The 115071-nt window shown below is 70.7% G+C and carries 101 protein-coding genes, 2 tRNA genes, 1 other RNA gene and 1 pseudogene (2 of these 105 only partly in view); 44 read left to right on the top strand and 61 right to left on the bottom strand.

Annotated features, from left to right (window positions below; all coding sequences use genetic code 11):
• From recR to ffs, 8 genes are all read right to left on the bottom strand, one after another.
• Positions 1-45 carry the beginning of a recombination mediator RecR gene (gene recR, locus F6J84_RS03715; RefSeq protein ID WP_150894673.1) on the bottom strand. The gene continues 549 nt to the left of window position 1, outside the view, so the window shows 45 of its 594 coding nt (coding positions 1-45); its start codon is at positions 43-45; its stop codon lies beyond the left edge, outside the window.
• A complete protein-coding gene (locus tag F6J84_RS03710; protein ID WP_150971488.1) occupies positions 45-2180 on the bottom strand; it encodes a DNA polymerase III subunit gamma and tau in 2136 nt (711 codons plus the stop codon). The genes recR and F6J84_RS03710 overlap by 1 nt, the downstream gene beginning before the upstream one ends.
• A 56-nt stretch (positions 2181-2236) precedes the next feature.
• Positions 2237-4762 carry a glycoside hydrolase family 65 protein gene (locus F6J84_RS03705; RefSeq protein WP_150971486.1) on the bottom strand — a complete coding sequence of 842 codons (2526 nt, stop codon included), beginning with the start codon at positions 4760-4762 and terminating at the stop codon, positions 2237-2239.
• A gap of 64 nt (positions 4763-4826) precedes the next feature.
• Positions 4827-5552 carry an HAD family hydrolase gene (locus tag F6J84_RS03700; RefSeq protein ID WP_150971484.1) on the bottom strand — a complete coding sequence of 242 codons (726 nt, stop codon included), beginning with the start codon at positions 5550-5552 and terminating at the stop codon, positions 4827-4829.
• An 88-nt stretch (positions 5553-5640) separates the two neighbouring features.
• A complete protein-coding gene (locus F6J84_RS03695) occupies positions 5641-6861 on the bottom strand; it encodes an acetate/propionate family kinase (RefSeq protein WP_150971482.1) in 1221 nt (406 codons plus the stop codon).
• Positions 6858-8987 (bottom strand): phosphate acetyltransferase, encoded by a 2130-nt coding sequence (gene pta / locus F6J84_RS03690; RefSeq protein WP_150971480.1) that lies wholly within the window; start codon positions 8985-8987, stop codon positions 6858-6860. The genes F6J84_RS03695 and pta overlap by 4 nt, the downstream gene beginning before the upstream one ends.
• Before the next feature lie 47 nt (positions 8988-9034).
• On the bottom strand, positions 9035-9193 hold the full coding sequence (locus F6J84_RS15425) for a hypothetical protein (protein WP_191621877.1): 159 nt from the start codon (positions 9191-9193) through the stop codon (positions 9035-9037).
• Between the two features lie 112 nt (positions 9194-9305).
• An RNA gene (ffs, locus tag F6J84_RS03685) (signal recognition particle sRNA small type) lies at positions 9306-9402 on the bottom strand.
• Positions 9403-9512: 110 nt separating this feature from the next.
• Between ffs and F6J84_RS03680 the strand changes: the two genes are divergently transcribed.
• The 7 genes from F6J84_RS03680 (at position 9513) to F6J84_RS03655 (ending at position 17597) form a co-directional block, all read left to right on the top strand.
• Entirely contained in the window at positions 9513-10517 is a 1005-nt protein-coding gene (locus F6J84_RS03680; protein ID WP_150971478.1) for an AAA family ATPase, read from the top strand.
• Between the two features lie 4 nt (positions 10518-10521).
• Positions 10522-11757, top strand: a complete 1236-nt coding sequence (locus F6J84_RS03675; protein ID WP_150971476.1) for a DUF58 domain-containing protein — start codon at positions 10522-10524, stop codon at positions 11755-11757.
• Positions 11744-14005, top strand: a complete 2262-nt coding sequence (locus F6J84_RS03670) for a transglutaminase TgpA family protein (RefSeq protein ID WP_150971474.1) — start codon at positions 11744-11746, stop codon at positions 14003-14005. The genes F6J84_RS03675 and F6J84_RS03670 overlap by 14 nt, the downstream gene beginning before the upstream one ends.
• A 26-nt stretch (positions 14006-14031) precedes the next feature.
• Positions 14032-14116: transfer RNA gene (locus F6J84_RS03665), tRNA-Ser, on the top strand.
• Positions 14117-14439: 323 nt separating this feature from the next.
• Positions 14440-14646 (top strand): hypothetical protein, encoded by a 207-nt coding sequence (locus tag F6J84_RS03660; protein ID WP_150971473.1) that lies wholly within the window; start codon positions 14440-14442, stop codon positions 14644-14646.
• Between the two features lie 87 nt (positions 14647-14733).
• Positions 14734-14859: a hypothetical protein gene (locus F6J84_RS15745; protein WP_275094021.1), complete on the top strand. Its 126-nt coding sequence runs from the start codon at positions 14734-14736 to the stop codon at positions 14857-14859.
• Between the two features lie 137 nt (positions 14860-14996).
• Entirely contained in the window at positions 14997-17597 is a 2601-nt protein-coding gene (locus tag F6J84_RS03655) for a winged helix-turn-helix domain-containing protein (RefSeq protein WP_150971471.1), read from the top strand.
• Between the two features lie 22 nt (positions 17598-17619).
• Here F6J84_RS03655 and F6J84_RS03650 read toward each other — a convergent pair whose 3' ends face one another.
• From F6J84_RS03650 to F6J84_RS03640, 3 genes are all read right to left on the bottom strand, one after another.
• A complete protein-coding gene (locus F6J84_RS03650; RefSeq protein ID WP_150971469.1) occupies positions 17620-18708 on the bottom strand; it encodes a hypothetical protein in 1089 nt (362 codons plus the stop codon).
• A 16-nt stretch (positions 18709-18724) separates the two neighbouring features.
• Positions 18725-20101 (bottom strand): hypothetical protein, encoded by a 1377-nt coding sequence (locus F6J84_RS03645; RefSeq protein ID WP_150971467.1) that lies wholly within the window; start codon positions 20099-20101, stop codon positions 18725-18727.
• A 98-nt stretch (positions 20102-20199) separates the two neighbouring features.
• The gene (locus F6J84_RS03640) at positions 20200-21627 is read right to left on the bottom strand and encodes a DUF2252 domain-containing protein (RefSeq protein WP_150971465.1); all 1428 of its coding nucleotides are present in this window, start codon (positions 21625-21627) and stop codon (positions 20200-20202) included.
• 119 nt (positions 21628-21746) lie between these two features.
• On the opposite strand from F6J84_RS03640, the gene F6J84_RS03635 reads away from it, so the two are divergent.
• The 3 genes from F6J84_RS03635 to F6J84_RS03625 are packed head-to-tail and all read left to right on the top strand — an operon-like array spanning position 21747 to position 24794.
• Complete coding sequence (locus tag F6J84_RS03635; protein ID WP_191905740.1) at positions 21747-22478, top strand: AI-2E family transporter; 732 nt, start codon at positions 21747-21749, stop codon at positions 22476-22478.
• Complete coding sequence (locus F6J84_RS03630) at positions 22471-23151, top strand: ion channel (protein ID WP_238702650.1); 681 nt, start codon at positions 22471-22473, stop codon at positions 23149-23151. Before F6J84_RS03635 ends, F6J84_RS03630 begins: the two co-directional genes overlap by 8 nt.
• Positions 23148-24794, top strand: coding sequence for an MFS transporter (locus tag F6J84_RS03625; RefSeq protein WP_150971459.1), 1647 nt, complete (start codon positions 23148-23150; stop codon positions 24792-24794). Before F6J84_RS03630 ends, F6J84_RS03625 begins: the two co-directional genes overlap by 4 nt.
• Before the next feature lie 21 nt (positions 24795-24815).
• Here the strand turns inward: F6J84_RS03625 and hutI are convergent, their stop codons facing one another.
• From hutI to hutH, 5 genes are read right to left on the bottom strand one after another with little or no spacing between them, the layout of a single operon-like run.
• Entirely contained in the window at positions 24816-25994 is a 1179-nt protein-coding gene (gene hutI / locus F6J84_RS03620) for an imidazolonepropionase (RefSeq protein ID WP_150971457.1), read from the bottom strand.
• 1 nt (position 25995) lies between these two features.
• A complete protein-coding gene (locus F6J84_RS03615; RefSeq protein ID WP_150971455.1) occupies positions 25996-27324 on the bottom strand; it encodes a formimidoylglutamate deiminase in 1329 nt (442 codons plus the stop codon).
• The gene (locus F6J84_RS03610; RefSeq protein WP_202980472.1) at positions 27321-28538 is read right to left on the bottom strand and encodes an allantoate amidohydrolase; all 1218 of its coding nucleotides are present in this window, start codon (positions 28536-28538) and stop codon (positions 27321-27323) included. The genes F6J84_RS03615 and F6J84_RS03610 overlap by 4 nt, the downstream gene beginning before the upstream one ends.
• A complete protein-coding gene (hutU, locus tag F6J84_RS03605; protein WP_238702584.1) occupies positions 28535-30199 on the bottom strand; it encodes a urocanate hydratase in 1665 nt (554 codons plus the stop codon). The genes F6J84_RS03610 and hutU overlap by 4 nt, the downstream gene beginning before the upstream one ends.
• A 15-nt stretch (positions 30200-30214) precedes the next feature.
• Positions 30215-31768, bottom strand: a complete 1554-nt coding sequence (gene hutH / locus F6J84_RS03600; RefSeq protein WP_150971453.1) for a histidine ammonia-lyase — start codon at positions 31766-31768, stop codon at positions 30215-30217.
• Positions 31769-31853: 85 nt separating this feature from the next.
• On the opposite strand from hutH, the gene F6J84_RS03595 reads away from it, so the two are divergent.
• Positions 31854-32666 (top strand): IclR family transcriptional regulator, encoded by an 813-nt coding sequence (locus tag F6J84_RS03595; RefSeq protein WP_191905788.1) that lies wholly within the window; start codon positions 31854-31856, stop codon positions 32664-32666.
• 14 nt (positions 32667-32680) lie between these two features.
• Here F6J84_RS03595 and F6J84_RS03590 read toward each other — a convergent pair whose 3' ends face one another.
• Complete coding sequence (locus F6J84_RS03590) at positions 32681-32896, bottom strand: hypothetical protein (RefSeq protein WP_150971449.1); 216 nt, start codon at positions 32894-32896, stop codon at positions 32681-32683.
• A gap of 203 nt (positions 32897-33099) precedes the next feature.
• Here F6J84_RS03590 and F6J84_RS03585 point away from each other — a divergent pair, with 203 nt between their 5' ends.
• Positions 33100-34125 carry a zinc-dependent alcohol dehydrogenase family protein gene (locus tag F6J84_RS03585; RefSeq protein WP_150971447.1) on the top strand — a complete coding sequence of 342 codons (1026 nt, stop codon included), beginning with the start codon at positions 33100-33102 and terminating at the stop codon, positions 34123-34125.
• A 9-nt stretch (positions 34126-34134) separates the two neighbouring features.
• On the opposite strand, the gene F6J84_RS03580 is transcribed toward F6J84_RS03585, so the two are convergent.
• Positions 34135-34512, bottom strand: a complete 378-nt coding sequence (locus tag F6J84_RS03580; protein ID WP_150971445.1) for a PPOX class F420-dependent oxidoreductase — start codon at positions 34510-34512, stop codon at positions 34135-34137.
• Between the two features lie 165 nt (positions 34513-34677).
• Here F6J84_RS03580 and F6J84_RS03575 point away from each other — a divergent pair, with 165 nt between their 5' ends.
• The 3 genes from F6J84_RS03575 to F6J84_RS03565 all read left to right on the top strand — a co-directional run bounded on the left by F6J84_RS03575 (position 34678) and on the right by F6J84_RS03565 (position 37181).
• Complete coding sequence (locus F6J84_RS03575; RefSeq protein ID WP_150971443.1) at positions 34678-35082, top strand: glucose-6-phosphate dehydrogenase; 405 nt, start codon at positions 34678-34680, stop codon at positions 35080-35082.
• Between the two features lie 607 nt (positions 35083-35689).
• Complete coding sequence (locus F6J84_RS03570) at positions 35690-35893, top strand: cold-shock protein (RefSeq protein ID WP_150894709.1); 204 nt, start codon at positions 35690-35692, stop codon at positions 35891-35893.
• A gap of 175 nt (positions 35894-36068) precedes the next feature.
• Entirely contained in the window at positions 36069-37181 is a 1113-nt protein-coding gene (locus F6J84_RS03565; RefSeq protein WP_150974663.1) for a fatty acid desaturase family protein, read from the top strand.
• Positions 37182-37250: 69 nt separating this feature from the next.
• Here the strand turns inward: F6J84_RS03565 and F6J84_RS03560 are convergent, their stop codons facing one another.
• Positions 37251-38171 carry a diacylglycerol/lipid kinase family protein gene (locus F6J84_RS03560; protein WP_150971441.1) on the bottom strand — a complete coding sequence of 307 codons (921 nt, stop codon included), beginning with the start codon at positions 38169-38171 and terminating at the stop codon, positions 37251-37253.
• Positions 38172-38249: 78 nt separating this feature from the next.
• Between F6J84_RS03560 and F6J84_RS03555 the strand changes: the two genes are divergently transcribed.
• The gene (locus F6J84_RS03555) at positions 38250-38870 is read left to right on the top strand and encodes a helix-turn-helix transcriptional regulator (protein WP_150971439.1); all 621 of its coding nucleotides are present in this window, start codon (positions 38250-38252) and stop codon (positions 38868-38870) included.
• On the opposite strand, the gene fdhD is transcribed toward F6J84_RS03555, so the two are convergent.
• Positions 38842-39726: a formate dehydrogenase accessory sulfurtransferase FdhD gene (gene fdhD / locus F6J84_RS03550; RefSeq protein WP_150971437.1), complete on the bottom strand. Its 885-nt coding sequence runs from the start codon at positions 39724-39726 to the stop codon at positions 38842-38844. The two genes, F6J84_RS03555 and fdhD, sit on opposite strands and share 29 nt — an antisense overlap.
• A gap of 2 nt (positions 39727-39728) precedes the next feature.
• A complete protein-coding gene (gene moaA, locus F6J84_RS03545) occupies positions 39729-40793 on the bottom strand; it encodes a GTP 3',8-cyclase MoaA (RefSeq protein ID WP_150971435.1) in 1065 nt (354 codons plus the stop codon).
• Positions 40794-40987: 194 nt separating this feature from the next.
• Here moaA and F6J84_RS03540 point away from each other — a divergent pair, with 194 nt between their 5' ends.
• Genes F6J84_RS03540 through cydC form a run of 4 tightly spaced genes read left to right on the top strand, consistent with a single transcriptional unit; the run spans position 40988 to position 46928 of the window.
• Entirely contained in the window at positions 40988-42433 is a 1446-nt protein-coding gene (locus F6J84_RS03540) for a cytochrome ubiquinol oxidase subunit I (RefSeq protein ID WP_150971433.1), read from the top strand.
• Between the two features lie 9 nt (positions 42434-42442).
• Complete coding sequence (gene cydB, locus F6J84_RS03535; RefSeq protein WP_150971431.1) at positions 42443-43474, top strand: cytochrome d ubiquinol oxidase subunit II; 1032 nt, start codon at positions 42443-42445, stop codon at positions 43472-43474.
• Positions 43475-43527: 53 nt separating this feature from the next.
• Positions 43528-45240, top strand: a complete 1713-nt coding sequence (gene cydD / locus F6J84_RS03530) for a thiol reductant ABC exporter subunit CydD (RefSeq protein ID WP_238702582.1) — start codon at positions 43528-43530, stop codon at positions 45238-45240.
• A complete protein-coding gene (gene cydC, locus F6J84_RS03525) occupies positions 45237-46928 on the top strand; it encodes a thiol reductant ABC exporter subunit CydC (RefSeq protein WP_150971426.1) in 1692 nt (563 codons plus the stop codon). The genes cydD and cydC overlap by 4 nt, the downstream gene beginning before the upstream one ends.
• On the opposite strand, the gene F6J84_RS03520 is transcribed toward cydC, so the two are convergent.
• The 5 genes from F6J84_RS03520 to F6J84_RS03500 are packed head-to-tail and all read right to left on the bottom strand — an operon-like array spanning position 46925 to position 50626.
• Entirely contained in the window at positions 46925-47515 is a 591-nt protein-coding gene (locus F6J84_RS03520; protein ID WP_150971424.1) for a GNAT family N-acetyltransferase, read from the bottom strand. The genes cydC and F6J84_RS03520 overlap by 4 nt on opposite strands.
• Positions 47516-47566: 51 nt before the next feature.
• Positions 47567-48637 carry an ABC transporter ATP-binding protein gene (locus F6J84_RS03515; protein ID WP_191905739.1) on the bottom strand — a complete coding sequence of 357 codons (1071 nt, stop codon included), beginning with the start codon at positions 48635-48637 and terminating at the stop codon, positions 47567-47569.
• Positions 48634-49443 carry an ABC transporter permease gene (locus F6J84_RS03510; RefSeq protein ID WP_150971422.1) on the bottom strand — a complete coding sequence of 270 codons (810 nt, stop codon included), beginning with the start codon at positions 49441-49443 and terminating at the stop codon, positions 48634-48636. Before F6J84_RS03510 ends, F6J84_RS03515 begins: the two co-directional genes overlap by 4 nt.
• Entirely contained in the window at positions 49440-50231 is a 792-nt protein-coding gene (gene modA / locus F6J84_RS03505; RefSeq protein WP_238702581.1) for a molybdate ABC transporter substrate-binding protein, read from the bottom strand. Before modA ends, F6J84_RS03510 begins: the two co-directional genes overlap by 4 nt.
• Before the next feature lie 2 nt (positions 50232-50233).
• Positions 50234-50626 (bottom strand): TOBE domain-containing protein, encoded by a 393-nt coding sequence (locus F6J84_RS03500; RefSeq protein ID WP_150971419.1) that lies wholly within the window; start codon positions 50624-50626, stop codon positions 50234-50236.
• Between the two features lie 171 nt (positions 50627-50797).
• Here F6J84_RS03500 and F6J84_RS03495 point away from each other — a divergent pair, with 171 nt between their 5' ends.
• The 6 genes from F6J84_RS03495 to F6J84_RS03470 are packed head-to-tail and all read left to right on the top strand — an operon-like array spanning position 50798 to position 54746.
• Positions 50798-51910 carry a ThiF family adenylyltransferase gene (locus F6J84_RS03495; RefSeq protein WP_150971416.1) on the top strand — a complete coding sequence of 371 codons (1113 nt, stop codon included), beginning with the start codon at positions 50798-50800 and terminating at the stop codon, positions 51908-51910.
• A 2-nt stretch (positions 51911-51912) separates the two neighbouring features.
• The gene (locus F6J84_RS03490) at positions 51913-53151 is read left to right on the top strand and encodes a molybdopterin molybdotransferase MoeA (RefSeq protein ID WP_150971414.1); all 1239 of its coding nucleotides are present in this window, start codon (positions 51913-51915) and stop codon (positions 53149-53151) included.
• Positions 53148-53624 carry a cyclic pyranopterin monophosphate synthase MoaC gene (moaC, locus tag F6J84_RS03485; protein WP_150971412.1) on the top strand — a complete coding sequence of 159 codons (477 nt, stop codon included), beginning with the start codon at positions 53148-53150 and terminating at the stop codon, positions 53622-53624. The genes F6J84_RS03490 and moaC overlap by 4 nt, the downstream gene beginning before the upstream one ends.
• The gene (gene mobA, locus F6J84_RS03480) at positions 53621-54256 is read left to right on the top strand and encodes a molybdenum cofactor guanylyltransferase (RefSeq protein WP_150971410.1); all 636 of its coding nucleotides are present in this window, start codon (positions 53621-53623) and stop codon (positions 54254-54256) included. Before moaC ends, mobA begins: the two co-directional genes overlap by 4 nt.
• A complete protein-coding gene (locus F6J84_RS03475) occupies positions 54253-54513 on the top strand; it encodes a DUF6457 domain-containing protein (RefSeq protein WP_150971408.1) in 261 nt (86 codons plus the stop codon). The genes mobA and F6J84_RS03475 overlap by 4 nt, the downstream gene beginning before the upstream one ends.
• Positions 54513-54746: a MoaD/ThiS family protein gene (locus F6J84_RS03470; protein WP_150971406.1), complete on the top strand. Its 234-nt coding sequence runs from the start codon at positions 54513-54515 to the stop codon at positions 54744-54746. The genes F6J84_RS03475 and F6J84_RS03470 overlap by 1 nt, the downstream gene beginning before the upstream one ends.
• Positions 54747-54787: 41 nt before the next feature.
• On the opposite strand, the gene F6J84_RS03465 is transcribed toward F6J84_RS03470, so the two are convergent.
• From F6J84_RS03465 to F6J84_RS03440, 6 genes are all read right to left on the bottom strand, one after another.
• Positions 54788-55216 carry a molybdenum cofactor biosynthesis protein MoaE gene (locus F6J84_RS03465; protein ID WP_150974660.1) on the bottom strand — a complete coding sequence of 143 codons (429 nt, stop codon included), beginning with the start codon at positions 55214-55216 and terminating at the stop codon, positions 54788-54790.
• Positions 55213-55686: a MogA/MoaB family molybdenum cofactor biosynthesis protein gene (locus tag F6J84_RS03460; protein ID WP_150971405.1), complete on the bottom strand. Its 474-nt coding sequence runs from the start codon at positions 55684-55686 to the stop codon at positions 55213-55215. The genes F6J84_RS03465 and F6J84_RS03460 overlap by 4 nt, the downstream gene beginning before the upstream one ends.
• A 9-nt stretch (positions 55687-55695) precedes the next feature.
• Positions 55696-57237 carry an SDR family oxidoreductase gene (locus tag F6J84_RS03455; RefSeq protein ID WP_150971403.1) on the bottom strand — a complete coding sequence of 514 codons (1542 nt, stop codon included), beginning with the start codon at positions 57235-57237 and terminating at the stop codon, positions 55696-55698.
• Positions 57238-57326: 89 nt separating this feature from the next.
• Positions 57327-59759, bottom strand: a complete 2433-nt coding sequence (locus F6J84_RS03450; RefSeq protein WP_150971401.1) for an FdhF/YdeP family oxidoreductase — start codon at positions 59757-59759, stop codon at positions 57327-57329.
• A gap of 127 nt (positions 59760-59886) precedes the next feature.
• Complete coding sequence (locus F6J84_RS03445; protein ID WP_150971399.1) at positions 59887-60564, bottom strand: phosphatase PAP2 family protein; 678 nt, start codon at positions 60562-60564, stop codon at positions 59887-59889.
• Positions 60565-60619: 55 nt separating this feature from the next.
• Positions 60620-62002 carry a multidrug effflux MFS transporter gene (locus F6J84_RS03440; RefSeq protein WP_238702580.1) on the bottom strand — a complete coding sequence of 461 codons (1383 nt, stop codon included), beginning with the start codon at positions 62000-62002 and terminating at the stop codon, positions 60620-60622.
• Positions 62003-62262: 260 nt separating this feature from the next.
• Here F6J84_RS03440 and F6J84_RS03435 point away from each other — a divergent pair, with 260 nt between their 5' ends.
• From F6J84_RS03435 to F6J84_RS03425, 3 genes are read left to right on the top strand one after another with little or no spacing between them, the layout of a single operon-like run.
• The gene (locus tag F6J84_RS03435; RefSeq protein ID WP_150971395.1) at positions 62263-62967 is read left to right on the top strand and encodes a DUF3105 domain-containing protein; all 705 of its coding nucleotides are present in this window, start codon (positions 62263-62265) and stop codon (positions 62965-62967) included.
• 4 nt (positions 62968-62971) lie between these two features.
• The gene (locus F6J84_RS03430) at positions 62972-63610 is read left to right on the top strand and encodes a DUF305 domain-containing protein (protein WP_238702579.1); all 639 of its coding nucleotides are present in this window, start codon (positions 62972-62974) and stop codon (positions 63608-63610) included.
• Between the two features lie 28 nt (positions 63611-63638).
• A complete protein-coding gene (locus F6J84_RS03425; protein ID WP_238702578.1) occupies positions 63639-64061 on the top strand; it encodes a hypothetical protein in 423 nt (140 codons plus the stop codon).
• Here F6J84_RS03425 and F6J84_RS03420 read toward each other — a convergent pair.
• The 4 genes from F6J84_RS03420 to F6J84_RS03405 form a co-directional block, all read right to left on the bottom strand.
• A complete protein-coding gene (locus F6J84_RS03420) occupies positions 64049-66499 on the bottom strand; it encodes an HAD-IC family P-type ATPase (protein WP_150971393.1) in 2451 nt (816 codons plus the stop codon). The two genes, F6J84_RS03425 and F6J84_RS03420, sit on opposite strands and share 13 nt — an antisense overlap.
• A gap of 107 nt (positions 66500-66606) precedes the next feature.
• On the bottom strand, positions 66607-67581 hold the full coding sequence (locus F6J84_RS03415; protein WP_150971391.1) for a carbohydrate ABC transporter permease: 975 nt from the start codon (positions 67579-67581) through the stop codon (positions 66607-66609).
• On the bottom strand, positions 67578-68912 hold the full coding sequence (locus F6J84_RS03410; protein ID WP_150971389.1) for a carbohydrate ABC transporter permease: 1335 nt from the start codon (positions 68910-68912) through the stop codon (positions 67578-67580). The genes F6J84_RS03415 and F6J84_RS03410 overlap by 4 nt, the downstream gene beginning before the upstream one ends.
• A gap of 96 nt (positions 68913-69008) precedes the next feature.
• Positions 69009-70337 (bottom strand): ABC transporter substrate-binding protein, encoded by a 1329-nt coding sequence (locus F6J84_RS03405; protein ID WP_150971387.1) that lies wholly within the window; start codon positions 70335-70337, stop codon positions 69009-69011.
• 280 nt (positions 70338-70617) lie between these two features.
• Here F6J84_RS03405 and F6J84_RS03400 point away from each other — a divergent pair, with 280 nt between their 5' ends.
• A complete protein-coding gene (locus F6J84_RS03400) occupies positions 70618-71667 on the top strand; it encodes a LacI family DNA-binding transcriptional regulator (RefSeq protein ID WP_150894769.1) in 1050 nt (349 codons plus the stop codon).
• A gap of 48 nt (positions 71668-71715) precedes the next feature.
• Here the strand turns inward: F6J84_RS03400 and F6J84_RS03395 are convergent, their stop codons facing one another.
• The 3 genes from F6J84_RS03395 to rplJ all read right to left on the bottom strand — a co-directional run bounded on the left by F6J84_RS03395 (position 71716) and on the right by rplJ (position 77699).
• Positions 71716-76599 carry an ExeM/NucH family extracellular endonuclease gene (locus F6J84_RS03395; RefSeq protein WP_150971385.1) on the bottom strand — a complete coding sequence of 1628 codons (4884 nt, stop codon included), beginning with the start codon at positions 76597-76599 and terminating at the stop codon, positions 71716-71718.
• Positions 76600-76779: 180 nt separating this feature from the next.
• Positions 76780-77160: a 50S ribosomal protein L7/L12 gene (gene rplL, locus F6J84_RS03390; RefSeq protein ID WP_150894773.1), complete on the bottom strand. Its 381-nt coding sequence runs from the start codon at positions 77158-77160 to the stop codon at positions 76780-76782.
• A gap of 50 nt (positions 77161-77210) precedes the next feature.
• Positions 77211-77699: a 50S ribosomal protein L10 gene (gene rplJ, locus F6J84_RS03385; RefSeq protein WP_150971383.1), complete on the bottom strand. Its 489-nt coding sequence runs from the start codon at positions 77697-77699 to the stop codon at positions 77211-77213.
• 437 nt (positions 77700-78136) lie between these two features.
• On the opposite strand from rplJ, the gene F6J84_RS03380 reads away from it, so the two are divergent.
• The 4 genes from F6J84_RS03380 (at position 78137) to F6J84_RS03360 (ending at position 82559) form a co-directional block, all read left to right on the top strand.
• The gene (locus F6J84_RS03380; protein WP_150971380.1) at positions 78137-79117 is read left to right on the top strand and encodes a hypothetical protein; all 981 of its coding nucleotides are present in this window, start codon (positions 78137-78139) and stop codon (positions 79115-79117) included.
• Between the two features lie 203 nt (positions 79118-79320).
• On the top strand, positions 79321-79998 hold the full coding sequence (locus tag F6J84_RS03370) for a YqaJ viral recombinase family protein (RefSeq protein ID WP_150971378.1): 678 nt from the start codon (positions 79321-79323) through the stop codon (positions 79996-79998).
• A gap of 322 nt (positions 79999-80320) precedes the next feature.
• On the top strand, positions 80321-82036 hold the full coding sequence (locus F6J84_RS03365; protein ID WP_150971376.1) for an MDR family MFS transporter: 1716 nt from the start codon (positions 80321-80323) through the stop codon (positions 82034-82036).
• Positions 82037-82046: 10 nt separating this feature from the next.
• Positions 82047-82559 (top strand): MarR family winged helix-turn-helix transcriptional regulator, encoded by a 513-nt coding sequence (locus F6J84_RS03360; RefSeq protein ID WP_150971374.1) that lies wholly within the window; start codon positions 82047-82049, stop codon positions 82557-82559.
• Between the two features lie 24 nt (positions 82560-82583).
• Here F6J84_RS03360 and F6J84_RS03355 read toward each other — a convergent pair whose 3' ends face one another.
• Complete coding sequence (locus F6J84_RS03355) at positions 82584-83504, bottom strand: LysR family transcriptional regulator ArgP (RefSeq protein ID WP_150971372.1); 921 nt, start codon at positions 83502-83504, stop codon at positions 82584-82586.
• A 69-nt stretch (positions 83505-83573) separates the two neighbouring features.
• Here F6J84_RS03355 and F6J84_RS03350 point away from each other — a divergent pair, with 69 nt between their 5' ends.
• Together F6J84_RS03350 and F6J84_RS03345 are read left to right on the top strand one after the other, a co-directional pair.
• Positions 83574-84230, top strand: coding sequence for a LysE/ArgO family amino acid transporter (locus F6J84_RS03350; RefSeq protein WP_150971370.1), 657 nt, complete (start codon positions 83574-83576; stop codon positions 84228-84230).
• A 44-nt stretch (positions 84231-84274) separates the two neighbouring features.
• Positions 84275-84553 (top strand): acylphosphatase, encoded by a 279-nt coding sequence (locus F6J84_RS03345; RefSeq protein ID WP_150971368.1) that lies wholly within the window; start codon positions 84275-84277, stop codon positions 84551-84553.
• Between the two features lie 75 nt (positions 84554-84628).
• On the opposite strand, the gene rplA is transcribed toward F6J84_RS03345, so the two are convergent.
• From rplA to gabT, 12 genes are all read right to left on the bottom strand, one after another.
• On the bottom strand, positions 84629-85315 hold the full coding sequence (rplA, locus tag F6J84_RS03340; protein WP_150891889.1) for a 50S ribosomal protein L1: 687 nt from the start codon (positions 85313-85315) through the stop codon (positions 84629-84631).
• 13 nt (positions 85316-85328) lie between these two features.
• Positions 85329-85760, bottom strand: coding sequence for a 50S ribosomal protein L11 (rplK, locus tag F6J84_RS03335; RefSeq protein ID WP_150891890.1), 432 nt, complete (start codon positions 85758-85760; stop codon positions 85329-85331).
• 241 nt (positions 85761-86001) lie between these two features.
• Positions 86002-87093: a transcription termination/antitermination protein NusG gene (gene nusG, locus F6J84_RS03330; protein WP_150971366.1), complete on the bottom strand. Its 1092-nt coding sequence runs from the start codon at positions 87091-87093 to the stop codon at positions 86002-86004.
• Positions 87094-87143: 50 nt separating this feature from the next.
• Entirely contained in the window at positions 87144-87410 is a 267-nt protein-coding gene (gene secE, locus F6J84_RS03325; protein ID WP_150891892.1) for a preprotein translocase subunit SecE, read from the bottom strand.
• A gap of 45 nt (positions 87411-87455) precedes the next feature.
• Positions 87456-87528: transfer RNA gene (locus F6J84_RS03320), tRNA-Trp, on the bottom strand.
• Positions 87529-87626: 98 nt separating this feature from the next.
• A complete protein-coding gene (locus tag F6J84_RS03315; protein ID WP_150971364.1) occupies positions 87627-88127 on the bottom strand; it encodes a hypothetical protein in 501 nt (166 codons plus the stop codon).
• Positions 88124-89086, bottom strand: a complete 963-nt coding sequence (locus F6J84_RS03310) for a hypothetical protein (RefSeq protein WP_150971362.1) — start codon at positions 89084-89086, stop codon at positions 88124-88126. Before F6J84_RS03310 ends, F6J84_RS03315 begins: the two co-directional genes overlap by 4 nt.
• Positions 89087-89180: 94 nt before the next feature.
• Positions 89181-90545, bottom strand: a complete 1365-nt coding sequence (locus F6J84_RS03305; RefSeq protein ID WP_150891895.1) for an NAD-dependent succinate-semialdehyde dehydrogenase — start codon at positions 90543-90545, stop codon at positions 89181-89183.
• 33 nt (positions 90546-90578) lie between these two features.
• Complete coding sequence (locus tag F6J84_RS03300) at positions 90579-92126, bottom strand: APC family permease (RefSeq protein ID WP_150971360.1); 1548 nt, start codon at positions 92124-92126, stop codon at positions 90579-90581.
• Entirely contained in the window at positions 92123-93010 is an 888-nt protein-coding gene (locus tag F6J84_RS03295) for a universal stress protein (protein ID WP_150971358.1), read from the bottom strand. The genes F6J84_RS03300 and F6J84_RS03295 overlap by 4 nt, the downstream gene beginning before the upstream one ends.
• Positions 93007-94365: a flavin monoamine oxidase family protein gene (locus F6J84_RS03290; protein WP_150971356.1), complete on the bottom strand. Its 1359-nt coding sequence runs from the start codon at positions 94363-94365 to the stop codon at positions 93007-93009. The genes F6J84_RS03295 and F6J84_RS03290 overlap by 4 nt, the downstream gene beginning before the upstream one ends.
• A 54-nt stretch (positions 94366-94419) precedes the next feature.
• Positions 94420-95778 carry a 4-aminobutyrate--2-oxoglutarate transaminase gene (gabT, locus tag F6J84_RS03285; RefSeq protein ID WP_150971354.1) on the bottom strand — a complete coding sequence of 453 codons (1359 nt, stop codon included), beginning with the start codon at positions 95776-95778 and terminating at the stop codon, positions 94420-94422.
• Between the two features lie 155 nt (positions 95779-95933).
• On the opposite strand from gabT, the gene F6J84_RS03280 reads away from it, so the two are divergent.
• The 3 genes from F6J84_RS03280 (at position 95934) to F6J84_RS03270 (ending at position 99591) form a co-directional block, all read left to right on the top strand.
• On the top strand, positions 95934-97460 hold the full coding sequence (locus tag F6J84_RS03280; RefSeq protein ID WP_150971352.1) for a PucR family transcriptional regulator: 1527 nt from the start codon (positions 95934-95936) through the stop codon (positions 97458-97460).
• 45 nt (positions 97461-97505) lie between these two features.
• Positions 97506-98897: an NAD(P)/FAD-dependent oxidoreductase gene (locus F6J84_RS03275; RefSeq protein ID WP_150971350.1), complete on the top strand. Its 1392-nt coding sequence runs from the start codon at positions 97506-97508 to the stop codon at positions 98895-98897.
• Positions 98898-99036: 139 nt separating this feature from the next.
• A complete protein-coding gene (locus F6J84_RS03270) occupies positions 99037-99591 on the top strand; it encodes an OsmC family protein (RefSeq protein ID WP_150891902.1) in 555 nt (184 codons plus the stop codon).
• A 53-nt stretch (positions 99592-99644) separates the two neighbouring features.
• Here F6J84_RS03270 and F6J84_RS03265 read toward each other — a convergent pair whose 3' ends face one another.
• Both F6J84_RS03265 and F6J84_RS03260 read right to left on the bottom strand, forming a co-directional pair.
• Entirely contained in the window at positions 99645-100931 is a 1287-nt protein-coding gene (locus F6J84_RS03265) for a M18 family aminopeptidase (protein ID WP_150971348.1), read from the bottom strand.
• 188 nt (positions 100932-101119) lie between these two features.
• Positions 101120-102583, bottom strand: a complete 1464-nt coding sequence (locus F6J84_RS03260) for a helix-turn-helix transcriptional regulator (RefSeq protein ID WP_150971346.1) — start codon at positions 102581-102583, stop codon at positions 101120-101122.
• 167 nt (positions 102584-102750) lie between these two features.
• Here F6J84_RS03260 and aceB point away from each other — a divergent pair, with 167 nt between their 5' ends.
• Positions 102751-104427: a malate synthase A gene (gene aceB / locus F6J84_RS03255; RefSeq protein ID WP_150971344.1), complete on the top strand. Its 1677-nt coding sequence runs from the start codon at positions 102751-102753 to the stop codon at positions 104425-104427.
• A gap of 58 nt (positions 104428-104485) precedes the next feature.
• Entirely contained in the window at positions 104486-106081 is a 1596-nt protein-coding gene (locus F6J84_RS03250; RefSeq protein ID WP_150971342.1) for an isocitrate lyase, read from the top strand.
• Positions 106082-106321: 240 nt separating this feature from the next.
• Here F6J84_RS03250 and F6J84_RS03245 read toward each other — a convergent pair whose 3' ends face one another.
• Positions 106322-107188, bottom strand: a complete 867-nt coding sequence (locus tag F6J84_RS03245; protein WP_150971340.1) for a coenzyme F420-0:L-glutamate ligase — start codon at positions 107186-107188, stop codon at positions 106322-106324.
• 104 nt (positions 107189-107292) lie between these two features.
• Here F6J84_RS03245 and F6J84_RS03240 point away from each other — a divergent pair, with 104 nt between their 5' ends.
• Both F6J84_RS03240 and F6J84_RS15795 read left to right on the top strand, forming a co-directional pair.
• On the top strand, positions 107293-108492 hold the full coding sequence (locus tag F6J84_RS03240) for a pyridoxal phosphate-dependent aminotransferase (protein ID WP_150971338.1): 1200 nt from the start codon (positions 107293-107295) through the stop codon (positions 108490-108492).
• Between the two features lie 192 nt (positions 108493-108684).
• Positions 108685-109446, top strand: a pseudogene (locus F6J84_RS15795) (hypothetical protein); the annotation flags it as partial.
• 287 nt (positions 109447-109733) lie between these two features.
• Here F6J84_RS15795 and F6J84_RS03230 read toward each other — a convergent pair.
• The 5 genes from F6J84_RS03230 to F6J84_RS03210 all read right to left on the bottom strand — a co-directional run bounded on the left by F6J84_RS03230 (position 109734) and on the right by F6J84_RS03210 (position 113766).
• Positions 109734-110870, bottom strand: coding sequence for a UDP-N-acetylmuramate dehydrogenase (locus tag F6J84_RS03230; RefSeq protein ID WP_150971334.1), 1137 nt, complete (start codon positions 110868-110870; stop codon positions 109734-109736).
• A gap of 6 nt (positions 110871-110876) precedes the next feature.
• Positions 110877-111284: a MaoC/PaaZ C-terminal domain-containing protein gene (locus F6J84_RS03225; RefSeq protein ID WP_150892968.1), complete on the bottom strand. Its 408-nt coding sequence runs from the start codon at positions 111282-111284 to the stop codon at positions 110877-110879.
• On the bottom strand, positions 111281-111727 hold the full coding sequence (locus F6J84_RS03220) for an FAS1-like dehydratase domain-containing protein (RefSeq protein WP_150892969.1): 447 nt from the start codon (positions 111725-111727) through the stop codon (positions 111281-111283). Before F6J84_RS03220 ends, F6J84_RS03225 begins: the two co-directional genes overlap by 4 nt.
• Before the next feature lie 69 nt (positions 111728-111796).
• Positions 111797-112600 carry a sulfite exporter TauE/SafE family protein gene (locus F6J84_RS03215; protein ID WP_238702577.1) on the bottom strand — a complete coding sequence of 268 codons (804 nt, stop codon included), beginning with the start codon at positions 112598-112600 and terminating at the stop codon, positions 111797-111799.
• A gap of 152 nt (positions 112601-112752) precedes the next feature.
• Entirely contained in the window at positions 112753-113766 is a 1014-nt protein-coding gene (locus tag F6J84_RS03210; protein WP_150971332.1) for an SDR family NAD(P)-dependent oxidoreductase, read from the bottom strand.
• Positions 113767-113856: 90 nt separating this feature from the next.
• Between F6J84_RS03210 and F6J84_RS03205 the strand changes: the two genes are divergently transcribed.
• Entirely contained in the window at positions 113857-114528 is a 672-nt protein-coding gene (locus tag F6J84_RS03205; protein WP_150971330.1) for a TetR/AcrR family transcriptional regulator, read from the top strand.
• Positions 114529-114558: 30 nt separating this feature from the next.
• Here F6J84_RS03205 and F6J84_RS03200 read toward each other — a convergent pair whose 3' ends face one another.
• Positions 114559-115071 carry the 3' portion of a CoA-binding protein gene (locus F6J84_RS03200; RefSeq protein WP_150971328.1) on the bottom strand. Its footprint extends 60 nt past the window's final position, so the window shows 513 of its 573 coding nt (coding positions 61-573); its start codon lies off the right edge, out of view; it ends in the stop codon at positions 114559-114561.

Genomic DNA, 115071 nt, shown 5'->3' with positions numbered 1-115071 from the left:
GCGGCCGAACTCGTCGATCAGGTCCTGGACGATACCGTCGTACATCAGGCGAACCTCGTGGGTCGTTCGAAGGGCTCTTCACGCACGAAGCGCGCGCCGAGCACCTGCCGGATGACCGCCTCGCCGTACCGCTGGATGCCGGCGGGCGCGCTCAGCCGCACGGGCGGCACGGTCACCGCGGGCGCGGGCAGGTCGACCGGGTAGGTCTCCTCGTCAGCGGGGTCATCGGGCTCGGGCTCGAACGAGGGGGCGACCTCGGCGGACGGCAGCACCGCGCCCTCGCGAGCGGGTTCGAGGGTGAGCGTCCGCTGCGGGACGGCCGCGGCGGCGTCCTCGGGCTCGTCGTCCACCGGGAACTGCCCGGCGACCGGCGCCGTGATCCCCGGGCCCGAGGCGACCTCCGCGGGCGCATCGCTCGGGATGGTCGCGACCGCCCAGTCGGTGACCGGCGCGGATGACGAGGGCCGCTCCGGCTGTGCGGTGGCCGCGGGGGGCGTCGCTCGCGGCGCCGGAGGGGTCTCGCCGGATCCTCCGGAACCGCCCGCACCGCCGGGACCGCCGGGTTCGTCGTTGTCGTGACGTGCGATGTACTTCACGCGGATGCCGAGGACGCCCTGGATCGCCTGGCGCAGATCCTCACTGGGCCCGGCGCCCGCCGTGCGCTTCTTGAACGCCGCGACGTCGCCCTGGCTCTGGAACGACAGGGTCAGGATGTCGCCGTCGAGACCGGCGACCCGCGCAACGGTGGCGATCAACCACGACGAGCGGCTGATCGTCTCCAGTCGCGCCAGCACCTCCGGCCACGCGTCGCGCATGCGCTGCAGCGTCACGGGTCCCGCCGGCACCGCGGGTCCAGCCTCGGGCGCGGCCGGCTCCTGCGCGACCGCGGCGGGCGCGGGGGCGGGCGGGACGGGTGCAGGCACGGGGGCGGGCGCGGGCGCGGGGGCGGCGGGCTCCCGCACGGCCGCCGGCGCGGCGGGCTCCCGTACCTGCGCGGGTGCCGCCGGGGGAAGGGCGACCGCCGGCGCGGCCACGACGAGCGGCTCCGCCGGAGCCGCCGGAGCCGCCGGAGCCGCCGGCGCACCCTGCGCGAGGACGCGGGCGACCATCAGCTCGAGCTGAAGCCGGGGCGAGGTCGCGCCGGTCATCTCGTCCAGCGCGGCGATGACGGTGTCCGCGATGCGGGAGAGCCGCGCGGTGCCGATGGCGCCGGCCTGACGCGACATCCGCTCCAGGTCGTCCGCCGGGATGCCGCGCAGCACGGAACCGGCTCCCTGACCGGTCGCGGCGATGACGATGAGGTCACGGAGGCGCTCCAGCAGGTCCTCGATGAACCGGCGCGGGTCCTGTCCGGTCTGCACGACGCGATCGACCGCGGCGAACGCGGCGGCGGCGTCGTTCGCACCGAACGCCTCGACGACCTCGTCGAGCAGGGCGGCGTGGGTGTAGCCGAGCAGGGCCACGGCTCGTTCGTACCCCACGGCGGAGTCCTCGGATCCGGCGATCATCTGGTCGAGCAGCGACAGCGTGTCGCGCGGGGACCCGCCGCCGGCGCGCACGACGAGCGGCAGCACCCCCGGCTCGACCGAGACGCCCTCGGTCTCGCACAGCGTCTGGACGTACTCGAGCATCGCGGCGGGCGGAACCAGCCGGAAGGGATAGTGGTGGGTACGGGATCGGATCGTGCCGATCACCTTCTCCGGCTCGGTCGTCGCGAAGATGAACTTCACGTGCGCCGGGGGCTCCTCGACGAGTTTCAGCAGGGCGTTGAACCCCTGCGGGGTCACCATGTGCGCCTCGTCGAGGATGAAGATCTTGAACCGGTCCCGAGCCGGGGCGAAGATCGCCCGTTCGCGCAGATCGCGCGCGTCGTCGACGCCGTTGTGGCTCGCGGCGTCGATCTCGACGACATCGAGCGAACCGCCGCCGCCGCGTCCGAGCTCGACACAGCTGTCACAGGTACCGCACGGCGTGTCCGTGGGTCCCTGGGCGCAGTTCAGGCAGCGGGCGAGGATGCGTGCCGAGGTCGTCTTCCCGCAGCCGCGCGGACCGGAGAAGAGGTAGGCGTGTCCGATGCGGTCGCCGCGCAGGGCGGTCATGAGCGGATCGGTGACCTGCGACTGGCCGATCATCTCGCCGAACGATTCGGGTCGGTATCGGCGGTACAGGGCTGTTGTCACCCACCCAGCCTATGCGGTGCCCGCGACATCCGGTCAGCGGGCACCGCAGGGAGGGGTCAGGCGTCGACCGGCGCCTCCGGATCGTCCTCCGCTGCGCCGCCCGCGACCACCGGGATGGCCGAGGTGAGGGTGGGCACGGACACGGACAGGAGCGTGCCGTCCTCGCGCCGGGCGTCGGCGAACATGCGCAGCGACGGGCGGCCGGGGCGCACCGGCCCCTGCGAGGCGAGCGGCACGACGATCTCGTCGCCGGGAGCCACGGTGTACGAGACGCCGCGCACCGAGAACGACACGGGGCTGCCGTCCTCGTTCGCGGTCACGATCATCTCGGTGGCGCGCAGGCGGATCCGCAGGCGCGTGTCGTGCCAGGTGATCGGGTACGACAGTTCCGGCCAGTCCGCCGGCAGGCGCGGGTCGAAGGTCAGCGCCCCGTAGTGGTCGCGCATGCCTCCGAAGCCGCTGACCAGGGAGGTCCAGACGCCTCCCGCGGAGGCGACGTGGACGCCGTCCGCGGCGTTCTGGTGGAGGTCCGCGAGGTCGACGAACAGCGAATCGAGGAAGTAGTGGAGCGCGAGCTCCTGGTAGCCCACCTCGGCCGCGAGGATCGACTGCACGACGCCCGACAGGGTCGAGTCGCCCGTCGTCAGCGGATCGTAGTACTCGAAGTCGGCGAGCTTCTCCTCGTCCGTGAAGTGGTTGCCCTGCAGGAACAGTGCGAGCACGACATCCGCCTGCTTCAGCACCTGGTAGCGGTAGATCACCAGCGGGTGGAAGTGCAGGAGCAGCGGCCGCTGCTCATCGGGCGTGTTCTCCAGGTCCCACACCTCACGGTCGAGGAACACCTCGTCCTGCGGGTGGATGCCGAGCGAGGGGCTGTACGGGATGTGCATGGCCTCGGCGGCCTTCTCCCAGGCATCCGCCTCCTCCGGGTCGAACCCGAGGCGGTCGGACATGAGGCGGTACTCCTCCGGCGCCTCGAACTCCATCTCGCGCACCGTGCGGGCGGCGAAGCGCAGGTTGAAACGCGCCATCACGTTCGTGAACAGGTTGTCGTTGACCACGGTGGTGTACTCGTCCGGCCCGGTGACGCCGTGGATGTGGAACGAGTCCTCGCCGTCCTTCTCATCGCGCCAGAACCCGAGCGTCGTCCACAGCCGCGCCGTCTCCACGGCGATGTCGACGGCCTCGCGGTAGAGGAAGTCGACGTCCCCGGTGGCACGCACGTACTTCGCGAGCGCGAAGCTGACGTCGGCATTGATGTGGTACTGCGCCGTACCTGCCGCGTAGTAGGCCGAGGCCTCCTCGCCGTTGATGGTGCGCCACGGGAACAGCGCGCCGACCTCATTGAGCTGGAACGCCCGCCGGCGCGCGGCGGGAAGCATGTGCACCCGCATCCGCAGCGCGTTGCGGGCCCACTGCGGGGTCGTGTACGCGAGGAACGGGAGCACGTAGATCTCGGTGTCCCAGAAGTAGTGCCCGCTGTAGCCGGAACCCGAGACGCCCTTGGCCGGCACGCCCAGGCCGTCGGCACGAGCTGCGGCCTGCGCCAGCTGGAACAGGCACCAGCGGGTGGCCTGCTGGATGTCGTCGTGCCCGGCGATGCGCACGTCCGAGCGCTCCCAGAAGCCGTCGAGCCAGCGACGCTGCTTCTCGAACTGCACCGAGACGCCCTCGCTGCGGGCACGGTCGAGGGTGCGGCGGCAGCGGTCGATGAGCTCGGCCGTCGGCACGCCGCGGGACGAGTGGTAGCTGACGAGCTTGGTGAGGCGGATGGGCACGCCCGCCTCCGCCTGCACGCGGTACATGTTCTTCGCGATGTCCGGCTGGATGAGCGAGCGCATCGTGAACTCGTTGTCGGTGACGATGAGGTGGTCCGCGGCGACGGCCATCGTCATGCCGGACTCGGTCGCCTGATAGCTGAGGGCGGAGCGCTCACCCTCCTGCCAGTGCTCCCGGGGCTGCAGCACGCGCTCGCGCAGCTTCTCGATCTTGCGCGGGTCGAAACCGGCCTTCGCCTTGTGGGAGGGACGCCCGCCGTAGACGTCCTCGCCGTCCTGGCGGTTGATGATCTGGCAGCTGATCGCGACCGGGGCGTCGGCGTTGAGGACGGTCACCTCGAGGTTCATCACCGCGAGATGCTTCTCCTCGAACGACACCATGCGCTCGTAGGCGATGCGCACCTGCTTGCCGGACGGAGTCCGCCACAGCAGGTCGCGGCGGAGGACGCCGTCGCGCATGTCGAGGGTGCGCTCGTACTCGAGCAGGTCCGCGACGTCGAACGAGAGCGGCTCGTCGTCGACGTACACCCGCATGACCTGCGCGTCGGGCGCGTTGATGATCGTCTGACCGACCTCGGCGAACCCGTACGCCTGCTCGGCGTGCCGGATGGGGAACGTCTCGTGGAAGCCGTTGATGAAGGTGCCGTGCTCGTGCGCGAAGCGTCCCTCGGGCTGGTTGCCGCGAAGCCCCAGATACCCGTTGCCGACGGTGAACAACGTCTCGCTGACACCGGTCGTGTCGATGTCGAACCAGCGTTCGGTGAGACGCCAGGGGTCGACGGGGAACCGGTCTCGATCCATCATGGAGAACTGCCTTCCGCAGGGGATGTCAGGCGGGGTGTCGCGGTGGAGGGTGCGGGCGCGACGATCAGTCTACGAACGCGGCGAGGTCGTCGACGACCACATCGGCGCCGGCATCGACCAGAGCCGCCTCGCCGACTCCCCGGTCGACGCCGACGACGAGGGCGAACCCGCCGGCGGAGGCGGAGCGAACGCCGCTCAGGGCGTCCTCCACGGCGGCGCTGCGGGCGGGCTCCACCCCCAGCATCCGGGCCGCCTCGAGGAACACGTCGGGTGCGGGTTTCGAGGCCAGTCCGTCCCGTTCCGCGATGACCCCGTCCATGACGACGTCGAACCTGTCCCGGATGCCGGCGGCCGCCAGCACCTCCTCGGCGTTCTTCGAGCTGGAGACGACGGCGATGGGCACGCCCGCCGCCCGCAGCCGATCGACGAGGGCGAGGGATCCCGGGTAGGGGGCGATCCCCTCGGCGCGCAGCACGCGCGCGAACACCTCGTTCTTGCGGTTCCCGATGCCGCACACGGTGTCCGCCGTCGGCGGGTCGGCCGGCTCACCCCAGGGCACCTCCACGTCGCGGGAACGCAGCAGGCTGGCGACCCCGTCGTAGCGCTTCTTACCGTCGAGGTACTCGAAGTAGTCGGACTCCGTGTAGGGCGGGGTGATGCGCCATGCGCGGAAGAGATCCTCGAACATCGTCTGCCACGCGTGCATGTGCACTTCGGCGGTCGGGGTCAGGACCCCGTCGAGGTCGAAGAGGACCGCGTCGAAGCGTGCAAGGTCGGGCAGATCGGTCATGTGACCTCCAGTGGGAGCGGGTTCGGCCAGCGTACTGGCCGTGAGGGAAGCCGGCAGGAGCGTCCGGCGGGATCATCGGGCCGTGCCGTCACAGCGCGTCCACGACCTCCATGGTCTGTCGCGCGATCTCGAGCTCCTCGTTCGTGGGCACCACGAGCACCACGACCCGGGAGGCGTCGGTCGAGATCACCCGGATTCCCCGGGCGCGTGCCCGGTTCCGCTCGGGATCGATCTCGACGCCGGCGAACCCCAGGGTCTCCAGGGCACCGGCACGCACGCGGGGGGAGTTCTCGCCCACTCCGGCGGTGAAGGAGATCACGTCCACCCCGCCCAGCTGCGCCAGGTAGGCACCGGCGTAGGCGCGCAGCCGGTGCAGGTACACCTCCATGGCGAGGGTCGCATCGGGATCGCCGTCGTCGACACGCTGCACGATGTCGCGCATGTCGGACACTCCGGCGAGTCCCCGCAGGCCGCTGCGCTTGTTGAGCATGTCGTCGAGATCGTCTATCGACAGATGCGCGCGCCGGGCGAGCTGGATGAGGACGGCGGGATCGATGTCCCCCGATCGCGTCCCCATCACGAGTCCCTCCAGCGGAGTCAGTCCCATCGACGTCTCCACCGAGCGTCCGCCGTCGATGGCGGTGACCGAGGCGCCGTTGCCGAGATGGAAGACGATCTGGGTGAGGTCCTGGAGGGGGCGGTCAAGGTAGCGCGCCGCGGCCTCGCTGACGAACTTGTGCGAGGTGCCGTGGAAGCCGTACCGGCGGATGCGGTGGGCTTCGGCCAGGCGCCGGTCGATGGCGTACGTGTAGGCGGCCGGCGGCAGCGTCTGGTGGAAGGCCGTGTCGAACACCGCGACGTGCGCGAGGTCGGGGAAGGCTGCCTCGGCCGCCCGGATGCCCTGCAGCGCGCCCGGATTGTGCAGCGGCGCCAGCGCCGACAGCTCGTCGATGTTGATCTCCACGAGCGGCGTGATGAGGGTCGGTTCGAAGAACCGTGCGCCACCGTGCACGACGCGGTGGCCGACCGCGACGGGTGGAACCTCGCTCAACGAGGGGCCGTACGTGCGGAATGCGTCCAGCATCTGGCGGAAGCCCTCGGTGTGGTCCGGGATGGCGACGTCCCGCGAGTACTCCGCATCCGTCGCGGCGGGTCCCACCCCGCTGAAGGTGACGGTGTGCCTGATCCGCCCGGACTCCTCGCCGATACGCTCCACGAGCCCGGAGGCGAGCACGCGCTCGTCCTCCGTCTCCAGTAGCTGGTACTTGAACGACGATGAACCGCTGTTGACGACGAGTACGACGCTCATGCGGAGGCCTCTTCCTGCGCCTGGATCGCGGTGATCGCGATCGTGTTCACGATGTCGTCGACCAGTGCGCCGCGGGAGAGGTCGTTGATCGGCTTGTTGAGTCCCTGCAGCACCGGGCCGATCGCGATGGCGCCGGCCGAGCGCTGCACGGCCTTGTAGGTGTTGTTCCCGGTGTTCAGATCGGGGAACACGAACACCGTCGCCCGCCCGGCGACGGCCGAGTCCGGCATCTTCTGGGATGCCACCGCCGCGTCGGCCGCCGCGTCGTACTGGATCGGGCCCTCCACCGGCAGCCGGGGGGCGCGTTCCCGCACGAGCGCGGTCGCCTCCCGGACCTTCTCGACCCCGGCCCCGGAACCGGATTCGCCGGTCGAATAAGACAGCATCGCCACGCGCGGTTCGATTCCGAAGGCGGCCGCGGTGGCCGCGGACGAGATGGCGATGTCGGCCAGCTGGGGCGCCGTGGGATCCGGGATGACGGCGCAGTCGCCGTAGACCAGCACCCGATCGGCGAGCGCCATCAGGAAGACGCTCGAGACGACGGACACCCCGGGCCGGGTCTTGATGATCTCGAAGGCCGGCCGGATGGTGTGGGCCGTGGTGTGCGCCGCCCCGGAGACCATCCCGTCGGCGAGCCCCAGGTGCACCATCATCGTCCCGAAGTAGGACGGGTCCGTGACCGTGTCGGCGGCGCGGTCGAGCGTCATCCCCTTGTGCGCCCGCAGCCGCGTGTACTCCTCGGCGAAGCGGGCGACGAGTTCCGGCTCGAAGGGACTGACGATCTGCGTGCCGGCGATGTCGATGCCGAGTTCCCGTGCCCGGCCGCGCACGGCCTCCTCGTCACCGAGGATGACCACGTCGGCGATGCCGAGGGTCAGCACCGTCGCCGCGGCGCGCAGCACGCGGTCGTCCTCACCCTCCGGCAGCACGATCCTGCGACGGTCCCCGCGGGCCCGCTCCATGAGCCGGTAGGCGAACATGATCGGGGTGATGACCGTCGGCTGGGCAAGCCCCAGCAGCCGGGTGAGCTCGTCCGCGTCGACGTGCATCTCGAACAGCGCCCTGGCCGTGTCGTACCGGCGCTGCGAATCCGCGGCGAGACGTCCGCGCGTGCTCATGATGCGCACGGCGGTGTCGTACGTGCCGCGGTCCGTGGCGACGATCGGCAGCGTCGAGCCGAGTCCGTCGATGAGACGGTCGATGTCCTCCGGGAGCGGGAACGGACCGTTCAGGACGATGCCCGCGAGCGAGGGGAAGGTGCCGGACGAGTGCGCGAGGAGCGTCGCCAGGAGCACCTCGGTGCGGTCGGCCGGGATCACCACGACCGAGCTCTCGGTGAGGCGCGGGAGCACGTTCACCATCGACATGCCGGCGACGACGACCCCGTAGACCTCGCGGGTGAGCAGTTCCGGGTCGCCCTTGACGAGCACCCCGTCCACCGAACGCAGGACGCCCCGCATCGAGGGGGCCACGAGGAGGCGGTCCTCGGGAAGGGCCCACACCGGCGCGTCCCGGGCGGGCGTGTGCTCCAGCGAGACCCGGATCTCCGAGATCGTGGCCTCCAGTGCGTCCGCATCGACGCGGTTCGCCACGATCCCCAGCAGTTCCGCACGCGCGGTGCGCAGTTCGAGCAGCGCGAGGGTCGCGATCTGACCCATCTCCTCGGGCGTGCGCGGGTCGCTCATCCCGAGCTGCTCACTCCGCGTGTGCTGCGACCTCCCGCCCAGCACGAGCAGCACCGGCACGCCGAGGTTCGCGGCGATGCGGGCGTTGTATCCGAGCTCGGCCGGGCTGCCCACATCCGTGTAGTCGCTGCCGATGATGACCACCGCGTCGCAGCGCGCCTCGACGGCTTTGAATCGCTCGACGATCCGCGCGAGCGCCGCTTCCGGGTCGGCGTGGACGTCGTCGTAGGTGACGCCGATGCAGTCCTCGTAGGACAGATCCACGCCGTCGTGCTCCAGGAGCATCTCCAGCACGTAGTCGCGCTCCACGGTGGAGCGCGCGATCGGCCGGAACACCCCGACCCGCGCCGCGGCATGGCTGAGGGCCTCGAGCACCCCCAGGGCGACCGTGGACTTACCCGAATTGCCTTCGGCGGACGTGATCATGATGCTGTGCGCCACCGGAACAGCCTAAGTCGCGGCGGCGCGCCCGGCCAGGCGTGCGCGTGTCACGTCTGGCGCCGGATGAACCGCATGAGCCAGGCGATCACCGCGAGCACCAGGATCACGATGCCCACCCAGACGAGGAACTTCACCGCCTGCACGAACACCCCGAGCAGGATCAGCACGATTCCGACGATGATGAGGATGACTGCGAGTCCGACCATGCGCTCATGCTGGCCGACGCGGGAGGCGGGCCGCCACGGGTTGACACCGGCGCGGCCGATCCGCCAGGGAGGGTTCCGCTCGGACCGGGGAAAATGCGGTGCCACCGGGGAAAAGAAAGACTCTCCGCGAACCCGGCAGAGCCCGGTTACCCTTGCTACGTTTCCGTCCTGGGGGAATTGGCCTGGATGCCGCCTCGCGGAGAGCTGTACCGAGTCTAAACCCCCGCGGCGTCCACGGCGAATCCCCGGCCCCGACGCGTGTTTCCGAGGATACGATCGAAGAGGTTCGCCGTACCGCCGCCGACACGGAAGGCCAGGCATGACCGACACCCGACCGGATGCCGCGCTGCGCACCGATGCGCAGATGAACGCGGAGTCCTTCGCCGAGCTGACCGGCGCCGTCGCCGATGCCGTCTCGACGGTCATCGACGGGAAGCCCGCGGCCGTCCGCGCGGCGCTCGTCGCCCTGCTGGCCGAGGGCCACCTGCTCATCGAGGACGTCCCGGGCGTCGGCAAGACCATGCTCGCGCGTGCCCTCGCCGCCTCGATCCACGGCACCGTCCGCCGCATCCAGTTCACCCCCGACCTACTCCCGGGAGACGTCACCGGCGTGTCGGTGTTCGACCCGGTCGCCCGCGAGTTCGAGTTCAAACCGGGCGCGGTGTTCGCGCACGTGGTCATCGCCGACGAGATCAACCGCTCCTCGCCCAAGACGCAGTCCGCCCTGCTCGAGGCGATGGAGGAGCGCCAGGTCACCGTCGACGGTCACTCGCACCCGCTGCCGGCGCCGTTCCTCGTCGTGGCCACGCAGAACCCGCTGGACATGGAGGGCACGTACGCGCTGCCCGAGGCGCAGCGCGATCGTTTCATGATGCGCATCTCGATGGGGTATCCGGATGCGGCCGCCGAGACCCTGATGCTGCGTCAGCGGGAGACGGAGAACCCGCTCCAGAAGATCCGCCCGGTCCTGACCGCCCAGCGCGTGCTCGACCTCATCGCCTGGGCCCGCCGCATCCACGTCTCGCCCGCCGTCGAGGAGTACGCGGTGGGGCTCGCCCACGCGACCCGCGTGCACGCCGACCTGCGCCTCGGCGCGAGTCCCCGGGCCACGCTGCAACTGGTGCGCGCCGCGAAGGTGTGGGCGGCGCTCGACGGACGTTCCTTCGTGATCCCCGACGACATCGCCTCCCTCGTCGTCCCGGTGTTCGCCCATCGCCTCATCCCCAACCGCGTCAGCGGAGCCCGCGCGGACGCGCACAGCGTCCCGGCGATCCTGGAGCGGATCGTCGGGTCCGTGCGCGTGCCCCTGGCTGCGCGCCCCTGAGCCCATGCGCCGGGTACGACTGCTCACCAATCGGGGCACCGGCGCGCTCGTGCTGGCCCTCGGCTGCTTCGCCGTGGCCAATCAGCTGGGGCTCGTGGAACTGATCTGGTTCGGGCTGCTCATGCTCGCCCTCGTGATCGGATCGGTGCTGGCGGTCGTGGCCGGCCGGGGTCGCGCCGACGTCACCCGCACGGTGTCCCCCAGCGTGCCCGAGGCCGGCACCGACCTCTCCGTCTCGGTGCACGTCGTCATGCGCAGCACCCTCCCGGCGATGGGCGGACGCTGGCACGACGACCTCCCGCGCGCCGTCACAGGCACGGCGTACGGAACGTTCCCCGCCGTCGCCTCCGGCTTCAGCCGGGCGGACCGGACCGCGGAACTGACCTACCGTGCCGTCCCGCGACAGCGCGGGGTGCACTGGCTGGGCCCACTGGAGGTCACCAGCACCGACCCGTTCGGCATCGCCCGACGCACGGTCTCCCTCGGGGAACTCACGCGTCTCGTGGTCACCCCTGCCACGGTCGAGCTGCCGACGCTCTCCGGGATGTCCGGAAGGTCGGGGGGGACCGTTCCCTCCCCCGCCAATCGTCTCGGCCAGGGCACCGACGACATCGTCGCCCGGCCGTGGGCCCCGGGCGACTCGATGCGCCGCATCCACTGGCGCGCCTCCGCCCACCGCGACGAACTGATGGTCCGGCAGGAGGAGCAGGAGACCGCCCCGGAGGCCGTGATCGTGCTCGATCGCGGCGCGATGCGCTGGAGCCCCGGTGCGCTGGAACGGACCGGGGCCGATGCCGCCTTCGAGACCGCGGTGACCCTGTGCGCCTCGGCCGTCGTCCGTCTCGTGCAGGACGGCTACGCCGTGGAGGTCATCGACGCCGACGGGACGCCCCTGTGCGCGCGGATCGACGCGACCGACGCCGGCGCCCTCGAGGACGCCATGTTCGCCCTCGCCACGGTCACCGCCCGGCCCGACGACCGGCTCCTCGCCCTCATCGACGTCTTCTCGGGGACGACGACGGGCCCGCTCGTGGTCGTCACCGGCCACCTCGGGCGGCGGGATGCGGAGGCGCTCGCGGTCGTCGCGCACCACAGCTCCTTCCCGATGCTCCTGTCGGCCTCCCCCGAACCGGACGCCCTCGAGGCGGCGGGCGGCTGGGCGACCGCGCGCCTGCGCGATGATGCGGCGGGAGCCTGGCGAGCGGCGGGCGCCTGGAGGTCCGGCGATGCCGCGGCCTGAGCGGTTGCGCCGGCGCGGCGCGGCGGCGCTGGCGGCGGGGATCCTGCTCTCCCTGACGGCGGCGATGATGCCGGTGACGCGCGTCATCGAACCCGGCGGCTGGGTGCCCGGAGCCCTGACCCTCGCGACGGTGATGCTGGCCACGGGCGCGCTGCTGCGCCGGGCGCGGGTCCCGGCGGTGGGGGTCTCGCTGGTCGAGTCCGCGCTGTTCGTGCTCGTGATCACCGTCGCGTTCTTCCGCGACACCGCCTGGTTCGGCGTCATCCCGACACCGGGCACCCTCCGGGCGGTCCCGGTCCTCCTCACGGATGCCGTCCAGCAGATGGCCACGGGCGCCGCGCCCCTGCCTGCATCCGACGCGCTGTCGTTCTTCGTGGTGGCGAGCGTCGGAGTGCTCACCCTCGTGCTGGATCATGTCGTGGTCACGACCCGGCTGCCGTTGCTGGGCGCCGTCGCCCTCGTCGCGGTCGCCCTCGTCCCCACCATCGCGGTTCCGGCACCCATGGACGTCGGCGCGTTCGTCGTGCTCGGGATCGGCATCCTCTTCCTGCTCCGCACCGATACCCGCGCGCGGCACGCCGGGTCGTCGCGGCGACCCTCGACCGCCTCCGCCACGGGGGTGGCGATCGGTGCGGTGGCGGTGATCGTGGCGGTGGTGCTCACGCCGCTCCTCCCGGCCCCGGAGAGCCGGGCGGACCCGATCGCCGCGGGCAGTTCCGGGATCAACCCCACGCTGCGCCTGGGCGACGATCTGCGGCGCCCGAACCCGGTCGAGGTGCTGCGCGTGCGCACGACCGCGTCCACCGCACCGTACCTGCGCGCGGTGACGCTGTCCGCCTTCGCCGGCGAGGTATGGCGGCCGGACGAGCAGCGTCCGGAGCCGGTCGGCAGCGGAGAGGGATTCGGGCCCGTGCCCGCGGGGGCGGATGTGGCGCGCGCGGAGCAGGTCACCCGCATCGACATCGAGCGGCTCTCCAGCACCTACCTGCCCCTCCCCTATCCCGCGACGGACATCGGCGGGCTCCGCGGCGACTGGGGGCTGATCGCCGAGAACCGGACGGTCGTGGCGCTGCAGGCGAACACCTCGGGTCAGGGCTACGAGGTGCTCACGGAGGAGCCCCGTCCGACCCTGGAGCAGATCCGCGGCGCCCGGGCGCGCGGCGCGGCGGTCGCTCCCGATTACGTGCAGCTGCCGGTCGTGACGCCCGACCTCATCGGGCAGCTCGCCCGCGAGGTCACCGCCGACGCGCGGACCGACTACGACGCGGTGACGGCACTGCAGCGCTGGTTCCGCTCTTCGGCGTTCTCCTACTCGCTCGATGCGCCCGTCGAGGAGGGCTTCGACGGGGCGGGGGTCGACGCGGTGGAGCGGTTCCTCGTCGAACGCACCGGGTACTGCGTGCACTTCGCCTCGGCCTTCGCCGTCATGGCGCGCTCCCTCGACATCCCCACCCGGGTGGTGATCGGCTACCTGCCCGGCGCGGACACGCCCGAGCTCGTGGACGATCAGGTGGTCTATTCGGTGACGAGCGATCTGCTCCACGCGTGGCCGGAGGTGTACTTCGAGGGCATCGGCTGGGTGGGGTTCGAGCCGACGAACAGCCTGGGGTCACCGCCGACGTTCTCGAGCGGGGCCACCACGCCCGGCAGCGCCGCCGACCAGGAGCTCGGGCTGACGCCCGAGCAGAGCGCAGCCCCCTCCGCCGGACCGTCCGAGCGACCGGATCTGCCGGGTGCGACCGAGTCCGGCGCGGCGCAGGACGATCAGGCGTCCCCCACCGCGGTACCGGGCCTGGTCGGCCTGGCCATCGTCGCGCTGCTGGGCGCCCCCGGGGTGGTTCGCGCGGCGTGGCGGCGACGGCAGCTGACGGCGGCGGGCGGCGGCGATGAGCGGGCCGCATGGCGGGTCGTGCAGGACACCGCTATCGACCTCGGCATCCCGGTCCCCGCGAGCGAGTCACCGCGGTCGTTCGGCGCGCGGCTCGTCGCGGCGCACGGCGCCCCGCCGGGTGCGGTGGACGCCCTCGTCACCGCCGTCGAGCACGCCAGCTACGCGCCGGCCGGGTCGGCACGGAGCGGGGCGGCGCGGGACGGTACGCTCGCTTCCGCAGTGGATGCCGTCCGGGGCGCGCTCCGCGCCGGAACGCCCCTCGGCCGCCGCCTCCTGGCTGTGCTCGTACCCCGTTCGCTGGTCGTCCGGCCCGGCAGCGCGACCGCCGGTGCAAGGGAGCCCTCCGGAGCAAGGTAGGATGGTCCGCGGCCCTCCGGGGCCGAGGAGGATTCGCCTAGTGGCCTATGGCGCACGCTTGGAAAGCGTGTTGAGTGAAAGCTCTCAGGGGTTCGAATCCCCTATCCTCCGCAGAAGAGTTTGAGGCCGCGCCCGAAGGGTGCGGCCTCAAACTCTTTATCGGGCACAGCGATGAGAACCCTTGGGTGGGCCCACGCCGCCGAGGCTCCGCGCGGCGCGCAGCGGCGGGTGGAGAAGCGGTGGGGGCGAATCCCCTATCCTCATTTCTTCCCGCGAGACTGCATAGCAACCACGAGACTGCGCGTGGTTACGTCCGTCTCGTAGTTGGCGTGCAGTCTCGCGGGAGAAAACACGGCCCGAAGGGGATCATCATCCTCACCGGCCGATGCCAACTCGGCCGCCCGTGCGGATGATGGGATCGACGGGAGGTCAGCGTGAGCGCGCAGATGATCGAGATCGTCGTCCAGGGCACGCTCGGCGAAGCCCTCGGCACGGCCATCGGTAACTTCCGCGTCGCCCGGGTCGAGAACGGCCGCACCCACCTCATCGGCCCCGTCCCGGACCAGGCGCGACTGCAGGGCATCCTCACACAGCTGAGCAGCCTCAACATCCCGCTGATCTCGGTGAATCCGCTCAACTGATCGCGACGCACTGCCTTCGATGGCGGACCGGCAGTACACCGCCGCGCGCAGAGCGCCCGACACGACACCGAGGCCTACAACAGATCCGTGGTGGGCACCGCGCGGACCTCGCCCAGCGACGAGATCGCCCGGGCCAAGGCACTCCTCGATGCGGGTGCCATCACCGCAACGGACTACGAGTCGTTGAAGGTACGCGCCCTGTCGACCGCGTGACGAGTGTCCGGGCGTGGTGGGGACGGCGCCACCCCGTCCCGTCTGGCGGCCGGCACCGAAGAGGAGGATCATGACCGTCACATCGCGCTCACGTCACCGAGAAACCGACCACGGACGAGGGGAGGCGGCGCGTCGAGATGACCAGTCGCACAGCGTCCGCCCGCGCCGCTCGCGTCGACCGTCCCGCACTGCGGGAACGCCTCGACGAGGCGTTGTCCGTTCGCCTGACGACGGTGATCGCCCCCGCAGGCTCCGGCAAGACGACGCTGCTCGCGCAATGGGTGGCATCCCACCCCGAGACACCGTGCGCCCGACTCGACGCGGATGACGCGGACAACGACCCGGTCCGGTTCGCGACCCGGATGCTGGACACCCTGTCCGTCGTCGAACCGATCTCGGACGGGACCCGCACCCTCATCCGCTTGCACGCCAACGGGCTCGGCACGGCACTCATCGACGCACTCGGTGACGAACTCCGCCGTTTCCCGGAGTGCGTGTTCATCATCGACGATCTGCACCGCATCACCAGTCGTGTTCTGCTGACGGACCTCGCCCGAGTGCTGAGGATCCTGCCGGCCCACGTCCATGTCATCCTCTCCAGCCGGGTGGACCCGCCGTTGCCGCGGGGACGCTCCCGCGCCGACGACGCGCTCCTCGAGTTCCGGCAGGCGGATCTCGCGCTCACTGTCGCAGAGGCCACCCAGCTGCTCAGCGGGATCACGGGCGTGGCGTTCTCCTCCGGTCAGATCGGCGCCCTGGTGAAACGCACGGAGGGCTGGGCGGCAGGGCTGCAGCTCGCCGCCGTGACGCTCCGGCATCGCGACGATCCGGATGAGTTCATCGCGCAGTTCAACGGCACCGACCGGCTGATCGTCGACTACCTGACCGAGGAGACCCTGCAGATCCAGACCCCGCGCCGCCGGCGAGCGCTGCTGCGGATGTCGATACTCGACCGTATGAGTGCGGGGCTGGTGAACGTCGTGATCGGCCGGGACGACGCGCAGCTTCTCCTGGAGGAGCTGGAACGCGAGTCCATGTTTCTCGTCCCGCTCGACACGACGCGGAGCGAGTATCGATTCCACCCGCTCTTCCAGGACATGCTCCGGTACCGGTTGCGTGCCGCGGATCCCGCCCTCGAGGTCGAGCTCCTGCACCGAGCCGCGACATGGCATCTGGACCGCGACGAGGTGCACGCGGCCGTCGAGTACCTGCTGCGCGCGAAGGACTGGGCGCAGGTCATCGATGTGGTCACGACGAGGATGACGGAGGTCTACGAACGCGGCGAGATGCTCACCGTCATCAACTGGATCGAGAGCATTCCGGAGGCGGTCCGCGCGGACCGTCTGGATGCCTGGCTGCTGCTCGGGATGTTGTGGGGGATGGCGGGTCAGACCGCGAAGTCCGAGGACATCCTCGGTCGGCTGCTGTCGGAACCGCGATCGACTGCGGGGCAACGCAAGATCGCCACGACTTACCTCAGCGCGAAGGTGTACTTCGCGGGGCACCCCGAAGTCTCCGTCGTCGCGGCGGAGCGGGCCATCGGGCTTCTCGCAGAGGACGACGGTTCGCCGGTCCCGAACCTGCTGAACGTGACCGATCCGCGGCTTCTGGAGACGCTCACGCTGCTGTCCGGTGCGCGCGCCCACTTCCTGGCCGGGAACCGTGACGAGTCCGCGCGCTGGGCGGCCCGTACGCTGTCCTCGCGCGGGAGCTCCTACCCGCTCTACCGGGTGGGCGCGCTCGGCACCCGCGCATTGATAGACGCCTGGGCGGGGCGGATGCGGGACGCCCGGTTATCCGCCCACGAGGCGCTCACCCTCGCCCGGGAGGTCGGTCGCCCGTTCCATCCGGTCGTCGCCGACGCGTATCTCGCCCTGGCGCAGATCGCGCTGGAACAGGCTCAGCCGCGGCACGCGGCGCTTCCCCTCCGCGAGGCGATCGTCCGGTCCGCGTCGAACAGGCGGGATCAACTGATGTGGATCACGCGCCTGCAGTCCGCCGAGTTGAGCCTCGGACACCCGTTCGAGGAGGATCCCGCCCCCGCCGAGGGCTTCGCGGAAGAGGCAGCGACCTGTCCGCCGCCGATCGTCGCGCGGCGGCTGGGCGCCCTGCGCGCACGTCGCCTACGGCTCCGTGCCGCGCCGGACGCCGCCGCACGCGAACTGTCGCGGGACTGCCTGCTCGATCCGGCCGTCTTCTTCGAGGCGGTGGCGGCGGCCCTCGCAGCGGGGCACCGTGCCCGCGCCCGGGCGCTGCTCGCCGATGCTCTCCCTCCCTCCGCCGCCGCACCCCTGGAGGGTGTGCAGCGCCGGATCCTCGCCGCGTGGCTCGCCGCAGCGGACGGGGACACCGCCGCCTGCCACCACCGGCTCGCGGAGGCCTTCGACCTCGCCGAACCGGAGGGACTGGTGGATGTGTTCATCCGCGCAGGAGGCACTGTCCTGGCTCTGGTCGCGGGGCACACCCGCAGTCACGATGGCCTCCGGCGCAGCATTCTGGATCGGGCCCGCGACGCACATATGCCCCTGCCAGCGACCGATCTACTCGCCCCGCTCACCGACCGCGAGCTGCAGATCCTCACCTACCTGCCCAGCCGGTACAAGAACTCGGAGCTCGCCGACCTGTGCTTCGTGTCTCTCAGCACGATCAAGACACACCTGGCCAACATCTATCGGAAGCTGGACGCGACGACCCGGGATGCGGCGATCGCCCGCGCGCACGAAGTCGGACTGCTCTGACCCGCCACCCGCGGCGGTGCGGTTACAGCGCGTCCGTGCGCGGGCTCGATGCGGCAGCGCCCGTGACCCGCAGGAACACGATCAGCCAGGCGAACACCAGGAGGAAAGCGACGAGCTCCACCGCGGTGAGCGTGTAGTACCCAGTGAGGAAGCACCCGGCGAGCACGACGATCACCGCGGCGAAGACGTAGCCCAGCAGCGCGAACGGGTGCGAGATCCCGGGGATGAGTCGTCGGATGCCGAGCACCAGCGCGAGGAAGACGATCACCGTTCCCGTCGCGGACAGGTTGTGCAGGGCGAGGAACTCGTCCACTGGGAAGATCCCGACGCAGGCGAGAAGTACTCCGATGAGCGTGAGGCCCACGAGCAGGAATCGTCGGTGACGCGCCTCACGAACCGCACCCGCGGGGCGGTGCGCAGTGCCGACGTGCGCGATCGTGGTGACGATCACGCCGGCCACGACGAGCGTGAGGTTGAATGCCCTCGCCGAGATGTCGTCAGAGATGCCGAGGGCGCTGAGGTTCTGCTGCCACCACAGTGGATCGGATGCGGTGAGCATGCTCGCGAACACGCCGCACACGAGGAACACGACGAGGACCAGCGAGAGTTGCACCGGCGCGAGCGCGACCGCCGAGAGGAAGACGGCGTAGGAGGTGACGGCGAGGCCGGCCGCCGAGACAACCGCCGCGGCGAACGGATAGAGGGATGCTCCGATGAAACTCCGCTCGAAGAGGCTCGCGAGACTGAGCCAGGCCAGCAGCGCGATGATGCCGTGCGCGAACGCGAGCGCCGCGACGTCGAACCATCGGGGCTGCGCGTCGTACCCGCCTGGCCGAGCACGTACGACACCGGACGCCGCCGACCTCCGGCGAACGAGCACCCGGGCCGACACGTAGCCGGCAGCCGAGACCACGAACGACGACAGCGCAACGAACTGGCCGGCCGACCCGGGACCGGCGATCGCCACTTCACCCCCGCGGAATAGCAGGATGGCGATGATCCAGGCGATGACGAACACCGGTGCCGAGACGAGCAGCGCCGACGATTCGACCGCGCCCGCTGTCGAGATCGGCTGGCGCACCAGCTGCCGGAACGAGACCGCGGAAGCCATCGGAATCCCCCTTCGCTCATCCCCGGATCGGAACGTCCGCGTCTTCGGGTACGAGCACGATCGGACGTTGCACGACTTCCAGGACGGCGAGCGCGATCGCGGCGATCACGAGCGACCAGATCGTCAGTGCGGGAGTCAGCGGACGGACGAACAGCACCACCGCCGCGAACACCACCGCGATCGCGACGCGCACGGCGGAGCGCTGCGCGTAGAGCCACTCGCCGACACGTCCGGTCGACAAGCCGCGTTCCTCGGCAGCACCTCGGATGCGTGCCGCTCCGGCACTGAAGAGTCCGCGGAGTCGGCGCGGCACGTCGAACGGGCCGGCGAGCCATCCCACCAGAGCCACGACGACCGCGAGTACCAGCACCGCAACGGCCGTCGCGCGGATCCCCGTCGCCACGGCTTCGTAGAGCCGCCCCGCCACGTCCGCGGGCAGCATGGCGGGGTCCATCGCGTCGGCGAAGAGGATCCGGCCGACGGCCAGTGCGGCGATCGTCACGGCCATCGACAGCGCCAGCGCGACCGCCGCACAGATCAGGGCCGTCGCGCGCCGTCGCGCGACCAGCACACCGGCGGTGAGCATGGCGATCACGATCCACGGCAACCAGTCGCCGGCCCACACCGTGAGGCCGTAAGCCATCTGCACGTTGGGCAGCGCCTCCGATCGAGCTACGACGATCGTGCGATCCACGGTCGGGATCCCGGCGGCGATGTCGATGCCCTGGGCGATGAGCGCCTCCTTGACGGCGACCACGATCGGTCCCAGCTGGATGCCCACCGTGCCGTCGCCGCCCAATCGGACGGCGGATCCAGGATCGTTCTGCAGCGCGGCCAGGAGCTGGGTGTGGCTGACCCGCAGAGCCGAGGCCCAGACATCCGCGAATGAATCGGAGGTCACGAAGTTCGACACTCCGGATTCGACGAGCGACAGCAGCCCGGATGCGGCGGGGCCCTTCAGCAGGTTGAGCGCCTCGCTGGCGCGTGGACCGGTGCCGAGGTCGGTGATGCCGTCGATCACGTCCGAGGTGATCTGGCGGATGTCCAGCTGCTGGGTGATGACCAGCATCGTCTGGTCGGTGACGAAGCGCTGGACGGCGGGGTCCTGCGCGAGTGGCGCATAACTCGACACGAAGCCCTCGGTGTCGGTGAGTACCGCTTTCGCCCACGCGGACACTGCCGCGACGGGCGCGAGGATCGCGCCCACCACGATCAGAACGGTGGCCAGCAGCGTCCAGGCCCACCACCGCGCCCGGCGCCTCGCGGCCGGGTGAGCAGCACCGTCGGGACCGGTGACCCCCGGCGCGTCGTTCACCTGCGCCCGAAGGGCCGTGTTCTCGGCTTCCAGCATCTCGATACGTCGCAACAGCGCCGCGTCTCCCTGCTCAGCCATCGGGCCCTCGATCATTCGCCCCGGGCGGACCTCACCCAGTCCGCGTTTCTGGAACATAGCGTCGCTCCACATCCGCGCACTCGTCCTCCGCGGCTGATTTATGTGGCCGCGGCGATGAGACGCCCCGACGCGACGGCCTCACCGAAGGCGGCGTGATCGAGCGCGTTCCGATCCGCGTACGACACCGCGAAGCGCCCCAGCGCACGGTCGAACACCTCTCCGGCCCCGAGATAGCCGGCGATCGCGACCCGGTCTCCCCCGCGGGCATGTGCCCGGGCGAGGGTTTCACCGCACACCCGCGCGTACAGCATCATGCCGGCGAAAGGCATCCGCTCGACCTCGGCAGAACCTTTGCCGTCCTGCAACTGCCGGAAGTAGAAGTCGCGATCGACACCGTCGATTCCCTTCACGCTCCGCCAGCCGAGGAACATGTCGCTCGCCGCCTGCATCAGCTGCTGACCGCGCACGACTCGCTCGCCCTGGTTCGCGTACGCGCTCGCTTCGAGGAAGGGTTCGAGCACGGAGGTCTGGGCCTCTTTGGCCTGCAGGATCAGCGGGTCGGTGTCGTCTCTGCCGCGGAGCAGGACCACCCAGGCCCGGGTACCCACGCTTCCGACGCCGACCACCTTGCGGGCCATGTCGACGTACTCGTACTCGCTCACCGGATGCGACCGGCTCGGCAGGGTCTTGCGGTACTCGCCCAGCAGCTTCCGCATGCGCGCCTCTGTCTGCTCCCGGCCCTCCCCCGCCGGCAGCAGGTCGGACAACGGGACGACGAGCGGCGGCGCTGCCTTGATACGCAGCCGGCCATCGACCACCTCTGCGAGCTTGCTCAGGGCATTCAGGTGCCCCCGCGATCGCGCCTTCGCCAGCGCCTGCTCGGTTCGTCCCACCTGTTGCTTCGCCACCCGTTCAGCGTGTCGCTCGCGACGCACCAGGGCCTGAACCTGCTCGGAATCCAGCCGATCGTGCCAGGAGTACAGCACCGGGGATCCCGCGGCGGTCCGCATCCGTTCCCGATACCCGCGCGCTGCGGCCCGGATGACGGCCGTGCGCTCGTTCCTCGAGAAGCCCCGGCCGCGCGCGGCGACCTCGAAGCTCGCGACGAGTCGTTTGAGGTCCCATTCCCAGGGTCCTGGCAATGTCTCGTCGAAGTCGTTGATATCGAAGATCAGGTTGCGCTCCGGTGTCGCGAATATCCCGAAGTTCGACAGGTGGGCGTCGCCGCACAGCTGCACAGTGATCCCGGACGTGGGAGTGTCCGCCAGGTCCGCGGCCATGATGGCGGCGGCACCCCGGAAGAAAGCGAACGGGGACGCGAGCATCCGCGCGTACCGGATGGGCAGGAGTTCCGGCAATCGTGACTCCCCCTGGCGCTCGAGCATCGCAACCGGATCCTCCCTCGCGGAGCCCGCGGCCCAGGTGCCGTGCGACGAGCGCGGAACGCGCGCGCGTGCCGCCCGGCCGGCCTCGGACCGCTGTCGGAACTCGGCGCGCGCGGTCGGAACCGAATTCTTCTTACTCATGTTCGTCGCACCCGCTCACTCGCTGACCGGATCCTCGCGCCCGCCGCCGTCCCGCACATCGTCCTTCGGGGATGAGGTGCGCGGGGGGGGCGCGTCCGTACCATGCGGACAGTCGGCGCATGGCTGCGTCCGAGGAGGCCACGATGAGGGGAGCAGGAGTACCCCGCGGCGCCCTCGTTCTCGTCAGCCTTGCCGCGCTGACGGTCACGGCGCGCGGTATCAGCGCCATGCTGCCGGACTACACGGCGCAGTTCGACCGGATCGGTGCCGGCATCGCCGCGTGGCTCGGATCGATCGGCATCGGTGCCGCCCAGATCGAGTCTGTGGCCGGGATCGACCCTCGGAACGTGCTCTCCGCCGTCTCCGATGCGCTCGGTGGTGTGTTCCCCCTCTCGGTCGCCCTGATCATCGTGCTCACGATGATGATCCTGATGTCGGCGGATGCCGCGTATGTCCCCACGATCATGCGCCCGCTGAACCCGCGGCAGCCCGATCTGGCCGAAGCCCTCGGTCGCTACGCGGGGAACGTGCGGCGCTACCTGGTGGCCACGACCGTCCTCGGGGTCGCACAGGGGACGCTCAACGCCCTCGTGCTGTGGGTGCGGGGAGTTCCGGCGGCGTTGCTGCGGGAGCTGCTCGCGTTCCTCGCGGTCCCCGCGACCCTGCTCGGCAAGGCTGTGCTCGTCCATGCCGACGAGCAGGCGCGGGCGTGGGCGACCGCGTTCGGGCCGGATGCGGTCACCCGCCGGATGAGGCGGTCCGCGGACCGGCAGCGGATGCTCCCACCCCGCTCGGCTCCGACCGAACATCACTCCCCGCCGGAGGAGGGCGACTGTGTCGACGATGCGTGAGGAGTCGTCGGCCTGGCGTTCTCCGTACTGGGTCGTGCTGGGTCTCGTCGTCGTCTCGTACGGCGCCTGCGCGGCGCAGCTGACACCGGATCCCGGATCTATCGCGCTTCTCGTGCAGCTGCTGACGATCGCGGTCGCCTTCCGGGCCGCCCGGATGCCGCCGAGGATCCAGCACGTCACCTGGATGGTCACCGGGTTCGCCGGGTTGGTCGTCATCGCGGGGGCGCTGCTCGGGCTCCGGGGCGCGGGGCTCGACCTCGCCCTCTCCGCGGCATCGATGGTCGCGTACGTATCCGCGCCGGTCGCCATCCTCCTGGATCAGGTCCGTCGACCGCTGTCGAACGCATCCGCGCTGCTCGCCGTCGTCTCCGCCTACCTGATGGTGGGTATGGTGTTCACCTTCGCGTACAACCTGTTCGCGCTCGTGTCCCCCGTGCCGACCTTCGGTGAGGACCACGTCGATTCACTGTCGAACCAGCTGTTCTTCTCGTTCACCACACTCACCACCACGGGCTTCGGCAACCTCGTCCCGGTCTCGCCTGCCGTGCAGAGCGTCGCCATCTTGGAGGCGATCACCGGCCAGCTCTTCCTGCTGATCGGCGTCGCGCGCATCCTCAACCTCCACCTCACCCGGACCGTGGAGCCGGTCCCCCGCGAAGGGCGGAACCGATGAAGAAGTGGTCGGTCGTGATCATCCTGGGCTCGGCCCAGTTCGTGATGGTGCTCGATGGCACCGTGATGAACGTGTCGATTTCCACCGTCGTCGAGGACCTCGATACGAGCGTCGCCGCCATGCAGGGCGCCATCACCTTCTACACGCTCACGATGGCGGCGGCCATGCTGCTCGGCGCGAAGCTCGGCGACATCTGGGGGCGGCGGCGCGCATTCGTCATCGGGTCCTGTGTGTACGCGGTCGGCTCACTGGTGACCGCGTACAGCCCGAACATCCAGTTCCTGTTCCTGGGGTGGTCGCTGATCGAGGGCGTCGGCGCCGTCCTCGTGATCCCCGCCATCGCTGCCCTCGTCGCGGACAACTACACCGGCAGCGCGCGCATCACGGCGTACGCGATCATCGGCGCCGTCTCGGGCGCGGCGGTCGCCGCCGGCCCCCTGATCGGTGGATTCGTGACGACCTACTTCAGCTGGCGGTACGTCTTCGTCGCCGAGGTGGTCATCATGGCGGTGGTCGTGCTGTTCTCCCGACGTCTGACGGATGCGACCCCCCGTCAGCACGTGCGCATCGATCTCCTGAGCGTCGCGCTGTCCGCGGTCGGGCTGGTGTTCGTCGTCTTCGGAATGCTGCAGAGCAAGACCTGGGGATGGGTGATCCCCCTGCTCTCCCCCACGATCGGCGAGGTGGAGATCGCACCGCTCGGCATCTCACTCACGGCGTGGCTGGTGGTCGCGGGAGGGGTGCTGATCGTGGCGTTCGTCCGGCGACAGATGTTCCTCGCACGAGAGCGCCGCTCGCCTCTCGTGCACGTGGAGATGTTCAGCATCCGGCAGCTGCGCAGCGGGCTATCCGTCCTCGGTGCGCAGTACGCCATCACCGCGGGCCTGTTCTTCGCCCTCCCGGTGTACCTGCAGATGACACTCGGGATGGATGCGCTCGAGACCGGCGTGCGGATCTTCCCCCTCTCGACATCGCTCATCCTGTTCTCGGTGGTGGGCACGCGGCTATCCACGCTATGGTCTCCGCGCCGCATCGTGCGGGCCGGGCAGTTGCTCCTCGTGTTCAGTTCGGTGCTGCTGCTCGGCGCCGCCACGGCGGATCTGCGCGGTGCCCTGTTCGCGGTCGGGATGTTCTCGGCCGGGGCTGCACTCGGACTTCTCGCCTCGCAGCTCGGCAACGTCAACATGTCGAGCGTCACCGAGAAGGAGACGAGCGAAGTGGGCGGGCTTCAGGGCGTGTTCCAGAACCTCGGATCGTCGCTCGGCACCGCGCTCATCGGGTCGATCCTGATCGGGGCGCTCGCCACGTCGTTCGCGGGCGGTGTGGCGGCGAGTGAGCTTCCCGCTCCCGCTCGGTCGCTCATCGGCGAGGCGACCCAACAGGGCGTGGCGATCGTCCCCGCGGCGGATGTCGACGAGTTGGCTCGCGCCGGAGGTCTGACCGACGCGGAAGCGGAGTCGCTCGCTTCGATCTACCTCGATTCCCAGCTGTCCTCCCTGCGCGTGGCATTGTTCGGACTGATCGTGATCTCACTGGTGGCGCTGCTCTTCTCCCGCGGCATCCCCTCGAAGAAGCCGTACCGGGTGCGCACCCCCGAGGCGGAACACCCGCCCGCGCCCGGGGCGACGCGGCGGTCTCGCTGACCCCCGCCACGCACGGACCCGTCATCCGCGTGGCGGCGCGGTGACCAGTTCTCCCGCACGCCAGACCGCGGCCGTCAGCGGCACGCCGGGGCGGTAGGCGAGGTGGGAGGCCGCGGGCGCCGCGAGCACCTGCAGGTCGGCGCGCCCGCCGACCGCGATCATCCCCACCGCATCCGGGCTGTCGGACAGACCGAGCGCGAGGGCGCCGCCACGCGTCGCCGACCAGACGGCCTCCTCGACCGTCATCCCCATCTGCAGCACGGCCGTGGCGACGCAGAACGGGAGGGAGGTCGTGTAGGAGCTGCCCGGGTTGCAGTTGCTCGCGATCGCGACCGTCGCGCCGGCATCGATCAGCGCCCGCGCCGGTGCGAACGGTTGCCGGGTGGATACGTCGCAGGCGGGCAGCACGGTGGCCACGGTCCCGGATGCGGCGAGCGCGTCGATGTCGCGGGAGGTGAGCGCGTTGCAGTGATCGACGCTCGCGGCGCCGAGCTCCACGGCGAGCGCGACCCCGCCACCGTGGCCGAGCTGGTTCCCGTGCACCCGGAGCCCGAGCCCGGCACGCCTGCCCGCCTCCAGCACCTCCCGCGACTGCTCGACGTCGAAGGCCCCGTGTTCGCAGAAGACGTCGATGAACCGGACCCAGGGCAGCACCGCCTGGAGCATCGGCCCGGTCACGAGATCCAGGTACGCGCGGGGATCCATGCCGTCCGGCACGACGTGGGCGCCGAGGAACGTGACGACGTCCGCCGACTCCGCGGCGAGCCGGGCGGCCTGTGCCTCCGCGTCGACATCGAGACCGTACCCGGTCTTCGTCTCGAGGAAGGTGGTGCCCTGCCGCAGCGCTTCCCCGCGCAGCCGCCGGAGATTCGCCCTGAGCTCCGCCTCGCTCGCACCGCGCGTGGCGCGCACCGTGGCCGCGATGCCGCTCGCGGCGTAGGGATGCCCGGCCATGCGGGCCTCGAACTCAGCGGAGCGGTCCCCGGCGAACACGAGGTGGGTGTGCGCGTCGACCCACCCGGGCAGCACCGCCGCACCACCGACCGAGATCGCGGTGTCCGCGGCGGGCGCGTCCGCAGCGGATCCGATCCAGGCGATCCTGGCGCCCTCGATCACGAGCGCCGCATCCGTCGCGCGCGGTGCGCCGGGGAGGTTCGTCGTCAGCTCGCCGATGTCGGTGATCAGGGTGGTCGCGGTCATGTCACCGGTCTCCTCTCCCTGTCCCGAGCACGGCGGTCAGCAGTTCCTCCGCGCTCTCGCCCGCGACGCCGGCCGGGGTGCGCAGACGCCCGCCCTCCGCCCGCACCGTCCCGCCCACGATCACGCGTCGGATGTCCGCCGAGGTGGCTACCAGCGCGAGCTGCTCCGGGTCGGCGCCCGCGGTCCGCACGGATGCGTCGTCGATCTCCACGAGGTCGCAGGCGGCACCCTCCCGGATGCCGCCGGTCTCCCCGAGCGCCGCGTACCCTGCGGTCGACAGTGCCGCCGCCAGCTCGCGCGGGGTGAACCTGCCCCGGCGCCCGGACGACAGCCGCTCGCCCGCTTCGAGCCCTCGTGCTTCGAGGAACGGATCCACCACGGCGTTCTGGTCGGACCCCAGTGCGATGCGCGCCCCCGCGTCGGCGAGGCGACGCGCAGGCCCGATCCCGTCACCGAGATCCGCTTCCGTCGTCGGGCACATCACGACAGTGACAGCGGCGTCTCCCAGCATCCGGATATCCTCGTCGGTCAGATGGGTCGCGTGCACCGCACTCAGCCGGGGGGAGAGGGCGCCTGCGCGCGCCAGCAGCGCCGTGGGCGTCACCCCGTACTCCGCGAGGCATTCCTCGTTCTCCCGCGGTTGCTCGGACAGGTGGACGTGCAGCGGTACGTCCTCGGGCAGCTCCCGCACGATCTGGGCGATCGCGTCCGGCGGCACGGCCCGGACGGAATGGATGGCGGCGCCGAGGCGCGTGTGCGACCCGAGCTCCGCGCGCAGATCCGACCAGCGGTCCAGCCACTGCCGTGCCGAGCCGTCGCCGAAGCGCAGCGCGGTACCGGAGAGGGCCGCCCCGGGGCCGGCGCTGAGGTAGCAGGTGTCCAGCAGCGTCAGACGGATGCCGACATCCTGCGCCGCATCGGCGAGCGCCCGCTCCATGGCGTGCGCGGGCCGGTAGGGCGTCCCGCCCGGACGGTGATGGAGGTAGTGGAACTCCCCCACTGCCGTCCATCCGCCCACCAGCATCTCGGCGAAGACCGCCCGTGCCAGCCGGTGGTGGGTGTCCGGATCCAGCCGGTCGGCGAGCGCGTACATCCTGTCGCGCCAGCCCCAGAAATCCCCGCCGTCCCCGTGCGTGCGACCGCGCAGCGCGCGGTGGAAGGCGTGCGAGTGCGCGTTGCCCGAGCCGGGCGCGACGACGCCGAGGCGCAGGTCGCCGTCGGCGGCCTCGACTCCCCGTTCGACGCGGACGATCCGACCGCCCTGCGCGTGGATGCGCACCGAGGGCGCTGCGACCCCGTCGATGAGCGCCGTCGCGCAGTGGAGGATCACAGCAGCTCCCGGAGGATCCGCTCCACCGCGACGACCCCGGCGATGCAGTCGTCGAGCTCGGCGTACTCCTCGGGCGCGTGCGAGACACCGCTCGGGTTCCGCACGAACACCATGGCGGTCGGCACGTGGGCCGACAGCACCCCCGCGTCGTGGCCCGCCCCGGTCCCGAGTTCCGGGATCCCGCCGAGAGCGGCCGAGACCCGCTCGCGGAGATCGGCGGGGAAGGTCACCGCGCTGCTCCAGGACTCCTCCGCGATCACGAGCTCGCACCCCTCCGCGGCCGCGACGTCCCGCATCCGCTCCTCGATCTCGGCGACGAGGGCGCGGGTCTCCTCATCGTCGCCGCTGCGCGCGTCGAGCCACGTCGTCACCGCGGACGGGATGACGTTCGTGCCCCCGGGGACGACCCCGATGCGCCCGACGGTCGCGCGCGCCCCGGGGCTTGCCGCGGCCGCATCGCGTGCGGCGACCACGCCCCGGGCGGCGGCCACCATCGGATCCCTCCGGTCCGCCATGCGCGTGGCGCCCGCGTGGTTCCCCTCGCCCCGGAACCCGATACGCCACCGACCGTGCGCGAGGATGCCCGACGCGACCGCGAGCGGACCGTCCACGTCGACGAGCCCGCGCCCCTGCTCGACGTGCAGTTCGAGGAAGATCCCGATCCGGCCCAGAGCGCGCTCGTCGGCGCCGAGGTGCCGCGCAGGCACCCCGTGGGCGTCCGCGGCCTCGGCGAGCGTCACCCCGTCCGCGTCGACGAGACGACGGGCCCGGGCGGCGTCCAGCGCTCCGGTGAGCAGGCGCGACCCGAGACAGGCGACGCCGAAGCGCGATCCCTCCTCTTCGGCGAAGACGACGACCGCGCACGGACGCGACGGCACGAAACCGGACGATCGCAGGAGCGCGACGGCGTCCAGCGCGCTGACGACCCCGAGGGGCCCGTCGTACTCCCCGCCGCCGGGGACCGAGTCGAGGTGACTGCCGACGACGACCGCATCCGGGCCGGGGGCGCCCCACCATGCCCACAGGTTGCCGTTGCGATCCCGTTCCACGTCGAGACCGGTGGACTCCGCACGCGCGACGAACCAGTCCCGCAGCTCCAGGTCCGCCGCATCCCACAGATGCCGGGAGTAGCCGCCGCGGCGGGGATCCCGCCCGATGTCCGCGATCTCGTCGAGCCCGCTCAGCCGGCCCCGGGTGACGGCCGGGGTGTTCACGTCGACTCCGCCATGGGCACGCGCAGCCCCCGCTCGCGCGCGACCTCCCTGGCTCGTTCGTAGCCCGCATCCACGTGCCGCATGACCCCGGAGCCCGGGTCGTTCACCAGCACCCGTGCGATCTTCTCGGCCGCGAGCGGGGTGCCGTCCGCCACGACGACCTGCCCCGCGTGGATGGATCGACCGATCCCGACCCCGCCGCCGTGGTGGATCGACACCCAGGTCGCCCCGGATGCGGTGTTCAGCAGGGCGTTCAGCAGGGGCCAGTCCGCGATCGCATCCGATCCGTCCGCCATGCCCTCGGTCTCCCGATAGGGGGAGGCCACGGACCCGGAGTCGAGATGGTCGCGTCCGATCACGATCGGTGCGCGCAGTTCCCCCGACGCCACCATCTCGTTGAACCGGAGTCCGGCGAGATGCCGTTCCTGATAGCCCAGCCAGCAGATCCGCGCGGGGAGCCCCTCGAACCTCACCTTCTCTGCCGCGCCGGTGATCCAGCGGCGCAGCCGCTCGTCGGCCGGGAAGAGTTCGAGGATGGCGCGGTCCGTCGCCGCGATGTCCGCCGGGTCTCCGGACAGGGCGACCCAGCGGAAGGGACCCTTGCCCTCCGCGAAGAGCGGGCGGATGTACGCCGGGACGAACCCGGGGAAGGCGAACGCGTCCTCGCAGCCGCCCAGGCGCGCCTCCGCCCGGAGGGAGTTGCCGTAGTCGAACACCTCCGCCCCGGCATCCTGGAAACCGATCATCGCGCGCACCTGTGCGGCCATCGAGGCCCGGGCGGCGGCGGTGAATCCCTCCGGGTCGGCCTCCGCCCGCGGACCCCAGTCCGCCAGCGCCACACCCTCGGGCAGATAGCTGAGGGGGTCGTGCGCGGAGGTCTGGTCGGTCACGATGTCCACCGCCACGCCGCGTGCCAGCAGCTCCGCGAAGACCGTGGCGGCGTTGCCGACCAGACCGACCGACAGGGCCTGGCGCGCCTCCTTCGCGGACTGGACCCGGGCCAGGGCCTCGTCCAGCTCGTGCGTCATCTCGTCGAGGTATCCGTGCGCGACCCGGCGCTCCAGGCGTGCCGGGTCGACGTCGACGATGAGGACCGCCCCGCCGTTCATCGTGACCGCCAGCGGCTGCGCCCCGCCCATCCCGCCGGCGCCCCCGGTGAGGGTCAGGGTCCCGGCGAGCGAACCGCCGAACCGTTTCTCGGCGACCGCGGCGAAGCACTCGTAGGTGCCCTGCAGGATCCCCTGGGTGCCGATGTAGATCCAGGAACCGGCCGTCATCTGCCCGTACATCGTCAGCCCGGCCTGCTCGAGGCGCCGGAACTCCGGCCACGTCGCCCAGTCCCCGACGAGGTTCGAGTTGGCGATCAGCACCCGGGGCGCCCACTCGTGCGTGCGGAAGACACCCACCGGCTTCCCCGACTGCACCAGCAGCGTCTCGTCCGCCTCCAAGGACTCCAGGGTCCTGACGATGGCGTCGAACGCGGCCCAGTTGCGGGCCGCCCGCCCGGTCCCGCCGTACACCACGAGGTCGTCCGGCCGCTCGGCGACCTCGGGATCGAGATTGTTCATGAGCATCCGCAGCGGCGCCTCGGTCGCCCATGACTTGGCGGTGAGGGCGGTGCCGCGCGCGGCTCGCACGGGACGGGGCAGGTGGTCGGTCACGGTGTTCCCTTTCGGTCAGGCGAGTTCCACGACGGCCGCGGCAGCGCCGCGCAGCGCACCGCTGCGCACGGCACCGACGACGCGCTCGATCTCCGGGGCCAGGTGGCGGTCCGGGCCGGGGCCGGCCACGTCCTCGCGGATGCGCGAGCGGACCGCCCCCGTGGCGGATGCGGGGAGCAGCGGCGCCCGGAGGTCGAGCGCACGGGCCGCGGTCATCGCCTCGATCGCCAGCACACGGCTCACACCGTCCAGGGCGGTGCGGAGCTTGCGGGCCGCCGCCCATCCCATGGAGACGTGGTCCTCCTGCATCGCCGACGAGGGGATCGAGTCCACGGATGCGGGGACCGCGAGCCGCTTCAGCTCGGAGACGATGCCCGCCGCGGTGTACTGGGCGATCATCAGCCCCGAATCCACGCCGGCGTCGTGGGCGAGGAACGCGGGCAGCCCCTGATTGCGTGCCGGATCCAGCATCCGGTCGGTGCGGCGTTCGGACATGCTCGCCACGTCCGCGACCACGATGGCGAGGAAATCGAGCACGTAGCCGAGGGGGGCGCCGTGGAAGTTCCCGTTGGACTCGACCCTGCCGTCCGGTGTGACGACGGGGTTGTCGACGGCCGCCGCGAGCTCCCGCTCGGCCACGAGCGCGGCGTGCGCGAGCGTGTCCCTGGCCGCGCCGTGCACCTGGGGAGCGCACCGCAGCGAGTACGCGTCCTGCACCCGCGTGCACTCCGGACCGCGATGGCTCGCGACGATGGGGGATCCCGCCAGCATCCGGCGCATGTTGCCCGCGGAGTCCCGCTGGCCGTGCTGGGGGCGGAGCGCGGCGAGGTCGTCCGCGAACGCCGCATCCGTGCCCAGCAGCGCCTCGACGCTCATCGCGGCGGTGACATCCGCGGTCGTCAGCAGCATCCGCAGATCGGCGATCGCGAGTGCGAGCATCCCGAGCATCCCGTCGGTGCCGTTGATGAGGGCGAGCCCCTCCTTCTCGGCGAGCAGCACCGGGCGGATGCCGGCCGCGGCGAGCGCGTCGGCCGCCGGCGCGAGGAGCCCGTCGGCTCCCCGGACCTCGCCCTCCCCCATCACCGCGAGCGCGCAGTGCGCGAGCGGGGCGAGGTCCCCGGAGCAGCCCAGGGATCCGTATTCCCGGACGACGGGCGTGACACCGGCGTTCAGGATCGCGGCGTACGTCTCCGCCGTCTGGACCCGCACACCGGTCCGGCCGGTCAGGAGGGTCGACAGCCGGAGCAGCATCAGGGCCCGCACGGTCTCGCGCTCGATCTCCGCCCCCGATCCGGCCGCGTGCGAGCGCACGAGGCTCTGCTGGAGCCGGGCCCGCCGGTCGGCGGGGATGTAGGTGGTCGCCAGGGCGCCGAACCCGGTCGAGATGCCGTAGTGGGGTGCCGGATCCGCGGCGAGCGCCTCGATCACACTCCGGCCGGCGGCGACCGCGGCGCGCGCATCGTCCGTGATGATGACGCGCGCGTCATGCCGGGCGACGGCCACGACCTCGTCGAGGGAGACGGGGCCGACGCCGACCACGACGCCGGTGTCCGAGGAGGAACGATCCATGGTCACATCCCACGGCATCGCCCCGGCGCGGTCACGACGCGCGACGGCTTTCCTGTCCCACCTGTGAGACAGTGACGGCAGCGACATCGAGGAGGATGCCATCGCCGCCCCGTCCGAGACCGCTCCGGCGGCCCGCCACACGCTCGCGATCCTGCAGTACCTGGCCGCGCAGCGCGGCCCGGTGTCGGCCGCCGCCGTCGCCGCCGCTCTCACCCTGCCCCGGTCCACGGTCTACCGTCTGCTCGGCGTGCTCGAGGAGACCGGATTCGCCCTGCACTTCCCCGAGGAGCGCCGCTACGGGATCGGACTGGCCGCGTTCGAGTTGAGCTCCGGGTTCTCCCGCCAGCAACCGCTCACCCGCCTGGGCGGGCCCCTCCTCGCACAGCTCGTCGACCGGCTCGGTGAGAGCGCGCACCTGGCGGTCCTGCACGGACGCGACGTCATCTACCTGATCGAGGAGCGCGCACCGCGGCGCCCCTCCCTCGTGACGGATGTCGGCGTGCGCCTGCCCAGTCATCTCACCGCGAGCGGCCGGGCGCTGCTGGCGACGCTCCCGCCGCCGCAGTTGCGGGCGCTCTACCCCGATCGGAGCGCGTTCGTGCGTCGCACGGACCGATCGGTCGACACGTACGGCGCCCTCGCGCGTCTGCTCGTCGACGTGCGCCGGGACGGGTTCGCCACGGAGGACGGCGAGGTGACGCCGGGACTCGCGTCCATCGCATTCGCGGTCCGCGACCACGCCGGGTGGCCGGCCGCGAGCATCGCGGTGACGTTCGACTCCGGAGTGCCGGCGGCGCGGGCGGCGGAGATCGCCCAGCACATCGGTGCCAGTGCCGCGGAGCTCTCCCGACGCATCCACGGTCGCCCCCTCACCCCGGCGGCTCCCCCTCGCGGCTGACGGCGTCTCCGCGCTCAGTCGGCGTCGGCGGCCCCCGCGTCCGGATCCGTGAGCGGAGCGTCGATCACGCCGATGCCGACGGCCTCGTGGCTGGCCTCCGCCTCGGCCTCCTGGTCCGTCCCGCCCTTGGGCTCCTCCCCCGGTTCCTGCTCGGTGCTGGGCTGCTCGAGGTCGCTGTCCGCCAGCGTGTCCTCCCGCTCTTCGGCCTGGTCGCCGGTCGTGTCGCTCATGACGCCGCTCCTTCCCTTCGGGTGTCGGTGCCCGTTCCGGCAGGCTCTCATCGCCCCGGGCACGGGCCAAGCCCTTGACGCGGACGGGGCTTCTGCCTCACCGCGCGCCCTTGCACAAGTGCTCGCCCGAACCGGGGTTCGACGGTTAGGTGGAGACGCTCCGGAGCAGCGCCTGGCCGGGGCCCGACCGGAAGGAGCACGCCATGCGTGCAGTCATGATGTACGGCCCCGGCGACGTCCGGGTCGAGGAGCGCGAGCGGCCCCGGATCCTCGAGGCCACGGATGCGGTCATCCGCGTCACCGCCACCTGCATCTGCGGATCCGATCTCTGGCCGTACCGGGGCCTCGAACCGCTCGCCGACACGCCCCAGCAGATGGGACACGAGTACATCGGCATCGTCGAGGAGGTCGGCGACGACGTCCGCGGCGTGAAGCCCGGCGACTACGTGGTCGGCTCCTTCGTGGCCTCCGACAACACCTGCGAGATCTGCCGCGCGGGCTACCAGTCGCGGTGCGTGCACGCGGTCATGATGGGCTCGATCGGAACCCAGGCCGAGTACGCCCGCATCCCGCTCGCCGACGGCACCCTCGTGATCGTCCCGGGTGAGCCGACGGCGGCGCTCGTGCCGTCGTTGCTGGCCGCCTCGGACGTGCTCGGCACCGGATGGTACGCCGCCGTCGCCGCCGACGCCGGCCCCGGGAAGACCGTCGCCGTGGTCGGCGACGGGGCGGTCGGGCTGCTCGGCATCCTCGCCGCCAAGCAACTCGGCGCGGAGCGGATCATCGCGATGTCACGCCACGCCGACCGGCAGGCGCTGGCACGGAGGTTCGGCGCGACCGACATCGTGGCGGAGCGGGGCGTTCCGGGCGTCGCCCGGATCAAGGAGATGACCGACGGACTGGGCGCGCACAGCGTGATCGAGGCGGTGGGCACCCAGGAGTCCATGCAGCAGGCGATCCGGTCCTGCCGGCCGGGCGGTCACGTCGGGTACGTGGGCGTCTCGCACGACGTGAACCTCAACGGGACGGCGCTGTTCTTCGCGAGCGTGCATCTGCTGGGCGGTCCCGCGCCGGTCCGGCGGTTCCTTCCGGAGCTGATCGCCCTCATCCAGGAGGGCGCGATCACGCCGGGAGACGTGTTCGATCTGACCCTGCCGCTCGAGGAGGCGGCGGAGGGGTACCGGGCCATGGACGAGCGTCGCGCGACCAAGGTCCTGCTGACCCTCTGATCCCCCGCCTCAGCGGGTGATCACCAGCGCCACGGAATCCGCGCCGCGGCGCTGCGTCATCCGGATCATCCGGTACTTCATCCCGTACTTGGCGCGCAGCGCCGCGTCGAGTCGCTCGCGGGTGACCGCCGAATCGTCGATGACGGCGGTGGCCTCCACCGGGACCGCGTCGGCCTTCACCCGACCGCGCATGTCGCAGGGGGTGAGGGTGACGCGCGGCGTGTGCCGCAGGCGCTTGACCTTGCCGGACTCGGCGCCGGTGGTGACGATCAGCCGCTCGCCGTCCCGCACGATCCACACCGGGGTCCCCACCGGCTCACCGGTGCGACGGAAGGTGGTGAGCAGAACGTACTCGTGCTCTGCGAGGGTGGCGACGTCGGTATCCATGTCCCCAGCATCGCAGTGCTCGGGCCACCGGGTCGCACGATGGTCACCGAAGGTACCGCGCGTCGCTTACCGTGGAAGGTACGGAGCGTGCAGTGTGCGCCCGCTCCGGTCGAGTTTCACCCCGCTTCCGGCGGGCCTCGGCTCGATTCCGAGGGAAGGACCCCCATGAAGATCGTCGCCTCTGCCGACTGGCGCGAAGCGCTCCCGTTCGAAACCCCCGTCTCCGCCGCCGAGGTCGCCCCCGGCGAACCCACCCGGTGCGCCACGTGCGGCACCGACGCGCCGGCTCTGCCGCGCGAGGAACTCTGGGCGGTGAAGCACCAGCATCCCAACAACCACGCCGGATTCGTGCGCTTCTACTGCGCCGAGCACAAGCCCGAGGTCGTCGCCCCGGCACCCGCCGCGGCAGCCCCCGCCAAGAAGAAGGCGGCGGCTCCCCGCGAGCGCCGCGCGCCTGCGGCCCCGAAGCCGACGCCGGGTCACGAGCGTCCGCGCGCCGTCTGCCCGACGTGCTACATGGAGGTCTCCGCGAAGGGCCTGTGCGGCACCTGCGGCAACACCATCTCCTGACAGACACCCGCGGCGGAAGCCGCGCCCGTGCGGGGGGATCCAGCTCGACAGCGGCACCGCGACGAGACGGATTTCCCCCGCGCGCTGGTTCATTTCGGATTCGCGTGATACGTTTAGAGCGTTCCTGATCTTTGGGACAGGCTGCTTCAGAGTTTGATTGCTCGCTGTGGAGTCTTCAAACCGAATAACGTGTCGCCACTCCAGCTGGTAGACGCCCCATATACATATCGCGTTCTGTGCGCGTCTGCCGACGTCAGCGTGACGTCTTCTTCTCGAAAGCTAGTTCTTGCCCTTCAGTACCATCCTCCCTTCGGCTCTCCCGCTCGATTGGCGCCAGGCTGACGATGATGTCTTCGTCGCCATGGCCCACGGTGAGTACGCCGGCTTCGTCAGCATGACCGTCCGCGGCCACGCCGCCCACGGTCCCCGCGGAGAGTTCCTCGGCGAGTACCTCTCCTCCGACGAGGCACGCGTCGCCGTCGACGCCCACCACGATCTTGCAGTGCCGGTCTCCTCGGCCGCACCGCACCTCGCACGTCCGTTCCGCATTCGTCGGAGCGGCACCACCGGTCGCACTCGCGGCCCGAAAAGTAGAAGGAAAGACACGATGGCCACTGGCACCGTGAAATGGTTCAACTCCGAAAAGGGCTATGGCTTCATTGCCCCCGACGACGGTTCCGCTGACCTGTTCGCGCACTACAGCGCGATCACCGGCAACGGTTTCAAGGAGCTCCGCGAGGAGCAGAAGGTCGAATACGACGCCGAGCGCGGCCCCAAGGGCATGCAGGCAGCGAACATTCGCCCGCTCTGATCTCACAGATCTGATTTTTCCTCAGCCGGGGTGGACATCGTCCACCCCGGCTGACGACTGTCTGGGAGTAGCGACGTATTCCCCACGGCGAATGCGGGCGGCCGTACGCTGAAGACAGCGATGGGCACACCCGCCCCTGGCTTCACGGCCAGACCGGCCGACGATCGAAAAGGTGATGCTTATCTCTTCCACCGCACTCGAGCCGCGGCTCGGCCCCGTCCGCCAGACTTATGCCGGCACCAAAGACTTCCCCCCGATCACCCGCGCGTACACCGACGTCGCGCAGGTCGTTCGCGAAAGCGGCCTCTTGAACCGCGCACGGCTGTTCTACGGCCTCGTCGCCGCAGCCCTGGCCCTCGCCTTCGGCGGCGCCATCACGGGCTTCCTCCTGCTGGGCGACAGCTGGTTCCAGCTGCTCATCGCCGCAGCCCTCGGCATCCTCTTCACCCAGGTCGCGTTCCTCGCCCATGAGGCCGCGCACCGGCAGATCCTCGAGTCCGGCCCGGCGAACGACCGCCTGGCCCGCATCCTCGCCAACGGCGTCGTCGGCATGAGCTACTCGTGGTGGTCCTCCAAGCACACCCGCCACCACGGCAACCCGAACCGCGTCGGCAAGGACCCGGACATCGAGATCGACACGATCTCGTTCCTGGACGAGGACGCGGCGAAGGCCCGCGGCATCCAGCGGTTCATCACGCAGCGTCAGGGCTGGTTCTTCTTCCCCCTGCTCACGCTGGAAGGCCTGAACCTGCACTTCATCAGCCTCCGTCACCTCTTCGGCAAGGAGCCGGTCAAGGGCCGCGCCTTCGAACTGACCCTCATCGCGGTCCGTTTCGCGCTGTACCTCACCCCGATCTTCCTGCTTCTCCCGGTCGGCATGGCGTTCGCGTTCGTCGGCGTGCAGCTCGCCGTCTTCGGCGTCTACATGGGCGCGTCGTTCGCGCCGAACCACAAGGGCATGCCGGTCATCGCGAAGGACGCCAAGCTGGACTTCTTCAGCAAGCAGGTGCGCACCTCCCGCAACATCGGCGGCGGATGGTGGGCGACCTGGCTCATGGGCGGCCTGAACTACCAGATCGAGCACCACCTCTTCCCGAACATGCCCCGCCCGCACCTCGCCCGTGCGCGCGAGATCGTCATGGAGCACTGCCGCACGCTGGGCGTCCCGTACACCGAGACGACGCTGCTGCGCTCCTACGCGATCGTCATCGACTACCTCAACCGGGTGGGCCTCGCCGCGCGCGACCCGTTCGACTGCCCGATGGCGGCCACCTACCGCCGGGTCTGACCCGCATCCTCCGTAGGACAGACGCCCACCACCGTGATCCACGGCGGTGGGCGTCTGTCCTTCGGGCGATCAGTAGACGCGGAGCGCCCCGGGATCGACCCGGGCGGTGAAGGTCGTGACGTCGCCGACCTCTTCGCCGTCGATCTCGAAGGCACGCGGTTCGGGCAGCTCGACCCGGATGCGTTCCACCTGGCCGTGCCGGGCCGCCTCGACGCTCGTCGCGGTCTTCTCCCGGTCGAACAGACGCATGATCCCGTTGTCCCAGACGGCGGCACGGAGGGTCTCCATCCACTGCACCGGACCCTCGGCGCTGACGACGAGGACATCGAGCGATCCGTCGTCCAGCTCGGCATCCGGGAACAGCGTGACGCCGCCCTGCAGCGTGCCGCAGTTGCCGACCAGCAGGGTGTGCGCCTGCACGTCCTTCGGCTCGCGGTCGTCGACGGTGACGGTCGCACTCACGAGCTCGGACGCCGACAGCGCCTGCCCCATGGCGGCGACGTAGGCCAGCCACCCGGCCTTGGTCTTCAGATCGTCATCCGTCGCGGCGAGCATCTCCGCGTCGAGGCCGAAGCCCACCATCACGACGAACGCCTTCGGGTCACCGCCGTCCAGCTCCACCCAGCCGATGTCGATCGCGCGGGCGGTCCCTTCGGCGATCTTCCGCAGCGCCGTCTTCGGGTTGCCCAGCGGCACGTCCAGATTGCGCGCGAGGAGGTTCCCCGTCCCCTGCGGCACGATGCCGAGTGCTGCCCCGGTGCCGGCGATCGTCTCCGCGACCGCGCGCACGGTGCCGTCGCCGCCGGCGGCCACGACGACCTCGCACCCCGCCTCGAGCGCCGCGCGGGCAGGCCCCTGTCCCGGATCCTCCGGCGTGGTCTCGAACCACTCCGCGGAAGCGCCGCCGGACGCGGAGTCCCACGCGTCGGCCAGCTCCTCACGGGCGATCTTGCTCGGGTTGTATACGATGCCGGTACGGGGAAGCGTCATGCGCTCACTCTCTCACTCCGGTCCGCGCGACAGGCCCGCGATTGGGTACTTTCCTGCACCCAAGCCATAATGAGAGGTATGACCACTGGTTCGTACAGTGCGTTGTCCAGCTACTCTCGCGTGCAGATCCTGCACACCCTGCAGAAGCGTGGCCGCCGCACCATAGCCGACCTGCGGGACGCCACCGGTTTGCACGCCAACACGGTGCGCGAGCACCTGCAGCGGCTCATCGACGACGGTTACATCATCGTCGAGACTGAGCAGCGGACGACCAGAGGACGCCCCCGCGCCCTCTACAGTGCCGCCTCGGGTGCTGCCACCCCGAGCCCCATCGCCCAGCGCAAGGCCCGAGAGGCGGCCGAGCGGGGCGATCTGATGCGCCGGATCATGCCGGAGACCGGCACCAACGCACTGCCCACGGAGGCGGTGCACCAGATCGACGCCCTCGTCGAAGACCTCGCGAGCGCGGGATTCGACCCCGCCCTCGACGAGAACGCCCTGAGCGTCGACATCAGCCCGTGTCCGCACACCGACGTCGACGCGGCGCAGCGGGAGACGCTGTGCGCCGTGCACCTCACCCTCATGGATGGGGTGCTCAGTCATGCCGGCGGCCCACTCGAGGTGACCGGCATGGCCCCCTCCTGCAACCCCTCCGACTGCGTCGTGCAGCTCAGGTTCGGTCGGCCCGGATCCCGCTGAGAACGTCCTCGTGGACCGGCGCGGGTACGCGGATGCGGTCCGCCCGCGCGTACACGTTCATGGACGGCGGGCGCAGGAACCCCACCAGGGTGAGGCCGGACGCCGCCGCCAGTTCGGCAGCCAGCGAGGACGGCGCGGAGACGGCGGCGAGGATCGGGATCCCCGCCATCACGGCCTTCTGCACGAGCTCGAAGCTCGCCCGGCCGGACACCTGCAGCACCGTCCCGGTCAGCGGCAGCCGGTCGTTGAGCACGGCCCAACCGATGACCTTGTCGACCGCGTTGTGCCGGCCGACGTCCTCGCGCAGCACCAGCAGTTCCCCGGTGCGGGCGTCGAAGAGCGCCGCGGCGTGCAGGCCTCCCGTCTTGGCGAAGACGGCCTGCTGCGCACGCAGTGCGTCCGGGAATGTCGCGAGCATCTCCGCGTCCAGGACCACCTCGTCGGCCGCCACGTCGTAGCGCGAGACCGTCTCGACCGCGTCGATCGACGCCTTGCCGCACAGACCGCACGAACTCGTCGTGAAGAAGTTCCGCGCGACCTCGGGGGCGGGAGGCGCGACGCCCGGGGCGAGGGTGACGTCGAGCACGTTGTAGGTGTTCTCCACGCCTCCGGTCCCCGGTCCGCCGCAATGGATGGCGCCCAGGAACTCGTCGCCGCGTCCGATGACCGCCTCGGACACGAGGAAGCCGGCGGCCAGTTCCACGTCGTTGCCGGGTGTGCGCATCGTGACCGCGAGAGAACGGCCGCCCACACGGATCTCCAGCGGCTCCTCCGCCGCGAGCGAGTCCGCACGCGTGGTGGGGGTCTGCCCGAGTGATATCCGCACGACGGGCCGCCGCACCGTGATCCTGCCCATGCTCAGCCTCCGATCGCGTTCATGCCGCGCGCGGGCTGCAGGAACGAGGGGTCGTCGATCGCGTGCCCGGCGAGCTTGCCGTGCACGCAGGAACGCAGCATCCGGTCGACATCCTGGTCCGTTCCCCCGCCGCGCAGGATCGGCACCAGATCGTACTCGGTCGTGGAGAACAAGCAGTTGCGCAGCTGCCCGTCCGCGGTGAGCCGCAACCGGTCGCAGTCCCCGCAGAACGGCGCGGTCACCGAGGCGATGACCCCGACCGAATGCGGTCCGCCATCCAGCAGCCAGCGCTCCGCCGGAGCGCCGCCGCGGCCGGGCACGGGCGTGAGGTCCCACCGCGCGGACAGGGAACGCAGGATCTCCTCGCGCGTCACCATCTGTGCACGGTCCCAGGTGTGCCCGGCATCAAGCGGCATCTGCTCGATGAAGCGCATCTGCGCACCGTGCTCGGTGGCGAAGGCCACGAGGTCCACGAGCTCGTCGTCGTTCACGCCGCGCATCGCCACCGCATTGAGCTTGAGCGGACGAAGGCCGGATGCGGCGGCCGCCGCGATCCCCTCGAGCACGTCGGCGAGTCGATCGCGACGGGTGAGCGCGGCGAAGCGCTCCGAAATCAGGGTGTCGATGGAGATGTTGAGCCGCCCGAGTCCGGCGGCCACGAGGTCGGGCAGCACCTCGCCCAGACGGATCCCGTTGGTGGTCATCGCGATCTCCACCGGTCCGCTCGCGGACGGCACCGCGGCGAGGCGCCGCACCACGTCGACGATGTCACGCCGCAGCAGCGGCTCACCGCCGGTCAGCCGGAAGGTCGTGATCCCGGCCCGGGCCGCCACGTGCGCCACGCGCTCGATCTCGTCGAGGCTCAGGATGCTCTCGCGGGCGAGCCATTCGTTCCCCTGCTCCGGCATGCAGTAGGTGCAGCGCAGCGAGCACCGGTCGGTCAGCGAGATGCGCAGGTCGCGGTGCACCCGGGAGAAAGTGTCCACCAGCGCGCCGCCTCCGCCGACCGCCGGAACAGCGGCCGGCGGGGACGGCCGCCGACGGATCGCCACGGGGACGGCGGTCATCGCCGCATCCGTTCCGGCGCCTGTGTCGTCATGCTTCGAGGGTACGCGGACAGCGGTGGGGTCCGGGCCGATTATTCACGGCTCGGAAGGGGTGCCGTTTCCAGCGAATGTTGGCACACTGTGGGAGAACCGTGCCGATCCTTCGGCGCTGGTCTGGACGACGTCGTCGGCGCGGTCTAGAAGGGGACGTCCCGATGGAATTCCTGGACCCGCTCGCGCTCGCCCGTTGGCAGTTCGGTCTCACCACGCTCTACCACTACCTGTTCGTCCCCCTCACTCTGGGGATGGGCCTCGTGGTCGCGATCTTCCAGAGCGCCTGGGTGCGCACGGCCAATGTGAAGTGGCTGCAACTGACCCGGCTGTTCGGGAAGATCTTCCTCATCAACTTCGCCATGGGGGTCGTCACCGGGATCGTGCAGGAGTTCCAGTTCGGCATGAACTGGTCCGCCTACTCGCGTTTCGTCGGCGATGTCTTCGGCGCCCCGCTCGCCTTCGAGGGCCTGCTCGCCTTCTTCTTCGAAGCCACGTTCATCGGGCTGTGGATCTTCGGCTGGGACCGGCTGAAGCCGAAGCTGCACCTGGCGACGATCTGGATGGCGTGGATCGGCGCCGTGATGTCGGCGTACTTCATCCTGGCCGCCAACTCCTTCATGCAGAACCCGGTCGGGTACCGGATGGCGGAGGACGGCGGTCGCGCCGAGCTCACCGACATCGTGGCGGTGCTGACCAACCCGGTCGTTCTGGCCACCTTCCCGCACACCCTCTTCTCCGCGTTCATGTTCGCCGCCGCCGTCGTGATCGCGATCGCGGCCTGGCACCTCGCCCGGGCCCGCAACCAGGAGACGATGCGTCCCGCCCTGCGATTCGGGATGTGGATGATGCTCGCCTCCTTCGCCGGGGTGGCGCTCTCCGGCGACCAGCTGGGCCTGCAGATGGTCGCGACGCAGCCGATGAAGATGGCCGCTGCGGAAGCGCTCTACACCTCCGCGTGCGGCGCGGACGCCTCCTTCTCGCTCTTCTCCATCGGCACACCCGACGGCACGAGCGAGATCTGGTCGCTGCGGGTGCCCTATCTCCTGGCCTTCCTGTCCACGCACACCCTGGACGGCTGCGTCGAGGGGATCACGAACCTCAACGCCGAGTACACCCAGAACTGGCCGCTGTTCGCCGATCAGCTCGGCGGCGAACTCCCCTTCGCACCGGTCATCTGGGTCACGTACTGGTCCTTCCGATGGATGATGGGCTTCGGCGCCGTCGCCGCCCTCATCTCCCTCGTGGGCCTCTGGATCACCCGCAAGAAGGCGACCCGTGCGGTCCCGCAGTGGGCCTGGCGCGTCGCGATCTGGTCCGCGCCGCTCCCCCTGCTGGGCAGCCTCGTCGGCTGGGTGTTCACCGAGATGGGACGTCAGCCCTGGATCGTGTTCGGACTGATGCTCACCGAGGACGGCGTCTCGCCGAGCGTCCCCGGATGGAACGTGCTGATCTCCCTCGTCGCCTTCACGTTGATCTATGCCGTGCTCGCCGTCGTCGAGTTCGGCCTCATCCTGAAGACCGCCAAGAAGGGACCCGAACCGATCCCGGAGCCCGGCGACGGGGACGGCTCGTCCTCCTCGGCCCATACCCAGACGACGGTCTACTAGGAGAGCGCCATGGATCTCGCATACATCTGGTTCTTCATCGTCGGCATCCTGTTCGTCGGGTACTTCGTGCTCGACGGGTTCGACTTCGGCGTCGGCATGTCCCTGCCGTTCCTCGGCAAGGACGACATCGGCCGGCGACAGATCATCAACACGATCGGTCCGGTCTGGGACCTCAACGAGACGTGGGTGATCGTCGCGGGCGCCTGCCTGTTCGCCGCCTTCCCGGAGTGGTACGCCACACTCTTCAGCGGCTTCTACCTGGCGCTCCTGCTGATCCTGCTCGCGCTCATCGTCCGCGGCGTCTCCTTCGAGTACCGCCACCAGCGGGACAGCCTGCGCTGGAAGAAGGGCTTCGACACACTCATCGTGGTCGGCTCCGCCGTGCCGGCCTTCCTGTGGGGCGTGGCGGTGGCCAACATCGTCCAGGGCGTCCCGCTGGACGTGGATCACGAGTTCACCGGTTCCCTGCTCACCCTGCTCAACCCCTACGGGCTGCTCGGCGGGCTCACGACGCTCTTGCTGTTCTTCACGCACGGCGTGTTCTTCGTGGCGCTGAAGACCGACGGCCAGGTGCGCCGGGATGCCCGTGCCCTCGCCGCGAAGTCGGGCATCGTGACGGTCCTGGTGGCGGCGGTCTTCCTCGCGTGGACCGTGCAGAACGCGGTGGCGGCGAGCGCGCCCGCCGTGGCGCTGGTGATGGCCTGCGCGGGGGCTGCGGCCGTCCTGCTGATCGCGTCGCTCGTGGCCAACCGCATCGACCGCGAGGGCTGGGCCTTCGGGTTCGGTGCCGCCACGGTCGCGTTCGCGGTGCTCACCCTCTGGCTCGCCCTGTTCCCGAACGTGATGCCCTCCTCGACCGATCCGGCGGGCACCCTCACGATCGAGAACGCCTCGAGCACCGATTACACGCTCACGATCATGACCTGGGCGGCGGTCATCTTCCTGCCCCTGGTCCTGCTCTACCAGGGATGGACCTACTGGGTCTTCCGCAAGCGCGTCACGCGGTCCCGGATCGAGCAGGCCGCCGCCGTGGTGCACTGATGCCCGCACCGGCCCCGGGGTCGCTCCCCGCCTCGGTGAGGCAGGATCGTCGAGTGACCCCGGATGCCGCCGGCGTGCCCCCGCGCGCCTCCCTTCGACCCCTCGACCCCCGGCTGCTGCGCTACAGCACCGCATCGCGCGGCTTCCTGCTCGTGACCGCCGCGATCGTGCTGGCGCAGACGGGGGTGATCGTCGGCTTCGCCTGGTTCCTCTCGCGGGCGCTGGTCGGGGTCATCCAGGGCGAGGCGATCGAGAGCCTTCTCCCGTTCATGGCCGCGGCCGCGGCGCTGGCGCTGCTGCGGGGCGTCCTGCTGTTCGCGTCCGATCGCACCTCGGCGTCCGGGGCCGCCCGCGCATCGTTGCAGCTGCGTGAGCGCCTCGTGCAGGCGGTCGAGGGCCTGGGCCCCGGATGGCTCGCCCGGCGCAACACCTCCGCCCTCGCGGTGACCGCCGGTCACGGGCTCGAGGCGCTGGACGCGTATTTCGGCAGGTATCTGCCGCAACTGGTCGCCACGGCCATCACGATGCCCATCGTCATCCTCGCGATGCTGCTCGCCGATCCCCTCTCGGGCATCACGGTGATCGTCACGGTCCCCCTCATCCCGATCTTCATGGTGCTCATCGGGCTGGCGACCAGCGCCGTGCAGAACCGTCAGTACGCGACCCTGCACCGCCTCGCCGCACGCTTCAGCGACACGGTCGCGGGGCTCGGCACCCTCAAAGTCTTCGGCCGCGCGCACCGCGCCGCAGACAGCATCGAGACGGTGACCCGCGACTACAAGCGCGAGACCCTCGCGGTGCTGCGGATCTCCTTCCTCTCCGGCTTCGCCCTGGAGTTCCTCGCCTCCATCTCGGTCGCGATCATCGCCGTGACGATCGGTTTCCGGCTTCTCGGCGGCGAGATGCCGCTGCTGGTGGGGCTGTTCGTCCTGCTGCTCGCGCCGGAGGCGTACCTTCCCCTCCGACAGGTCGGGGTGCAGTTCCATGCCGCCGCGGAAGGCGTCGCGGCGACCGATGACATCTTCGGCGTCCTCGACGAGGCGCGGGCCCTACCCGTCCCGTCCGCCACCCCGGCCCCGGTCGGCGTGGGCGATGGGAGCGGCCCGCTGCTGGAGATGCGCGGACTCACGGTACGCCGCGGCGACCGGGTGATCGGCCCCGTCGACCTCCGGCTCGACGCCGGCGAAGTGGTCCTGCTCGAGGGACCCAGCGGCTCGGGGAAGTCGAGTGTCCTCGCCGCGCTCCTCGGCTTCGCTCCGTTCGAGGGCACGCTGCGGGTGGCCGGGCGACCCGCCCGCGAGACCGCCGCCCGAGGAATCCTGTCGTGGTGCGGGCAGCAGCCGGGGCTCATGTCCGGCCCGGTCGCCGAGAACGTGGCACTGGGCGACGCGGAGCCCGACCCCGCGCTCGTCGCCCGCTGCCTGGCGGACGCGGGCGCCGACGTGGCGACCACGCTCGTGCTCGGGCAGTCCGGCTCGGGCCTCTCCGGTGGTCAGGCGCAGCGTGTCGCCATCGCCCGAGCCCTGTACCGCTTCCGCAGCGGCCGCGCCCGCGTGCTGGCCCTCGACGAACCCTCCAGCGCCCTCGACTCCGAGACCGAGGCGCGGCTGTGGCGGACCCTCCGCCGACTCGCCGACGCCGACGGCGCGGGGATCCTCCTCGTCTCCCACCGGCCCTCCGCCCGCGGCATCGCCGACCGGGTGGTCCGCCTGCCACTGACCCCGTCGGGCTCCCCCGTGCAGACACCCGAAGGGCGAGTCGCATGAGAACCGCCGATGTCCTCCGCTCCGCCCAGCCACCGCTCCGGCGGTTCTGGTGGCCGCTGCTCGCCGGGCTCGGCACGGCGGTCAGCGCGATCGCCCTCCTGGCCGCCAGTGCCTGGTTGATCACCCGCTCCGCCGAGCAGCCCGCCGTCATGTACATCACGGCGGTCGTCGTCGCGGTGCGCGCCTTCGCGCTCGGCCGGGGCGTCTTCCGGTACCTGGAGCGACTGAGCGGGCATGACGCCGCGCTCGGCCAGCTCGCCGGGGTGCGTGCGGCGCTGGTGCGGCGGATCGTGCCGCTGGCTCCGGACGGCCTCGGCGGCGCTCGGCGCGGTGCTCTGCTCTCCCGGCTCGTCGACGACGTCGATGAACTGCAGAACCTTCCGCTGCGCGTCGTGATGCCGCTCGCCGTGGCGGGGCTCGCCTCGGTGGCCAGCGTCGTGTTCACGGCGTTCCTCTCCCCCGTCGCGGCACTCGCGCTCGCCGCGTGCCTGATCGTCGCCTTCGCGCTCGCCGTCTGGATCGGCGGCTGGGCGGGAGCGAGAGCGGAACGGTCGATCGCTCCGCTGCGTTCCCGGCTGACCGACGCCCTGGTCGACGAGTTCACCGGACTCGATGTCCTGACGGCATTCGATGCGACGGATGCCGCACACGCGCGGGTGCGCTCGGCGGATGCGGCGCTCCGGCGGGCGACCGTGCGCCGGGCGGGTGCGCAGGGTCTCACGTCGGGAGCCGTCTCCCTGCTCGCCGGCGTCGCGTCCCTCGCCACACTGCTGGTGGCGGCGCCGCTGCTCGGGCAGGGCGGGTTCACCGGCCCGGCCCTGGCCGTCGTGGTCCTGCTGCCCATGGCGGTGTTCGAGGTCTTCGGTCCGGTGCCGCTCGCGCTGGCGTCCTGGCGCCAGGTGCGCACGGCTGCCGAGCGCATCGCCGAGACCGTCCCGGACGGGATCCCCGCCGGGCTCCCGCGCGACGAGCCGGTCGCCACCGGTCACGCGCCCGCCCTCGGATCCGGTCTGCACCTGCGCGGGGTCGGCGCCCGGTGGCCCGCGCGCCCCGGCTCCCCCTCCGCCGAGGAGACGGGCCGGCTGGTCGACATCGATCTGGATGTCGCCCCGGGCGAACGGGTGCTGGTGACCGGACCGAGCGGAGCGGGGAAGACCACGCTCGCGCACGTCCTGGTCCGCTTCCTCGATCACACGGGTTCGTACCGGATCGGTGACACGGAGGTCCGGGAGCTGAACGGCGACGACCTGCGCCGCACGATCGGACTGTGCGAACAGTCGCCCTACCTGTTCGACGAGTCGCTCCGGCAGAACCTGATCTTCGCGCGCGACACCGCCACGGACGACGAGCTGTGGGCGGTGCTGCAGCGGGTGGGACTGGCGAAGTGGGCGCGGGAACGGGGCGGGCTGGACGCCGATCTCGGCGAGCGCGGAGCGCTCGTGTCGGGTGGGCAGGCGCAGCGGATCGCCCTCGCCCGAGCGGTGCTCGCGGAATTCCCGGTCCTCGTGCTCGACGAGCCGACCGCAGGGGTGGACCCGGCCGCATCCGATGCGCTGCTCCTCGACCTGCTCGGCGCCATCGACGGCCGGCGGGCGGTCGTCCTCATCTCGCACGTCGAGGTCCCGGCGGGACTCGTGGACCGGGAAGTGCGGATGGAGGCGGGGCGGCTCACGCAGCCGAACCGCTAGAGGGTCAGTCCGAACGCCTGCACGCCCTCCGGCGAAGGGAGCCGGGAGAATCCCAGCCGGTCGTAGAAGGGCAGAGCGCCCAGATTGTCCGACGCTGCGACGAGGTGCAGTCCGGAGACGTCCCGCTCCCGCAGCTCGTCCACGATGGTCTGGATGAGCCGACGGCCCCACCCCTGACCCTGGAGCTCCGGCAGGAGATCGATGTGCAGGTGCGCCGGGTAGGTCCGGCCGTACGGCTCCCGCCCGCTCCGCCGACCGTCCGCGTAGGCGAGGATCTCGATCTCCCGGGGATTGCCGCCCGGACGAGGGAAGCGTGCACCGTGCACCGGCCACCACTCGTCGCGGAACCAGTCCTCGAACGCCTCGGTGTCCGAGGTCGCCACGGCGTAACCGAGCACGCGGCCGGACATCTCGACCGCGAACGCGAGTCGCGGTTCGCGGGCGACGTACGGGAGCACGAAGACCTCCGCCCAGATGCGGTCGTCGGTGAGCACGCCGGTCGCATCCGCGCCCGCATCCGCCGTGCGCAGGCACACATCGGCGAGTGCCCCTTCGTCACCGGGGTGGAACGCGCGGATGCGGGTCATGAGCAGAGCATAGGACCGCTCCCCGCCCGGCGCATGCCCTTCTCGGATGCCTCACGCCGGGAGGAGTCGCACCCGACCCGCCGGGATATGGAGGCGGATCGACTCCTGTGGCCGCAGGTCCGCCTCGGTGAGCGCGTCGGTGGCGAGGTCCACCGCCACGCCAGGAGCCTCGGTGTGCACCCGGACGCCGGCCACGGTCTGCTCCAGGCGCGTGATCCGCGCCGTCCACGACGTGCCGCCCGGTGCGGGACCCGGCTCCGCCAGCCGCACATCGGCGGGGCGGAACACCGCCGCGACGGCCTGCCCGTCGGGGACGTGGGCTCCGCTGTCCCCGGCGAACCGCACGCCGTCGACCACGCAGTCGCCGGACCGCGACATCCCGACCACGCGATTGAGCCCGGCCAGCGATGCCACGAAGCCGGTCGCGGGTGAGCGGAGCACTTCTCGAACCGGACCGGTCTGGACGACCCGCCCGCCCTCCACGACGATCAGGCGGTCGGCGAGGGCGACCGCGTCCACCGCGTCGTGGGTGACCACGACGCATGTGCGTCCGACCAGATGCTCACGCAGCACGGTACGTATCCCGTCCGCGGTGACCGGGTCGAGCGAGGTCAGCGGCTCGTCCAGCATGACCAGGCGGGGGGATGCCGCGAGCGCTCGCGCGATCGCCACCCGCTGCTGCTGCCCGCCGGACAGATCCGCAGGACGTTGCTCCCCGGCGCCGGCGAGCCCCACCCGGTCCAGCCAGTCGTCCGCGATGCGCCGCGCCGCCGCCGCCGGCGTCCCGGCGGCCCGCGGACCGAAGGCCACGTTCTCCCGAGCGGTGAGATGCGGGAAGAGCCGGGGGTCCTGTCCGAGCAGCACCGTGCCGCGTCGGGATGCCGGGACCGGCTTACCGCCTCCGGAGAGGTCGCGCCCGTCCAGGCGTACCCGTCCGCCGTCCAGTTCGACCAGACCGGCGATCGCCCCGAGGAGGGTCGACTTCCCCGCGCCGCTCGGCCCCATGACCGCCACGGTCTGCCCCGTGGCAGCGGTGATCCGCGCCTGCAGCCGGAATCCCCCGCCGCGGGACACGGTCACGTCCGCCTCCAGCGCCGCCCCGGCGCCTTCGTCGCGGCTCATCGCACGGCCTCCGGTCGCCAGGCCCGGACGAGGAAGAGCACGAGCACCGCCGTCACCAGCAGGAGCAGAGCCATGGCGACCGCGCTGGACTGCGAGACGCCGGCTCCGTTGAAGGCCGTGTAGATCGCCAGCGGCATGGTCTGAGTCGTCCCCGGAGCGTTCCCGGCGAACAGTGCGGTCGCCCCGAACTCGCCGATCGCGCGGGCGAAGCAGAGCACCGTCCCGGCGACGAGTCCGGGTGCCGCGAGCGGGATCGTGACGCGCCGGAGGATCGTCCACCGGCCGGCACCGAGGGTCGCGGCGGCCTGTTCGTATCCGGTACCCGTCGCGCGCAGGGACCCCTCCAGCGCGAGGACCAGGAACGGCAGGGCGACGAAGGCCTGTGCGAGCACGACGGCCGATGTGGAGAAGGGCACGCGCAGGCCCATCTCGGCGAGCGGCTCCCCCAGCCACCCGTTCCGGCCGAACAGGAACAGCAGCGCGACACCGCCGACCATGGGCGGCAGCACCAGCGGGATCGTGACCAGAGCGCGCAGGAACGCCGCCGGGCGAGCGGGGACCCGGGCGATCGTGAGGGCCAGCGGCACGCCCGCCAGGAGGCAGAGGACGGTCGCGGTGAATCCGGTGCCGAGCGACAGGCCGAGCGCCGACAGCGCGGTCGGCGACGTGATGTCGGCCCAGAACGTCGACCACCGCACCCGCGCGACGAGCGCCACGAGCGGGAGCACGAGGAAGGCCACCGCGATCACGGCCGGGACGGCCAGCGAGCGCGGCATCAGCCCCGGGACACGGCCTGCCGCGCTCATGCGGGACCGAACCCCGCGCCGGCGAGGAGGCGCCGGGCTGCGTCGCTCTGCGTGAACCGCACGAACGCCGCCGCGACCTCCGGATCCGGCGCGTCCGTCAGGGCCACGATCGGATAGCGGTTGACGACATCCGACGCCCCTTCCGGGATGATCGTCTCGACGTCCGAACGCCCGAGCGCATCGGTCGCGTAGACGAGGCCCGCATCCGCCTCGCCGGCGGCCACCTTGGTGAGCACGGCCGTGACGTTCTGCTCCGCGCTCGCCGGGACGAGCGAGACGCCGGCCGCGGCCAGGAGGGTGTGGGACGCCGTGCCGCAGGGGACGCGCGGCGCGCAGAGCACGACTGTCGCGTCGTCCGCGGCGAGGTCCGCGAGCCGACGGATACCGGCCGGGTTGCCGGCGGGGACGACGATGACGAGCGTGTTGGACGCGAACACCTGCGGATCGCGCGCCAGCCCCGCCGCCACCACGTCGGCCATCGACGTCTCGTCGGCGGAGGCGAACACGTCGGCGGACGCCCCTGCGACGAGCTGGGTCACCAGGGTCGTCGACCCGTCGTAGGAGATCGGCCGGACCTCGACACCGGGGTTCTCCGCCTCGAACGCCTCGGCGATCTCGTCGAGAACCACGGCGAGCGACGCCGCCGCGTAGACCGTGAGCGATCCGGAGAGCCCGGATGGCGCGGCCTGTCCCTCGGTACCCGGAGATGCCGCCGTCCCCTCCGCGCAACCGGAGACGGCGAGCACGGCCAGCATCAGGAGCGCGGCCAAGCGACGAGGGCGGGCCACGCTCAGTCCTTCGGCGTCTCGACGATGACGGTGGTGGCCTTGACGACGGCCACGGCGAGGGAGCCCGGTTCGAGTCCGAGCTCACGGGCGGATTCGGCGGACATCAGCGAGACGACGCGATGCGGTCCTGCCTGGATGTCCACCTGGGCCATCACGCCGTCCAGTTGCACGCGCGTGACCAGGCCGACGAAGCGGTTGCGAGCGCTGGAGAGGACGTCGGTGGGATCCGCCGCCGCTGCGGCGAGCGCGACGGCGCGCTCCGCGAGCGCCGCTCCGGGGATCTCCGCGGGGCTTGCGTCGGTGACCGGCAGCACGCCCTGATCGATCCAGCGGCGCACGGTGTCGTCGCTGACGCCCAGGAGGCGGGCGGCGTGGGACACCTTGTAGTCACGCATGATGCCCACCATATCGCCGTATCCGCGGGGATTCCGGACCGATTCCTCCGCGGATGCCGATTTCGGCGTCATCCGCGACGCGCCCACGGCCGCCGCCCGCACCTTCCCGCCGGGCTCCGCGCAGCGGGAAGGGACAGCCCGGGCGCGACGTACGCGCTCTACGCTGAGATCATGCCCATCCCGCCGTTGGTCGAGCCCGTCGCCGCGCTCAGCCCCGCCGAGCGCGTCCGCACCGCACGGCACGCCGCCCTCGCCGGCTTCGGCGAGCTCGCGCAGCGCCGACTCGCCGCATCCCGCGTCGCCGTCGTCGGCGCGGGCGGACTCGGCTCCCCCGTCGTCCTCGCCCTCGCGGCCGCCGGGGTCGGCGAACTCGTGGTCATCGACGACGACGAGGTGGAGCAGTCGAACCTCCACCGGCAGGTGATGCACCGGCACTCCGACCTCGGCGCGGCCAAGGTCGACAGCGCCGTGCGGGTCGCCGCCGACCTCGCACCGGAGACGGTCGTGCGCACGGTCCGGGAGCGCCTGACCCCGGCCAACGCCCAGGAGCTGCTGCGGGGTGCGGACGTCGTGGTGGACGGCACGGACACGTTCGAGACGCGCGGTGCCGTGGCCGCAGCCACCGAGTCCCTCGGCGTCCCGCTGGTGTGGGGCACGCTGCAGGAGTTCGACGCACAGGTCACGGTGTTCTGGTCGGCACCGCCCGTCGGCGACCCGATCGTGCTCTCCGATCTGTACCCGCCGGACAGCGTCGGCGCGGTGCCCACCTGCGCCCAGGTCGGCGTGCTCGGGGCCCTCTGCCTCCAGGTGGGCGGGGTCCTCGCGATAGAGACGATCAAGCTCCTCACCGGAGTGGGCGAGCCGTTGCTCGGGCGCGTCCTGCTGATCGACAGTCTGCACGCCCGCCAGCACGAGATCCCACTGCACCCCGCGCACACCGTGGGCCGCGCCGCGGGAACGTCTCCGGCCGCCGTCGACGCGGACGCGCCCGCACCACCGCAGGTGACCCCGGATGAGCTGCCCGCACGGGTCGCAGCGGGAGCGGTGCTGCTCGATGTCCGGGAACCCGCGGAGACCTCCCTCGGCGTGATCCCCGGTTCCGTCCTCCGGCCACTGGGCGAGGTGCTGGCCGACCCCGCCGCCGCGGGTCCCGGACCCTTCGTCGTCGTCTGCCAGGCCGGGATCCGCGCCCAGCGCGCCGCCGCGGCCCTGCGGCGCACCGGCGCGTCCGCCGCGGTGCTGACCGGCGGCATCGAGGCGTGGACGCGCCGGAGCGGCGAGTGAACATGCCGCTCCGATCGGTCGAGGAGCACCTCGCACACGTCCTGACGCAGGTGACCCCCTGCACCCCGGAGGACCTCCCGTTGCCCGCGGCCCACGGACGCACGACCGCGGAGCCGGTGCGCGCCGCCGTCGACATCCCCGTGTTCGACAACTCGGCCATGGACGGGTTCGCGGTGCGGTTCGCCGACGTGGCGGCGGCGACCCCGGACCGCCCGGTCACGCTCCGGGTCGTGGCGGATCTCCCGGCCGGCACGGACCTCGACCCGGGGCTGTCCCGGGGCGAGGCGGCCCGCATCATGACCGGTTCCCCCGTGCCCACCGCCGCCGACGCCGTCGTCCCCTTCGAGGACACCGCGGGAGGACTCGCGGACTCGCTGCACGAGATCGAGGTCGTGCAGGCCCCGCGCGCTGCCGGCGCGCACATCCGCCGCCGCGCCGGCGACGCGGCGGCGGGCGGCGAGATCGTCCCCGTCGGCGTTCCGCTCGGTGCGCTCCAGCTCGCCGCCGCGGCCGCGGCCGGCGTCGCCGTCGTGCGCGTCTCCCGGCGCCCCCGTGTCGCAGTGGTGTCCACCGGGAGCGAGCTGGTGCCGCCGGGATCCGCGCTGCGACGGGGCCAGATCCCGGAATCGAACGGCGTTCTGCTGTCCGCCCTCGCGGATGAGGCCGGGGCGGAGGTCGTGCTGCGCACGAGCGTCGACGACACCGACACGGCCTTCCTGGCGGCGCTCGACGCCGCCGACGCCGCGGGCGCGGAGGTCGTCATCACCTCCGGCGGAGTGAGCGCGGGCGCCTACGAGGTGGTGAAGAACGTCCTGCAGGGCGGCGGGATCGGGTTCACCAAGGTCGCCATGCAGCCGGGGAAGCCGCAGGGGTTCGGGCGCCTGCCCGGTGGGGCGTTGCTGTTCGGCCTGCCGGGCAATCCGGTGAGCTCGGCCGTGTCGTTCGAAACGTTCGTGCGCCCCGCACTGCTGCGCATGCAGGGACGACGCGACATCCACCGGCCCGTCCTGCGTCTCATCGCCGCCACCGGATGGCGCACCCCGGCCGGCCGCCGGCAGTATCTCCCGGCGGCGATCGACCGTAGCGATCCGGGCGGGTGGACGGTGCGCCCGGCGACGTCGGGCGGGTCCGGGTCGCACCTGGCGGGCGGACTGGCCCGGGCCGAGGCATACGCCGTGGTCCCCGCGGAGGTCGAGGCCGTCGCACCCGGCGACCTCGTCGATGTCATGCTGGTCTCATGAGTTTCACCCATCTGGATGCGGCCGGCCACGCCCGGATGGTCGACGTCACCGCGAAGCAGCCCACTGTGCGTTCGGCCACCGCCCGCGGTTTCGTGCGCTGTGCGCCCGAGGTCGTCGGGGCACTGCGGGACGGCAGCGTGCCGAAGGGCGACGTCCTCGCCGTCGCGCGCATCGCCGGCATCCAGGCGGCGAAGCACACCCCGACGCTGCTCCCCCTCGCCCACGTCATCGGGGTGCATGGCGTCGTCGTCGACCTCGCAGTGGTCGACACCGGCGTGGAGATCGAGGCGACCGTGCGCACCGCGGATCGCACCGGCGTCGAGATGGAGGCCCTGACCGCGGTCTCGGTCGCCGCTCTCACGGTCGTCGACATGGTGAAGTCGCTCGACAAGGGGACCGCGATCGACGCCGTGCGGATCGTGCGCAAGGAGGGTGGGAAGTCCGGCACCTGGACGCGCCCCGGCGAGCGATGAAGCCCAGCCTCGGCGCCATCCTGCTGGCCGGCGGCCGGGCCACCCGCCTCGGCGGCGCCGTCAAGCCCCTGCTGGAGATCGGCGGGGAGACGATCCTGGCCCGCACCGTCGCTGCCGTCCGGGCGGCGGGAGCCGCCTCCGTCACCGTCGCGGGCCCTGCGACCGACCTGATCACCGATGTCCGGTGGGTGCGTGAGGAGCCGGAGTTCTCCGGCCCTGCGGCCGCGATCGCCGCGGCACTGACGGCGAGCGATCCCGCCGTCGATCCGGAGTGGGTGCTCGTGCTGGCGTGCGACCTGGTGCATCCGGACCGGGTCGTACCGCTGCTGGTCGCCGATCTGCCCCTGCTTCCGGCGGACACCGAGGGGCTGTGCCTGGGCGACGCCTCCTCCCGTCCGCAGTGGCTCACCGCCGTCTACCGCACCGCTGCACTCCGCCGCACCGCCGCGTCCCTCCCCGACGGCGGACGGGGCGCGCCGGTGCACGCGCTGATCGACGATCTGGCGATCGCCGTCCTCCCCGTCGAGGACCGCCTCGTCCGCGACATCGACACGTGGGAGGATCTGGAGGAGGCGCGCCGGGATTCCGCGCGCGACCTGTCCGCCATCGACGCCGAGGAGGATTCCCCGTGACCGAGCACCTGCCCCCGGAGGCCCTGGACGAGTGGGCGGACGCGGTCCGCGAACGCCTCGGACTGGGGCCGGACGATCTGCCGATCTCCCTGATCCTCGATCTCGCGGCCGTGGTGGCACGCGGCGTCGCCCGCCCCGCCGCCCCGTTCAGCGCCTTCGCCGCCGGTCTTGCGGCCGGTCGTGCCGGCGGATCCCCCGAGCAGGTGCGTGAGGCTGTCGCCGCGCTCAGCGACCTCGCGGGCGACTGGAGGTCCTGATGGCACGGGTACGTTACTTCGCCGCCGCCGAGGAGATGGCGGGCCGCGCCGAGGAGACGCGCACCGAGCGCACGCTCGGCGACCTCCGTCGCGCGCTCGCGCAGGAACGTCCGGGTCTCGGCGGTATCCTGCCCCGCTGCGCGGTCCTCGTGGGCGGGTCCCGGACGGATGACGATGCCGTGCTCGCCGAGGACACCCTCGTCGACGTGCTGCCGCCGTTCGCCGGAGGCTGACCCGCTCTCCTCCGGCCGGTCGCCGCCATCCGGCCCTCCGGTCAGCCGCCGAGGCCCTTCCATGCCGTCGTGCCGTCCGCCTCGACCTGGCGCTTCCACACCGGCAGTTCCCGCTTGATCGCCTCGATGACCTCGCGGCACACCGTGAACGCCTCGTCCCGGTGACCGCTGGCGACGGCGATGACGACCGCCGCGTCCCCCACCTGCAGGCGTCCGACGCGGTGGCTGACCGCGACCACGGCACCGGTGTCCCCGGCCGCCCGTTCCGCGAGCGACCTGAGCCCCGCTTCGGCGTCGGGGTGTGCGGAGTACTCGAGGGCGACCACACGGGTCGCCGCATCCGGGTCGTTGTCCCGGACCCGCCCGAGGAAGGTCGTGACCGCCCCCGATGCCTCGTCGTCGACGGCGCGCAGGTGCTCCTCGAGATCGAGCGGTTGGGTGCTGATCCGGGCGATCGCAACAGGCATCAGTGGTCTCCTCCGGCGAGCTGGTCGATGACGTGTGCGGCGACGGCGAGGACGACGGGCATGCCGGATGCGACGGCAGCGGGCTTTCCCGGCAGGTTCACCACCAGGGCGCCCGCGGTGACGCCCGCCCGCCCGCGGGTGAGCAGGCCGGCCGGCTTCTCCGCACCGCTGCGACGGCGCAGCTCCTCGGCGATGCCGGGGAGGTCCCGTTCGATCACGCGATCCGTTCCCTCCGGGGTCTGATCGCGGGGTGAGACCCCCGTCCCCCCTGTGGTGATCACGAGCACGGCACCCGCGGCGAGGGCCGCGCGCAGCGCCCCCTCGACGCTGTCGGCGCCGTCGGGGACGACGACGGCGTCCGCGCACTCCCAGCCCGCGCCCCGGAGCAGGGCGACGCCGACGGGTCCCGAGCCGTCCTCGCGCAGCCCGGCCGCGGTCCGGTCGGACACCGTGATCATCGCCGCACGCCGCATCCTCTCACCCTATTGCCCGGCACCCGGGCGCTGCTCGGCGGCGGCCGTGATGCGCGTCGCCATGCCGGGGAAGATGAGCGCGTGGAACGGCAGCACCAGCAGCCAGTACAGGCGGCCCGCGAGACCGCGGGGGAAGAACACCGCCCGCTGCTCGTAGCGTGTGCCGTCCCCGTCCGGCACCGCACCGAGCTCCAGCCAGGCGAGCCCGGGCACCTTCATCTCCGCCCGCAGGCGCAGCATCCGGCCGGGTTCCACCGCCTCGACCCGCCAGAAGTCGATGGCGTCGCCGACGGAGGCGGAACTGCGGCTACGGCGCCCGCGCCGGAGCCCCACACCGCCGATGATCCGGTCCATCCAGCCGCGCACCGCCCACAGCCACGGCGTGGAGTACCAGCCGTTCTCTCCGCCGATGCCGATGACCACCCGCCACACGTCCGCGGGGGGTGCTGTGGTGTGCACCGTCCGCGTATCGGTGAAGACGGTGCGCCCCGCCCAGTCGGGGTCGCTCGGCAGTGGGTCGCTCGGCAGGCCGGACACCTCGGCGTCCTGCCAGCTGGTCTCGACGTCATCCGCATCGACGCGACCGAGCGCGAGCTGGACGGCCCGCCGATAGGGGGTGAGCCCGCCCTCGGGAGGCGGGATGAGCTCGTCGACCGATCGGTCCTTCACGATGCACTCGTTCTCGAGCGAGGCGATGAGCGGCCGGGCGATGGCGCGCGGTACCGGGGTGACCAGGTTCACCCAGTGCGAGGCCAGGCCTGGTGTGAGCACCGGCAGCGACGCGATGGCCCGCTGCCGGAGTCCCGCCTCCACGGCGTACCCGTTCATCATCTGCCCGTAGCGGGGGGCATCCGGACCGCCGATGTCGACCGCACGGTTCACCTGCGGATCGACCCGGGCCGCGCCCAGGAGATAGTGCAGCACGTCGCGCACCGCGATGGGCTGGACGCGGTTGCGCACCCACCGGGGTGCGGGCATGTACGGCAGCACCTCGGTGAGGTGCCGGATCATCTCGAAGGACGCCGAACCCGATCCGATCACGACCCCCGCCTGCAGCACGATCGCGGGGACGGAGCTGTCCAGGAACACCTCGCCCACCTCGACCCTCGAACGCAGGTGCGGCGACAGCGCGACGCCCTCCGGGTGCAGCCCGCCGAGGTAGACGATCCGGGACACGGACGCCGCTTCCGCCGCGGCGGCCACCGCCCGGGCCGCCGCCAGGTCCGCCTCTTCGAAACCGGCGCCGGCACCCATCGAGTGGATCAGGTAGAAGACGACGTCGACGTCCGCCGTCGCCGTCGCGACCGCCTCCGGATCGGCGGCCGAACCCTCGACGACCTCCACCTCGCTCCCCCACGGGAATGCCGCGGCCCGCGCCGGATCGCGCGCCAGGACCCGCACCCGGTACCCCGCCGAGAGCAGCCGGGGGGTCAGCCGTCCGCCGATGTACCCGGTCGCGCCGAGGACCAGCGCCCGCGGCGCGGTGCCGTCCGCGCGTGGCACCGCCCGCAGCGCGCTCTCCCGACCGGTGGGGGTGGTCAGCTGGGTCATACCGCGACGCTACGCCACATTCCACCGGGGTGGACACGCCCCGGGAGACGGACTCCCGGGGTATGCGGGCAGGCTTCCGCGGACATCGATCAGGCCGGGACGCGTGCCTCCAGCCGCACGATCACGGACTTCGACGTGGGCGTGTTGCTGACATCCGCCACGGACTCCAGCGGGACGAGCACATTCGTCTCCGGGTAGTAGGCCGCCGCGTTGCCCTGCGGCGTCGAGTATCCGACGATCCGGAACTCCCGTGCGCGGCGCTCCTCGACCGAGCCGTCGGCGCGGGTCCACTCCGAGACCAGGTCCACGATCTCACCGTCCGCGAAACCGAGCGCGGCGATGTCGTCCGGGTTCACCAGCACCACCCGGCGGCCGTCGTGGATGCCGCGGTAGCGGTCGTCCTTGCCGTAGATCGTGGTGTTGTACTGGTCGTGCGACCGGATCGTCTGCAGCAGGAGGCGACCTTCCGGGATCCGCGGGTACTCCAGCGGATTGACGGTGAACTGCGCCTTCCCATCGCTCGTGGCGAACCGGCGTTCGTCGCGGGGGCCGTTGGGCAGGAAGAAGGTCCGGCCCTTGGCGATGCGCTCCTCATAGTCGTCGAAACCGGGAATCACGTTCTCGATGTGCGTGCGGATGAGGGCGTAGTCCTGCTCGAGTGCCTTCCAGTCGGCCCGGGGCACGTTGGCCGGATCCGCCACGACGACCCTGTCGGTGCCGCCGGACTCCTCCGCCGCGGTCCGCTCGACCTGGTCGCGGTCCACATCGCCCGTGTGCGAGGGAGTGGCCGAGGGCCGGGTCCCGGCCTCCGACCCGAAGAGCATCTCGCACAGCCGCGCGACGATCGCGACTTCGCTCAGCATGTCCTCGGCGGGCGGCGCGAGCCGCCCGCGTGACGAGTGCACAGCACCCATGGAGTCCTCGACGGACACCCGCTGGTCGGTGCTCCCCCGGCGGTCGCGGTCGGTCCGGCCCAGGGTGGGCAGGATGATCGCCCGCCGGCCCGTCATCACGTGCGAGCGGTTCAGCTTGGTGGAGACCTGGACCGTGAGGTCGAGCTTCGCCATCCCGCGCTCGACGACCTCGGTGTCGGGGGTGGCGCTGACGAAGTTGCCGCCCATGGCCATGAAGAAGCGTGCCCGTCCGGAGTCCATGGCCCGGATCGCCTCCACGGTGTCATGCCCGTGTTCGCGGGGCGCCGCGAAGGAGAACTCCGCATCCAGTGCGTCCAGGAACGCATCGGACGGCTTCTCGTAGATGCCCATCGTGCGGTCGCCCTGCACGTTGGAGTGTCCGCGCACGGGGCACACGCCCGCGCCGGGACGGCCGATGTTGCCCTGCAGCAGCAGCATGTTCACGACTTCGCGGAGCATCGGCACGGAGTGCTTGTGCTGCGTGAGCCCCATCGCCCAGCACACGATCGTCGACGGTGACGTGCGTACCGCCTCGCCGATCTCCCGCAACTCCGTCTCGCTGAGACCCGAGGCGACCTCGAGATCGGCCCAGTCGAGCTCCGCCATGGCCTTCGCGTAGTCGGCGTACCCGCTCGTGTGGGCGGCGATGAACGCGTGGTCCAGCACGCCGCCGGAGCGCTCCTCGGCCTCGAGCAGGTGCTTGCCGATCGCCTGGAACAGCGCCTGATCGCCGCCCAGCCGGATCTGCACGAACCGGTCCGCGATGGGCGTTCCGCCGAGGATGACGCCGCGCACCGTCTGCGGGTTCTCGAATCGCAGCAGACCTGCCTCCGGGAGCGGGTTCACCGCGATGACCTTCGCACCGTTCTGCTTGGCCTTCTCCAGCGCGCTCAGCATGCGCGGGTGGTTGGTCCCGGGGTTCTGCCCGGCCACGATGAGCAGCTTCGCCGACCAGATGTCCTCCAGCGAGACGGTGCCCTTGCCGATGCCGATCGTCTCGGTCAGCGCCGACCCGGAGGATTCGTGGCACATGTTCGAGCAGTCCGGCAGGTTGTTCGTGCCGACCCCGCGCACGAGCAGCTGGTAGAGGAACGCCGCTTCGTTGGAGGTGCGGCCGGAGGTGTAGAAGATCGCCTCATCCGGGTCGTCGAGGGACAGGATGGCGTCGGCCACCGCCCGGAGCGCATCGTCCCAGGAGATCGGACGGTAGTGCGTGTCCCCCTCCTCGAGCATCATCGGATGTGTCAGGCGCCCCTGCTGCCCCAGCCACCAGTCGTCGTGGCCGCGCAGGTCCTCGAGCGAGTGGGCGGCGAAGAACTCCGGGCCGATCCGGCGCACCGTGGCCTCCTCGGCCACCGCCTTCGCACCGTTCTCGCAGAACTCGGCCATGTGGCGGTGCGCCGGGTCGGGCCACGCGCACCCCGGGCAGTCGAACCCGTCCTTCTGGTTGACCTGCAGCAGCGTCCGCGCGGACCGCACCGGGCCCATCTGCTCCATCGACATCTTCAGTGCATGCAGCACTGCAGGCACGCCGACGGCGGTCTTCTTCGGTCCCGAGACGGTCAGCGCGGACTCGTCGATGTCTGAGATCGGAGGCTTCGTCACCATGCTCCGATCGTAGGCCCCCCGCGGCCCACCCGGCTCCGCTATCACAGCAGATGGAAGACCGCGACCCTCGGCGTCGTCGCCATCTGGTTCCGGTTGCGGATCCCCGAGACGCCGGGTTTCGAGGCGATCACCCGTGCGAAGGACGCCCCACGCGATCGGTGACGGCGCCGCCCCGCGTGCGTTCCCGGTTCAGCCATCCGGCCAGGACCGCCACGCATACGAGCACCATCCCGACCCCCACCAGCACTCCGCCCAGGGTGTCACTGAGCCAGTGGGCGTGCAGATAGGTGCGGCTGAAGGCCATGGTGATCACCCAGAGCGCCCCCACCCCGACCGTCCACAACCGCGGGAGCAGCACCACCAGCACGGCGGCGAGCGTGGCGGCGTTCGCCGCGTGGCCGGAGGGGAAGGAGCCGTAATCGCTGCTGATGAGGATGTCTTCGGGCCGCGCCCGCCCGAAGGAGTTCTTCAGCACCTGCACCGCGAGGGCGCTGAGGGCGACCGCCATCACGAAGAACACCGCGGAGCGGGGCCGGCGCAGGATCAGCAGGAGAGCGACCACCGCCACCGGGACGATCAGCGAGCTGAGCAGGACCCCGCCCGCGACGTTCATGAACTGCGAAAGACCCGTGAACGGCGCCGAGTCCACGCCGGCGAGCAGGGTGTTCCACGCCGCATCCACGGTGAACGGTTCGTTCTCGCGCGAGTAGATCCACCAGCCCAACAGGATCGCGAGCGCGAGGAGGACGGCCCCCGTCACGCCGAGGACGAGGGCGTGACGGCGGGAGACGGATGGTGAGGTCATCGGCCCATTCTCTCCGGCCGATCGGGTACCGGCCCCGTTATGGACGGATCTTGCGTCAGGGGGCGAGCTGTGCCACCGTCCGGGGGCGGACGACCGCCCACAGTGCCACGACCGCCACGACACCGCATCCGACCATCACGATGGCCATCGTGGTCGCCGTGATGCCGTCGCCCTCGGCGATCAGTCCCACGAGGGGCGAGATCACCGCGGCGACGCCGAAGTTCGTGGCGCCGATGATCGACTGCGCGGTGCCCGCCGCGTTGCCGTGCCGGTCGAGGGCCAGCACCTGGACGCAGGGCGTGGTGAATCCGCACGCGGTCATGAAGAAGAAGAGCGGGATGACCGTGCCCCAGAGCCCCAGCCCCAGCTGGTCGGCGACGATGATCGCGGCGGAGGCGATCACGAGCGCGGCGGTCGAGTAGGCCAGCACCCACTGCGGCCCGTACCGCGCGGCGAGCCGCGACGCGAGCTGCACACCCAGCACCACCCCGACCGAGTTGGCGGCGAACAGCAGTCCGTACTGCTGCGCGTCGAACCCGAAGCTCTGCTGGAACAGGAAGGAGGATGCGGAGAGGTAGGAGAACAGGCCGCTGAAGGCCATTCCGCCGATGATCAGGACGCCGATGAAGACGCGGTCCCCGAGCACGCTTCGGTACCGCTCCCAGACCGTCGTGGCGCCACGGTCCCGGCGGCGGGCGGGCGGCAGCGTCTCCGGGATGTAGACGGCCGCACCGATCAGCATGACGACGCCGTAGAGCGCGAGCACGAGGAACAGCCCCCGCCAGGGCATCACCCCGAGAAGCCACGATCCGAACAGGGGCGCGACGATGGGCGCGACGCCGGACACGAGCGCGAGACGCGACAGCATCTGCACGAGCCGACGACCGCCGAAGAGGTCACGGACGACCGCCGCCGCGACGACGCCTCCGGCGGCGGCGCCGGCCCCCATGAGGACGCGCGTGATGCCGAGCAGGAGCAGGTCGGGCGCGTACGCCGCGGCCGCGCTCGCCACGACGTGCAGCGCGGTGACGGCCAGGAGCGGCACCCGGCGGCCGACCTTGTCGCTGAGCGGACCGACGATGAGCTGCCCGAGGGCGAATCCCAGCATCGTGCCGGTGAGCGTCAGCTGGATCATCGCCGCCGAGGTCTGGAAGTCGTCCTCCAGGATCGGGAACGCCGGCAGGTACAGGTCGATCGTGAACGGACCGAGCGCGGTGAGCGCGCCGAGCAGCACGATGTAGAGGACCCGGCGACGGGTCGACATGGCGTCCCCGGGATGCAGCACGATGGGCGCCGTCCGGGGGTTCGTTCCGAGCGTGCGGATGGCGCCGGTCGCGCTGGTGTGGTGCGTGCGGATGGAGCCGGTGGCGGTGCGCTCGGGCTCACGGGGCGCTGCCGGAGCGTCCGGGGTGACGGGAACGGGGGATGTTTCGGGCACGATGCGAGAAGACCTCGATCCGGTGGGAGGGACGCGGGACACACGGCGACGGGGCGGTGATCGCGACGGGGCCGACCCTCGAAACGATTCGAGCGGCCTGACCATGTTAGTGCCCACCGGCGCCGGAGTCGACGACCCGGCCATCGGCGCTCTCCCAGCACGCGCTCCATGCGCTCGCATAGGCTCGCAGGTGCCGACGGTTCCCGCTCGGCACCGCCCGAACGCGGCACCGACCGCACCGAACCGAGGACGCACGTCACATGACCCCGACGCCCGAGAAGCGCCAGAGCGGCAACCCGGCAACGCAGGCCCAGATCGCCCAGACCGCGAAGCAGCAGCGCGAGCAGCGACGCCAGGAGAAGCTGGCCGAGTACCAGCGCCAGACCGCGCGGCGCAGGCGCAGCAAGCTCCTCTGGTGGGTGGTCGGTTCCGCCGCCGCGGTGGTCGTCGTCGCCGTCGTGGTCGCCTCGATCGTCTTCACCCCCAAGCCCGTCAGCTACGGCGCGTTCGATTCCGCCGGCGCGACGATCGAGGGCGTCGAGACGTTCGAGAACGTCACCACCCACACCGAGGAACCCGTCGACTATGACCAGACGCCGCCCGCCGGCGGTCCGCACAGCTCCTACTGGCTGAACTGCGGCATCTACGACCAGGCGGTCCCCGACGAGAACGCGGTGCATTCCATGGAGCACGGCGCCGTCTGGGTCACCTACGACCCCGCGCGGGTCGATGACGACGACCTCGCGGCACTGCGTGCGCAGTTCCCGTCGTCCTACACCCTGATGTCCCCGTACGACGGACTGGACTCCCCCATCGTCCTCAGCGCCTGGAACGCCCAGCTGAAGATCGACGACGCCGGCGACAGCCGCATCCCGGAGTTCTTCGAGGAGTACTGGCGCAGCCAGAACTCGCCCGAGCCGAACGCCCTGTGCAGCGGCGGCGTGGACGCTCCTGGCCGGCAGTGACCCCGTGACCGAGGACGCCGCCCGCCCCCGACGCTGGGCGCTGATCGTGCTCGCCGCGGTGGGCGTGGCGGCGCTCGCCTTCGCGATCGGACGTTTCACGATGTTCGGGAACGCGGCGCCGACGCCGAACGCCGCGGATGCCGGGTTCGCCCGCGACATGCAGACCCACCACGCCCAGGCGGTCGAGATGGCGATGACCATCCACCGCGGCACCGCGGACGAGCAGATCCGCGCGCTCTCGTACGACATCGCGACCGGTCAGGCCGCCCAGCGCGGCGAGATGTTCGACTGGCTCGTGCAGTGGGGGCTGCCGCAGACGGGCGACACCATGGCATGGATGAGCGGGCCGGACGGGCATGATCACGCCGGCGGCACCGAGGAGCAGGACGTGCTCGCGGCCATGGGGATGGCGAGCGCCGCCGAGCTGGCGGAGCTCGACGCCGCGACCGGCACGGCGGCCGACTGCCTGTTCCTCGATCTCATGATCCGACACCACGCCGGCGCGCTGACGATGACGGAGGCGGTGCTCGAGCGGGGCAGCGTCCCCCGGGTCCTGCAGGTCGCACAGACCATGCAGACCAATCAAGGCGCGGAGATCGACGCGATGGAGTCCATCCGGGAGAGGCTGGGCTGCACGGGCTGAGGGAACTCCCGCCACTAGGGTGGGTCGGGTGCATGCACCCGACCCACGCCGCCCCCTCGTCGTGACCATGGCCGCCGTGCTCGTCGCCCTGAGCGGCGGCCTGAACACCGTGCTCGGCCTCCTCTTGCTGCTCAGCAGGTACGACGTCCCCGCCGATGAGGTGTTGACCGTCTCCCTCGTCGGCGTCGGCATCCTGCTGTTCGGCCTGCTCACGCTCGCGATCGCCTCCGGCATCGCCCGCGCGAGCGGCCTGTCCCGTCTGCTGCTGACGCTCTACCTCGCCGTGCAGCTCGCGCTCCACACCGTCACCATCTTCGTCAGCGACGTGTGGGACTGGACCTCGATCGTCCAGATCCTCCTGGGCGTCGGTGTCCTCGTCGTCGTCTGGTCGCCTCCGGGCTCGCGCTACTTCGGGACGCATCTGCCCCCGCGGGACCCCTACGAAGGCTGAACCGCCGCCCGATCCGGCATCGTGTGCCGGACGAAGCGGACGTGGAAGATCCGCACGACCTCGATCGCGAGGATGGCGACGATCGTGAACCCCGCCACGGCGTAGGCACCCTCGCGTCCGGGATCCACCAACTGGAAGAACTCACCCGCGAGCGGCACGCTGAACAGCACCGTCAGCGCGATGAACATGGCGCCGATGACCAGCACCTTGAAGCGGTCGAGCGGACGGGCCAGGATGCAGAGGATCCAGATCCCCACGATCGCGAGGATCAGGGTGGAGCCCGTGCGCAACTGGTCCTCCGTGACCCCGAGGGAGCGCGCCACGAGGGTGTAAGCGGTCAGCGTGATCGCGACGACGATACCGGCGGGTATCGCGAACGACAGCGAGCGCCGCAGGAAGCCGGGGATGTAACGGCGAGCGTTCGGCATGAGGGCGAGGAAGAACGCGGGGATCCCGATCGTCAGTCCGTCCGTGATGGACAGCTGGCGCGGGAGGAACGGGAACTCGAGGACGAGCAGTCCGAACAGCAGCGCCAGACCGGTCGCGTAGACCGTCTTGGTGAGGAAGAGCATCGACACGCGTTCGATGTTCGCGATCACCTGGCGCCCCTCCGCCACGACGTCCGGCAGGTGGGAGAACTTGCCGTCCAGCAGCACGATCCGTGCCACCGCCTTCGTCGCTGCCGCGCCGGAGTTCATCGCGATGCCCATGTCCGCGGTCTTGATCGCCAGCGCGTCGTTCACGCCGTCGCCGGTCATGGCGACCGTGTGGCCGCGGCTCTGCAGCGCCAGCACGATGCCCTTCTTCTGCTCGGGCGTCACCCGGCCGAACACGGTGTGCGCCTCGAGGACGTCGGCCAGGGCCTCCTGCTCGACCGGGAGTGAACGGGCGTCGTACCCGTCGGTCACGTCGAGACCCACGTCACGGGCGATCGCGGCCACGGTGCGCGGGTTGTCGCCGCTGATGATCCGGACCCCCACCCCCTGCGCCCGGAAGTACGCGAGGGTCTGGCCGGCATCCGGACGCACCTGCTCCCGGAAGGTCACGACCACGGCCGGGCGCAGATCCGCCGGCAACCGCTCCGCCTCCGCGTCCTCCGCCGTCAGCTCACGAGCCGAGTGGCCGAGGACGAGGGTGCGCAGGCCCTGGGCCGCCAGCGCGGTGACCTGGGCGCCGAGCGCGGACCCGGGATCGGTCGCGGTGTCGCCGAACACCATCTCGGGGGCGCCGAGCACCCACGTGGATCCGTCCGCGAAGGAGACGGCGCTCCACTTGCGTGCCGACGAGAACGGGATGGTCTGCACCGGCGTGCGGGGCTCGGTCACGGGATACGGCTCCCGGAGGCACCGGGCGGTGGCGTTCGCGTCCGGCGCTGCGCCGTACCAGCCCAGGGCGTCCTCCCATCCGGCCGGGGCGTCCGCGGACGGGTGGGCAGCGTCGAACGTGATCTCCCCCGCCGTGAGCGTGCCCGTCTTGTCCAGGCAGATCATGTCCACCCGGGCCAGCCCCTCGACGGCCGCGAGCTCGTTCACGAGGACCTTCTTGGCCGTGAGCTTGGCCGCGCCCACCGCGAAGGTGATCGAGGTCATGAGGACGAGCCCCAGCGGGATCATCGCCGTGAGGGAGGCGATCGTGTTGACCACGGGCTGGATCCAGCGGCCGTCCTCGGCGACCGTGCCCCAGCCGCCGGCGACCTGGACCTGCGCGTTCAGCACGAGCAGCCCGATCGGGCCGATTCCCCAGCTCACCCACCGGAGCACGCGGTTGATGCTCGTGCGCAGTTCGCTCGAGACCAGGGAGAAACGCTTCGCCTCCGCCTGGAACCGGTTGGCGTAGGAGTCCGCGCCGACGCGGTTCACCTGCGCGTTGCCCTCGCCACCGACGACGATCGAACCGGACAGGGCCTCGTCGCCCACGGTCTTGTCCACCGCATCCGACTCGCCCGTCAGCATCGACTCGTCGATCTGCAGCCCACGGGAGGAGACCACGATGGCGTCGGCGGGGACCTGGTCCCCGGCACGCAGCACCAGGATGTCGTCCAGGACCACCTCGCCCGGGGCGATCTCCTCCTCCTGCCCGTCCCGGCGCACGCGTGCGCGGGGCGCGTTGAGCAGGGCCAGCCGGTCGAGGGCGCGCTTGGCACGGAACTCCTGGACGGTCCCGATGATCGCGTTGGCGAACGCGGCCAGGCCGAAGAGGGCGTCCTGCCAGCGGCCGACGATCAGCAGGATGAGGAAGCACCCGCCGACGATGCCGTTGAACAGGGTGAGGACGTTCGCGCGGATGATGTTGCCGATGCTCCGGCTGGAGTCCGCTTCGAAGGCGTTGACCCTCCCGTCGCGCACACGCTCCGCGACCTGCTCGGCGTCGAGCCCCCGCGCTTCATCGACCGTCGCCTGCACGCGCACGGCGACGCCGGCCGTATCCCCCGATTCCATGGGCTCACCCTATCGAGATGACGCCGTCCCCATGTCCCGCGAGACGAGCGACCGCCGTGCACCGGGCCCGGAGGCCCTGTGCACGGCGGTCGCTCGGTCGGAGGGGGTCAGCCCTTCGTGGCACCGGCCATGAGGCCGCGGACGAAGAACCGCTGCAGCGCGAAGAACACGATCAGCGGGACGATGATCGAGATGAACGCACCCGCCGACTGCAGGTACCAGCGGTCGCCCCACGACCCGGAGAGCGAGTTCAACGTCTGCGTGAGTGGCAGCGACGAGGATGGCGCGAAGATCGTCGCCACGAGCAGGTCGTTCCACACCCAGAGGAACTGGAAGATCGCGAACGAGGCGATCGCCGGCATGGCCAGCGGCAGGATCATCCGGAAGAAGATCTGCCCGTGCCCCGCCCCGTCGACGCGCGCGGCCTCGATGACCTCGCTCGGGATCTCCGCGATGAAGTTGTGGAGCAGGAAGATCGCGAGCGGGAGGGCGAAGATCGCGTGCGCCATCCACACCGTCGCGAAGCTGTGATCCACGTCGCGCAGACCGAAGCCCGGGAAGATCCCCACGCCGTTGATCTCGAGCCCCCGCGAGAACAGCGTCAGCAGCGGCACGAGCGCCATCTGGATCGGCACGATCTGGAGCGCGAACACGAAGACGAAGAGCAGGTTCTTGCCCTTGAAGTCGATCCAGGCGAACGCGTACGCCGCGAGCGACGCGATCGCGATCGGGATGACCGTGGCCGGGATGGCGATGGCGAGCGAGTTCAGGAACGACTGACCGAGCGTGAGCGCGGTGCCACCCGAGGTCAGCGCATCGCCGTAGTTCTCCAGCGTGAAGCTCGGGTTGACGAAGACCGTCCACCAACCGGAGGTCTGCGAGTCGGACCCGGGGCGGAACGAGGTGACGAAGAGCCCGAAGGTCGGGATCGTCCAGAAGATCGCGATGATGACCGCGATGATCGTGGCGGTCTTCGACGTCAGCTTCTTCTGCGCGGTCTTCTCATTCCGTCGCGTCTCGCGCGCCGTGCGGCGTGCGGCGCGACGGTCGAAGGACGGGGGCGCGTCGACTGTCGTGCTCATCGGATCTCCTTCTGCTTGCGCAGCTGCCGGGCGTTGTAGATGATCAGCGGCAGCACGAACAGGAACAGCACGACGGCGAGTGCCGACGAGTGGCCGTAGCTCTGGAATCGCTGCTGCTGGTTGACCATCTCGAAACCGAGCACGCTGCTGTTGGAGCGACCACCGGTCATCACCGCGACGATGTCGTACACCTTGAGCGAGGCGATGGTGATGGTGGTCAGCACGACGATCAGCGAGGCGCGGATGCCGGGGACCGTCACGTTGATGAAGCGCTGCCAGGCGTTCGTCCCGTCCAGCTGCGCGGCTTCCAGCTGCTCGGTCGGGACCGCTTTGATGGCGGCGGAGAGGATGACCATCGCGAAGCCGGTCTGCGTCCAGATGAACACCGCGAGGAGGCAGAACGTGTTGATCAGGGGCTGCGCGTCCAGCCAGCCGACCGGTTCGCCCCCGAACATGGTGATGATCGCGTTCAGCAGTCCGATCTGCTCGCCCTGCCGGTAGTCGTAGACGAACTTCCAGATGATGCCGGCGCCGACGAACGAGATGGCGACGGGCATGAAGACCATCACCTTGAGGTACTTCTCGCCCCGGGCGCGGTCGATGAAGGCGGCGTAGGCGAGACCGATCACGGTCGACAGGACCGGCGCGCAGATGGCCCAGATGACGGTGTTGATGACCGACCAGAACCCCTCCGGGTTCGTGAAGGTCCAGATGTAGTTCTCCAGCCCGACGAACGTGTCGCCGCTCTTGTTGAAGAACGACAGGATGATCGTCGAGATCGTCGGGTAGAGGAGCCCCACGATCAGCATCAGCAGCGCCGGCGCCAGGAAGACGACCATCTGGAACAGGTAGCCGGCTCCGGCGCTGGAGCGATAGTCCAGGAAGAACAGCAGCGCACCGGCGGCGAGTGCGATCGCGACGACGTAGAGGACCGCGTTCTGGTAGGGCCGCAGCAGCATGAACGCGAGGACCGGGACGAGGAAGCAGATGGCAGCGCGGAGCCAGAAGTATCCTCGGCCCTGGCGCGGCGCGAACTCGATCGCCAGGAGGATCGCCCCGACCACGGCGCCGAAGACGACGATGACGATGGGGATCTGGACGAGCGGGTGGAGATTGCCGATCCAGACGAAGAAGCTGTTCAGCGAGAAGCCGAGAGTGGTGGGCAGTGCGTCCTCGGACCCGGGGCTCATGAGCAGAGCGATGAAGAGCACCAGGAGAGCCGCTCCCGCGACGATCGCGGCGATCGCCGCTCCGCGCCGGGCCTTCTCCGGGCGCGGTGGCGCCAGCTCTTCGACCGGGGCCGGCGCCGTCGCGGGCCTGGTTTGCGTCATTGTTCTTCCTTCCGCGTCGTTACGGGATCGTACCGCCGTGCAAGGGGCCGCTCGCAATGACGAGCGGCCCCTTGTCCGATGACAACCCCGGCTGGACTAGTTGTCGTAGCCGGCCTGGATGTCGCTGAGCACCTGGTCCACGGGGCGACCGTCGATCCAGTTGACCATGCCCTTCCAGAACGATCCGGAACCGACGGTTGCCGGCATCAGGTCGGAGGCGTCGAAACGCACGACCGTGTTCGGGTCCTGAAGGATCTTCATCGCGTCGGTCAGGAACTCGCTGGAGGCGAGCTCGGCGTCGGCGTTGATGTTGGCGGAGATGGAACCACCCAGTTCGACACGCGCGTTGGCGAAGTCGGCACTGGACATGTACTCGAGAACCTTCTGCACGGCCTCCGAGTCGGAGAATCCGACCACGAACTCGCCGCCGGCCTCGACGTAGGTGTCGCCGCCGGCCTCGAAGCCCGGCGTCAGGAAGGCGTAGACGTCACCGTCGGGAGCGACCACAGGGGTCTCGCCCGAAGCAGTCTTCGCCTCGAGGAAGTTCGCCGAGAGGAACGATGCCTGGTGCGTCAGGGCGCAACGACCGTCGGCGACCGCCGCGGCCATGTCACCGAACGCGGTGGAGTTGATGCTCTTGACATCGCCGAACCCGGCGTTGACGCGAGCCGGGTCGAGCAGGATCTCGCCGACGGTGTCGAAGGCTTCCTTGATCTTCGGGTCGGTGAACGGGATCTCGTTCGCGACCCACTGGTCGTAGACCTCGGCGCCGGACTGGCGGAGGACGAGGTCCTCGATCCAGTCGGTTCCCGGCCAGCCGGTGGCGTCGCCGGAGGCGAAGCCGGCGCACCAGGGAGCGGAACCGGTGGCCTGCTGGATGGTGTCGGTGAGGGCGATCATCTCGTCCCACGTGGTCGGAGCCTCGACACCCCACTCCGCGAAGCTCGCGGGCGAGTACCAGACGAAGCCCTTGACGTTGGCGAGCATCGGCGCCGCGTAGAACGTGTCGTCGACCGTGCCGTAGTTCTTCCAGTCCGAGGACCAGTTCTCGTCGACGTTGGCCACGACGGCCTCCGGCGCGGGCTTTGCCTCACCGGTCTCGACGAGAGCCTTCAGCAGACCGGGCTGGGGGACGATCGCGATGTCGGGCGCCGAGCCTCCGGCGACCTTCGTGACGATGTTCCCCTCGAAGCTCTTGTCACCCGTGTAGACGACCTCGATGCCGGTGTCCTCGGTGAACTGGGTGAAGGCCTCGTTGAGGGCGTCTGCCTCGCCACCCGTGATACCACCGGAGATCTGGACGGTCTGTCCCTCCACGGAGCCGCTATCGCTCGAGCCGCCTTCGGCGCAGCCGGCGAGCGCGAGCCCCGCGACGCCGATGAGCGCGATCGGTGCGACCAGGCGGCGTCGCTGCGATCTGATCATGTGATTCCTCCTCTTTGAGTGCGCGGGTACTCCTTGCACCGGCACATCAGGTCCACTCGGGAACCGATTCCAGGCCACGGTAATCGAATCCCGCGGGAGACACAACACCAGTGGGTCACAACTCGGTAAACGTCGGATGGGAGCGCTCTCTTCGCTAGCACACGACGATGGGAGCGCTCCCTCAGGTTCCCTGAAGCCGGGAACCGGTTCCACATTCCGCCGGTTCATCGTTTACGATGTGGAACGTTCTCACCACCCATCAAGGAAGAGGGAGGCGCCGATGAGCGGCATCGCCGATGTGGCACGCCTGGCCGGGGTGTCCAAGTCGACGGCGAGCCGTGCGCTGAGCGGGAGCGGATACGTGTCCGAGGCGACCCGGGACCGCGTCTCCGCGGCCGCCGCATCGCTCGGCTACGTCCCCTCGACCAATGCGCAGAGCCTGTCCACCGGGCGCACGCAGAGCGTGGGTGTCGTGATGCCCCACATCAACCGCTGGTTCTTCGCCGAGGTGCTGGAGGGGATCCAGCAGGCGCTGCTGGAGCGCGGGCTCGACCTGATGCTCTACGACGCGAAGCCGGGAACCGAGCGCAGACGCCGCATCTTCGAGGACTTCCTCGCCCGGAAGCGCTTCGACGGCCTCATCGCCGTCGGCCTGGAACCCGAGCAGGACGAACTCGACACCATGCTCTCTCTCGGCAAGCCCGTCGTCAGCGTCATCGGCGATCAGAGCAGGACGAGCGTCGTGACCCTGGACGACTCGCACACCACGGAACGCGCCACCGAGCACCTCATCGCCTTGGGGCACCGGGAGATCACGTTCCTCGGGGCCGGCACGCACACCCGCTGGCCGCATGTGGAATCCGCCCGCGTTTCGGGCTACGAGGAGACCATGCGGCGCGCCGGCCTCGAGCGCCACATCGCCCACGTCCCGTCCGCCCTGACCATGCCGGCCGGCTACGCGGCCGCCGTGGACCTCCTGAGCGACTCGCGCAGTCGGCCCACCGCGGTCGTCGCGGCGTGCGACGAGGTGGCGATCGGGGCGATCATCGCGGCCCGGCGCCTCGGCATCCAGGTGCCGGCCGCTCTGAGCGTGGTGGGGATCGACGACCACGAGCACGCGGAGATGTTCGCGTTGACGACCCTGCAGCAGGTGCCCCGCCAGCAGGGTGCGACGGCCGTCGAGCTGCTGATGCGTCAGATCGACGACCCCGGCGCAGAACCCATCGCGGTGCGACTCAAACCCCGGCTCGTGGTGCGTAACTCGACCGCGCCCATCGTGCCGGCCTCGTCCGCCGCGGTGGCCGACGGCGGAATCGTCCCCTACGCCTGAGCCGGTGGAGGGACCGGCGCCCCGCCGGCCCCTCCCCTGCCCGTCGGGTCAGACCCGGCGGCGGATACCGATCATCCGCGCGGTCAGGCCGAGGCCCATCAGCAGCGCCGCGGCCAGGATCCACCCGCCGATACCGCCGTACGCTCCGCCCGTGGTGGCCAGGGCGCCGCCGCGCTGCCCGGCGATCATGATCTCCTGCCAGCCGATGACGTTCCCGTCGGCATCGAGGACGACCAGTCGGTGCGTGCCGGTGAGATCGTCCGGAAGGGTGACGGTCACCGTGCCCTCGGCACCGACCTGCTGCCATCCGCCCAGTTGCCTGGGCGTCGAGTACAGCCAGACGCTCACCCAGGCGCCGGCGTACCGCGTGCCGACGAAGATCGTGATGCGCTCACCCGCACGCAGTTCCCCCGCCACGACCTGGATCGCGTTCTGCAACGCGGCGATGAGGTCGGCCACCGGGGCCGGCTGCGGCTGCGTGGTGGGGGGCGGCGGGGTCCCCGGCACCTCCGCACCGGATGCGACCGTCAGGGGCAGTCGCACCTGGGTGCCCGTCTCGGGCGCCTGCAGCACGATGGTGCTCGCGTCGACGGCATCCGCCGGAACCGTCAGCGACACGGACGCTGTGCCTCCGGTGACCGGGATCGGGTCGAACACCGCCGTGCTGCCCTCGAACGAGGCCAGCAGCGTCGTCGTCAGCGGGCTGCCGAGCGACGTCAGATCCAGCCCTCCCACCTCGAACGTCACCGTGTCGCCACGTACGGCGGATGCCGGCAGGCCGCGCACCTCCGCGCTGCGGCTGTCGAAACGGGGCGACAAGCCCGGGTTCTGCTGGAGGTAGCCGATCCACGCGTCCCGGTCGATGAGACCGGAGTCGCGAGTGTCCGTCCCCTCCGCCAGGGTGCGGAAGTTGTCGCCACCCTGCAGGAGGAAGCTGAACGATCCGATCCGGTAGCTCGCCGCGGGGTCCAGGGGTTCGCCGTCGATCAGCACGGACGTGACCCGGGATCCCTGCGGAAGGGTGGTGTCGAAGGTGTACTGCACGTTGTCCGAGAGACCCAGCTGCAGGTACGGCCGCGACGGTACGTTGCCGTCCTCGTCCAGCTGCCACTGCTCCTCGAGCACGGCCTTGAACTGGGCGCCGGTGAGGGTCGTCGTCCACAGGTTGTTGACGAACGGCAGCACGGCGTTGGCCTCGGCGTACGTGATGACCCCGTCGTCACCGTGAAGCAGGTCGCTGCGCAGGCCGCCGGGGTTCACCAGACCGATCTGCGCTCCCCCGCGCTCCGGCGTCGAGAGCGTGTCGACGAGCGAGTCCGCGACGAGGTTGCCGAGGGTGGACTGGCCCGCGCGGTTGTCGCGGGTTCCGCCCGTGTACACGCCGTCCACGTAGGAACCGCCACTGAACGAGGTCGTGATGTCCGCGGTCACAGAACCCACCGGCTGAGCACCGATGACGTCCGCCTCGGCGAGGGCGCTCTGCACGATCCCCGCCACCTCTGCGACGCGGGGGTACGCCGCGATGAGTTCTTCGTCGGGCGTGGTGACCCGGGGGACGTTCCGGCTCGTGTAGCCCTGGACATCACCCGTGTCCGGGTCGAGCGAGAGCACGACCTGCCCGATGTTCTCGCCGTAGTTCCCGGTCTGGAGGACCGGCCGCGTGGCACCGTCCACGCCCGGCACGGGAGCATCCCAGGCGTAGAGCTTGTGCGTGTGCCCGGTGAAGATCACATCCACGCTCGCGGCGGTCTTCGTGACGATGCCGCCGAAGGCCTGGCCCTTGGCGATCTCCTCCTCGAGGGTCGCACCGTCCGGCGTGCCGTCGGACGCCCCCTCGTGGTACTCCGCGATGATCACGTCGGCGAGCCCCTCCTCCTCGAGCTCCGCGGCCACCCGGTTCACCGCCTCGACCGGGTCTCCGAACTCGAGATCCGCGACGCCCGCCTGCGACACCAATGTGGGCGTCTCCTCGGTGACGGCGCCGATCACGGCGACCGTGAGGCCGTCCACCTCGAACGTCTCGTACTCCGGGAGCGCGGGCGTGGTGGTGCCCTTCCGGTAGACGTTGGCACCGAGGTAGGTGAAGTCCGCCGCGTCGGCGACCCGTCCGGTGAGGTCCGCCAGGCCCTGGTCGAACTCGTGGTTGCCCACGGCGGACGCCCGCAGATCGAGCGCGTTCAGCACCTCGATCGTGGGGATGTCCTGAGCGACGGACGAGGCGAACAGAGAGGCTCCGATGTTGTCGCCGTCCGACAGGAAGAGCGTGTTCTCCTCGCCGTACTCCGCGCGCAGCGATTCGATCGTGCCGGCGAACTTCACCGTCGAGCCGTCGATGCGCCCGTGGAAGTCGTTGATGTTGAGGACGTTCAGTTCGACGGTGCGATCGAGATCGAGTCCCACCACGAGCGGGTCGTGATCGCTCGAGCGGTAGGGCGACTCGTCGTAGAAGTCCGTCGCGTTGCCGTTGTACCTGCTGTACTCCAACGCGATCGACTCCCCCGCGTTGATGTTCCACACGTCGGCGCCGGTGACCAGGCGCTCAGCGGAGGGCGACGCCAGGATGTGGTCGAGCGACCCGCTCGCGCCGTCGTAGGAGTAGGTGTACTCCCCCGTCCTGGACCCGAGATCGACGTACCCCGCCTCGGCGAGGACCTCCATCGGGTCCTCCCTCGTGTATGCGTTGAAATCGCCGAGCAGGAAGACGTCGTCGGTACCGAGCGCTGCGCTGCGCTCCGCGGCGAAGTCCACCAGCGCTTGCGCCTGGGCGATCCGGGACGCGTTGGACGCGCCCTGACCGTCGCCCTGATCCGCGTCCGCACCGGACCCCGACCCCTTCGACTTGAAGTGGTTGACGATCGCGAGGAAGACCGCATCCTCGTCATCGACCGGCGCGAAGGCCTGCGCGAGCGGATGGCGGGCATTCGCGAACGCCTCGTCGCCGTCGATCACCGCCTCCCCGACGGTCGTGACCGCATCCTTCTTGTAGATGAAGGCGGTGCGGATGACGTCCTCGCCGGCCGGCACGTCGGAGGGCGAGGCGGCGTACGCCCATTCGTCCCGGCCGAGGCCCTCGTTCAGGGCATCGACGAGTTCGCCGAGGGCGACGTCACGGTCCTGCGCGAAGGCGGCCGAGTTCTCGATCTCCTCGAGCGAGACGATCTCGGCGCCGAGCGCGTTGATCGCAGCGACGATCTTCGCTTCCTGCCGAGCCAGGTTCGCCGCGTCGGCCGCACCCCGCGGGCCGCCGGGGCAGTCGTTCACGGTGACCGGGTTGCCTTCGCGGTCGGTGTAGAACGAGGTGCAGTTCGCCTCCGCGCCCGTCGTGGAGAAGTAGTTGAGCACGTTGAAGCTCGCGAGCTGGATCTCGCCGCCCACGTCCTCCGGGGCCGATGTGCGCGTGTTCCCGAAGGTGGCCGGCTGCACGCTCGCCGTGTTCTCGACCGTGAGCTGCGTCGTGGGCTGCAGGCTCCACAGGTCGTTGCGGTAGTCCAGGATCACGGGCGTCGTGAACGTCACCGGCGCCCCGACGCGCACGGGGGCGCTCGTCGAGAGATACGGCGGCGGGATCCCCTTGTTCGCGTTCGAACCGAAGTTGATCGATGCGCCGTCGTCGAGCGTCACGGCCCGCGCCGCGTTGGCGGCGACCGCTGCGTCGTACTCGGGCGTGCCCGGGCGGGCGATCTCGGTGGGCGTGATCAGGGGCGAGGTCCCTGCGGCCAGCCCGATGGATCCGAACACGTTCGTGTCGTAGGTGTCGGTGACGGTGAACTCCCCCTGCGGGGCCAGCAGCATGCTCTCCAGCTTCTCGCGATCGGCGTCTGCGGCCGGCCATGCGACCTCCGCAGGAGCGACCGGCGCCGCCTCTTCCGCGAGCGGGGTGACATCGGATGCGGCGGCGGGCGTGATCTCGGTGAGCCCGCGGAACTCGGACACCGCACCGGTCACCCGGACGGACTGCCCGATCTCGACGGCCGTGACGGCGGCGTCGCCGTAGACGAAGATCGCGTCGGATGCGGGGTGGACGGCGAGGTCGATCGCCCCGCCGGTCCCGGCGGTCTGCAGGGTGAAGCCGCGGTAGCCGCCCGTGGCGTAGACCGCCGTCACGATGCCCTCGGTCGTCACGGTCTGCCCGGCGAGGGGGCTCGCGTCCCCCGTGCCCTGGATGTCGGCGATCGCCGTCAGGGTCGGGGCACCGGGGTCGGTGGGCTCGGGGTCCGGCCCGGGGTCGGTGGGCTCCGGCCCCGGGCCGGGGTCGGTGGGCTCCGGGGTGGGGTCGACGGTGTTCCCGGTGGCGGACTGCGGTGTGACCGTCTCGGAGACCCGGAAGTCGGCGCCGTTGTCGTCGCTGTCGACGAAACCGGTACGCACGAGGGAGTTCGGGGTGCCGTTGCCGCCCGCATCCGGTCCGACGGTCCCCTCGAACGTGTTCGAGCTCCCGTAGCCGACGAGGTCGATGACGCCTTCGGCGCCGGCCACCGCCCCTTCCCCGGGGTCGACCGCGACGGTGGTGTCGGCCAGCCACAACGTCCCGTTCTGACCGCCCGGGTTGATCCCGGTGCCGGACAGGTCCGGGGTGGGAAGAGGAGCGCCGTTCGCGCCGTTGCTCCCGAGCGCCACGAGGAAGTACCCACCGGGCTCGATCGAGCCGGTCAGCGGCTGGACGCCGTTCGCGGTGTCCGTGCCGGTGGCGCTGCGATACTGCAGCGACCACCCCTCCAGGCTCTGCGCCCCCGAGCCCGGGTTGTACAGCTCGATGAACTTGTTCGCGAACGGCGCGTTCGCGCTGCCGCCCTTCACGAACGCCTCGTTGATGACGATGCCCGGCGCCTCGGCGGCGAAGGCCGCCACGGGGACGAACGTGCTGCCGATGAGGACCGAGCCGAGGCCGAGGGCGAGCGCCGCATGACGACGCGTCCGCTGTGAGAAGGACATGGATCTCCTGGGGGGTGTCTGGGGGGACTCCTCGGAGAGTACGCAGCGAAGGGCGCCTGGCGGCTTAAGGGAGTGTGACGATCTGGTGAGACTTCTCTCATCCGCGTGCCCGGGGTGCGCCCGGGCACGCGAAAGGCCCCGGAGCCGAAGCATCCGGGGCCTTTCGTGAAGGAAGGGACCTTACTTGAGGGTGACGGTAGCGCCGGCCTCTTCGAGAGCGGCCTTGGCCTTCTCGGCGGTCTCCTTGTTGGCGCCTTCGAGGACGGCCTTGGGGGCACCGTCGACGACGGCCTTGGCCTCGCCGAGGCCCAGCGAGGTGAGCTCGCGGACCGTCTTGATGACCTGGATCTTCTTGTCGCCAGCAGCCTCGAGGATGACGTCAAAGGAGTCCTTCTCCTCGACCTCTTCAGCAGCAGCGCCGCCGCCGGCGCCGGCAACGGCGACGGGAGCAGCAGCGGTGACGTCGAACTTCTCCTCGAACGCCTTCACGAACTCGCTGAGCTCGACGAGGGTCAGGCCGGCAAACTGCTCGAGCAGCTCCTCAGTGGTGAGCTTCGCCATGATGTATCTCCTAATAGATGGGGTGTGTGGGAAAGAAAGCCGCCGGTCGCTTACGCGGCCTCAGCGGTCTCCAGCTTTTCGCGAAGCGCGTCGATGGTGGCCGCAGCCTTGCCCATCGTCGCCTTCATCATGCCCGCAGCCTTCGCAAGCAGAACCTCACGGCTCTCGAGCGAGGCGTACTTGTTGACCTCGTCGGCACTCAGGGCGTTGCCCTCGAAGATGCCGCCCTTGATCACGAGAAGCGGGTTGGCCTTGGCGAAGTCACGCAGGGCCTTCGCGGTGGCGACGAAGTCGCCGTGCACGAACGCGACAGCCGACGGACCCTTGAGGTCCTCGTCGAGTGCCGTGATCCCCGCGTTGTTCGCGGCGATCTTGGTCAGCGTGTTCTTCACCACGGCGTACTGCGCGTCCTGACGGATGCTGTTACGCAGCTCCTTGAGCTGCGCAACCGTCAGACCGCGGTACTCGGTCAGCAGGACGGCGTTCGAGTCCTCGAAGTTCTTCGTGAGCTCGGCGACCGATGCATCCTTCTGCGCCATGGTCACTCCTTGGTATGTACGAGGCGCTCCGCGGAGGCGGGCGCCGGCTGTCGATCCAGCTCTGGGAAAACAAAAAAGCTCCGGCGCAAGCGCACGGAGCTGGATTCTTCGGGAAGTATCCTTCGTACACCTGCGCGGGCCCCTGCTATCGCAGTGCTTCGGTCATCATGCGTTCACACGCACGACGATGACCAGCGGTCTTCGGCTTCCCCCAGCATACGTCTCCCTCCCCCCTTTCCCCAAATCCCTCCGCCGACCCACCCCCTTCGCGGCGCCCCACCCCTCTACCCGCCGCAGCTGCAGGGGTGGCTCGGCGAGAGGGGGGTGGGTCGGCGGAGGGGTGGACGCCTCCTCCCCAGGGCGAGGGGGCGGGGTGGGGGGACACGGATGCGGGGAGGCGGGAGAGGCCGGGTGAGGGGGCGGGGGATGCTGCGGGGATGAGACAGGCAGGGGCGGAGGAGCTCCGCGGCGAGCTGCGGTCGGCTGAGGAACTGAGCGCGGCGGGCATCTCGGACAGAGCAGTCGGCCGCGACGTCGCCGCCGGATCCCTCGTCCGGGTGCATCGTGGCTGGTATCTCCGCGGCGCGCTCTGGCAGGAGCTCTGGCCCGAATCCCGTCACCTCGCTCACGTCCTCGCCGTCTCGCTGTCCGCTCGCGGCTCGGACCCCCTGTTCTGCCTCGTCTCAGCGGCGTGCCTGTGGGGCCTGCCCCTCTACCGCGTCACACCCCGACGCGTGCACGTGTACAGCCGGAACGTCGACCGGCACAGCACACCGGACGTGCTCCGGCACGAGGGCGGCGTGCCTGACGAGGACATCGCCGAGCGGCACGGCCTCCGCTGCACCTCGCTCACGCGCACGGTCTACGATCTCGCACGGATGCTGCCCGCAGAGGCCGGGCTGGCCTCGGCCGACGCAGCGCTCGCGAGCGTCGGCGGGGATCCGCGGGCGTTCGACGACGACCGGGCGGACACGCTGAAGGCGGACCTCGAACGACGGACGACGGCTCGCGCGGTGCGCGGCATCCGCCGAGCACGCGAAGTCCTCGCTCTCAGCGACGGACGTGCGCAGCTCCCGCTGGAGAGCGTCGCCCGCCTGCAGCTGGTCCGGCTGGGGTTCCAGCGACCCCGTTTGCAGGTGCCCGTGGCCGATCCGCACGGCGGCTCGTACTGGATCGACATCGCCCTGGATGACGTCGAGGCCTTCTGCGAAGTCGACGGACAGACGAAGTACCTCGACGAGGCGTTGCGCTCGGGCCGATCCCTCGAGCAGGTGCTCCTGGACGAGAAGCAGCGCGAGGACTGGATCAGAGGGGTGGCGCAGCGGCGCATGGCACGCGTCGGCGATGTCCACATCCGGGACCTCGGGGCACTCCGCACCCGCCTCGCCGCCTTCGGCATCCGTCCCCGCCGAGGGTGACCACACCCGCACCGATCCACCCCCCTTTCGGCGACCCGCCCCTCTTCCTGCGGAGGGGAGAGGGGTGGCTCGGCGGAAAAGGGGTGGGCGACGTGAAGAGAAGGGGCGGGGGCGGGGCGGCGGGGGGGCGGGGGCGGGGCGGGGGGCGGGGCGGGGGCGCGTCGTGGCGGTGGGGAGCGGGGGGTGCGACGTAGGCTCGTGGGGTGACTCCCGAACTCGCCGCCCGGATCGTCGCGGACTCCCGTGACCGGGTCGCCTGGCTGCGCGCGCGGTCCCGGGGGATCACCGCCACGGATGTCGCCACACTCACGAGTGAACGCGCCATCGCGAAGGCGGCGGACCAGAAGCTCGGCGGATCCCGGTTCTCCGGCAACGCCTTCACGGACCACGGGCGACGTCGGGAGCCGGAGATCGCATCCTGGATCGCCGCGACGCACGGCATCCTGCCCTCGAGCTCCCTGTTCCACGCGGTCGTGGAGAAGCGCCACCTGGCCACCCCCGACGGAATCGGCCTCGACGCCGGCGGTCGCGTCGTGCTGGCGGAGATCAAGACCACCAACAAGTCCTGGAGGTCGATCCCGCGCGGCTACCTCCGCCAGGTGTGGTGGCAGCAGCACGTCCTGGGGGCCGAGCGCACCCTCGTCGCCTGGGAGCAGCACGACGGTTTCGTGCCGATCGACGACGAACCGAAGTGCGCCTGGGTAGACCGGGACGAGGCCGAGATCGCGAAGCTCGTGGGCCTCGCGACGAAGCTGATCGACGAGCTGTACTACCGCACGACCGGCGGGCGCCCGGATGCGCTCGCCGCCGCGACCATCCCCGCTCCGCGCACCGATCCCTCCTCGCGGCCCTCCTTCCGAGCGCTCGCCCTGAGCGACTGACCGCGCCAACCGCTCAACCGAGCAGCCGCGGGCGCACCCGCCCACGCTCCGCCACCGGGCCGCCGCCGCGCCATGCCTGGCACTCCGCCCCGACCGACCAGGGGCCACTCGGCACGCGGCACGCGGCACGCCCCAACCGACCAGGCGCCACGCGGCTCGCGGCGCCGAGAGGTGCCGGACGAAGCGGTTTCTGCCTCACGAGATTTCCTGCAAATGGTTGAGCCAACTCAACCAGTTGCTGTATAGTTGACCAGCTTCAACCATTGATCCGCATCAACCGTTCGCGTCGCCGATGCCGCGCTCCTGCTCGCGAAGGACTCCCATGACAGCCACTCCCCCCTCCCCGGACGGCTCCGCAACCGCACCCCGGAGCCGCAGACGCGTCCTCGAGGCGCTCTCCGGACTGATCCTCGGGATGTTCGTCTCGATGCTCGCCTCGACGGTCGTCTCGACGTCGCTCCCGGTCATCGTGCACGATCTGGGGGGCGACCAGGGCACCTTCACCTGGGTGGTCACCGCCACCCTTCTGACCACGGCCATCTCCACCCCGGTCTGGGGCAAACTCGCCGACCTCGTCAATCGCAAGCTGCTCTACCAGCTCGCGATCATCATCTTCGTGCTGGCCACTGCCGCAGCGGGATTCGCGCAGGACCCGACCACGCTCATCGCCTTCCGCGCCGTGCAGGGCATCGGCGCCGGTGGCCTGGCCGCCCTCAGCCAGGTCCTGATGGCGGACATCCTGAGCCCGCGGGAGCGCGGCAAGTACATGGGACTGTTCGGCGCCGTCATGGCCGTCGCCACCGTGGGCGGACCGCTCCTCGGCGGACTCATCACGGACGCCTGGGGATGGCGCTGGAACTTCTTCGTGGCACTGCCTTTCGCCGTCGCGGCGCTCATCATCGTGCAGCGGACGCTGAAGCTGCCGGCCCACGCCAAGCGCAAGGTGTCGATCGACTACATCGGCATCGTCCTGCTCTTGGTGGCCGTGTCGCTGCTGCTCATCTGGATCAGCCTCGCCGGTGACACCTTCGAATGGTGGGGTATCGAGACGGCGCTGATGCTCGGCGGAGCGATCGTCGGAGCGATCCTGTTCGTCGTGGTGGAGCTGCGCGTGAGCGAGCCGCTCATCCCCCTCACCCTGTTCCGCAACCGCACGTTCACCCTCTCGGTGATCGCGTCGATCGCCACGGGCATCGCCATGTTCGGCGCATCCGTCTACCTGAGCCAGTACATGCAGCTCGCCCGGGGCGCGACCCCCACCGAGGCCGGGCTGATGACGATCCCGATGATCGGCGGTCTGCTGATCTCGTCCATCGTCGTCGGTGGGCTGATCACCCGTCACGGGATCTGGAAGCCGTACCTCATCGTCGGCAGCGTCATGCTCATCGCGGGTTCGTCGATGCTGTCCACCATCCACTACGACACGAACTTCGCGCTCGTCTCGCTCTACATGTTCCTCCTCGGAGCGGGCGTCGGGATGACGATGCAGAACCTCGTCCTGGTGGTGCAGAACACGTCGAAACCGACCGAGATCGGCGTCGCGAGCTCGGGTGTGACGTTCTTCCGCAGCCTCGGCGGCACGATCGGCGTCTCGGTGATGGGTGCGGCACTCGCCACGCGGGTCACCGAGCTCGTCGCCGACCGCACGGACGACATCGCCGCCGCGCTCGGGACCCTGGGCGACCAGGCGCAGGTCTGGGTGGCGCAGCTGGAGAGCGGTACCCTCCCCCAGGTCTCGGCGATGCCCGAGGTATTGCGCGTGGTCTTCGAGGACATCTACGCGAACGGGATCTCGCGTTCGTTCCTCATCGCGGTGCCTTTCGCCGTGCTGAGTCTCATCGCGATCATCTTCCTGCCCAACATCGCGCTCACCTCCATGACCACGAGCGAGCGGCTCGCCGCCGGGGAGGCCGACCTGGCCACCGTCTCGGTGCCGCAGGCCATGCAGACCCTCGCCGCGACGGGATCCATCCCCACGGCCGATGGGAACCGGCCGGATGGGGACGAACCCGCTCCCTCCGGGTCCCGGGGCGACTGAGGGACGGGCGATGACCACCGACACCGCAGGAGCGGACACGGCACGGGAGGCGCGCATCCAGGCGGTGCGCGCCCTCGAGGCCGAGTTCAGCGAACTCATCGTGCACTTCCGCGCGATGGTGGCGGAGAACGCCGGACGTGTCAGCCCGGGGATGCTCCCCGCGGCGTACAAGATCTTCACGACGATCGTGCGTCGCGAGTCCGTCACCCAGGCCGCCCTCGCCGAGCACCTCATGCTCGACAAGGGCCAGCTCAGCCGCACCGTGCGCGAGCTCGAGGAGCTCGGCCTCATCGTGCGCGCACCGGACCCGACCGACCGCCGCTCCAGCCTGCTCTCGCCGACCCCGTTCGGCCTGCAGCGCCTCGCGTTCGCCCGTGGGCCCCAGGAGGACGGGCTCATCAGCGCGCTCGCGCACTGGCCGGTCGAGGACATCGAGACGCTCGCCACCCTGCTGCACACGCTGCTCGAGGACGTCGCGCCCGCCAACGTGCGGCGCCGGAACGGGACACCCGCGCCGGAGTGACCGCCGGCCTGTAGCCCCGCCGGTCTACCGGCCGGCGTCCGGTCGGCGGCGTTCCCCGCGCGGGGGACGCAGCCTCCGCCGCGCCTCCTTCCCGAGCTCCGCGCCCACCGCCGTGAGCACGGCGGATTCGAGGTTCCACTGCTGCCAGTACAGCGGCACGTCCACCGGGTCGCCGCCCAGTCGCACGAGCCGTCCGTTCCCGAGCGGTTCGGCGGACTGCGGTTCCGGCAGCATCCCCCAGCCCAGACCCGCGACGAGCGCCTGAGCGAAGTCGTGGGAGCCGGGGACCCGGTGCCGGGCGGGGACGGCCGCGTCCACGCCCCGCGCCCGCAACCACCGCGTCTGCAGTTCGTCCCGGCGATCGAAGTCCACGACCGGCACCGCGGTCGGATCCGCCCGCATCCGCTCCGCCAGCTCCGGCGTCGCGACGGCCTCGTAACGCATGACGCCGAGCGGACTGACCCGGCACCCGGGCACGGGGTCCTCCTGCGAGGTCACCGCCGCCATGACTTCGCCCTCTTCGAGGAGCGCGGCGGTGTGGTCCTGGTCATGGCTGTGCAGGTCGAAGACGACGCCGTGGGAGTCCGCGACGGTCGCCAGCGCGGGCAGCATCCACGTCGCCATCGAGTCGGCGTTGACCGCCAGCGGGATGGAGACCCTCCTGCCTCCCTCCTCCCCGGACGCGCCCGCACCCAGATCGGCGAGGGCATCGTGTGCGAGCACCGAGTACTGCCGTGCCAGGCGCACGACACGGGCACCGGCGTCCGTGGGCCGTGCGGGTTTCGCGCGGACCAGCAGGACACGGCCGAGACGGTCCTCGAGCGTGCGGATGCGCTGACTCACGGCGGATGGGGTGATGTGCAGCCGTCGCGCGGCGGCATCCATCGTTCCCGTGTCGACGACGGCTGCCAGGGTCTCGGCCAGCTCCATCGGGATGTCGCGCATAAGCTCAGCTTACGACCGGACAGGATTCCTCACTGGTCCTGATGATCACGGAGGACGTAGCCTCATCACGTGTCCGCTGCCCTCCTCTCCGGCTTCGCGCTGGGCCTCTCCCTCATCGTCGCCATCGGTGCGCAGAACCTGTTCGTGCTGCGGCAGGGCATCCGGCGGGAGCACGTCCTCGTCGTGGCACTGCTGTGCGCGGCGTCGGATGCGGTGCTGATCATCGTGGGGGTCTCCGGAGCGGGCTGGGTGCTCCATTCCGTCCCCTGGCTCGTCGATGTCGTCCGCTGGGCAGGGGCGGCCTTCCTGCTCGGATACGCCGCCCTGGCCGCGCGTCGCGCGTTGCGCCCCACCGGAGCCGCCCTGGACGCGCAGGCCGCGCCCCCCGGTGACCCCGCGAACGGTCCGGGGACGCGCACGGTCACCGCCGGCGCCACCACTCTTCCCGCGGTGGTCGCCACGTGCCTGGCGCTCACCTGGCTCAACCCCCACGTCTACCTCGACACGGTCTTCCTGCTCGGCTCGGTCGCGGCCACCCAGGGCGCCGACCGGTGGTGGTTCGCGGCGGGCGCCGTCGTGGCCAGCACCGCGTGGTTCCTCTCCCTCGCGTACGGATCGCGTTATCTCGGGAGGTGGCTCGCCACCCCGCGCGCATGGCGAGTGCTCGACGGCGCCATCGCCGTCGTCATGGCGGCCATCGCGATCAGCCTGGTCCTGCCCGCCTGAGGACTCTGCTGGCGCGCTCCCCCACCGGCGGGCACCATGGAGGGATGACACGCCACTGCCGAGTCGTTGTGCACGGCACCGTCCAGGGGGTCGGGTTCCGCTACTCGGCGCGTGAAGCCGCGAGGGATGCCGGGGTCGGCGGGTGGGTGCGGAACCGCCGCGACGGCACCGTGGAGGCGGAGCTGCACGGGCCGGACGCAGCGGTGGATCGGATGCTGGCCTGGCTGGCGGAGGGACCCGCCACCGCGGCGGTGTCGCGGATCGAGGTCACGGAGGCCCCCGCCGCATCCGCCCCCGGGTTCGACCTGCTCCCGACAGCGTGAGACGGCCCCGAGGACGGCCCGGAAGACGACGAACGGCCCCGTCCGTGGACGGGGCCGTTCGTTCTCAGCCGGGGATCAGAGGGAGTTGACGTCCAGCGGGATGCCGGGGCCGAACGTGGTCGACACCGCACCCTTCTGGATGTAACGACCCTTGGAGCTGGAGGGCTTGAGACGCTGGATCTCCTCGAGAGCCGCGGCGAAGTTCTCGCCGAGCTGCTCTGCCGAGAACGATGCCTTGCCCACGACGAAGTGCACGTTGGCGTGCTTGTCGACGCGGAACTCGATCTTTCCGCCCTTGATCTCCTCGACGGCCTTGGCCGGGTTGGGGGTCACGGTGCCGGTCTTCGGGTTCGGCATCAGGCCGCGGGGACCGAGGACCTTACCGAGACGACCGACCTGGCCCATGAGCTCCGGGGTGGAGACGGCCGCGTCGAACGCGGTCCAGCCGCCGGCGACCTTCTCGATGAGCTCGGCGCCGCCGACCTCATCGGCACCTGCGGCGATCGCTGCCTCGGCCGCGGGGCCGGTGGCGAAGACGATGACGCGAGCAGTCTTACCGGTGCCGTGGGGCAGGATGACCGTGCCACGGACCATCTGGTCCGCCTTGCGCGGGTCCACGGAGAGCTTGAGCGCGACCTCGACGGTCGAGTCGAACTTCTTCGACCCGGTCTCCTTGGCGAGCTCGACGGCCTCGGTGGGCGTGTAGTACTTGCCGGCCTCGAGCTTCTCGGCGGCGGCGTTGTAAACCTTGGACTTAGACATGTTCGTTATCCCCTCAGTCCTCGACCGTGATGCCCATGGAACGGGCGGTGCCGGCGATGATCTTCGAGGCGGCCTCGATGTCGTTCGCGTTCAGGTCGGGCTGCTTCGTCTCAGCGATCTCGCGCACCTGGTCCTTGGTCAGCTTCGCGACCTTGGTCGTGTGGGGGGTCGAGGACCCCTTGGCGACGCCGGCGGCCTTCTTGATGAGCTCGGCTGCCGGAGGAGTCTTGAGGATGAACGTGAAGCTGCGGTCCTCGTAGACGGTGATCTCGACGGGGATGACGTTGCCGCGCTGCGACTCGGTGGCCGCGTTGTAGGCCTTGCAGAACTCCATGATGTTGACGCCGTGCTGACCGAGCGCGGGGCCGATCGGCGGCGCCGGGTTGGCAGCGCCGGCCTTGATCTGGAGCTTGATCAGGCCGGTCACCTTCTTCTTGGGTGCCATGCTGTTTCCTTTCATCGAATCGGATGCGGCTGCATCCGGTTCTCCCGCATATCCGGCGTCTCCGGATCGCGGTCGTCCGTCGGGCGCGCCGGGGCGCACACGCAAACCACGTAAGTCTACCGCACTCCGCCGCAGCGCCGGATGCAGGCCTCCCCGACGGAGGGCCACCGGATGCGTACCGTGCCACGGAACGGGAGAACCCCGCGACCGGAGGGTCGCGGGGTTCTCCCGAGCGTCTGGATCAGATCATCTTCGAGACCTGGTCGAACGACAGCTCGACCGGGGTCTCGCGCTCGAACAGGGAGACGAGCACGGTGAGCTTGCCGCTCTCCGGCTTGATCTCGCTGATCGAGCCGGGAAGACCCGCGAACGAGCCCTCCTTGATGGTGATGGTCTCGCCGATCTCGTAGTCGACCTCGGCCGGGATGACGCGAGCCGCTGCGGGAGCGCCCTTGGCGGCGCCGCCCTTGGCCGGCGCGACATCCTTGATCTCGACGAGGCTCTTGAGCATGTTGAACGCCTCTTCGAAACGCAGCGGCGTCGGGTTGTGGGCGTTGCCGACGAAGCCGGTGACGCCGGGCGTGTGGCGCACGACCGACCAGGTGTCCTCGTTCAGCTCCATGCGCACGAGCACGTAGCCGGGGATACGGACGCGCGTGACCATCTTGCGCTGACCGTTCTTGATCTCGACGACGTCCTCCATCGGGACCTCGACCTGGTAGATGTCGTCCTCGACCTCGAGCGTCGACTTGCGCTGCTCGATGTTGGCCTTCACCTTGCGCTCGAACCCGGCGTAGGAGTGGATGACGTACCACTTGCCCGGCAGCGAGCGCAGCTCGGCACGGAAGGCCTCGTAGGGGTCCTCGTCCTCGTCCTCGGCCTCGTCCTCTTCTGCGGCGTCGACGACGGCCGCGGCCGTCTCCACATCCGCGACGAAGTCCTCATCCAGCACGGGAGCGTCCGGCTCGCCGTTGATGTCGGGGCCGTCGTAGGGGGTCACGTCATCCGCCGCGTCGGCCTCGCGCTCGGCGGCCTCATCGGCGAGCGACTCGGTGAGCACCTCTGCAGCCGCCTCGGCCTCAGCGGCCTGGTCGATCTCGAGTGCGTCGTTCACGATGGCGTCTGCCTCCGGGTCTTCGATGTCGATGTCTTCGGTGTCCACGTCGTCGCCGTCATCACCCTCGGGGTCCTCGATGTGCAGCGCCAGGTGCTCAGCCGCTTCGACGGAGCGTTCTTCGGCGGCGAGCACGTCGCCTTCCTGCGCCTCGTCGTCCTCGCTGGACTGCTCGGCAGCGGTCGCCCAGTCGGCGTCGTCGGTGTATTTCTCAGACACTTCCGTACTCTCTCGTTCGTGGGCGGGCCGCAGGTCCCGCATTCCCGATCTCAGGCGCCCGGAATGCCGAACACGACGGTCGTCAGCCAGCTGAACAGGATGTCGAGTCCGTACACGACCGCCATCATCACGATGACGAATCCCAGCACCACGCCGGTGAACTTCAGCAGTTCCTTGCGGGTGGGGGTGACGACCTTGCGGAGTTCGGCGAAGACCTGACGGATGAACACGATGAAGCGAGTGAAGATGTTCGCCTTCTTCTCGCGCGAGGCGCCGCCAACGGCGACGACCTCGCCCTTCGGCTCATCCTGGACCATGCACCCACCTGAATCACTTATCGTGTGCCAGCACGCGCTGACGCGCAGGGCGGACAGGAATCGAACCTGCAACCTGCGGTTTTGGAGACCGCTGCTCTGCCAATTGAGCTACCGCCCTAGAGACCCGGAGGTCTCGCGCCCGCACTCTTCACCGTATCGATCTTTAGGGGATCGCCCGAGGCCGGGCACGGCGAAAGAATGCAGACTTCAACTGCATCAACCAGTGTACGGCATGCCCACCGGGGAGGCGAATGCGCGCGACGCCGCCGAGGCGGAACAGGGCGTGAACACCGCGATGACCAGGGCCGGACCGTCTGCGGACAGCGTCACGACGACGTCGTGGTCCGAGATCCAGGCCCGCTGTTCGGCGACGGCGGGGATGATCGTGGTCCATTCCTCGGGGTCGAGCGACGCGGCGAGGTCGTCACGGATGCGGCCCGCCTCCCCGTCGTCCGCCGTGACGGACACCACCCCGGATGCGGTCAGCGCCGTCTGCGAGCGGTCCTCTTCGCCGGGGCAGCGTTCCTCCCGGGGCGGAGCGGTCTCCAGGGTGCGGAGCACAGCGGTATCGGTCGCCGCGGCGGCGGCGACCAGCTCGTCGAAGACCTGCTGCGCCTCCAGGGCGATGACCTCCGGATCGGGAGCCGCGCATCCGCTCAGCGTCATCAGGAGCGCGAGCCCGACCGCGACCCCGGCGGTCCGTCGTCCGCCCCTCACGGGCGCACCACCGGAACGACCTCGTAGTCCTCGGATACGGGCGGCGCGAGCGGAACCCCGAGGGAGCCCAGATGGTCCAGCAGCCACCCGTCGTACCAGCCGTCCACCCAGCACGGGGCCGAGGTGCGCGCGTAGCGCCAGCTGGGGATGCCGTGCACGTACACCGCACGGCAGCTCGCATCCGCCTCCAGCTCGGGCGCGTAGTCCCGGTCCGGGATGCCGAGACGGTCCGCGGCGAGGAAGGCGGGATAGTACGTCTGGTACTGGTACCAGTGCATGACCTCGTGCACGAAGATCGCCCACACGGCCTCCTCCGTCCCCGGCTCCCACGCCAGGAACACCCAGTTCGGGTAGCGGGTGTTGAAGCATCCCCCGACCACACTCGTCCTCGGATCCGCGGCTCCCACCTGGAAGCCGCAGTTCTCCGCGCCTGCGTCGATGATCAGCTGCACCTGAGGCGCCCCGATCGAGTCGAGGAAGGCGCGGCCGGCCGGGTCCTCCCCCGGCATCGCACCGCCCCCGGGATTGGCCTGTGCCGGCTCGGGCGCCGTGCTGCCCGCCCGCCACTGTGCTGCCTGCTCCTGCTCCGCATTCCAGACGTCGAGCGTCTCCCGGTAGGCGGCGCGCTGCGCGTCGCTGCGCTGCGCCACGTCGGCGAGGCGGGCGAGTTCCGCCTCCACCGCCGCCTGCTGGAGCGCCGTGACCGCGCGCTCCGCCATCGCCCGTTCGTGCGCCTGCACGAACGCCCAGGTCGTCCCCGCCGCCGCGGCGGCGAGCACGAGGACGCCCGCGACCACGGACAGCGCGATCCAGAGCCTCCGCCGCGACCGCTTCGGGGGCGGGAACTCCCAGAGCAGCACCGGCGTCTCGGGCGCGCCCGGACCGGGCGCGTCCGCGACCTCCTCGACGTCCGCGTCGGGCGTGGTCCCCGTCGCCCCGGAATACTCACCCCCATGCATGCGACCATCCTCCCGCGGATCCCCGCGGAAGGCACGGATCAATCGGAGGATCGCCCCGCCGGGCCCCTCCGCAGGCCGGGCAGCGCCCGCCCGATCATCCGGCGACGCGGACGAGCTTCTTGTTCACGAACTCGTCCGCGGCCAGCAGACCCATCTCCCGGGAGGTCCCGCTGCGCTTCACGCCGCCGAAGGGGAGCTCGGGAGAGTCCGCCAGCACGCAGTTGACGTAGACCATGCCGGCATCGATGGCGTCCGCCACCCGCTCCGCCTGCTCCGGGTCGGTCGTGTAGACGTACGAGCCGAGGCCGAAGCTCGTGTCGTTGGCCAGCCGGACGGCCTCCTCCTCGCCGGAGACCCGGTACACGACGCCCGCCGGTCCGAAGAGCTCTTCCCGGTAGACGTCCATGTCGGGGGTGACGTCGGCCAGCACGGTCGGGGGGAGGAACGCCCCGTCACGCTTCCCGCCCAGGACGAGCCGAGCGCCCTGCGCCACGGCACGGTCGATCTGCTCCTCCAGTCGTTCGGCCGCGGCGAGCGAGGACAGCGGGCCCAGCACGGTGTCCTCCGCGAACGGATCACCCATCTTGACGGCCGACATCGCCGCCGTGAACTTCTGCAGGAACGCGTCGTACAGCTCGTCGGTGACGATGAAGCGCTTGGGCGCGTTGCAGGACTGCCCGTTGTTGTCGAGGCGCGCTTCCACCGCCGAGGCGACGGTGGAGTCCAGGTCCGTCGTGGACAGCACGATGAACGGGTCGGATCCGCCGAGCTCCAGGGCGACCTTCTTCAGGTTGCGGCCGGCGACCTCGGCGACAGCCGCCCCGGCCCGCTCGGACCCGGTGACCGAGACGCCCTGCACCCGCGGGTCGGCGATCACCGCCGCGGCCTGCTCGTTCGAGATGTAGAGGTTCGTGTACGCACCCGCGGGGAGACCGGCATCCGCGTACATCTGCGCGATCGCGGCGGAGGACTCCGGGCACTGCGGTGCGTGCTTGAGCAGGATGGTGTTGCCGAGCACCAGGTTCGGGGCCGCGAACCTCGCCACCTGGTAGTACGGGAAGTTCCACGGCATGATCCCGAGGAGCACGCCGATCGGCGCCTTCCGGACGACGGCCGTCCCCTCCCCGAGGATGTCGATGGGCTGGTCCGCGGTGATCCGCTCGGCGTTGTCGGCGTAGAACTCGGTGATGTCCGCGGCGAAGTCGACCTCGCCGAGCGCCGCCTCCGTGGTCTTGCCCATCTCCCGCACGATCAGCTCCGCAAGCGCGTCCCGGCGTTCCCGGTGCAGTTCGGCGACGCGACGGATGAGGGCGGCCCGTTCCGCGACGGGGGTGTCCCGCCAGACACGGTACGCCTCGTCCGCGGCGGCGATCCTCGTCTCGAGTGCCGCATCGTCCAGGGTCGGGTAGGTGGCCAGAGTCTCGCCCGTCGCGGGGTTGACGACTGCATAGTCGCTCATGCGTCCTCCTTGATCATGGGTGGTTCGGAGCCCTCAGCGCCGCACCCGGCGAGCGCTCGGTGGCGCGTCGAGGGTCAGGGTCTTGCCGCGGAAGAAATCGGGTTGCCGGATCGCCTGCCAGATCATGAGGGCGATCCCGACGAGGATGACGGTGACTCCGAGGATGAACACGAGTCCGAGGCCGCCCACGTTCGAACCGCTGCCGTACTCCGGGTCGGCGCTGTCGATCAGCGTCTGCACGAACAGCACTGCCAGGATCGCCCCGCCGATGAGCGGGAACAGCAGGGTGAAGAACACGTTCCGGACCGAATCGAACCACTGCTTGCGGAAGTACCAGACGCAGGCGAACGCGGTGATGCCGTAGTAGAAGCAGATCATCATGCCGAGCGCCGTGATGGTGTCCCAGAGCACGTCCTCGCTGATGAACCGCATGATCGCGTAGAAGCCGGAGGCGACGACCGCCGAGACGATGGTCGCGAACCCCGGGGTGAAGAATCGCGGGTGCACCGAGGCGAACGCCCGCGGTAGGGCACCGTAGTGCCCCATGGCCAGGAGAGTCCGCGCCGGCGACACGAAGGTCGACTGGAGCGAGGATGCGGAGCTGGTGAGCACGGCGAGCGACACGAGGAATGCGAGCGGGCCGAGCACCTGACCGGACAGGGCGAAGAAGACGTTGCTCTGGATGTCGGGATTCCCGAGCCCGTACTCCCCGTCGCCCACGCCCGCGTACATGATGAGCGACACCGCGAGCAGCAGGTACAGCGACACGATGATCAGGACCGTCAGCGTCGCCGCGCGCCCCGGCGTCTTGTCCGGGTCCTTCGTCTCCTCGTTCATGGTGAGGGTGACGTCCCATCCCCAGAAGATGAAGATGGACAGCGAGAGGCCGGCCACGAGCGCCGAGATCGACGACACCTCGAAGGGGTTGAACCAGGTGAGGTCGAACGGCGTCGCGTCGAAGGCGCTGCCGCTGACGGCGGCGACGATCGCGGCGCCGGCGAAGAGGACGATCACGATCAGCTGGAAGCTCACGAGCACGTACTGGAGCTTCTGGGTGGTCTGCATGTCGCGGTAGGACACGAAGGTCGCCGCGGCGACGAACAGCAGGCAGACCGCGACGTTGATCAGCGGCTGGAACGCGAGGTCGGCGATCTCCGGATTGTTCGAGAGCTGGGCGATGAGCAGGAACAGGAACTCCACCGCGATACCGGCGAGATTGGACAGCACGAGGATGGTCGCGGATACGAGCCCCCACCCCGCCATCCAACCCACCCACGGGCCGAAGGCGCGCGTGGCCCAGGTGAACGACGTCCCGGCATCCGGCATCTGCTTGTTCAGCTCGCGGTACCCGAAGGCCACGAGCAGCATCGGGATGAAGCCGACGAGGATGATGGCCGGCACCTGCAGGCCGACCTCGGAGACGGTGGGTCCGAGTGCGGCGGTCAGCGTGTACGCGGGGGCGATGCAGGAGATCCCGATGACGACGGCACCGATGAGACCGACCGTGCCCGCGCTCAGGCCCTTCTGGGACAGCCCGCCGGTCACCGCGGACGGGGTGACTCGCTCTTCGGATGCGCTCATCGTCCTGCTCCTTCGGCGCCGCGGGTGCGCGGGACCACGATCATCGGGACCGGCAGGACGTGCAGCATCTTGGCCGCCGTCGAGCCGAGGAAGAGCCGCCGCGGCTGTGCGAGGCGGCTGGAGCCGACCATCGCCATCTCGGCGGGGAGCCAGTCGACCTGTTGCACGGCCTGCTGGATGTCGGTGCCGGTCGCGACGGACACCTCGACTTCCACGTCCGGCGGGAGCTCCGACTGCGCTGCCCCGAGCACGGAGCCGGCGTGGCTGCGACCGGTCCGCCGGATCAGCGCCGGATCGGCCCCGCGGGGAAGATCCAGCGCGGCCAGCGACAGCAGCCGCAGCGGCGCCCCGGCTGCGACGGCCAAGGCCACCGCCTCGGCCACCAGCACGTCCCCGCCTTCCCTGGTGCCCAGGGCCGCCGTGACCCGGGGCACGCCCGCGTCGACCGGGATCTCCCGCGCGCCCTCCGGGGCGAGCACGACCGGGACGTCGGAGTAGTGCATGAGCTCGTTGGCGACGGTGCCCAGTCGATGCCGGCCCCGCAGGCCGCCGTTCGCCGCGCCCACGACGATGTGCGTGGCGGAGAACTCGTTCGCCGCGGCCACGAGTCCCTCGGCGAAGGACTCGGCGTAGCGCACGTGCGATCTGTGGCCGAGGGTGTCCGGGATCAGCCCGGCCGCCGCGTCCAGCCATCCCCGCGCGGTCTCGCGCAGGTGCCGGTCGTAACCGGCGTCGGGCGGGGTGATGACAGATCGGTCGTCGCTCGGGAGCACGATCACGAGGTCGAGGGCTGCGCCGGATGCGGCGGCGATCCGGGCGCCCAGGGTCAGCGCGTCGGCCCCGCCCTCCGTCGCGGTGTATCCGACGACGATGCGCCCGCTCATGCGCGCAGCTCCGCGACGATCTGGTCGGCGACGAGCCGCCCCATCCGGATGGCGCCGTCCACGTGCTGATAGCCCGCGCCCGCGAGGTCGCTGCACGCGAACCGGATCGGTCCGACCGGGCTGCGGAGGTCCGCCCCGTAGCGGTGCAGCCCGCCCAGGTCGAAGCTGGCGGCGTAGGCGCCGCGGGTCCACTCCTCACTGCCCCAGTCGCTCTCGTAGTAGACGAGCGGCTCCTTCGCCTCGGGACCGTAGTAGTGCGACAGCGAGTCCAGGATGCGTTCGCGCCGTTCCTCCGCGCTCAACCGGAACACCTCGTCGGCGTGCCGGTCGGAGACGAATCCCACCAGGGTGCCGCGGTCGTCGCCGTGGTTGGTGTTGTCGTACGCCTCGTGCGCGAGTTCGTACGGGCTGAAGGCGGTGCCGGCCAGACCCTGCTCCCGCCAGAACGGACGGTCGTACACGGCGTGCACCTTGATCACGAAGCCCATCGAGATGTGCTGGTGCATCTGCTGCTGCAGCCGGGGCAGCGCAGGGACGAACGAGATCCGCTCGTAGAGCACCGGGGCGAGGGCGAGGACCGCCCGGCGGGCGTGGACGGTGACACCGTCCGCCGTCGCGGTCACCGCGCTGTCGTCCCACGTCAGGGTGCGCACGGGCTGTTCCCGCAGCACGTCCTCGCCGAGCCGTTCGGCGAGGAGCAGCGGCACCTGCTGGAGACCGCCGACGACCCGCTTGTCCAGGATGAAGTCCGCGTCGACGAGGTTCGAGTACGACCCGGCGGACGCGGCCATGAGCAGCGACTGGAGCAGCGAGAAGGCGTGCGCCGGCTTGGTCAGCATGGCCGAACCGGTGGCGAAGGCGAGGTTGCGGACGGCCTCGTCGTCATCGGTCTGGGCACGCAGCCACGCATCCCAGGAGACGGTGTCCCAGTCCGCGGCGTTCGGGTGCGCCCAGGGCCGATCCGGGTCGATCTCCGCCACCATCGCATCCAGACGTTCGGTGATCCCGGCGATGACCCGCGCGGTCGACTCCGCGACCGGGAACGCGTCTCCGGTGAACCGCGTCCGCGTCCCGTCCGGGCCGATGTACACGGATTCGCCGTCGCGGTAGCGGCTGTAGGTCTCCAGTCCCAGTTCGGCCACGGTGTCGATGAGGGCGTCCTGATCGGGTGAGACCCACTGGCCGCCGATCTCGAGCGTCGCGCCGTCCACCACATCCGTCCAGAGCCGGCCGCCGACCCTGTCGCGCGCCTCGAGCACGGCGACCGAGAGTCCGGCCCTCCGCAACTCGTTGGCGGCCGTCAGCCCCGCCGCGCCCGCACCGACGACGATCACGTCCCGGGTGATCTCTCTCATGAAGACTCCTTCGTCTTGCTCTCGTCTCGCCCTCGGGCGCGGGTGGCGGCTCTCTCAGCCGACGTCTCGGAGTGCCGATTCCAGAACGTCCAGCCCCTCGCTGAGCAGATCGTCCCCGATCGACAGCGGCGGCAGGAACCGGAGGACGTTGCCGTACGTCCCGCAGGTGAGCACGATGACCCCGTCCGCGATGCAGGCCTTCGCCACCGCTGCAGCGAGCGCCGCGTCCGGGTCCCCGGTCTCCGGGACGACGAACTCCGCCGCCACCATCGCGCCGCGTCCGCGCACGTCCCCGATCCGGGGATCGTGCTCCTGCATCCCGAGCAACCGATCCGTGAGGATGGCACCCACCTCCCGCGCCCGCTCGATCACGCCGTCGTTCTCGAACACGTCCAGGGCGGCCAGCGCGGCCGCGCAGGCGATGGGGTTGCCCCCGTACGTTCCGCCGAGTCCGCCGACGTGCGCGGAGTCCATGATCTCGCTGCGTCCGGTCACCGCGGCCAGCGGGAGCCCGCCGGCGATGCCCTTCGCGGTCGTGATGAGGTCGGGGACGACGCCGAAGCCGTCGCAGGCGAACATGTCGCCGGTGCGGGCGAAACCGGTCTGCACCTCATCGGCGATGAAGACGACACCGTTCTCGCGGCACCACGCGGCCAGTGCCCCCAAGAAACCCTCCGCGGGCACGATGAATCCGCCCTCGCCCGGGATCGGTTCGATGACGACGGCGGCCAGGTTCTCCGCGCCGATCTGCTTCTCGATCATCGAGAGGGCCCGGCGCGCGGCGTCCGCGCCGCTCAGCCCGTCGCGGAACGGGTAGGACAGCGGGGCCCGGTAGATCTCCCCGGCGAACGGACCGAACCCGCTCTTGTAGGGCATGGACTTGGCCGTCAGCGCCATCGTCAGGTTGGTCCGACCGTGGTAACCGTGCTCGAACGCCACGACGGCGGGGCGACCGGTGTGCTTGCGGGCGATCTTGACGGCGTTCTCCACCGCTTCCGCACCGGAGTTGAACAGGGCGGTCTTCTTCGGGTGGTCGCCGGGGGTGAGCCGGTTGAGGGTCTCGGCGACCTGGATGTAGGACTCGTAGGGCGAGATCATGAAGCACGTGTGGGTGAACCGAGCCGCCTGCTCCTGCACCGCCGCGACCACTTTGGGGTGGGCGTTGCCGATCGTCGTGACCGCGATGCCGGATCCCAGGTCGATCAGGGAGTTGCCGTCGGCGTCCACCACGACGCCGCCACCCGCCGCCACGGCGTGGATGGGCGCCGTGTGGCCCACGCCGACCGGCACCGCCGCGGCCTTCCGCTGGAGCAGCTCCTGGGAGCGCGGACCCGGGATGGCGGTCCGCAGACGTCGTTCCTGCGCGAGGGCGGGACCACCGAGCGGCGCAGTGGGCAGATCGATCGTGCTCATGGTCGGGAGCGTAGGGCCGCGTCTGCACGGAGCGCATTCGCCTGACCGTATACAGCATGGCTGCAGGTAGGCCATCATGTACATCGCCTGGCCGCGTCCGGCGCCCGGCGGTATCCGGCGCCGGGCCGGCTCAGACAGCCGCGGGAGAGGACCCCATGACACCGCCGACGACGACGGAGACCGCCACGCTGGGCGCCCTGCTGACCCGACGCGACCTGCACCTGCGCCTGGAGGGGCCGGACGACCCGGCGATCGCCGCCCGACGCGTGCGCGGGGTGCACAGTTCCGACCTCCCGGACCCCACCCCCTTCCTCACCGAGGACCTCGTCCTGCTGACCACGGGCACGCAGTTCACCGACGCGGACGACGACAGCGTGGATTCCTATGTGCAGCGTCTGCGCACCCGCGGCGTGACCGCTCTCGGTTTCGGGACGGAGGTCGTCCGCGAGGGCATCCCCCTCGCTCTGGTCACGGCGTGCCGCATCCATGGCCTGCCGCTGTTCGAAGTGCCCTATCGGACGCCGTTCATCGCCGTCGCCCGGGCGAACGCCGAGGCGATCGGCGCGGAGCAGTACGCGCGACGGAGCTGGGCGCTGTCCGCTCAGCGCGCGCTGGCGCTGGCCGCGCTGCACAGCGACGGACTGCGCGCGACGCTGGCCGAGCTCTCCCGGCAGCTGGGCACCTGGGCGGGGCTGTTCGACGGCACCGGGACCCTCATCCACGAGCATCCCGACGGCCGGCTGACCGGACCCGTCGGCTCCGGTCTGCGCGAGGAGATCGGCGCCATCCTGCGCAGGGGCGCACGTGCCGGCTCGTCGTTGCGGATCGACGACGTCCCGTTCAGCGTGCAGACGCTCGGACGCGGTGGGCACCTGCGCGGGGCGGTCGCGGTGGCGGCGGGGGAACTCGACGCCGAGTCACGCGGGCTCGTCACCACGTTCGTCGCCATGGCCGGTCTCGCCCTGGAACAGCAGCGCAGTCTCACGCAGGCGCGCGCGACGCTGCGCGCCGGTCTCGCCGCATCCGTCGCCGCCGACGAGCCCGCGCTCCCCCGCCGCGTCGCCCGGACGATGTGGGGCGGCTTCCCCGCCGCGCCCGTGCTCGTCGGTCTCGCCGAACCGGGCGTGCTGCGGCGCGACGATGCACTGGAATGGCTGGAGACGACCGCCGTCGACAGCGGCGGCGCTCTGTTCTTCGGACGCGTCGATGACGGTCTGCTCCTGATGGTGCCCGCGGACCGGACCCCGGTGCTGGCGGAGTTCGCGGATCGGTTCGCCGTCGCCGTAGGGGTCTCCGCGCCGGCCGGTCACGACGCGGTCGCCGCCGCCCTGGCCCAGGCCAGGCTCGCTCGCGATCGCGACGACGACGAGGGCCTTCGCCCGTTCGGTGCGGTGCGACGCGGCATCCTCTCCGCACTCGACGCGCAGCAGGCGCAGGTGATCGCGTCCACGGAGCTCGGACCGCTGCTCTCGCACGACGCCACGGAGGGCACCCGATTGGTCCAGACGCTGAGTGCATGGCTCGACAACGACGCCTCGCACGAACGCACGGCGCGCGCTCTCGGGGTGCACCGGCACACCGTGCGCACCCGGCTGGCGCTCGCCGAGAGCCTCCTGAAGCGCGACCTCGGCGCGTTCCACACCCGGGCCGAACTCTGGTTGGCACTGCGCTCGATCTCCTGACCGGGCAGGATGGCTGCACGACTCCGGCGAGGAAGCGAGGAGCGGATGAGCGCGGACGCGACGACGGTGAACGGCGAGGTCTCGTTCTGGTGGCGTGACGTCGGCGGCCTTCCGGCCGGACGGCCGCCGCAGACCCGGGACCTGGATGTCGACGTGTGCATCGTCGGTGCCGGCTTCACCGGCTTGTGGACCGCGTACTACCTTGCTCGGTCGCAGCCGGGACTGCGCATCGCCGTCGTGGAGGCGCGGTTCGCCGGTTTCGGCGCCTCAGGCCGCAACGGCGGCTGGCTCACGAACTCGGTCACGGGCGGGCGGGAGCGTTATGCGCGATCCCACGGACGGGACGCCGCCATCGCCCAGCAGCGGGCGCTCAACGAGACGGTCGACGAGGTGATCGCCGTGTGCGCGCGGGAGGGCATCGACGCGGACGTGCACCGGGGCGGCGAGCTGACCGTCGCGCGCTCGGCCGCGCAGTTCGCCCGGCTGCGGGCCTTCGCCGCGTCCGAGGCCGCCTGGCCGGGCACCGACGTCGTCCTCCTGGACGCCGCGGCGACCGCGGAGCACGTGCGGGTGGAACGCACGGTCGGCGGTCTGTGGCATCCGCACTGCGCACGGATCCACCCCGTGAAGCTCGTGCAGGGTCTCGCCGCCGCCGTCGAACGACTCGGCGTCACGATCCACGAGCGCACCCCCGTGCGGGAGATCGCACCGGGAGTGGCCCGCACGGAGCACGGGACCATCCGCGCGACGCAGGTGATCCGCGCGACCGAGGGCTTCACGGCGACGCTTCCCGCGGAGCGGCGCACATGGCTGCCGATGAACTCGTCGATGATCATCACCGAGCCGCTGCCCGCCTCGTTCTGGGACGAGGTCGGATGGCGCGGCCGGGCGACGCTCGGCGACGCGGCCCACGTGTACATGTACGCGCAGCGCACGGCGGACGACCGGATCGCCTTCGGTGGTCGCGGCGTCCCCTATCGCTTCGGCTCCCGCGTGGACGTCGACGGCAGCACGCAGGACCGGACGATCGCGGCCTTGACCGCCCTGCTCCGGGAGTTCTTCCCTGCGGCCACCCCGGCACCCGTCGCGCACGCCTGGGCCGGGGTGCTCGGGGTACCGCGCGATTGGGCGGCGACGGTGGGCCTCGACCCCGCGACCGGTCTCGGGTGGGCGGGCGGCTACGTCGGTACCGGCGTCACCGCGACGAACCTCGCCGGCCGCACGCTCGCCGACCTGGTGCTGGGGAACGACACCGACCGCACCCGCCTGCCGTGGGTGGCTCATCGCGCGCGCCGATGGGAGGTCGAACCCCTCCGCTGGCTGGCGGTCCAGGGGATCTACGGCGCCTACCGGACGGCGGACCGCCGGGAGTCCGCCTCCGGCTCGCCCCGCACCTCGCTGTTCGCCCGGGCCGCCGACCGCATCGCCGCCCGCTGAATCGTCCTCACCATATGCAGCACGGAGCATACTCGGTCACCGGATGCCCCCGAGGCACCGCATGACACTCGATGACCGATGATGACGCGACGTTTCGCCCGATTGGCCGACCGTCCGGACGCCTGGTTACGGTCGGGATATGACCGCAGTGACCTCCTTCCCCGTTCTGTCCGACACCACCCCCGAAGAGCGCGCCGCGCGCCTGACCGAGGCGGGCGCCGCGTGGAGCGACCGCATCGACGCGAAGCGCTCGTCGTCGCAGCTCACCTTCCGCGCCGAGGGCGTCGGTGAGGGATCGGTGGCCACCCGGGTGCGCTCCGGACGCCACGAGTTCTACGTGGACGAGCCGTCGGTCCTCGGCGGGGACGACGTCGCCGCCAGCCCCGTCGAGTACGCCCTGGGCGCCCTCGTCGGCTGCCAGGTCGTGGTCTACCGCCTGTACGCGCAGGTCCTCGGCATCCAGGTCGACGACATCCGCATCACCGCGGACGGCGACCTCGACGCCGCGCGCCTGCTCGGCAAGGACCCGTCGGTGCGCCCCGGCTTCAGCGCCATCCGCGTGCGCGTCGAGATCACGGGCCCCGAGACGGAGGAGCGTTACAACGAGCTCCGCGACGCCGTCGACGCCAACTGCCCGGTGCTCGACCTGCTGTCCAACCCCACGCCCGTCGAGACGGTCGTCGTCAAGGCCTGACCCGCGCGCTGATCGAGGGCGGGGCACCGGTTCGCCGGGGTCCCGCCCTCATCTCATCCCCGGAAGAAGGTCTCCGCCACCCGCGCCAGGTCCCAGAGATCGCTGACGCCCGCGAGCTCCCGCGCCGAGTGCATCGACAGGATGGGGATGCCGACGTCCACCGTGCGGATTCCGAGCCGGGTGGCGGTGATCGGTCCGATCGTCGACCCGCACGGGACGGAGTTGTTCGAGACGAACTCCTGGGACGAGACACCCGCCTGGGCGCACCATCCGCCCCAGGCTGCGGCGCCGGCCGCATCCGTCGCATAGCGCTGGTTCGCGTTGATCTTCAGGATCGGGCCTGAGCCGAGGCGCGGCTGCACCACCGGATCGTGCCGGTCCGGATAGTTCGGGTGCACCGCGTGACCCACGTCGCTCGAGACGCACCAGCTCGAGGCGAGTGCCCGCATCCGCTCCTCCCGGTCGGCTCCGAGAGTCAGGCCGATGCGCTCGAGCACGTCGGCGAGGAACGGACCGGCCGCGCCGGAGCGCGTCGCCGAGCCGACCTCCTCGTGGTCGAACACGGCGAGCATCGCGATGTGATCGGCGTCATGATCGGCGGACGCCACCAGGAGCGCCTGCACACCGGCGTGGACGGATGCCAGGTCGTCGAGCCGGCCGGAGGCGAAGAAGACGTCGTCCCTGCCGAAGACCGTGCCCCGCGCCGCATCGGCCGTGACGATGTCGTATCCGCGGATCCGGGCGGCGTCGACCCCGGCGTCGCGGGCGAGTTCCGCCAGGATGTCGGCGGACTCCGACTCCCCCAGACCCCACACCGGTTGGGTGTGCGCCTGCTTGTCGAGCGCGAGCCCGTCGTTGACCGAGCGGTCCAGGTGAATGGCCAGCTGGGGCAGGCGGAGGAGGGGGCCCGTCGCCGCGAGCACCGCGGAACCGTCCTCGAGCACGAGCCGTCCGGCCAGGCGCAGTTCGCGATCGAGCCACGAATTCAGCAGCGGGCCGCCGTAGATCTCGACACCCGCCTGCAGCCACCCGAGCCGTCCGGTGGTGGGCCGCGGTTTCAGCGTGAATCCGGGTGAATCGCTGTGGGCGCCGAGGACGCGAACCGGAACATCCGGACGCACGCTCTGCGGCAGGACCCAGGCGAGCACGGCGCCGTCCCGCACCACGAGGTATCGTCCTCCCGCCTGCGCGCGCCAGGGCTCGCGCTCGTCCAGGGCGGTGAAACCGGCATCCGTCAGGCGGCGCGCGACCTCCGCGGCGGCGTGGAAGCTGGACGGCGACGCGGCGACGAAGTCGGCGAGGTCATCGGCGTGGGCGAGGGCGTCGACGGATGCGGGCACGGCAGGCCTCCTCAGAGCGGACGGTCCTTCGATCGTAGTTCGCGCCCCGCCGGTCCCCGCCCGCCCTCCGCGAGACGTCGTCCTTCCCGCGAGACTGCATAGTCCGCACGAGACCGACGCTGGTTACGTCCGTCTCGTGCTCAGGATGCAGTCTCGCGGGAAAGAACCCCGCAAGACGCCGGCGCGGATCAGGCCGGAGCGTGGGCGGCGAGGAACTCGTACACCTCGGTCGTGTCCACCCCGGGGAAGGTCCCGGTCGGGAGCGTCGCCAGCAGGGTCCGCGGCGTGCGCACGTTCGGCCAGGCGTTCTCCCGCCAGGCGGCCTCCAGCTCGCTCGGGGCACGACGGCAGCACACTTCGACGGAGTGCTTCGAGTCGCCCCGGTGCGGGGTGTCGCGCCCGAGGAACCACTTCGTGTCGTCGAAGCGCACCCCCACGCTCACCGAGTGCTGCCCCTCGCTGGAGTTCTCCACCCGCGCGGTGCACCAGTACGTCCCGTTCCCGGTGTCGGTGTACTGGTAGTACGGGTTGAACCGGTCGTCCACGTCGAACACGACCCGGCTCGTCCACCGCCGGCAGCACATCTGACCCTCGATCGATCCGAGCCGGTCCGTCGGGAAGTTCACGTCGTCGTTTTCGTACGCCTTCGTGATCGTGCCCGACTCGTGCACTTTGAGGAAGTGCACCGGGATGCCGAGGTGCACACTGGCGAGGTTCGTGAAGCGGTGGGCCGCGGTCTCGTAGGAGACGGAGTACCGGTCGCGCAGGTCCTCGATGGAGATCGCGCGGTCGGTCTTCGCGGCCTGCAGGAACGGCACGACGTGCGACTCGGGGATGAGCAGCGCCCCGGTCAGGTAGTTGGTCTCCACACGCTGCCGGAGGAACTCGGCGTAGCTCTTCGGCTCGCGATGCCCGAGGATCCGGCTCGAGAGCGCCTGCAGCACGGCGGTCCGCGGGTCGCCGTTCTGCGTGACCTTGCTGGAGAGGTAGAGCCGGCCGTGCTTCAGATCGGCCACGCTGCGCGTCGTCTGCGGCAGGTCCGGCACGTAGTGCAGGGTGAACCCGAGGTGCGCGGCGATGTCGCTCGCCGTCCGCTGGGTGAGCGGCCCGCCCGGATGCGCCACTGCGTCCAGGATGCCTCGGGCCTGACCCTCGAGATCGGCGAAGTAGTTGTTCTGCTTGCGCATGAGGTGGCGGAGGTCCACGTTCGCCCGCCGCGCCTCCTCGGGGGTCGCGGAACGCTCGTCGCGGAGCCGGTCGATCTCGCCCTGCAGGGACAGCAGCGCACGCAGCGCCTCATCCGGAACGCCCTTCCCGATGCGGAACGGAGCGATCCCGAGCGCCTGGAACGTCTGCCCCCGCATGGCCCGCTCGAGCGAGATCTCGAGCGAGGCGCGCTCGTCGAGCGGCTCCGCCTCGAGGAGTGCGTCCATCGTGGTGCCGAGCGCCTTCGCGATCGCGCGCAGCAGGGTCAGCTTCGGCTCCCGCTTGCCGTTCTCGATCATCGAGAGCTGGCTGGGCGCCCGTTCGACCGCGGCGGCGAGGTCCTCGAGCGTCATCCCGCGCTTCGTGCGCAGCTGCCGGATGCGGCGGCCGATGGTCAGCGCGTCGGCTTCGGCCTCGTCGCCCAGCTGATCTTCCGTGATCGTCATGCTCGGGATTGTGTCACGAGAGCAGAAGATCGGCAAAACTTCTCCCCTCCATTGGACGGTTTCGGTGCCGAACTTCACCCAGAGTGGTCCCACGACCCGCTGAAACACCGACGGTCACCGCGACCGCCGCTCCACCACGCCGCCGCACGACACAGGAAGACAGGGCAATGACTCCCACCGCCACGGGCTTCGCGCCCGAGACCATCCCGGCGCCGACCACCGGCACCATCCCGACCTCGTCCCGCCCCACGATCGAGGTCCTCGGCCCGCTCGCCGCCCGCTACGACGAGATCCTCACCCCCGAGGCGATCGCCTTCCTCACCGAACTGCACCACCGATTCGACGCGCGACGTCGCGATCGGCTGGCGGACCGGATGCGGCGCCGCTACGAGATCGGCAACGGCCACGACCCGAGCTTCCGCGCCGACACCGCCGGCATCCGCAATGACCCGAGCTGGCGCGTCGCCGGCGCGGGACCCGGCCTCCACGACCGCCGCGTGGAGATCACCGGCCCGACCGACCCGAAGATGACGATCAACGCGCTCAACTCCGGCGCGAAGGTCTGGCTCGCCGACCAGGAGGACGCCACCAGCCCGACGTGGAAGAACGTCATCGACGGCCAGCTCTCCCTCTTCGACGCGATCCGCGGCCAGCTCTCCTTCACCTCCCCCGAAGGCAAGCGGTACGCGGTGACGGCGACCGAGACGCCCACGATCGTGATGCGTCCGCGCGGATGGCACCTGCCCGAGAACCACATCCGGTTCACCGACCGCGCCGGCCGCGGCATGGCCGCATCCGGCTCCCTCGTCGACTTCGGGCTCTACTTCTTCCACAACGCGAAGCGCCTCATCGAGAACGGCGCCGGACCCTACTTCTACATCGCAAAGCTCGAGTCCAGCGAAGAAGCGGCTCTGTGGGACGACGTGTTCAGCTTCAGCGAGGACCACCTCTCCATCCCGCACGGCACCATCCGCGCCACCGTGCTCATCGAGACGCTGCCGGCGGCATTCGAGATGGAGGAGATCCTGTACGAGCTGCGCGACCACATCGCCGGGCTCAACGCGGGCCGGTGGGACTACATCTTCTCGATCATCAAGAACTACCGCGGCCGCGGTGCCCGGTTCGTGCTGCCGGATCGCAGCGAAGTCACCATGACCGTGCCGTTCATGCGTGCCTACACCGAGCTGCTGGTCAAGACCTGCCACAAGCGCGGAGCCTTCGCGATCGGTGGAATGAGCGCGTTCATCCCCAACCGTCGCGATCCGGAGGTGACGGCGCAGGCGTTCGAGAAAGTCGCCGCGGACAAGAAGCGCGAGGCCGGGGACGGATTCGACGGCACCTGGGTCGCCCACCCCGATCTGATCCCGGTGGCGCGCGCCGAGTTCGACGCGGTGCTGGGCGAGCGTCCGAACCAGCTCGACCGGCAGCGTCCGGAGGTGCAGGTGGCCGCATCCGACCTGATCGATGTGCACATCGGCCGGCCCGTCACCGCACGGGGCGTGCGGGACAACGTGTCGGTGGCCCTCCGCTACATCGAAGCGTGGCTCCGGGGGCTCGGCGCCGTTGCCATCGACAACCTGATGGAGGATGCGGCGACCGCCGAGATCTCCCGCTCCCAGGTGTGGCAGTGGATCCACCAGGACCACTGCACCGCCGAGGGCGATCGGATCACCCGCGAGTACATCGAAGGACTCATCGCGCAGGTGCTCGCCGACGTGGAGCGCCGCGACGGGGACCGATTCGACGACGCGGCAGAGGTCTTCCGCGAGGTCGCCCTGGGCAACGAGTTCCCGGCGTTCCTGACCCTTCCGGCCTACTCCAAGTACCTCGCCGGAGCCGAATAGGCCTCCGCCCGTCCTGGCTCACGCGAGCCGACCCGTCACGATCATCAAGGAAGAGAACATGACCGACTACCAGGACGACATCATTGCCATCCGGGCGCTCAAGGAGCGGAACGGGGCGAGCTGGGATGCGATCGACCCCGAATCCGTGGCGCGGATGCGGGCACAGAACCGATTCCGAACCGGGCTGGAGATCGCCCAGTACACCGCGGACATCATGCGCCGCGACATGACCGAGTACGACGCCGACTCGTCGGTGTACACGCAGTCACTCGGCGTCTGGCACGGCTTCATCGGGCAGCAGAAGCTCATCTCCATCAAGAAGCACCTGAAGAGCACGAACAAGCGATACCTCTACCTGTCGGGTTGGATGGTCGCCGCTCTCCGATCGGAGTTCGGCCCGCTCCCCGACCAGTCGATGCACGAGAAGACCGCGGTGCCCGCGCTCATCGAGGAGCTGTACACGTTCCTGCGCCAGGCCGATGCCCGTGAGCTCGACCTGCTGTTCACGCGCCTCGACGACGCGCGTGCCGCCGGTGACGAGACGGCGGTCGAGTTCATCCAGTCGCAGATCGACAACTACGAGACCCACGTCGTTCCGATCATCGCCGACATCGACGCCGGCTTCGGCAACCCGGAGGCCACGTACCTGCTCGCCAAGAAGATGATCGAGGCGGGTGCCTGCGCCATCCAGATCGAGAACCAGGTATCGGATGAGAAGCAGTGCGGCCACCAGGACGGGAAGGTCACGGTCCCGCACGAGGACTTCATCGCGAAGCTCACTGCGGTGCGGTACGCGTTCCTCGAACTGGGCATCGACAACGGCGTGATCGTCGCCCGCACCGACTCCCTGGGCGCCGGCCTCACGCAGAAGCTCGCCGTCACGAACGAACCCGGCGACCTCGGCGACCAGTACAACGCGTTCCTCGACGTCGAGGAGATCTCGGAGAGCCAGCTCGGCAACGGCGATGTCGTCATCAAGCGCGACGGCAAGCTGCTGCGGCCGAAGCGGCTCGCCAGCAACCTGTACCAGTTCCGTCCGGGCACCGGCGAGGCGCGCTGCGTGCTGGACTGCATCACGTCGCTGCGCAACGGAGCCGATCTGCTGTGGATCGAGACGGAGAAGCCGCACGTGGACCAGATCGCCGGCATGGTGGACGCCATCCGCGAGGAGATCCCGAACGCCAAGCTCGTCTACAACAACAGCCCATCGTTCAACTGGACGCTGAACTTCCGCCAGCAGGCGTACGACCAGCTCGCACAGGAGGGCAAGGATGTCTCGGCCTATGACCGTGGCGACCTCATGAGCGTCGAGTACGACGACACCGAGCTGGCCCGACTCGCCGACGAGAAGATCCGCACGTTCCAGCGTGACGGATCCGCCCGGGCCGGGATCTTCCACCACCTCATCACGCTGCCGACCTACCACACGGCGGCACTGTCGACCGACGATCTGGCCAAGGGGTACTTCGGCGACGAGGGCATGCTGGCCTACGTGAAGGGCGTCCAGCGCCGTGAGATCCGCGAGGGGATCGCCACGGTCAAGCACCAGAACATGGCCGGCAGTGACATCGGCGACAACCACAAGGAGTACTTCGCCGGCGAAGCGGCGCTCAAGGCCGGCGGCAAGGACAACACGATGAACCAGTTCAACTGAGTCCCCGTACGGCGACTGTGCTTCTCCCCTGAGGAGGCCCCGGCTGCATCCGCGCCGGGGCCTTCCCACGTCCGCGCCGGTCCCTCCTTTCCCGCGAGCCTTTCCCGCGAGACTTTCCCGCGAGCCTTTCCCGCGAGACTGCATAGTGGCCACGAGACTGCGGCTGATTACATCCGTCTCGTGGGTAGCGTGCAGTCTCGCGGGGAGAAGGGGTGGTCTCGCGGAGAGGAGGAGCGCGGGTCAGGGGCGATCGGGGGCGGCCGACGGACCGGATGCCGCCGCCCGGGCGGCCGCGTACCCCTCCGCGTACCCGGCGGCGCGGCCCTCCGCGTACCCGGCGGCATGACCCTCGGCGTACCCGGCGGTGCGGCCCTCGGCGAGCGCCTCATCCGTGCCGAGGCGGAACATGTCCATCTCACCGGTCCGCACGAGCGTGCGGGCACCGGGGGTGTCGACCTCGTCGGTCACGAGCCGCCCCATCCCCCGGACGACGGCGACCGGGAGTCCCGTGGCCTTCCCCTTGACGAGGTCCGTGGCGCCGGCGATCTCATCCGCCACGACGGGCACGGTCACCGCCAGCGGACGTCCCTGCGTGTCGGTCCCGCCGCGCAGGTCGTCGACGACCTGCATGCCGGCCGCACCGATGGCGATGTCGGTCTGCCCCAGCCGCCACGCGCGACCGAGGGTGTCGCTGATGAGCACGCCGAGGCGCACCCCGAACCGCTCACGGAGCGTGCCGCAGAGGGCGCGCGCCGAAGCATCCGGGTCCTCCGGGAGCAGCAGGACGGTCCCCTCGGCGGTGTTGGAGGCGTCGACCCCCGCTGCGGCCCCGACGATCCCGAGGCGGTTCTCGACGATGCGCGTGTTACCGCGGGTGGCGACGACCCGGACGGTCTCGGCGGTGATGGCATCCTCGCGATCGGATGCGGCGACGATGCGCCCCTCCGCCTTCGAGACGATCTTGCTGGTCACCACGAGCACGTCGCCGTCCCGGCATCCGCCCTCGTGCGCGGCGAGGGCCGCACCGATCAGGCCCGCGAGGTCGTCCCCCGCGCACACCTCCGGGATACCCGGCAGCGCCCAGATCCGAACCCCCGCACCGTCCATCGGTTCATCGTTCCACACCGGCACGCCCTCCCCTGCCGCCGCCGCGCGGCGCGGCACACGGACGCATCCGCGCAGAGGCACGGACGTCCGGATACGCTCTATTCGTGACAGAACGCGCCCCCCTCTCCCGCAAGCTCACCGCGATCGCCGAATCCGCGACCCTCAAGGTCGATGCGAAGGCGAAGGCCCTGCAAGCCGCCGGGCGTCCCGTCATCTCCTACGCGGCCGGCGAACCCGATTTCCCGACCCCGCAGTTCATCGTGGATGCGGCCGCCGAGGCACTGCAGGACCCGGCGAACTTCCGCTACACGCCCGCCGCGGGTCTGCCGGTACTGCGCGAAGCCATCGTCGCCAAGACCCTGCGCGACTCCGGGCTCGAGGTCGACCCGGGCAGCGTCCTCGTCACCAACGGCGGCAAGCAGGCGGTGTACCAGGCGTTCCAGGCGGTCGTGAACCCGGGCGACGAAGTGCTGCTGCCGGCGCCGTACTGGACCACGTACCCCGAGGCGATCCGCCTCGCCGACGGCACCCCCGTCGAGGTGTTCGCCGGGGCCGACCAGGACTACAAGGTCACCGTCGAGCAGCTCGAGGCCGCCCGCACCGAGCGCACCACGGTGCTCGTCTTCGTCTCCCCCTCCAACCCGACCGGCTCCGTCTACACGCCCGAGGAGACTCGCGCGATCGGCGAATGGGCGCTCGCCCACGGCATCTGGGTCATCACGGATGAGATCTACCAGAACCTCGTCTACGAGGGTGCGCGTGCGGCATCCATCGTCGAGGTCGTGCCCGAGCTCGCGGGACAGACCATCCTCGTCAACGGTGTCGCGAAGACATACGCCATGACCGGATGGCGCGTGGGCTGGATGGTGGGCCCGAAGGACGCCATCAAGGTCGCCGCGAACCTGCAGTCGCACCTCTCCAGCAACGTGAACAACATCGCGCAGCGTGCGGCGCTGGCGGCGCTGACCGGACCTCAGGACGAGGCCGAGCGGATGCGCGACGCCTTCGACCGTCGCCGCCGCCTCATCGTGGCCGAGCTGGCGAAGATCCCCGGCGTCACCGTCCCGAACCCCCTCGGCGCGTTCTACGTCTATCCGGATGTGCAGGGACTCCTCGGCCGTGAGTGGCAGGGCGTCACCCCGACGACCACGCTGGAGCTGGCCGACCTGATTCTGGAGAAGGCGGAGGTCGCGGTCGTGCCCGGCGAGGCCTTCGGCCCGTCCGGATACCTCCGGCTCTCCTACGCGCTCGGTGACGAGGCGCTCCTGGAGGGTGTCCGTCGCCTGCAGGCCCTCTTCGCCTGACCCTGTCCCCTCTTTTCGTCGACTCGCCAAGTTCTGCGGGTGCCGGCACGCCCGCATCCGCAGAACTTGGCGAGTCGACAGGTGGGTGAGGGGGAACCGACTGCTCCTCCCCGGAGATGATCGGGGCGCGGCTGTGCACCGAATGGCGGGGAGCGCCGGCACGAACGCCCGGCGCGGCAGAACCATGAGCGGATGCAGCGCGCACCGCTCCCCTCGCACCTTCCCCCGTCCTTCACCGTGACCGATGCCCGCGCCGCGGGTGTCTCTCCCAGCAGGCTTCGCGCGCAGGACCTCGACGCACCGTACTGGGGGACGCGCACGCGGGACGAGCTCGACGGGCTCGAGCGTGTCCGACTGCTCCTGTCGGCAGTGCCGGAGCACGCGTTCCTGTGCGGACCGACGGCAGCGCTCGCCTGGGGCCTGCCGCTTCCCCGTGCGAAAGCCGCCCTCGCCCTGACGGAACCGGTCATCGGGGTGCCGCTGCCGGCGAACCGCATCCGTCGCCCGGGCATCCGCGGACGGGCGCTCCCGGTCGAACCCGAGGAGATCGTCGTCTGCGACGGGATGCGGTGCACCTCACCCGAACGTACCTGGGTCGATCTCGCCCACATCCTGGATCTGCCGAGCCTCGTCGCGGTCGCCGACCGGATGCTCGCACGGCGCGACCCGCTGGTGACCCGGGACGAGCTCGAGGCCGCCCATCGCCGGGCGGGTCGCGCACGCGGTGCGGTGGCCCGCGCGGAGTGCCTCGAGCTGGCGGCGGATGGTTCCGAATCGCCGCGCGAATCGGAACTGCGGGTCCTGCTGATCCTGGCCGGCCTGCCGGCGCCGGAACTCAACGTTGAGATCTTCCATGGTCATCGGTTCATGGCGCGCGTCGACATGCTCTATCGCCGCCAGCGCCTGATCGTCGAGTACGACGGCGACCACCATCGCGACCCCCACCAATGGAGTCTCGATCAGGTCAGGCGGGCCGACCTGGAGTCGCTCGGCTTCCGGGTCACCATCGTGACCGCCCGAGACTTCGACGATCCGGGCCGGCTCGTCGCCCGCATCCGCCGTCTCCTCGCCGCCCGATCCGACACCCTCCCGTCCCCTCGGCATCCCGCATCGCCCCGCGTCTCGGCCGCCGTGTCGGTCGACTCGCCACGAATTGCGTATGCCGGCCCCGCAGGACCCGCAAGTCCTGGCGAGTCGACCGAGGAAACGCAGGGAGGGCGGGCGGCGCGGGGGCGGGGGTGCTACAGCTCGACGCCGACGAGGACGGGCTCCGGCTGCAGCAGCAGACCGAACTCCTGCTGCACGCGCTGCTGGATGAACCGAGCGAGTTCGGCGAGCTCCTCGGCGGACGCACCGCCGCGATTCGTCAGCGCGAGCGCGTGCTTGCTGGACACCGCGGCGCGCGAGCGGGGCAGGCGGAAGCCCTTGCCGATGCCGGAATGCTCGATGAGCCATGCCGCGCTCACCTTGACGTCGATCGGCTGCGGCACCGGCGCGGGGACGTAGCCGTCGAACCGGTCCAGCGGATACACCTGCACCTGTTCGATCACCGGCTGCATCGGCCACCTCGGGCACGCGTCCGGCAGGGTACGGGCGAACTGCTCGGTGACGATCGCGTTCTGGAAGAAGGAGCCGGCCGAGGAGGTGTCCGCATCCGCCTCGTCGAGCACCATGCCCTTGCGCCGGCGGGTGGCGAGGACGTGGTCCCGCACCCAGGCGAGCGAGACGGATGCCCCGGGCTCGAGGCCCAGCGCCTGTCGCAGCTGCTCGCCCCGCACGGGATACTCGCCCTGCCCGACCTCCGTCAGCTCCAGCGTGACCGAGAGGATGACGGCACGCCGCGCCGGCGCGGACCCGTAGTGGTGCTTGAAGACGGACGTGCGGAACCCGAGACCGAGCTCGGACGCCGGCACGACCGAGACGTCCCCGGTCGCCTCGTCGATGATCTCCACCTCGACGAGGGTCTGCGAGATGTCCTGCCCGTAGGCGCCGACGTTCTGCACGGGCGCCGCACCGACGGTGCCGGGGATGCCGGACATCGCCTCGATGCCTGCCAGCCCCTCTGCGACGGTGTACGCGACGAGCGCGTCCCAGTCGTGTCCTGCCTGCACCCGGATACGCGTCGCACCGGGGCTCGCACCGGCGATCCGCTCGATCCCGCTCGTGAGGACCCGGAGGACCGTCCCGTCGAAGGGCTCGTCGCCGACGAAGAGGTTGGAGCCTCCGCCGAGCACGAACCAGTCGTCGCCGTCCGCCCAGATCTCCCGGAGGTCGCCGATGAGCTCCTCGCGCGTGCGCGCCTCACGCATGCGCAGGGGTGCGGCACCGGTCTGCAGGGTGGTCAGCCGCGACAGCGGCTGCGGGTCGACCTCGGTCATCGGCGCTCAGGCCACCCGGATCCGGACCTGGGCCTTGCCGAGCACGGTGGTGTCGGCGTGCGTGACGGTCAGGTCGATCCGCGCCGTGTCCTCATCCACCGCTCCGACGGTCGCGACGACCTGGACGTAGGCCCCTTCTTCGGCATCCACGACCACGGGGCGGGTGAACCGCACGCCGTACTCGAGGATCCGGCCGGAGTCGCCCAGCCACGGCACGAGAGTCTCGACGGCGAGTCCCATCGTCAGCATCCCGTGCGCGAGGACCCCGGGGAGACCGACACGGGTGGCCACGTCGTCACGGTAGTGGATGGGATTGAAATCCCCGGATGCGCCTGCGTAGCGCACCAGCGACTCCCGGGTCAGATGCACCTCGCGCTCGGCGACGACGTGCCCGATCTCGAGTGCGGCGGTCATTCGTCTCCCCCGATCAGCAGCACCGACACCGCGGTGACGACGTGGGCTCCGGCGGCATCCGTGATGTCCGCCTCGCTGGTGACCATCGCGCCCTTGCCGATGGCGCGCACCCCGGTCACCCGGAGCCGCGCCACGAGCTCATCGCCCGCGACGATCGGCCGGGAGTAGCGGAAGCGCTGCTCGGCGTGGATGGCGCGCTCGAGCACGATGCCGGAGTCCGGCTCGGCGAGCAACTGCTGCATGGTGAGGTCCTGCACCACCATCGCGAAGGTCGGCGGAGCGACGACGTCGGGGTAGCCGAGGGCCACCGCAGCGTCCACGTCGGTGTGCTGGGGGTCGGTCGCGAAGACGGCGCGGGCGAACTCCCGCACCTTCTCTCGGCCGACGAGGTAGGGGGGCGTCGGCGGGAATTCACGGCCGAGCAGCTCGGGGTTCACGGGCACTCCCCCATCCTAACGAGCAGGCTCCCGCACACCTCCGGAAGGGCTGGGGAAAAGGGTGGATGCGCAGGCTCAGCGCTTACGGCCGCGGACCGCTTTGATGGCCATCTGCGTGCCGACGAAGACCAGGAACGCGGCGAAGAGGATGTTGCCCAGCAACGGGGAGATGAGGGTCGCGAGCCACGCACCGACAGCGGTCGTGGTGCAGGCGGCGATGCCGACGATGGCCGCCGCCACCAGGTCGACGTTCTTACGGCGGAGATTCCCGATCGTGCCCGAGATGGCCGCCGGGATCATGAACAGCAGTGAGGTGCCCTTGGCCACCAGGTCGCTCGCACCGAAGAGCAGGATGAGCACGGGCACGACCACGACGCCGCCGCCGACCCCGATGAGGCCGGACAGGATGCCGGTGAGCACGCCCACGACGACGAGCGCGATACCCGACCAGACGGTCAGGTCGATCTGCGAGTCACGGGAGGGGATGACGATGAACAGACTCACGATCACGACGGCCACGAACGCCACGAACGTCCAGCGCAGCGCCGTCTGCGAGATCCGGGGCAGCAGCCACGTGCCGATCTGGGTTCCGACGATCGCGCCGGCGGCGAGGAGGATCGCGGCCAGCCAGTCGACCGATCCGTTGAGCGCGTAGGACACGACCCCGACCGCGGCGGTGGGCACGATCGCGGCGAGCGAGGTGCCCGCGGCGAGCCGCTGGTTGAAGGTGAGGAACATGACCAGCAGCGGCACGATCACGGTGCCGCCGCCGACGCCGAACAGCCCCGAGAGCAAGCCGGCGAGGAGGCCGGTGCCGATGCAGGTGAGGAAGAAGGCGGGGGCGCGCGCGGCGGAGGCGTGCTCGGGGGCGTGGATCACGTGAGCGAGCCTAGCCCTCGCCTGTTACGGCTTCTTTTCGCCCGCGCCCCGCGCTCCCCCGCGGCACCCCGAAGGCGCCCGGAACCGCGAGGACGGACGTCCCCGCGTCCGCTCCGCACGCGAAAACCGCGGGGCGGACGCGGGGAACGGACCTACTGGACCGACCAGCCGCCGTCCGAGGCGAGGATCGCCCCGTTGATGTTGACGCCGTCGTCCGACAGCAGGAACGTGATCGACGCGGCGAGCTGCTCGGCGGTCGCGAGCGTCGGGATCTGCGACTGGAAGGGCTGGAGCCGGGCCTGACCCGCCTCGGAGACGTGCGGCGGGAACGGGATGCCGGTGGCGACCCCGCCGGGAGCGACGGCGTTCACGCGGATGCCCTGCGGCCCGTACATGAACGCGGCCGACTTGGTCATGCCGATCACCGCGTGCTTCGAGGTCGTGTACGAGTTGCCCGACGCGTTCCCGCGCAGGCCCGCCTCGCTCGCGACGTTGACGATGGACCCGGATCCTGCCGCGACCATGGCCGGCAGCACCGCGCGCGCGAGCTTGAAGGAGCCGGTGACGTTGATCGCCATGACCCGGTCCCACATCGCGTCGCTCGTCTCGTGCAGCGGGGAGAAATCGTCGTTCACCCCGGCGACGTTCGCGAGCCCGTGGATGCGGTCACCCGCGGCAGCGGCCACCGCGTCCACGTCGGCCTGGGCGGTGATGTCTCCCGCGACCGTCACGATGTCGGCGTCCGGCAGTGACGCGGCGAACTGGTCGAGCTTGTCGGCCGAGATGTCGACGGCGATGACGCGCCCGCCCTCACGTGCGATGCGCGAGGCGGTGGCGCGGCCGATGCCGGATGCGGCACCGGTGACGATGACGGTCTTGCCGGCGAAGCGGCCCGGGGTCGTCTTCTCGACCCACACGCCACTCTCGTCCTCGACCGGAGCGACGCCGCCGTTGGCGGCGAGGACGAGGTCGTCGATCACGGACTGAGGCATCTGCCCCTGGCTCAGGGCGACGAGCTGCTGCAGCGGCAGCCCGCGCACCGGCGCGAGGGACTCCTCCTTGGCACCCGACTGGGCGAGCAGCCCGCGCACGAGTTCGCCGCCGACGGGGTGCTCCAGCCATTCACCGATCGAGCTGTTAGCCGTGAGGGTGGTGTTCTCCGACATCGTTTCTCCTTGTTCGAATCCGGGAACGAGGGTATATTCCCGCACGGGAAATGTTACTCCCCGGCCATCCGACCAGACAAGGAAATCCGCATGCCCGACACCGCTCCGCCCGCGCGACGGCGTGGTCGTGGCGAGCGCGCAGGACTCGATCGCGACGCGATCGTCGCCGCTGCCCGCAGCCTTGACCCGGAGGCCGTCACGATGCAGGCGGTGGCCGATGTCCTGGGGGTCGACCGGAAGGCGCTCAACCACCATGTCGGCGGCCGGGAGGAACTGCGTGAGCTACTCGCGGCGGACACCTTCACGCGCCGGTTCGCGGAGATCCACATCGATCCCCGCTCCGACTGGCGGGACGCCTGCCGGGCGTTCGCCGAGGGCACCCGGCGGGCACTGCTGGCCTCCGGCAATCTCGCCCTGCAGTTCCGCACCGCATCCGTGTCGGCGGTCAGCGCCATCCGCCCCGCCGAGGCTGTGATCGAGCGCATGCTCGCAGCGGGGTTCGACCGGGTCACCGCCGGCCGTGCGCTGCTGCTGCTCACCACGATCAGCGCCGGATTCGCGCGAGACGAGGTCATCGGCCGCACCTCCGGCGGCCATCCGCAGGTGGCGGAGTTCCGCGACCTCATGGCGCACGAACGCCCTGCGGGACTGGAGGTCCTCCAGCATCTCGACCGAAGCGGGTTCGAGGCGTTCAGCGACGAACAGTTCGCGTTCGACGTCGACGCCTTCGTGACGGCGATGGAAGCGCGCCTCCGAGGCTGAGCCTGCAGGGGCCTGCGCAGCGACAGCGGCTCAGCGCAGGGTGCGGCGCGCGCTGATCTGCCCGGTGTCGAAGCCCATCAGGTGCAGACCGCCGTGGAAGCGCGCGTGCTCGATCTTCAGGCACCGGTCCATGACCACCGTGAGCCCCTTCTCCTCGCCGTAGCGCGCCGCATCCTCGTTCCAGATCCCCAGCTGCACCCAGACGGCCGGTGCGCCGACGGCGAGGGCATCGTCGATGACGGCCGGGATGTCGCTCGCCTTGCGGAACACATCGACGATGTCCGGCACCTCGGGGAGGGAGGCCAGGTCGGGGTAGGCCTTCTGCCCCAGGATCTCGGTGGCGTTCGGATTGACGAAGTACACGCGGTAGTCGCTCGACTGCAGCAGGTACGTGCCCACGAAGTAGCTCGAGCGTGCCGGGTTGGCCGAGGCGCCCACGATCGCGATGCTCCGGGCCGCACGCAGGATCCCCAGCCGTTCCTTGGCTGACGGACCTTCCCAGGTGCGCTGCGACTTCAGCAGCTTCGCGAGGGGCGAGGCGGC

The sequence above is a fragment of the Microbacterium caowuchunii genome (genome assembly GCF_008727755.1).
Lineage (GTDB): Bacteria > Actinomycetota > Actinomycetes > Actinomycetales > Microbacteriaceae > Microbacterium > Microbacterium caowuchunii.
The sequence above is the reverse complement of the archived record's forward strand: the minus strand, read 5'-3'. Positions and strand labels throughout refer to the sequence as shown.

Coding starts and splice junctions, on each gene's coding strand:
- F6J84_RS03705 (WP_150971486.1), bottom strand. CDS start 4,762: ATGATGGATCGAGACCGGTTCCCCGTCGACCCCTGGCGTCTCACCGAA.
- F6J84_RS03700 (WP_150971484.1), bottom strand. CDS start 5,552: ATGACCGATCTGCCCGACCTTGCACGCTTCGACGCGGTCCTCTTCGAC.
- F6J84_RS03695 (WP_150971482.1), bottom strand. CDS start 6,861: ATGAGCGTCGTACTCGTCGTCAACAGCGGTTCATCGTCGTTCAAGTAC.
- F6J84_RS15425 (WP_191621877.1), bottom strand. CDS start 9,193: ATGGTCGGACTCGCAGTCATCCTCATCATCGTCGGAATCGTGCTGATC.
- F6J84_RS03680 (WP_150971478.1), top strand. CDS start 9,513: ATGACCGACACCCGACCGGATGCCGCGCTGCGCACCGATGCGCAGATG.
- F6J84_RS03675 (WP_150971476.1), top strand. CDS start 10,522: ATGCGCCGGGTACGACTGCTCACCAATCGGGGCACCGGCGCGCTCGTG.
- F6J84_RS03670 (WP_150971474.1), top strand. CDS start 11,744: ATGCCGCGGCCTGAGCGGTTGCGCCGGCGCGGCGCGGCGGCGCTGGCG.
- F6J84_RS03655 (WP_150971471.1), top strand. CDS start 14,997: ATGACCAGTCGCACAGCGTCCGCCCGCGCCGCTCGCGTCGACCGTCCC.
- F6J84_RS03650 (WP_150971469.1), bottom strand. CDS start 18,708: ATGGCTTCCGCGGTCTCGTTCCGGCAGCTGGTGCGCCAGCCGATCTCG.
- F6J84_RS03645 (WP_150971467.1), bottom strand. CDS start 20,101: ATGGCTGAGCAGGGAGACGCGGCGCTGTTGCGACGTATCGAGATGCTG.
- F6J84_RS03640 (WP_150971465.1), bottom strand. CDS start 21,627: ATGAGTAAGAAGAATTCGGTTCCGACCGCGCGCGCCGAGTTCCGACAG.
- F6J84_RS03635 (WP_191905740.1), top strand. CDS start 21,747: ATGGCTGCGTCCGAGGAGGCCACGATGAGGGGAGCAGGAGTACCCCGC.
- F6J84_RS03630 (WP_238702650.1), top strand. CDS start 22,471: ATGCGTGAGGAGTCGTCGGCCTGGCGTTCTCCGTACTGGGTCGTGCTG.
- F6J84_RS03625 (WP_150971459.1), top strand. CDS start 23,148: ATGAAGAAGTGGTCGGTCGTGATCATCCTGGGCTCGGCCCAGTTCGTG.
- hutI (WP_150971457.1), bottom strand. CDS start 25,994: ATGACCGCGACCACCCTGATCACCGACATCGGCGAGCTGACGACGAAC.
- hutH (WP_150971453.1), bottom strand. CDS start 31,768: ATGGATCGTTCCTCCTCGGACACCGGCGTCGTGGTCGGCGTCGGCCCC.
- F6J84_RS03590 (WP_150971449.1), bottom strand. CDS start 32,896: ATGAGCGACACGACCGGCGACCAGGCCGAAGAGCGGGAGGACACGCTG.
- F6J84_RS03585 (WP_150971447.1), top strand. CDS start 33,100: ATGCGTGCAGTCATGATGTACGGCCCCGGCGACGTCCGGGTCGAGGAG.
- F6J84_RS03580 (WP_150971445.1), bottom strand. CDS start 34,512: ATGGATACCGACGTCGCCACCCTCGCAGAGCACGAGTACGTTCTGCTC.
- F6J84_RS03575 (WP_150971443.1), top strand. CDS start 34,678: ATGAAGATCGTCGCCTCTGCCGACTGGCGCGAAGCGCTCCCGTTCGAA.
- F6J84_RS03570 (WP_150894709.1), top strand. CDS start 35,690: ATGGCCACTGGCACCGTGAAATGGTTCAACTCCGAAAAGGGCTATGGC.
- F6J84_RS03565 (WP_150974663.1), top strand. CDS start 36,069: ATGCTTATCTCTTCCACCGCACTCGAGCCGCGGCTCGGCCCCGTCCGC.
- F6J84_RS03560 (WP_150971441.1), bottom strand. CDS start 38,171: ATGACGCTTCCCCGTACCGGCATCGTATACAACCCGAGCAAGATCGCC.
- F6J84_RS03555 (WP_150971439.1), top strand. CDS start 38,250: ATGACCACTGGTTCGTACAGTGCGTTGTCCAGCTACTCTCGCGTGCAG.
- fdhD (WP_150971437.1), bottom strand. CDS start 39,726: ATGGGCAGGATCACGGTGCGGCGGCCCGTCGTGCGGATATCACTCGGG.
- moaA (WP_150971435.1), bottom strand. CDS start 40,793: ATGACCGCCGTCCCCGTGGCGATCCGTCGGCGGCCGTCCCCGCCGGCC.
- F6J84_RS03540 (WP_150971433.1), top strand. CDS start 40,988: ATGGAATTCCTGGACCCGCTCGCGCTCGCCCGTTGGCAGTTCGGTCTC.
- cydB (WP_150971431.1), top strand. CDS start 42,443: ATGGATCTCGCATACATCTGGTTCTTCATCGTCGGCATCCTGTTCGTC.
- cydC (WP_150971426.1), top strand. CDS start 45,237: ATGAGAACCGCCGATGTCCTCCGCTCCGCCCAGCCACCGCTCCGGCGG.
- F6J84_RS03520 (WP_150971424.1), bottom strand. CDS start 47,515: ATGACCCGCATCCGCGCGTTCCACCCCGGTGACGAAGGGGCACTCGCC.
- F6J84_RS03515 (WP_191905739.1), bottom strand. CDS start 48,637: ATGAGCCGCGACGAAGGCGCCGGGGCGGCGCTGGAGGCGGACGTGACC.
- F6J84_RS03510 (WP_150971422.1), bottom strand. CDS start 49,443: ATGAGCGCGGCAGGCCGTGTCCCGGGGCTGATGCCGCGCTCGCTGGCC.
- F6J84_RS03500 (WP_150971419.1), bottom strand. CDS start 50,626: ATGCGTGACTACAAGGTGTCCCACGCCGCCCGCCTCCTGGGCGTCAGC.
- F6J84_RS03495 (WP_150971416.1), top strand. CDS start 50,798: ATGCCCATCCCGCCGTTGGTCGAGCCCGTCGCCGCGCTCAGCCCCGCC.
- F6J84_RS03490 (WP_150971414.1), top strand. CDS start 51,913: ATGCCGCTCCGATCGGTCGAGGAGCACCTCGCACACGTCCTGACGCAG.
- moaC (WP_150971412.1), top strand. CDS start 53,148: ATGAGTTTCACCCATCTGGATGCGGCCGGCCACGCCCGGATGGTCGAC.
- mobA (WP_150971410.1), top strand. CDS start 53,621: ATGAAGCCCAGCCTCGGCGCCATCCTGCTGGCCGGCGGCCGGGCCACC.
- F6J84_RS03470 (WP_150971406.1), top strand. CDS start 54,513: ATGGCACGGGTACGTTACTTCGCCGCCGCCGAGGAGATGGCGGGCCGC.
- F6J84_RS03460 (WP_150971405.1), bottom strand. CDS start 55,686: ATGCGGCGTGCGGCGATGATCACGGTGTCCGACCGGACCGCGGCCGGG.
- F6J84_RS03455 (WP_150971403.1), bottom strand. CDS start 57,237: ATGACCCAGCTGACCACCCCCACCGGTCGGGAGAGCGCGCTGCGGGCG.
- F6J84_RS03450 (WP_150971401.1), bottom strand. CDS start 59,759: ATGGTGACGAAGCCTCCGATCTCAGACATCGACGAGTCCGCGCTGACC.
- F6J84_RS03445 (WP_150971399.1), bottom strand. CDS start 60,564: ATGACCTCACCATCCGTCTCCCGCCGTCACGCCCTCGTCCTCGGCGTG.
- F6J84_RS03435 (WP_150971395.1), top strand. CDS start 62,263: ATGACCCCGACGCCCGAGAAGCGCCAGAGCGGCAACCCGGCAACGCAG.
- F6J84_RS03420 (WP_150971393.1), bottom strand. CDS start 66,499: ATGGAATCGGGGGATACGGCCGGCGTCGCCGTGCGCGTGCAGGCGACG.
- F6J84_RS03415 (WP_150971391.1), bottom strand. CDS start 67,581: ATGAGCACGACAGTCGACGCGCCCCCGTCCTTCGACCGTCGCGCCGCA.
- F6J84_RS03410 (WP_150971389.1), bottom strand. CDS start 68,912: ATGACGCAAACCAGGCCCGCGACGGCGCCGGCCCCGGTCGAAGAGCTG.
- F6J84_RS03405 (WP_150971387.1), bottom strand. CDS start 70,337: ATGATCAGATCGCAGCGACGCCGCCTGGTCGCACCGATCGCGCTCATC.
- F6J84_RS03400 (WP_150894769.1), top strand. CDS start 70,618: ATGAGCGGCATCGCCGATGTGGCACGCCTGGCCGGGGTGTCCAAGTCG.
- F6J84_RS03395 (WP_150971385.1), bottom strand. CDS start 76,599: ATGTCCTTCTCACAGCGGACGCGTCGTCATGCGGCGCTCGCCCTCGGC.
- rplL (WP_150894773.1), bottom strand. CDS start 77,160: ATGGCGAAGCTCACCACTGAGGAGCTGCTCGAGCAGTTTGCCGGCCTG.
- rplJ (WP_150971383.1), bottom strand. CDS start 77,699: ATGGCGCAGAAGGATGCATCGGTCGCCGAGCTCACGAAGAACTTCGAG.
- F6J84_RS03380 (WP_150971380.1), top strand. CDS start 78,137: ATGAGACAGGCAGGGGCGGAGGAGCTCCGCGGCGAGCTGCGGTCGGCT.
- F6J84_RS03365 (WP_150971376.1), top strand. CDS start 80,321: ATGACAGCCACTCCCCCCTCCCCGGACGGCTCCGCAACCGCACCCCGG.
- F6J84_RS03360 (WP_150971374.1), top strand. CDS start 82,047: ATGACCACCGACACCGCAGGAGCGGACACGGCACGGGAGGCGCGCATC.
- F6J84_RS03355 (WP_150971372.1), bottom strand. CDS start 83,504: ATGCGCGACATCCCGATGGAGCTGGCCGAGACCCTGGCAGCCGTCGTC.
- F6J84_RS03345 (WP_150971368.1), top strand. CDS start 84,275: ATGACACGCCACTGCCGAGTCGTTGTGCACGGCACCGTCCAGGGGGTC.
- rplA (WP_150891889.1), bottom strand. CDS start 85,315: ATGTCTAAGTCCAAGGTTTACAACGCCGCCGCCGAGAAGCTCGAGGCC.
- rplK (WP_150891890.1), bottom strand. CDS start 85,760: ATGGCACCCAAGAAGAAGGTGACCGGCCTGATCAAGCTCCAGATCAAG.
- secE (WP_150891892.1), bottom strand. CDS start 87,410: ATGGTCCAGGATGAGCCGAAGGGCGAGGTCGTCGCCGTTGGCGGCGCC.
- F6J84_RS03310 (WP_150971362.1), bottom strand. CDS start 89,086: ATGCATGGGGGTGAGTATTCCGGGGCGACGGGGACCACGCCCGACGCG.
- F6J84_RS03305 (WP_150891895.1), bottom strand. CDS start 90,545: ATGAGCGACTATGCAGTCGTCAACCCCGCGACGGGCGAGACTCTGGCC.
- F6J84_RS03300 (WP_150971360.1), bottom strand. CDS start 92,126: ATGAGCGCATCCGAAGAGCGAGTCACCCCGTCCGCGGTGACCGGCGGG.
- F6J84_RS03295 (WP_150971358.1), bottom strand. CDS start 93,010: ATGAGCGGGCGCATCGTCGTCGGATACACCGCGACGGAGGGCGGGGCC.
- F6J84_RS03290 (WP_150971356.1), bottom strand. CDS start 94,365: ATGAGAGAGATCACCCGGGACGTGATCGTCGTCGGTGCGGGCGCGGCG.
- gabT (WP_150971354.1), bottom strand. CDS start 95,778: ATGAGCACGATCGATCTGCCCACTGCGCCGCTCGGTGGTCCCGCCCTC.
- F6J84_RS03280 (WP_150971352.1), top strand. CDS start 95,934: ATGACACCGCCGACGACGACGGAGACCGCCACGCTGGGCGCCCTGCTG.
- F6J84_RS03275 (WP_150971350.1), top strand. CDS start 97,506: ATGAGCGCGGACGCGACGACGGTGAACGGCGAGGTCTCGTTCTGGTGG.
- F6J84_RS03270 (WP_150891902.1), top strand. CDS start 99,037: ATGACCGCAGTGACCTCCTTCCCCGTTCTGTCCGACACCACCCCCGAA.
- F6J84_RS03260 (WP_150971346.1), bottom strand. CDS start 102,583: ATGACGATCACGGAAGATCAGCTGGGCGACGAGGCCGAAGCCGACGCG.
- aceB (WP_150971344.1), top strand. CDS start 102,751: ATGACTCCCACCGCCACGGGCTTCGCGCCCGAGACCATCCCGGCGCCG.
- F6J84_RS03250 (WP_150971342.1), top strand. CDS start 104,486: ATGACCGACTACCAGGACGACATCATTGCCATCCGGGCGCTCAAGGAG.
- F6J84_RS03245 (WP_150971340.1), bottom strand. CDS start 107,188: ATGGACGGTGCGGGGGTTCGGATCTGGGCGCTGCCGGGTATCCCGGAG.
- F6J84_RS03230 (WP_150971334.1), bottom strand. CDS start 110,870: ATGACCGAGGTCGACCCGCAGCCGCTGTCGCGGCTGACCACCCTGCAG.
- F6J84_RS03225 (WP_150892968.1), bottom strand. CDS start 111,284: ATGACCGCCGCACTCGAGATCGGGCACGTCGTCGCCGAGCGCGAGGTG.
- F6J84_RS03210 (WP_150971332.1), bottom strand. CDS start 113,766: ATGTCGGAGAACACCACCCTCACGGCTAACAGCTCGATCGGTGAATGG.
- F6J84_RS03205 (WP_150971330.1), top strand. CDS start 113,857: ATGCCCGACACCGCTCCGCCCGCGCGACGGCGTGGTCGTGGCGAGCGC.